Annotated in this window: 99 protein-coding genes and 5 tRNA genes (1 of these 104 running past the window's edge); 74 read left to right on the forward strand and 30 right to left on the reverse strand. The window is 63.3% G+C overall.

The window, feature by feature from the left end; translation table 11 throughout:
* Positions 1–186: 186 nt before the first annotated feature.
* The 6 genes from OUZ45_RS07330 to OUZ45_RS07355 form a co-directional block, all read right to left on the reverse strand.
* Positions 187–549: a hypothetical protein gene (locus OUZ45_RS07330; protein WP_266169292.1), complete on the reverse strand. Its 363-nt coding sequence runs from the start codon at positions 547–549 to the stop codon at positions 187–189.
* A gap of 250 nt (positions 550–799) precedes the next feature.
* Positions 800–1363, reverse strand: a complete 564-nt coding sequence (locus tag OUZ45_RS07335) for an NUDIX hydrolase (protein ID WP_266169293.1) — start codon at positions 1361–1363, stop codon at positions 800–802.
* A 59-nt stretch (positions 1364–1422) separates the two neighbouring features.
* On the reverse strand, positions 1423–2391 hold the full coding sequence (locus OUZ45_RS07340) for a DMT family transporter (RefSeq protein ID WP_266169294.1): 969 nt from the start codon (positions 2389–2391) through the stop codon (positions 1423–1425).
* A gap of 136 nt (positions 2392–2527) precedes the next feature.
* Positions 2528–3427, reverse strand: coding sequence for a 5'-3' exonuclease (locus OUZ45_RS07345; RefSeq protein ID WP_266169295.1), 900 nt, complete (start codon positions 3425–3427; stop codon positions 2528–2530).
* Entirely contained in the window at positions 3424–3993 is a 570-nt protein-coding gene (locus tag OUZ45_RS07350) for a nitroreductase family protein (protein WP_266169296.1), read from the reverse strand. Before OUZ45_RS07350 ends, OUZ45_RS07345 begins: the two co-directional genes overlap by 4 nt.
* Positions 3994–4104: 111 nt before the next feature.
* Positions 4105–5301 carry a sterol desaturase family protein gene (locus OUZ45_RS07355; protein ID WP_266169297.1) on the reverse strand — a complete coding sequence of 399 codons (1197 nt, stop codon included), beginning with the start codon at positions 5299–5301 and terminating at the stop codon, positions 4105–4107.
* Positions 5302–5532: 231 nt separating this feature from the next.
* On the opposite strand from OUZ45_RS07355, the gene OUZ45_RS07360 reads away from it, so the two are divergent.
* The 3 genes from OUZ45_RS07360 to OUZ45_RS07370 all read left to right on the forward strand — a co-directional run bounded on the left by OUZ45_RS07360 (position 5533) and on the right by OUZ45_RS07370 (position 8719).
* Positions 5533–6453 (forward strand): alpha/beta fold hydrolase, encoded by a 921-nt coding sequence (locus tag OUZ45_RS07360; protein WP_266169298.1) that lies wholly within the window; start codon positions 5533–5535, stop codon positions 6451–6453.
* A gap of 139 nt (positions 6454–6592) precedes the next feature.
* Positions 6593–7573: an MBL fold metallo-hydrolase gene (locus OUZ45_RS07365; RefSeq protein ID WP_266169299.1), complete on the forward strand. Its 981-nt coding sequence runs from the start codon at positions 6593–6595 to the stop codon at positions 7571–7573.
* A 318-nt stretch (positions 7574–7891) separates the two neighbouring features.
* On the forward strand, positions 7892–8719 hold the full coding sequence (locus tag OUZ45_RS07370) for an isocitrate lyase/PEP mutase family protein (protein WP_266169300.1): 828 nt from the start codon (positions 7892–7894) through the stop codon (positions 8717–8719).
* Positions 8720–8907: 188 nt separating this feature from the next.
* Here OUZ45_RS07370 and OUZ45_RS07375 read toward each other — a convergent pair whose 3' ends face one another.
* Entirely contained in the window at positions 8908–9411 is a 504-nt protein-coding gene (locus tag OUZ45_RS07375) for an META domain-containing protein (RefSeq protein WP_266169301.1), read from the reverse strand.
* 230 nt (positions 9412–9641) lie between these two features.
* Positions 9642–10055: a cytidine deaminase gene (cdd, locus tag OUZ45_RS07380; protein WP_266169302.1), complete on the reverse strand. Its 414-nt coding sequence runs from the start codon at positions 10053–10055 to the stop codon at positions 9642–9644.
* 172 nt (positions 10056–10227) lie between these two features.
* Here cdd and OUZ45_RS07385 point away from each other — a divergent pair, with 172 nt between their 5' ends.
* Positions 10228–11328: an NAD(P) transhydrogenase subunit alpha gene (locus OUZ45_RS07385; protein WP_266169303.1), complete on the forward strand. Its 1101-nt coding sequence runs from the start codon at positions 10228–10230 to the stop codon at positions 11326–11328.
* Positions 11329–11397: 69 nt separating this feature from the next.
* On the opposite strand, the gene OUZ45_RS07390 is transcribed toward OUZ45_RS07385, so the two are convergent.
* From OUZ45_RS07390 to OUZ45_RS07400, 3 genes are read right to left on the reverse strand one after another with little or no spacing between them, the layout of a single operon-like run.
* Positions 11398–11901 (reverse strand): DUF3106 domain-containing protein, encoded by a 504-nt coding sequence (locus OUZ45_RS07390; RefSeq protein ID WP_266169304.1) that lies wholly within the window; start codon positions 11899–11901, stop codon positions 11398–11400.
* A 5-nt stretch (positions 11902–11906) separates the two neighbouring features.
* A complete protein-coding gene (locus OUZ45_RS07395) occupies positions 11907–12290 on the reverse strand; it encodes a hypothetical protein (protein WP_266169305.1) in 384 nt (127 codons plus the stop codon).
* The gene (locus OUZ45_RS07400) at positions 12287–12919 is read right to left on the reverse strand and encodes an RNA polymerase sigma factor (RefSeq protein WP_266169306.1); all 633 of its coding nucleotides are present in this window, start codon (positions 12917–12919) and stop codon (positions 12287–12289) included. The genes OUZ45_RS07395 and OUZ45_RS07400 overlap by 4 nt, the downstream gene beginning before the upstream one ends.
* A 93-nt stretch (positions 12920–13012) precedes the next feature.
* On the opposite strand from OUZ45_RS07400, the gene OUZ45_RS07405 reads away from it, so the two are divergent.
* Entirely contained in the window at positions 13013–13318 is a 306-nt protein-coding gene (locus OUZ45_RS07405; RefSeq protein WP_266169307.1) for an NAD(P) transhydrogenase subunit alpha part 2, read from the forward strand.
* Positions 13318–14745, forward strand: a complete 1428-nt coding sequence (locus tag OUZ45_RS07410; RefSeq protein ID WP_266169308.1) for an NAD(P)(+) transhydrogenase (Re/Si-specific) subunit beta — start codon at positions 13318–13320, stop codon at positions 14743–14745. Before OUZ45_RS07405 ends, OUZ45_RS07410 begins: the two co-directional genes overlap by 1 nt.
* Positions 14746–14932: 187 nt before the next feature.
* On the opposite strand, the gene OUZ45_RS07415 is transcribed toward OUZ45_RS07410, so the two are convergent.
* Positions 14933–15367: a hypothetical protein gene (locus tag OUZ45_RS07415; RefSeq protein WP_266169309.1), complete on the reverse strand. Its 435-nt coding sequence runs from the start codon at positions 15365–15367 to the stop codon at positions 14933–14935.
* Between the two features lie 215 nt (positions 15368–15582).
* Here OUZ45_RS07415 and sufT point away from each other — a divergent pair, with 215 nt between their 5' ends.
* Together sufT and OUZ45_RS07425 are read left to right on the forward strand one after the other, a co-directional pair.
* Positions 15583–16155, forward strand: coding sequence for a putative Fe-S cluster assembly protein SufT (gene sufT / locus OUZ45_RS07420; RefSeq protein WP_266169310.1), 573 nt, complete (start codon positions 15583–15585; stop codon positions 16153–16155).
* Between the two features lie 659 nt (positions 16156–16814).
* The gene (locus tag OUZ45_RS07425) at positions 16815–19463 is read left to right on the forward strand and encodes a protease pro-enzyme activation domain-containing protein (protein WP_266169311.1); all 2649 of its coding nucleotides are present in this window, start codon (positions 16815–16817) and stop codon (positions 19461–19463) included.
* Between the two features lie 69 nt (positions 19464–19532).
* On the opposite strand, the gene OUZ45_RS07430 is transcribed toward OUZ45_RS07425, so the two are convergent.
* The 5 genes from OUZ45_RS07430 to wrbA form a co-directional block, all read right to left on the reverse strand.
* Positions 19533–20024, reverse strand: a complete 492-nt coding sequence (locus tag OUZ45_RS07430; protein ID WP_266169312.1) for an asparaginase domain-containing protein — start codon at positions 20022–20024, stop codon at positions 19533–19535.
* A gap of 367 nt (positions 20025–20391) precedes the next feature.
* Complete coding sequence (locus tag OUZ45_RS07435) at positions 20392–40812, reverse strand: non-ribosomal peptide synthetase (protein ID WP_266169313.1); 20421 nt, start codon at positions 40810–40812, stop codon at positions 20392–20394.
* Between the two features lie 866 nt (positions 40813–41678).
* Positions 41679–43316, reverse strand: a complete 1638-nt coding sequence (locus OUZ45_RS07440; RefSeq protein WP_266169314.1) for an acyl-CoA dehydrogenase family protein — start codon at positions 43314–43316, stop codon at positions 41679–41681.
* Positions 43317–43504: 188 nt separating this feature from the next.
* On the reverse strand, positions 43505–43846 hold the full coding sequence (locus tag OUZ45_RS07445; protein ID WP_266169315.1) for a DUF2069 domain-containing protein: 342 nt from the start codon (positions 43844–43846) through the stop codon (positions 43505–43507).
* Positions 43843–44445, reverse strand: coding sequence for an NAD(P)H:quinone oxidoreductase (gene wrbA / locus OUZ45_RS07450; protein WP_266169316.1), 603 nt, complete (start codon positions 44443–44445; stop codon positions 43843–43845). The genes OUZ45_RS07445 and wrbA overlap by 4 nt, the downstream gene beginning before the upstream one ends.
* 109 nt (positions 44446–44554) lie before the next feature.
* Between wrbA and OUZ45_RS07455 the strand changes: the two genes are divergently transcribed.
* The 3 genes from OUZ45_RS07455 to OUZ45_RS07465 are packed head-to-tail and all read left to right on the forward strand — an operon-like array spanning position 44555 to position 46567.
* Positions 44555–45817, forward strand: a complete 1263-nt coding sequence (locus tag OUZ45_RS07455; RefSeq protein ID WP_266169317.1) for a YihY family inner membrane protein — start codon at positions 44555–44557, stop codon at positions 45815–45817.
* On the forward strand, positions 45814–46290 hold the full coding sequence (locus OUZ45_RS07460; protein ID WP_266169318.1) for a TlpA family protein disulfide reductase: 477 nt from the start codon (positions 45814–45816) through the stop codon (positions 46288–46290). Before OUZ45_RS07455 ends, OUZ45_RS07460 begins: the two co-directional genes overlap by 4 nt.
* A gap of 10 nt (positions 46291–46300) precedes the next feature.
* Positions 46301–46567: an acylphosphatase gene (locus tag OUZ45_RS07465; RefSeq protein WP_266169319.1), complete on the forward strand. Its 267-nt coding sequence runs from the start codon at positions 46301–46303 to the stop codon at positions 46565–46567.
* Here OUZ45_RS07465 and ppk2 read toward each other — a convergent pair.
* The 4 genes from ppk2 to hemA all read right to left on the reverse strand — a co-directional run bounded on the left by ppk2 (position 46564) and on the right by hemA (position 51963).
* Entirely contained in the window at positions 46564–47337 is a 774-nt protein-coding gene (gene ppk2, locus OUZ45_RS07470) for a polyphosphate kinase 2 (protein ID WP_266169320.1), read from the reverse strand. The two genes, OUZ45_RS07465 and ppk2, sit on opposite strands and share 4 nt — an antisense overlap.
* A 24-nt stretch (positions 47338–47361) precedes the next feature.
* On the reverse strand, positions 47362–49464 hold the full coding sequence (locus OUZ45_RS07475) for an O-linked N-acetylglucosamine transferase, SPINDLY family protein (protein WP_266169321.1): 2103 nt from the start codon (positions 49462–49464) through the stop codon (positions 47362–47364).
* Between the two features lie 58 nt (positions 49465–49522).
* Positions 49523–50602 carry a peptide chain release factor 1 gene (gene prfA, locus OUZ45_RS07480; RefSeq protein WP_266169322.1) on the reverse strand — a complete coding sequence of 360 codons (1080 nt, stop codon included), beginning with the start codon at positions 50600–50602 and terminating at the stop codon, positions 49523–49525.
* Positions 50603–50679: 77 nt separating this feature from the next.
* A complete protein-coding gene (gene hemA, locus OUZ45_RS07485) occupies positions 50680–51963 on the reverse strand; it encodes a glutamyl-tRNA reductase (protein ID WP_266169323.1) in 1284 nt (427 codons plus the stop codon).
* A 110-nt stretch (positions 51964–52073) separates the two neighbouring features.
* Between hemA and OUZ45_RS07490 the strand changes: the two genes are divergently transcribed.
* The 56 genes from OUZ45_RS07490 (at position 52074) to OUZ45_RS07765 (ending at position 96056) form a co-directional block, all read left to right on the forward strand.
* Complete coding sequence (locus tag OUZ45_RS07490; protein WP_266169324.1) at positions 52074–53816, forward strand: tetratricopeptide repeat protein; 1743 nt, start codon at positions 52074–52076, stop codon at positions 53814–53816.
* Positions 53813–54421 (forward strand): lipoprotein insertase outer membrane protein LolB, encoded by a 609-nt coding sequence (lolB, locus tag OUZ45_RS07495; RefSeq protein WP_266169325.1) that lies wholly within the window; start codon positions 53813–53815, stop codon positions 54419–54421. Before OUZ45_RS07490 ends, lolB begins: the two co-directional genes overlap by 4 nt.
* A gap of 97 nt (positions 54422–54518) precedes the next feature.
* Positions 54519–55904: a 4-(cytidine 5'-diphospho)-2-C-methyl-D-erythritol kinase gene (ispE, locus tag OUZ45_RS07500; protein WP_266169326.1), complete on the forward strand. Its 1386-nt coding sequence runs from the start codon at positions 54519–54521 to the stop codon at positions 55902–55904.
* A gap of 79 nt (positions 55905–55983) precedes the next feature.
* Positions 55984–56060 (forward strand) — tRNA-Gln (locus OUZ45_RS07505).
* 52 nt (positions 56061–56112) lie between these two features.
* Positions 56113–57051 (forward strand): ribose-phosphate diphosphokinase, encoded by a 939-nt coding sequence (locus OUZ45_RS07510; protein ID WP_425601676.1) that lies wholly within the window; start codon positions 56113–56115, stop codon positions 57049–57051.
* 115 nt (positions 57052–57166) lie between these two features.
* Positions 57167–57823, forward strand: a complete 657-nt coding sequence (locus OUZ45_RS07515; protein ID WP_266169328.1) for a 50S ribosomal protein L25/general stress protein Ctc — start codon at positions 57167–57169, stop codon at positions 57821–57823.
* A 60-nt stretch (positions 57824–57883) separates the two neighbouring features.
* Positions 57884–58468, forward strand: a complete 585-nt coding sequence (gene pth, locus OUZ45_RS07520) for an aminoacyl-tRNA hydrolase (protein ID WP_266169329.1) — start codon at positions 57884–57886, stop codon at positions 58466–58468.
* 80 nt (positions 58469–58548) lie between these two features.
* Positions 58549–59640: a redox-regulated ATPase YchF gene (ychF, locus tag OUZ45_RS07525; RefSeq protein ID WP_266169330.1), complete on the forward strand. Its 1092-nt coding sequence runs from the start codon at positions 58549–58551 to the stop codon at positions 59638–59640.
* Between the two features lie 128 nt (positions 59641–59768).
* A complete protein-coding gene (locus OUZ45_RS07530) occupies positions 59769–60269 on the forward strand; it encodes a GNAT family N-acetyltransferase (protein WP_266169331.1) in 501 nt (166 codons plus the stop codon).
* A 39-nt stretch (positions 60270–60308) separates the two neighbouring features.
* Positions 60309–60797, forward strand: a complete 489-nt coding sequence (locus tag OUZ45_RS07535; RefSeq protein WP_266169332.1) for an acyl-CoA thioesterase — start codon at positions 60309–60311, stop codon at positions 60795–60797.
* A gap of 105 nt (positions 60798–60902) precedes the next feature.
* Positions 60903–60988, forward strand: a tRNA-Tyr gene (locus OUZ45_RS07540).
* Positions 60989–61005: 17 nt separating this feature from the next.
* A tRNA-Gly gene (locus OUZ45_RS07545) sits at positions 61006–61079 on the forward strand.
* 25 nt (positions 61080–61104) lie between these two features.
* Positions 61105–61180 (forward strand) — tRNA-Thr (locus OUZ45_RS07550).
* A 68-nt stretch (positions 61181–61248) separates the two neighbouring features.
* Positions 61249–62442, forward strand: a complete 1194-nt coding sequence (tuf, locus tag OUZ45_RS07555) for an elongation factor Tu (RefSeq protein WP_266169333.1) — start codon at positions 61249–61251, stop codon at positions 62440–62442.
* Positions 62443–62586: 144 nt separating this feature from the next.
* Positions 62587–62662: transfer RNA gene (locus OUZ45_RS07560), tRNA-Trp, on the forward strand.
* A gap of 82 nt (positions 62663–62744) precedes the next feature.
* Complete coding sequence (gene secE / locus OUZ45_RS07565) at positions 62745–63155, forward strand: preprotein translocase subunit SecE (RefSeq protein WP_266169334.1); 411 nt, start codon at positions 62745–62747, stop codon at positions 63153–63155.
* Positions 63156–63165: 10 nt separating this feature from the next.
* Positions 63166–63726, forward strand: coding sequence for a transcription termination/antitermination protein NusG (gene nusG / locus OUZ45_RS07570; RefSeq protein WP_266169335.1), 561 nt, complete (start codon positions 63166–63168; stop codon positions 63724–63726).
* Positions 63727–63909: 183 nt separating this feature from the next.
* Entirely contained in the window at positions 63910–64338 is a 429-nt protein-coding gene (rplK, locus tag OUZ45_RS07575) for a 50S ribosomal protein L11 (protein ID WP_192165969.1), read from the forward strand.
* A gap of 3 nt (positions 64339–64341) precedes the next feature.
* The gene (gene rplA, locus OUZ45_RS07580; RefSeq protein WP_266169336.1) at positions 64342–65049 is read left to right on the forward strand and encodes a 50S ribosomal protein L1; all 708 of its coding nucleotides are present in this window, start codon (positions 64342–64344) and stop codon (positions 65047–65049) included.
* A 345-nt stretch (positions 65050–65394) separates the two neighbouring features.
* Positions 65395–65928 (forward strand): 50S ribosomal protein L10, encoded by a 534-nt coding sequence (gene rplJ / locus OUZ45_RS07585; RefSeq protein ID WP_266169337.1) that lies wholly within the window; start codon positions 65395–65397, stop codon positions 65926–65928.
* Between the two features lie 45 nt (positions 65929–65973).
* A complete protein-coding gene (rplL, locus tag OUZ45_RS07590) occupies positions 65974–66345 on the forward strand; it encodes a 50S ribosomal protein L7/L12 (RefSeq protein WP_266169338.1) in 372 nt (123 codons plus the stop codon).
* 334 nt (positions 66346–66679) lie between these two features.
* Positions 66680–70840, forward strand: coding sequence for a DNA-directed RNA polymerase subunit beta (gene rpoB, locus OUZ45_RS07595; RefSeq protein ID WP_266169339.1), 4161 nt, complete (start codon positions 66680–66682; stop codon positions 70838–70840).
* Between the two features lie 25 nt (positions 70841–70865).
* Entirely contained in the window at positions 70866–75080 is a 4215-nt protein-coding gene (rpoC, locus tag OUZ45_RS07600; protein ID WP_266169340.1) for a DNA-directed RNA polymerase subunit beta', read from the forward strand.
* Positions 75081–75259: 179 nt separating this feature from the next.
* The gene (gene rpsL, locus OUZ45_RS07605; protein ID WP_026633431.1) at positions 75260–75634 is read left to right on the forward strand and encodes a 30S ribosomal protein S12; all 375 of its coding nucleotides are present in this window, start codon (positions 75260–75262) and stop codon (positions 75632–75634) included.
* Between the two features lie 19 nt (positions 75635–75653).
* Positions 75654–76121, forward strand: a complete 468-nt coding sequence (gene rpsG / locus OUZ45_RS07610; protein ID WP_266169341.1) for a 30S ribosomal protein S7 — start codon at positions 75654–75656, stop codon at positions 76119–76121.
* Between the two features lie 60 nt (positions 76122–76181).
* Positions 76182–78311, forward strand: coding sequence for an elongation factor G (fusA, locus tag OUZ45_RS07615; protein WP_266169342.1), 2130 nt, complete (start codon positions 76182–76184; stop codon positions 78309–78311).
* A gap of 105 nt (positions 78312–78416) precedes the next feature.
* Positions 78417–79610 (forward strand): elongation factor Tu, encoded by a 1194-nt coding sequence (gene tuf, locus OUZ45_RS07620; RefSeq protein WP_266169333.1) that lies wholly within the window; start codon positions 78417–78419, stop codon positions 79608–79610.
* Positions 79611–80111: 501 nt separating this feature from the next.
* Positions 80112–80423, forward strand: a complete 312-nt coding sequence (rpsJ, locus tag OUZ45_RS07625) for a 30S ribosomal protein S10 (protein WP_014402136.1) — start codon at positions 80112–80114, stop codon at positions 80421–80423.
* Positions 80424–80443: 20 nt separating this feature from the next.
* A complete protein-coding gene (gene rplC / locus OUZ45_RS07630; protein ID WP_266169343.1) occupies positions 80444–81085 on the forward strand; it encodes a 50S ribosomal protein L3 in 642 nt (213 codons plus the stop codon).
* Positions 81086–81096: 11 nt separating this feature from the next.
* A complete protein-coding gene (gene rplD / locus OUZ45_RS07635) occupies positions 81097–81699 on the forward strand; it encodes a 50S ribosomal protein L4 (RefSeq protein WP_266169344.1) in 603 nt (200 codons plus the stop codon).
* Entirely contained in the window at positions 81696–81989 is a 294-nt protein-coding gene (gene rplW / locus OUZ45_RS07640; RefSeq protein WP_266169345.1) for a 50S ribosomal protein L23, read from the forward strand. Before rplD ends, rplW begins: the two co-directional genes overlap by 4 nt.
* An 18-nt stretch (positions 81990–82007) precedes the next feature.
* A complete protein-coding gene (gene rplB / locus OUZ45_RS07645) occupies positions 82008–82829 on the forward strand; it encodes a 50S ribosomal protein L2 (protein ID WP_266169346.1) in 822 nt (273 codons plus the stop codon).
* A gap of 12 nt (positions 82830–82841) precedes the next feature.
* Positions 82842–83114, forward strand: coding sequence for a 30S ribosomal protein S19 (rpsS, locus tag OUZ45_RS07650; RefSeq protein ID WP_026635835.1), 273 nt, complete (start codon positions 82842–82844; stop codon positions 83112–83114).
* Complete coding sequence (gene rplV, locus OUZ45_RS07655) at positions 83114–83449, forward strand: 50S ribosomal protein L22 (protein WP_131406549.1); 336 nt, start codon at positions 83114–83116, stop codon at positions 83447–83449. The genes rpsS and rplV overlap by 1 nt, the downstream gene beginning before the upstream one ends.
* Before the next feature lie 15 nt (positions 83450–83464).
* A complete protein-coding gene (rpsC, locus tag OUZ45_RS07660; protein ID WP_266169347.1) occupies positions 83465–84220 on the forward strand; it encodes a 30S ribosomal protein S3 in 756 nt (251 codons plus the stop codon).
* 11 nt (positions 84221–84231) lie between these two features.
* Positions 84232–84645: a 50S ribosomal protein L16 gene (gene rplP / locus OUZ45_RS07665; protein ID WP_266169348.1), complete on the forward strand. Its 414-nt coding sequence runs from the start codon at positions 84232–84234 to the stop codon at positions 84643–84645.
* Positions 84645–84830, forward strand: coding sequence for a 50S ribosomal protein L29 (gene rpmC, locus OUZ45_RS07670; protein ID WP_266169349.1), 186 nt, complete (start codon positions 84645–84647; stop codon positions 84828–84830). The genes rplP and rpmC overlap by 1 nt, the downstream gene beginning before the upstream one ends.
* A gap of 11 nt (positions 84831–84841) precedes the next feature.
* Positions 84842–85102: a 30S ribosomal protein S17 gene (rpsQ, locus tag OUZ45_RS07675; protein WP_090454244.1), complete on the forward strand. Its 261-nt coding sequence runs from the start codon at positions 84842–84844 to the stop codon at positions 85100–85102.
* 14 nt (positions 85103–85116) lie between these two features.
* On the forward strand, positions 85117–85485 hold the full coding sequence (rplN, locus tag OUZ45_RS07680) for a 50S ribosomal protein L14 (protein WP_007513359.1): 369 nt from the start codon (positions 85117–85119) through the stop codon (positions 85483–85485).
* A 14-nt stretch (positions 85486–85499) separates the two neighbouring features.
* Positions 85500–85814: a 50S ribosomal protein L24 gene (gene rplX, locus OUZ45_RS07685; RefSeq protein WP_266169350.1), complete on the forward strand. Its 315-nt coding sequence runs from the start codon at positions 85500–85502 to the stop codon at positions 85812–85814.
* A gap of 12 nt (positions 85815–85826) precedes the next feature.
* Complete coding sequence (gene rplE / locus OUZ45_RS07690; RefSeq protein ID WP_266169351.1) at positions 85827–86366, forward strand: 50S ribosomal protein L5; 540 nt, start codon at positions 85827–85829, stop codon at positions 86364–86366.
* 15 nt (positions 86367–86381) lie between these two features.
* Entirely contained in the window at positions 86382–86687 is a 306-nt protein-coding gene (rpsN, locus tag OUZ45_RS07695; RefSeq protein ID WP_266169352.1) for a 30S ribosomal protein S14, read from the forward strand.
* Positions 86688–86911: 224 nt separating this feature from the next.
* The gene (rpsH, locus tag OUZ45_RS07700; protein ID WP_266169353.1) at positions 86912–87307 is read left to right on the forward strand and encodes a 30S ribosomal protein S8; all 396 of its coding nucleotides are present in this window, start codon (positions 86912–86914) and stop codon (positions 87305–87307) included.
* Positions 87308–87317: 10 nt separating this feature from the next.
* Entirely contained in the window at positions 87318–87845 is a 528-nt protein-coding gene (gene rplF, locus OUZ45_RS07705) for a 50S ribosomal protein L6 (RefSeq protein ID WP_266169354.1), read from the forward strand.
* Positions 87846–87934: 89 nt separating this feature from the next.
* Positions 87935–88294, forward strand: coding sequence for a 50S ribosomal protein L18 (gene rplR / locus OUZ45_RS07710; protein ID WP_266169355.1), 360 nt, complete (start codon positions 87935–87937; stop codon positions 88292–88294).
* Positions 88295–88410: 116 nt separating this feature from the next.
* Positions 88411–88920 carry a 30S ribosomal protein S5 gene (gene rpsE / locus OUZ45_RS07715; protein WP_266169356.1) on the forward strand — a complete coding sequence of 170 codons (510 nt, stop codon included), beginning with the start codon at positions 88411–88413 and terminating at the stop codon, positions 88918–88920.
* Complete coding sequence (gene rpmD, locus OUZ45_RS07720; protein WP_266156392.1) at positions 88913–89101, forward strand: 50S ribosomal protein L30; 189 nt, start codon at positions 88913–88915, stop codon at positions 89099–89101. Before rpsE ends, rpmD begins: the two co-directional genes overlap by 8 nt.
* A gap of 5 nt (positions 89102–89106) precedes the next feature.
* The gene (rplO, locus tag OUZ45_RS07725) at positions 89107–89538 is read left to right on the forward strand and encodes a 50S ribosomal protein L15 (protein WP_266169357.1); all 432 of its coding nucleotides are present in this window, start codon (positions 89107–89109) and stop codon (positions 89536–89538) included.
* Positions 89539–89542: 4 nt separating this feature from the next.
* Positions 89543–90868: a preprotein translocase subunit SecY gene (secY, locus tag OUZ45_RS07730; RefSeq protein ID WP_266169358.1), complete on the forward strand. Its 1326-nt coding sequence runs from the start codon at positions 89543–89545 to the stop codon at positions 90866–90868.
* Between the two features lie 136 nt (positions 90869–91004).
* Complete coding sequence (gene rpsM / locus OUZ45_RS07735; RefSeq protein WP_090454266.1) at positions 91005–91361, forward strand: 30S ribosomal protein S13; 357 nt, start codon at positions 91005–91007, stop codon at positions 91359–91361.
* Positions 91362–91373: 12 nt separating this feature from the next.
* Complete coding sequence (rpsK, locus tag OUZ45_RS07740; RefSeq protein WP_007513384.1) at positions 91374–91760, forward strand: 30S ribosomal protein S11; 387 nt, start codon at positions 91374–91376, stop codon at positions 91758–91760.
* Between the two features lie 11 nt (positions 91761–91771).
* Positions 91772–92398 (forward strand): 30S ribosomal protein S4, encoded by a 627-nt coding sequence (rpsD, locus tag OUZ45_RS07745; protein WP_090454268.1) that lies wholly within the window; start codon positions 91772–91774, stop codon positions 92396–92398.
* A gap of 16 nt (positions 92399–92414) precedes the next feature.
* Positions 92415–93413 (forward strand): DNA-directed RNA polymerase subunit alpha, encoded by a 999-nt coding sequence (locus OUZ45_RS07750; RefSeq protein ID WP_090454270.1) that lies wholly within the window; start codon positions 92415–92417, stop codon positions 93411–93413.
* A 204-nt stretch (positions 93414–93617) separates the two neighbouring features.
* Positions 93618–94001, forward strand: a complete 384-nt coding sequence (gene rplQ, locus OUZ45_RS07755) for a 50S ribosomal protein L17 (RefSeq protein WP_266169359.1) — start codon at positions 93618–93620, stop codon at positions 93999–94001.
* 139 nt (positions 94002–94140) lie between these two features.
* The gene (locus OUZ45_RS07760) at positions 94141–94638 is read left to right on the forward strand and encodes a disulfide bond formation protein B (RefSeq protein WP_266169360.1); all 498 of its coding nucleotides are present in this window, start codon (positions 94141–94143) and stop codon (positions 94636–94638) included.
* A 47-nt stretch (positions 94639–94685) separates the two neighbouring features.
* The gene (locus OUZ45_RS07765; RefSeq protein WP_266169361.1) at positions 94686–96056 is read left to right on the forward strand and encodes a class II 3-deoxy-7-phosphoheptulonate synthase; all 1371 of its coding nucleotides are present in this window, start codon (positions 94686–94688) and stop codon (positions 96054–96056) included.
* Positions 96057–96134: 78 nt separating this feature from the next.
* Here OUZ45_RS07765 and OUZ45_RS07770 read toward each other — a convergent pair whose 3' ends face one another.
* Positions 96135–97757 (reverse strand): amidase, encoded by a 1623-nt coding sequence (locus OUZ45_RS07770; protein WP_425601674.1) that lies wholly within the window; start codon positions 97755–97757, stop codon positions 96135–96137.
* A gap of 76 nt (positions 97758–97833) precedes the next feature.
* Here OUZ45_RS07770 and OUZ45_RS07775 point away from each other — a divergent pair, with 76 nt between their 5' ends.
* Both OUZ45_RS07775 and OUZ45_RS07780 read left to right on the forward strand, forming a co-directional pair.
* Positions 97834–98589 carry a c-type cytochrome gene (locus tag OUZ45_RS07775; RefSeq protein ID WP_266169363.1) on the forward strand — a complete coding sequence of 252 codons (756 nt, stop codon included), beginning with the start codon at positions 97834–97836 and terminating at the stop codon, positions 98587–98589.
* Positions 98586–99878 carry a c-type cytochrome gene (locus OUZ45_RS07780; RefSeq protein WP_266169364.1) on the forward strand — a complete coding sequence of 431 codons (1293 nt, stop codon included), beginning with the start codon at positions 98586–98588 and terminating at the stop codon, positions 99876–99878. Before OUZ45_RS07775 ends, OUZ45_RS07780 begins: the two co-directional genes overlap by 4 nt.
* A 17-nt stretch (positions 99879–99895) precedes the next feature.
* Here OUZ45_RS07780 and OUZ45_RS07785 read toward each other — a convergent pair whose 3' ends face one another.
* The 5 genes from OUZ45_RS07785 to OUZ45_RS07805 are packed head-to-tail and all read right to left on the reverse strand — an operon-like array spanning position 99896 to position 104113.
* Positions 99896–100960 (reverse strand): winged helix DNA-binding domain-containing protein, encoded by a 1065-nt coding sequence (locus tag OUZ45_RS07785; protein WP_266169365.1) that lies wholly within the window; start codon positions 100958–100960, stop codon positions 99896–99898.
* A gap of 49 nt (positions 100961–101009) precedes the next feature.
* Complete coding sequence (locus tag OUZ45_RS07790) at positions 101010–101522, reverse strand: hypothetical protein (RefSeq protein ID WP_266169366.1); 513 nt, start codon at positions 101520–101522, stop codon at positions 101010–101012.
* The gene (locus tag OUZ45_RS07795) at positions 101516–102031 is read right to left on the reverse strand and encodes a DNA-deoxyinosine glycosylase (protein WP_266169367.1); all 516 of its coding nucleotides are present in this window, start codon (positions 102029–102031) and stop codon (positions 101516–101518) included. The genes OUZ45_RS07790 and OUZ45_RS07795 overlap by 7 nt, the downstream gene beginning before the upstream one ends.
* 25 nt (positions 102032–102056) lie before the next feature.
* Positions 102057–103451 carry an ATP-binding protein gene (locus OUZ45_RS07800; RefSeq protein ID WP_266169368.1) on the reverse strand — a complete coding sequence of 465 codons (1395 nt, stop codon included), beginning with the start codon at positions 103449–103451 and terminating at the stop codon, positions 102057–102059.
* The gene (locus OUZ45_RS07805; protein ID WP_266169369.1) at positions 103448–104113 is read right to left on the reverse strand and encodes a response regulator transcription factor; all 666 of its coding nucleotides are present in this window, start codon (positions 104111–104113) and stop codon (positions 103448–103450) included. The genes OUZ45_RS07800 and OUZ45_RS07805 overlap by 4 nt, the downstream gene beginning before the upstream one ends.
* A gap of 140 nt (positions 104114–104253) precedes the next feature.
* On the opposite strand from OUZ45_RS07805, the gene rng reads away from it, so the two are divergent.
* Together rng and OUZ45_RS07815 are read left to right on the forward strand one after the other, a co-directional pair.
* Positions 104254–105762 (forward strand): ribonuclease G, encoded by a 1509-nt coding sequence (rng, locus tag OUZ45_RS07810; RefSeq protein WP_266169370.1) that lies wholly within the window; start codon positions 104254–104256, stop codon positions 105760–105762.
* 48 nt (positions 105763–105810) lie between these two features.
* A complete protein-coding gene (locus OUZ45_RS07815) occupies positions 105811–109653 on the forward strand; it encodes a YhdP family protein (RefSeq protein ID WP_266169371.1) in 3843 nt (1280 codons plus the stop codon).
* A 275-nt stretch (positions 109654–109928) separates the two neighbouring features.
* Here OUZ45_RS07815 and OUZ45_RS07820 read toward each other — a convergent pair whose 3' ends face one another.
* Positions 109929–111125 (reverse strand): sterol desaturase family protein, encoded by a 1197-nt coding sequence (locus tag OUZ45_RS07820; protein ID WP_266169372.1) that lies wholly within the window; start codon positions 111123–111125, stop codon positions 109929–109931.
* 139 nt (positions 111126–111264) lie between these two features.
* On the opposite strand from OUZ45_RS07820, the gene tldD reads away from it, so the two are divergent.
* The gene (tldD, locus tag OUZ45_RS07825; RefSeq protein WP_266169373.1) at positions 111265–112704 is read left to right on the forward strand and encodes a metalloprotease TldD; all 1440 of its coding nucleotides are present in this window, start codon (positions 111265–111267) and stop codon (positions 112702–112704) included.
* Between the two features lie 64 nt (positions 112705–112768).
* Here the strand turns inward: tldD and yjgA are convergent, their stop codons facing one another.
* A complete protein-coding gene (yjgA, locus tag OUZ45_RS07830) occupies positions 112769–113299 on the reverse strand; it encodes a ribosome biogenesis factor YjgA (protein ID WP_266169374.1) in 531 nt (176 codons plus the stop codon).
* A gap of 31 nt (positions 113300–113330) precedes the next feature.
* The gene (locus OUZ45_RS07835) at positions 113331–113609 is read right to left on the reverse strand and encodes a DUF1653 domain-containing protein (protein WP_323137530.1); all 279 of its coding nucleotides are present in this window, start codon (positions 113607–113609) and stop codon (positions 113331–113333) included.
* Between the two features lie 136 nt (positions 113610–113745).
* Between OUZ45_RS07835 and pmbA the strand changes: the two genes are divergently transcribed.
* Positions 113746–115113 carry a metalloprotease PmbA gene (pmbA, locus tag OUZ45_RS07840; RefSeq protein WP_266169376.1) on the forward strand — a complete coding sequence of 456 codons (1368 nt, stop codon included), beginning with the start codon at positions 113746–113748 and terminating at the stop codon, positions 115111–115113.
* Positions 115114–115218: 105 nt separating this feature from the next.
* On the forward strand, positions 115219–115343 hold the 5' end (the start) of the coding sequence (locus OUZ45_RS07845; RefSeq protein WP_323137531.1) for a DUF4870 domain-containing protein. 313 nt of this gene lie beyond the right edge of the window; 125 of the gene's 438 nt are visible here — the first part of the coding sequence; it begins with the start codon at positions 115219–115221; the stop codon falls past the right edge of the window.

A 115343-nucleotide genomic window follows, 5' to 3' on the forward strand; every position in this document is an offset into this window, starting at 1 on the left:
TCGCGTCGCAAGCAAGGGAGGGAGCAGGTCGTTGCGAGCTTCTAGCTCCTCCCCTTGCTTGCGACGCGAAGCTAGTCCCGTGGGACAGGGGAGGCTGGGAGGGGGTAAGCCCTTGCGACACCCTGACCAGAACCAAAAAAACGGCCCCTTGCGGGGCCGAAAGCGTTGCATTTTCAGTGGTTGGTATTACCAGGTGCGCACGTCGGACACGCTGACGGAGTAGTCCTGCATGTCGGATTCGTAGCGGAACAAACGGCCCAGGTCGAAATCCACCGACTGGCCCGGGGCGATGTTGGCGGTGCCGGCCGGCCAGCCCTGCTTGCTCTGCAGCACCTTGCCGCTGGCGTCCTTGGCTTCGATGCGCACCTGGGCAGCGGAGGCTTCGGCGCAATGGTTGGTCAGCTGGCCGCTCAAGCTCAAACGCAGGCCAGTACCGCTGCCGGACGACTTCATCTTGAAGTCCTTGATGGCGAAGTCGGCAGAGGAGCAGGCGGCGTGGGAGGCGACTGGGGCGAGCAGGAGCACGGCAACGGCGAGCAGGGTTTTCATGGGCGGCAATCCAATGGTGGGAATCGTGTAAGGGACGACGATTCAATGGATCGGCTGGGGTTGGGAAATCTTTAGAGCGGCTCCGCAAGCTTGGCTGCGTTGTCGCAAGGGCTTACCCCCTCCCGGCCTCCCCCTGCAAGCAAGGGGAGGGGCTTAAAGCTTGCATCGACGTGCTCCCTCCCTTGCGTGTCCCACGGGGACTACTTCGGTCGTAGCAGGGGAGGGCTGGGGTGGGGTGTAGCCCATCAAGTCATGCCTTGCGATCGGTGTGCTCGATAAACCACAGCCCCGCAAACACCTTCGGATCAATCGAATAACCCTCAGCCGCACGCGCGAACAGCCACGCGCCGGCTTGGCTGCGCGGCACTTCGTGCACCACGATGTTTTCGTGTTCATTGCCGCCGCCGGGGCCGACCTTCTCCAAATCCCAGGCGCGCACGAAGGCGATCATCTCCGTGCTCATCCCGGACGACGACGGACCTTCGTGGATGAATTCGAGGTGCGTGCAGCGGTAGCCGGTTTCTTCTTCCAGTTCGCGTTGGGCGGCGAGCAGGGCGCTTTCGTCATGGTGGCCGTGTTCGTCACCGACCAGGCCGGCGGGCATCTCGATGGTGTTCTGCTGGATGGCGACGCGGTACTGCTCCACGAACAGCACGTTGTCCTCGGGGGTTACCGCCAGGATGATCACCGCGCCACCGGGATGGTTGCGCTCGGCGTATTCCCAGCGACCGCGCTTGCGCAGGCTCAGCCAGCGGCCTTCATAGAGGGTTTCGACGGGATTGTTGGCGTCGGCGGGAGCGCGATGAGCAGGCATGCTTAGGGATGACCGATGGTTGGCGAAGTGGCCTGCATGTTGCCGCGCTGGTGTGACGCCTACAACCGCTCCGCCGTCAGCTCCACCGGTTCCGGCTTCACGCGCACGGCCCACATCACACCGGCGACCAACAAAGCGACGCCAGCCAAGGTCTGCGGGCCGGGCATGTGGCCGCGCAGGATGAAGGCGTAACTCAGTGCCGCCAGGGTTTCGAACACGATCAGTTGGCCGGCCAGCGCGGTGGGCAGGCGCTGGCTGGCTTCGTTCCAGCACAGCGTGCCGAGCCAGGAGGCGAACAGGCCGATCGCTGCCATCAGGCCGATGAACACGGCCGGTCGCGGGCCGAACGGCATGGCGAAGGGACTGCCGCCAACGCCCATGATCAACCACAGCAGCGCATAGCCGATCAGTGCAAGCGGCAACGTCGCCACGCCTTGTGCCGTAGCCCAGGTGCGTGGGCTGCGGTCGGGGTGATTGCGCAGCCAGTCCGCGTTGCGAAGTGGGTACCAGGTCCAGCACGCCACGGCGCCGAAGGCGAGCAGGGCGCCATAGGCATAGCGCGCGAGGTCGGCATGCGGATCGCTGCGCAGAGCGGCTAGCTCAGCCTGGTTCACGCAAGCGATCCCGGCGGCGATCAGCAGCAGCGAGGGTGCCAGCCGGCGCCAGGGCAGGTGGCCGTCGCGTTGGGCATTGCGCAGGTTGGCGCTGATCGCGATGACCACCGGCAAGGTGCCGATGATCATGGTCGGCAGGGGGCCGCCCGCGCGCTGGATGGCGCTGGCGAGACAAAGGTAATAAAGCAGGTTGCCGATGGCGACGAGCTTGAGCGCCTCCAGCCAATCGCTGCGGCTCAGGCGGCGCAGTGCGGCGCGATCCAGCCAGGCGAGCGGCAAGGCGATCAGCCCGAAGGCGAGGTAACGTCCGACCGACTGCAGTGCCGCCGGATACTCCGGCACCAACAGCGGACCGACGAAAACCAGGCCCCACATCAGGCCGGCGATAAGTGCGTAGAAGGTTCCAGTCCACATGGGGAGCAGCTTGTGCCGTTGTGCCTGTGGTGTCTTGTACCAGATGGCTTTTGGTAGGAGCGCACCCTGTGCGCGATGGCCGTGATGAGGCGCCTCTCAAGAGCCATCGCGCACAGGGGGCAACCTGCGCGAACCGTCAGCTCTGTATCAACGCCTTCAACCGCTGCCGCGTCAGCGGCCCAAAGCGAAGCCGTTCGCATAGCGCATCCATCCGTGCGGTATCACCGTTCAAGCGCAGCCATGCGTCGGCGCTAGTGGATACGGGGGCATCCAGGGCGATGCGGGTGAGGCGGCGGTAGAGGAGGGCGGATTGGCCGTGTTCGCGGAGTTTTTGTGCGCAGCTGGCGGCGCCGCGGATGCGCAGGAAAGGGATTTCGTCGACTCGTTCGAGCAGGACGTCGAGGGTGCCGAAATGGGTGAGCAGGGCGGCAGCGGTTTTGGCGCCGATGCCGGGGACACCAGGGATGTTGTCGACGGCGTCGCCGCAGAGGGCGAGGTAGTCGGCGACTTGATGGGGATGCACACCAAGTTTTTCGTGTACACCGGCGGGGCCCCAGCGCAGGCCGCGGGCGTAGTCCCATTGTTCGTCGTGTTCGCCGAGCAGCTGGCCGAAGTCTTTGTCGGCGGAGACGATGACGCTGCGAAAGCCGTGGCCGCGCAGGGTCCACAACGCGCTGCCGATAAGGTCGTCGGCTTCATAGCTGTGGTCGATCATCACCACGATGCCCAACGCTTCGGTGACTTCGCGGCACAGCACGAACTGGTGTTCCAGGTCCGGCGGCGGCAATTCGCGATTGGCTTTGTAGGGTGGGTAGATGGCGTTGCGGAACGAGGTGGTGAGCGAGGCGTCGAAGGCGACGGCGACGTGCGGCGGCCGCACGCGTTCCAGCAGTTCGCACAGGAAGCGGGTGAAGCCGTGCACGGCGTTGACGGGGTGGCCGTCGACGTCTGTGAATTCATTCGGCATGGAATGCCATGCACGGAAGACATACAGGCTGCCGTCGATCAAATGGACGGCTGGATGCGGGGCGCTCATGGTGCCCACGTGGACAGCAGGTCGGCGAGCGCAGGGCGGTCGCGGTCGGGTACGTCGATCTGCGGCGTGCCGATGTGGACGAAGCCGGTGACGTGTTCGTTCTCGGCTAGACCCAACATGGCGCCGACTTCGCGGTCATAGGCGGCCCAGCCGGTGAGCCAGTTGGCGCCGAAGCCAAGGGCGTAGCTGCCCATCAGCAGGTTGTAGGCGACGCAGCCAGCGGCCATGTTCTGCTCGATGGCGGGTGTCTTGCTGTCGGCATCGATGCGCGCGACCACGGCGACCACCAGCGGCGCGAAGGTGTAGCGATGGCGATCCTTCTCTCGATTGGATTCGGGCAGGTCCGGATTGCGCGCGATCGCCATGTCGGCCAGCCGCTCACCGAAGCGCAACTTGGCGTCGCCGCGCAGCAGGATCAGCCGGAACGGGACCAGCTTGCCGTGGTCCGGTACGCGAATGGAAGCTTCGAGCAGGGCATGCAGCGTGGCCTCGTCGGGCGCCGGTTCGCCCAGCTGGCGTGAGGGAACGGAATGGCGTTGTTGCAGCAAAGAGAGAGCGTTCGACATAGGGGAGGCGAGAGAAAAAGAAGCCATCGTACTACCAGATGCGCAGGCCGCAGCTCGCAGCTGCGCGGCTTGCCGAGCTCCTGAGCTTGGATGTTGCTGCAGGGGGTGGCTTCAGGCCGCGATCGAATCGTTTGGGCTAGAAGGGGATCGGGTTTGATTTTTGGCGGGCTGATTGGCCGCCATCAAACCGGGGTGCTCATGCACGCTGACCGATAGATAGGTCAGGGAGTCTCCGCCAGCCCTAGCCGTAGCAGCCTTCACCGGCTGTCCGCTTGCTTCCAGCGCGCGTAGATCGATGCTTTGCGTCGATATCGGACGATAGTGGTCGTCGAAGGCCACGTCGCCGGGACGCCAGCCGGCGCGACAACGGAATGCGCCCCAGCAGCGCCGCAGCGTCATCAGCTGCTGGCGGAGCATGCCGCGGCGATTGTCCGCATCCACCATCGAATCGCAGACGCCGGTAGGCCGCGCTGCCTCGCCATACAGTGCCGTGCCGAACAGGATGTCCCAGATCGGAAAGACGAAGGCGTAGTTGCAACTGTGCAGGGTTGGCCGCTCGGGATCGACCCGCATGTGATGCAGGCGATGGTAGTGCGGGTCCACCAGCAATTTCTCGAACACCGGGCCGAATCGCAGCCGGATGTTTGCATGCCCAAGGTTCTGCAGCAGTTCGCCCAGCAACACCAGCAGTGCGTAATCCGTGGGTGAAACACCAAACAGCAAGGCGACGCCGGCAATGATCAAGGCCTCCAGCATGTCATCGAGATAGTGGTCTCGGTCGTTCGACCAGCAACTGAGTTGGCGCTGGCTGTGATGCAGGCTGTGCAGCGCCCACCACCAGGGGATGGCGTGCTGCAGGCGATGAATCAGGTAATAGACGAAATCGTAGAGCGCGTAATAAACAAGAAACAGCATCACCGGATGTTTCGTCAGCCCGGGGATGCCCTGCTGGATACTGACCAGGCCGGCACTGTTGCCGTCCTCATCGCTCCCCAGCCATCGACTCAAGGGATACAGCACCAGATAGGTAAACAACGGCAACACGCCGAACAGTTTGATCAACGTGTAGCGGCGATCGATGAAGGTGGCTTGGCGTTGCTCCCAGCGTTCCACCGGCCAAACGTCTTCCAGCGGCCGAAGCACGCAGGCAATCACGCTCACTTGCACGGTTGTCAGCAAGAAGTACTGAGCTATCTCGCGAGATTGGCCCGCGAGCCAAGGGAGATGCAAGGCCAGCAGCGAAGGGTAGACGGCATGCGTGGCCGTCCAGTTCAGCGCCGCGGCCCAGGGGGCGGTTAACCCTTGCATGGCGTGATGGGGCATGAACCGAGTGTGGATTTTACTCCGGCAGACGTGGAGAAGCGTCTGCGAGTCGGCGTCCACGCGACCTTCACATCTGCTTTTGCGAAGGCGGCCAGCCGGGTGGCGCAAGGTCGTCGTGCCCCAGCTCGCAGCTGGCACGGGATCACGGAGTGACATGCCGTTACGGCGTTTCTTTGACCTACAATCGCCGTCCATATCCTCAGGCGGAGACTGGCGATGAACGTAACGAGGCGTTTCGTTGCATGGTCCTGCATGGCGCTGGCCGCGTTCTTCGCGGCGATGCCTGTGGTCGAAGCGGGCTCGGCCGCGTCATCTGCGGCCATTCATGACGGCGACTTCGTCACCAGCGATGGTGCGCACATCCACTATCTGTACGCCGGTGCGCGCGACACCGAGCCTGCCTTGGTGCTCATTCCCGGTTGGACGTTGACGGCGTCGCTGTGGCGCGGGCAGCTCGACACGTTCTCACCGTCGCGACGGGTGATCGCGGTGGATTCGCGCTCGCAAGGCGGCTCGGCGCTGATGTTGACCGGCAACACCCCGGAGCGACGCGCGCAGGATCTGCACGAACTGCTGGCGCAATTGCAGGTGAAGCGTTTCGTGATCGTCGGCTGGTCGCAGGGTGCGCAGGACGTGGCGGCGTACATTCTGCAGTTCGGTACGGCGGATCTCGCTGGCGTGGCTTTTGTGGATTCGCCGGTGTCGGCCGGGCCAGCGGAGCTGGACCTGCATAAGGAGTTCAGTCGCCAGATCATCACCGGTTTGGGCGAGTATGCCGCGCATCCCGCGGAGTACACCGAGCGCGTGATGCGCTCCATCTTCAAGCGCGAGCACCCGGAGTTGGATATGGGTGCCGTGATCGCTTCAGCACAGCGCACGCCGTCTTCCATCGGCACCGCCATGTTGGTGGCGGATATTTTCGGTACGGATCGACGGCCGGCCTTGCAGAAGATCGATCGGCCGGCGCTGGTCGTCGCCTCGGCCGAATCACCGCTGCTGGATGTGCAGAAAGAGATGGCCGCGAGCATTCGAGGGGCGCAGATGATCGCGGTGCCGGGTGCGGGGCATGCCGTGTTTGTCGATGATCCGACCACCTTCAATCGGGCTTTGCGTGAACTGCTGCGCAGGAGCCATTAGGCGTTGCTAGGGACTCTTGGAATGGCGGCACTCGCCCCTATATGTGTGCCGTCTCGATCTCGGTGACCGTGCTTGATCTCCAAGACGGCGCGCGAAATGGATCGACACGTAGAAACCCGACACAACGAGGAATGAAACGATGAGCACGAGGCTTACCTTCGCGCGCGCAGCCATAACGACCGCCCTGCTGCTGGGATGTACGGTGGGCGTCGCATCCTTTAGCCCCGTCCAGGCGGCTGCGCCGATGGCTAAGACGACAGCACCGGGTTATTACCGGATGATGCTGGGCGACTTCGAGATCACGGCGCTGTCCGACGGCACTATGCCGCTACCCGTCCAGGAGCTGCTTACCAACACGACACCCGAGAAGACGCGCCAAGCGTTGGATGCCGCGTTCCAGCCGCTGCCTTACGAGATGAACTTCAACGCTTACCTCGTCAATACCGGTAGCAAATTGGTGCTGATCGATACCGGCGCGGGCCATCTCTTTGGCAGCAACCTCGGCAAGCTGGTCGAGCGCATCGTGGCCAGCGGTTACCGGCCCGAGCAGATCGATGAGATCTACATCACCCATATGCATCCGGACCACGTCGGTGGCCTGTCGGACAACGGCAAGCGCGTCTTCGCCAATGCCGTGGTGCGTGCCGACAAGCGCGACGCCGATTTCTGGTTGAGCAAGGCCAACCTGGAGAAAGCCGCAGCCGACGAGAAGCAGCACTTCGAAGCCGCGACGGCCTCACTGACGCCTTATGTCCAGGCCGATCATTTCAAGTCGTTCAGCGGCGACACCGAGCTGGTCCCGGGTGTGCGTGCCGTCTCCCTGGCCGGTCATACACCCGGACATACCGGCTACATCGTCGAGAGCAAGGGCCAGAAGATGTTGGTGTGGGGCGACACGATGCACGTGCAGGCCGTGCAGTTCGCCCAGCCCTCCGTCACCATCCACTTCGACGTCGATAGCCATGCGGCAGAGGCGATGCGTGAGCGCATCCTGGCCGATGCCGCGAAGAACGGTTATCTCATTGCCGGAGAGCACCTTTCCTTTCCTGGCGTGGGTCATGTCCGCAAGAGCGGGGCTGGGTATCAATGGCTGCCGGTTAGCTACGCCGAGATGCACTGACGCGGCACATTGATCCGTCGAGAACGCCTCAACGCATGGGATGCGATGGAGAGCAGGTAGACGGCGCGCGGGCCTTCGCCAAAGTGAGGCCCGCGTGTGTGGACGATGCCGTTCTGAGGGGGCTTGCTCCTACCGTATGCGAGCGTCTGCTTCCGGCCGAATCCGCAACCAAAGCGGGCATTACGATACGACGCTATAGGTATTCACCACGATCGGGCCAAGCCATGGCGGTGACTATCGGCGCTTGGGAGTGTTTCTTCGCAGGCGGTTAAAGATCTCGACTCCCTGAGCTATTTTTAAGACAGAGGCCAGAGTCTTTTGGCGGCCGAAGGAGTCCATTTCCTTGGGCGATCACAACATCAAGGGGACATCATGAATTTCAGGGAAATGCATAGGCAGCCGGAGCCTTTGCTCATCTGCAACGTGTGGGATGCCGCCAGTGCCCGTGTGGCGCAGCGTGTCGGTTTTGGCGCGATTGCTACGTCCAGTTTTGCCATGGCGGCCATGCTTGGCTACGAGGACGGCGAGCAGCTTTCCTTCCAGGAGCTGCGCTATCTCGTGGCACGTATAGCTGCAGTTTCCACGTTGCCGCTTTCCGTGGATATCGAGTCTGGATACAGTCGCGAGCCAAAGGACATCGTTACCCATATTCGCGAGCTCGCCGAGCTGGGCGTCGTGGGGGTAAACATCGAGGATAGCCTTGTCGACCAGGGACGCAGCTTGGTGAATGCCGAGGCATTCGCCGAGATCCTGGCCAAAGTGAAGGCAGGACTGCAAGCTGCCGGCTGCGATGTTTTCCTCAATGTTCGCACGGACCCTTTTCTGCTGGGCCTCGACGGCGCGCGTGCCGAGACGGTACGGCGCGGCGCCCTGTATGCACAGGCGGGTGCCGATGGGCTCTTCGTCCCCTGTATCGTGCAAAGCGAGGACATTGCGGCGATAACGAAGGCCGTGCCTTTGCCCATCAATGTACTCAGCCGGCCACAGCTGCCTTCCTACGCGACCCTGCAGGCCTTGGGCGTCAAGCGGGTCAGCATGGGCAATGCGCTGTTCGATCACCTGCAGGACAACCTGCAGGCGCGCCTGTCGGAAATCCACGAGCACCGAACTCTTGCATCGATATTTGAAGTAGCCAGTGCCTGCTAAGGCAGGCCGTTGCGAAAGTTCAGCTTAATGCGCTTCAGTGACCTGCTCAGTCACGGCCAGAGCCGGGGTCAGGTCGCGCTTTTCTTATGCCAGTTCATAGTAAGGGGCTGAGGCAAAGCCTCGGCCCCCGGTTTTGAAGTCGACTGCGTGCGGGAACGCCCGCCCGTTTCCAGGGGCGGGTCAAGTGGCTAATGGCTGGACGCGAGATCCGCATTCTTGTTTACCGCTTTGAGGTAAAGCAGGCCGTCTCTTCCCACTGTGAGGGTCATCATGCTGCTGGTCGTTACGACGTAAGCCTGCCCCCAATGCTGGAGGGAATCTCCCAGTAGTTTCACGAGATGCATTTTGGAGGGCCCACCGCACTCCTTGGACATCGAATAGGTGAGCTTCCCTACTTCCAGCCAATTGTCGTGTTCGTAGCGATAGACCCCGGTCATGGATTCGCAGCCGTCGCTGATCGTGATCTGATCGGTGGTAAACGATAGTCGAATGGGATGCTTCCAGTCGCGGTCTTCGGCCGTGAACGGACGACCTCCGCGGTCCACGATCCAGTCGTAGTTGCCGAGCTGCCGAGTCGATGCGGTGGGCACCGAGCTACCCGTCGCGGGGATAGGATCAGGCCCCTTGTGTCCCGTGGAAACGCATCCGGCGAGTGCTATGGCTGACAACCCAGCTGCAAGTATGGTCTTCATACCGTCCTCTCCATTTGAAGCGGCTGACTGTGACGCTACTCGGGAACGCCAGCCAAGGAAGCTAGCACCGGCCCATCTCAGAGATACCCGCGACCCCGTGAGCTTTCGCGCACTGCCTTGCTCCTATTCGCAAGCGGCGGGCTCCTCTCCCCATCTCTCTGGTCGTCTATCTGTTGAGTGTGTGGCTACTGAGTCCGCTACACATTTTCGTTATGGCCATGAAGCAACCCTCAAGCCAACACCGGTAACCGAAACGACCCCGGCAACAACGCATCCACGGTGGTTTCCTGCACCACGCCCTGCAGGTTGGCGAGCAGCACTGGCATGGCTTCGTCGCATAGCTCGGCCATCACTTGGCGGCAGGCGCCGCAGGGGCTGATGGGGCCTTCGGTGTCGCCGATGACGGCGAGGCGGGTGAAGTCGCCGGGTTTGTAGCCTGCGGCTACAGCAGCGAACAGGGCGGTGCGTTCGGCGCAGTTGCACAGGCCGTAGGCAGCGTTCTCGACGTTGCAGCCGAGGAAGTGGCGGCCGTCGTGGGTGAGCAGGGCGGCGCCGACCCGGAAGCGGGAGTAGGGGGCGTAGGCTTGCTCGCGTGCTTCGCGGGCCAGGGCGATCAGGGGATCGGAAACGTGTGGCACGGGCATGGGGATCTCCATGGTGGGACCCCTGGGTATCGGTGCGCGAGGCGCCATTCCGATACCGGCGGTGGGCCAGTCTAACCCTGTCGCCATGACAGAGGGCAAGTGGCCGGCGCGGGCTATGCGGACTGTGAGGACAGGCTCTACGATGCACGGACCTTTCCGCAGGGGATGCACGATGCCGATCACCGTGGCCGCATTGCGAGAAACCGCCGCCGGCGAACGGCGTGTGGCGATTACGCCCGAAGTGGCGAAAAAATTACGCGGCAAAGGGCTGCGCGTGTTGCTGGAGCGCGATGCTGGCGCGGCCGCTGGTTTTCCCGATGGCAGTTATGTGGACGTGGAGTTCGCCGATGCCGCCAGCGTGCAATCGCAGGCGGATCTGCTGGCCTGCGTATTGCCGCCGGATGATGCGGTATGGGGTGGCTTGCGCGAAGGCACTGTGGTGGTGGGGCAGTTACGGCCTTACGGCGCCGCGGCGCGCATTGTGGCGATGGGCAAGTGCAAGTTGACCGCGTTCTCGCTGGAGCTGTTGCCGCGTACCACGCGTGCGCAGGCGATGGATGTGCTGAGTTCGCAGGCGGCGGTGGCGGGTTATCGCGCGATGCTGATTGCAGCGGAATCCGCGCCGAAATTTTTCCCGATGCTCACCACCGCGGCCGGCACGATTCGGCCTTCCCGCGTTCTTGTGATCGGCGCCGGCGTTGCCGGCTTGCAGGCGATCGCCACCGCACGACGGTTGGGTGCGCAGATCGAGGGTTACGACGTGCGCCCCGAAACGCGTGAGCAGGTGGAGTCGCTGGGTGCGAAGTTCCTCGACCTCGGTGTGAGTGCGGCCGGCAGTGGCGGCTATGCGCGCGAGCTGTCGGCCGAGGAGCGCGCCGCGCAGCAGCAGGCGCTGGCGGAGCATTTGAAGGCGGTGGACGTGATCGTCACCACCGCGGCGGTACCGGGCCGGCCTTCACCGAAGATCCTCACGACAGCGATGGTGGATGGCATGAAGCCGGGTGCGCTGATCGTCGATCTCGCGGCGGAAGGCGGCGGCAATTGCGAGCTGACCCGGCCGGGCGAGCGCGTGGAGCATGGCGGGGTGGTCATCCTTGGCCCGTTGAATCTGCCGGCGGGTGCGCCGCTGCATGCGTCGGAGATGTATGCGCGCAACGTTTACAACTTCGTCGAGCTGCTGGTGCAGGACGGTGCGTTGAAGCCTGACTTCAACGACGAGCTGGTGGCGAAGAGTTGCGTGACTCATGGTGGCGAGCCGCATTTCAAGAACTAAGGCGGTTGCACCAAGCGGCCCCGAACGGGTTGCAGAAAAAAGCCCCGCATCGCGGGGCTCTTTGTTGGGTCAACGGCCGTGCGGCGGTGGGCGGCGGGGCGGGATGTTGTTCTGCTGGCGGAACTGGCGCATCAGTTGCTGGCGTTGTTCCTGCGGCAGTTGCTGATAGCGTTGGTAAGCCTTGTGCACCTGTGCGCGCTGCTCCGGCGACAGCTGCTGGAACTTGCGCATGTTCTCGCGTGCCTGGTCGCGCTGCTCGGGCGTCATCTGCTGCCACTGCTCGATGCGCTTGCGGATTTCCTGCCGGCGTTCCGGCGGCAGCGTGCTCCACTGTTTTACGCGTTCAAGCATATGGGCCTGCCGGTCCGGCGGTAGCCCGTTCCAGTCTTTTTGCATCGGCCCCAGCATGTCCTTCTCGGTGGGCGAGAGACTTGCCCATGGATGCGGCGACGGAGATGGGGCGCCTGCGGGCGGCGACGGAGGCGGCGGCAACTGTTGCGCCCACGAGGGGGCGGCAACGCTGCCGAACAGGCCGGCCAGTAGCAGGGACAGTGCGAAGCGAGTCGGGTGCATAGGAATCAACGGCCCGCCTGACTGTCGTCGTTGGTCGCCAGCCAGCCGTAGAAGTCCAGGTTCTGTACCAGGGTGGGGTCGGCGGCGCTCGGGTCGGGCGGCAGATCGCCGTCCACTTCCACCGCGACGGTGCTGGCGGATGACTCCGGTGCCTGTGCGTTGGGGTACATCGGCGACCACATCATCAGTGCCGCAAAAGCGACGGCGGCAAAGGCGCTGGCGGGTACCAGTACGCGGGTGAAGCGTGGATGCGCAGGGGTGCTTGCGGCAGCCAGCGCTTCCCGGCGGGCGGCACGAAGCCGGCCGGCCGTGACCGGGTCGATGCGCCGGCTGGCCTCGCGATACAGCGTGCGGGCGCGGCGTTCCAGGTTGTTGTCAGGCGCATTCATCGCCATTCCTCCAATTGGTCGCGCAGGTTGTGCATGGCGCGCGACAGATGGGTTTTCACGCTTCCTTCGGAACATCCCATGGCCTGGGCCGTTTCGGCGACGTCCAGACCCTCCAGCACGCGCAGCATGAAAGCCTCACGCTGGCGTTGGGGCAGTTTCTTCACAGCGGCCGCCATGTCGGCGTACGACTGGGCGTCCTGCAGGCGATCCAGCGGGCCGGGGCCGTTGTCGGCGGGCTCCCAGGCCGGCAGTTCGTCGCCATCGTCATCGCGTCCACCACCGAGCCAGCCGACCACGATCGAGCGCACCTTGCGCCTGCGCTGCAGATCCACGATGCGGCGGCGCAGGATGCCCCAGAACAGCGGCGTCCATTCTTGTGCGGGTTTGTCGCGGTAGTTGCGCACCAGGCGCAGCATGGCGTCTTGCACGGCGTCCATCGCGTCTTCCCGGTGGCCGAGGTTCATTTCGGCCAGACGGAAGGCGCGGCGTTCCACTTGGGCCAGGAAGGCGTCCAGCGAGGTAGGTACCGCGCGGGTGTCTTCGACCAGCAGTTCGGTATCGAGGGTGGAGACGACGCTGTTCACGGCGAGGTCGTCCGGTTCGTCGGAGCGGGCATCCGGGGACTCCATCGGGTCGACTCCAAGCATCAACGCGGCAGGCTCGCACGGGTTGACCTGCAACCGTATGATGCGCCGACAACAACGGGTTGGCAGGGAGGGGTCATGATCGACGGGTTCCTGGCGCTTTATATCTTTATGCTGGCCGCGTTTACCGGCTACGAGATCATCGCGAGAGTGCCGGTGATCCTGCACACGCCGTTGATGTCGGGTTCGAATTTCGTACACGGCATTGTGCTGGTTGGCGCCATGGTCGCGCTAGGGCATGCGGAAACTTCGTTTGAAATTACGATCGGCTTTCTGGGCGTGCTGCTGGGCGCGGGCAACGCCGCCGGTGGCTACGTGGTGACCGAGCGGATGCTGGAGATGTTCAAGTCCAGCAAGCCCGCTGGCGGCAAGGAGGCCAAGTGATGGCCTGGTTGCCGATCCTGATCAAAGCCTGTTATTTCCTCGCCGCACTGCTGTTCATCCTGGGTCTGAAGCGCATGAGTTCGCCGCGCACGGCGCGTGGCGGCATCGTGTGGGCGGGCGTGGGCATGCTGGTGGCGGTGCTGGCCACGCTGGCCTTGCCGGATATCCATAACCGCAGCTTGATTCTTGTCGCCGTGCTGATCGGCGTCTCGGCCGCCTGGTGGTCCGGCCGTCGCGTGGCGATGACTGCCATGCCGCAGATGGTGGCGCTGTACAACGGCATGGGTGGCGGCGCGGCGGCGGCGATCGGCGCCGCGGAGCTGATCAGCTATGCCAACAGCAGCATCACCTTGCTGGACGGCGGCCAATTCACTGCCGACGGAGCCACGCCCGGAACGGCGCAGCTGGCGCTGGCGGTGCTGGGCGCCTTGATCGGTGGCGTGAGTTTTTCCGGTTCGCTGGTTGCGTTCGCCAAGCTGCAGGGCTGGCTGGACAAGCGTTTCGTGTTCCCCGGCCAGCGCGCAGTCAACTTGCTGGTGCTGGCGGCGGCCGTGGCTATGGGTGTGGCACTGGTCTGCGGGCAGTTGAGCCTGCCGGTGATCGCGGCGTTCTTCGTGTTGGCCTTGCTGTTCGGCTTGATGATGACGTTGCCGATCGGCGGCGCCGACATGCCGGTGGTGATCTCGCTGTACAACGCCTTCACCGGTTTGGCGGTGGCGTTCGAGGGATTCGTGCTGCAGAACGAGGCGATGATCATCGCCGGTACGGTGGTGGGTGCGGCCGGTACCTTGCTGACGCAGTTGATGGCGAAGGCGATGAATCGTTCGATCGGCAACGTGCTGTTCGGCAGCTTTGGTGCGACTGGCGTGGCGGCGCAGGAAATCGGCGGCAGTCAGAAGCCGATCGAGGCCAATGATGCCGCCGTGATGATGGCCTATGCCGAACGCGTGGTGATCGTGCCGGGTTACGGCATGGCCGTGGCGCAAGCGCAGCACAAGGTGTGGGAGTTCGCGCAGCTGTTGATGGCGCGTGGGGTGAAGGTGAGGTTCGCCATCCACCCGGTGGCGGGCCGCATGCCTGGGCATATGAACGTATTGCTGGCGGAGGCTGGCGTGCCCTACGACCTGATCGCCGACATGGATGACATCAATCCGGAGTTTCCCGCCACCGATGTGGCGCTGGTGATCGGCGCCAACGATGTGGTGAACCCGCTGGCCAAGACCGATCCGGCGTCGCCGATCTACGGCATGCCGATCCTGGATGTGGCCGCCGCGAAGCACGTGATCGTGGTCAAGCGCGGCAAGGGCACCGGCTTTGCCGGCATTGAGAACGCGCTGTTCTACGCCGACAACGCGCGGATGCTTTATGGCGACGGGCAAGCCGCGGCGGGCCAGTTGGTCACCGAGCTAAAGACGCTCGATAAATAGAGACACTGTAGGAGCCCACCCTGTGGGCGAAAGCCCTGCGTTAGCAGGGCCGCTGTCCTGCCGGTGCGGTCCCTCAAGGGCCGTTTCATTCGGGCCATCCCTGGCCCTCACCCTGCGTGCGGCTTGCGCCGTGCAAACCGGCTGTCCTGCCGGTTTGTCGCGCACAGGGTGCGCTCCTACAGGGGATTCAGGGCTTCGTGCTGGGCTTGACCGACCAGGCTGCGTAGGCGGCTAGCGCCATGCCGGCGGCATACCAGGCAAGGTCGCTGGGCGTCGCGGCAAGCCGGGTCAATGCCAGCAACAGGCTGGCGCCGGCGGTGCGAAGCGCATCGACCAAGCCCAAGCCCATGCTGCCGGCGATGCGTGCGGCTGCGGTGAGCATGCCGACATAGATCGATGCGGTGGCTGTTGCGAGAGCGGCCAGTACGGCGGCGCCGCGAGGGTCAGGGCGTACCCAGCCGCGCATGGCCCGGCCCAGCAGCCAGCCGATGGGCAAGGCGAGCCATGGCAGCGTGCGCTGCATATAAAGCGTGGGAAGCATCCAGACAGCGCCGGCGGCCATGCCCAGCATGAGGGCGCTAACTAAGGCGAACAGGTTGGCAAACAGGGCACGTGCGCTCATAACGGGCGAGCGCAGGAAAGCTTGGCTGGCACGAAGGGATTCCCGCAGGTAAAGCGCCGATGATAACGCGGCCGAGGCTTCCGGCTGACCGTTCCTGGCTTGAGATTGTCCCCCGCCGACCTGATTTGAGGAGCGGGCAATGCTGTTGGCCGGCATAATAGGCAGCTTGGCTCGGCGTCTTGCCGTGCCTTTCGATAGCGATTCGCAGGATCGGCATGAGCGGTTTCAGTCTTAGCAGCGAACCTTTCACCCTGGAGCGTGACTGCGAGGCAGTCATGGTGCCGCAGGGGGAAACCGTCAGCTTGCCGGCCGGGCAGGTTGGCTACATCACCCAGGCGCTAGGCGGCAGTTTCACTGTGTACGTGGAAGGCAACCTGTTTCGCGTCGCGGGCAAGGACGCGGACGCGCTGGGCAAGGTGCCGCCCCCGCCGATCGAGCTGGCCGAAGATGCCAGCGATGCCGACGTCGAGAAGCTGGTGTGGCAGCAACTGCGCACGGTGTTCGACCCCGAGATTCCGATCAATGTGGTCGAGCTGGGTCTGGTCTACGACGTGAGCCTGGAGCACGCGGCGCCGGAAGGTGGCGACCAGGGCAGCCGCAAGGTCTACGTGAAGATGACGCTCACCGCGCCCGGCTGCGGCATGGGCGACATCCTGGTGGACGACGTGCGTACCAAGCTGGAGCTGATCCCCACCGTGGCCGAGGCCGATGTGGATTTGGTGTTCGATCCGCCGTGGAACCATTCGATGATGTCGGATGCGGCGAAGCTCGAAACCGGCATGCTCTGAGAGCCTTCGAACAGGCTCTGAGCACTACCTCCAAGCGCCCGTCACTGGGCGCTTTTTTGTGCGCGCCGACACGGAATGAGTCGTGGCCCTGGCGAGGCGGCCCGCGCGCGATTGGCGCGAATGAAACCTTCCTTCAGGAACGGTTTATCTCTGCCGGAAGCCAGGGGCATGAGCGTTCAGTTTCAAACGCAAGAAATGGCGAATGGTATATCGACATGCCATTTAGACATTTAGACGACCGGGTCACAGGCAGCATGAAATCACGTTGGCTATGGAGATGGCTGCGTTTTATTTTGCGATTTAAATCGCAATTTATTGCTTTTGCACCGTGGGGTATTAGGCCTACAAAAGGTCATTTCTGGTGACTGTTTAAGCGCATTGACGAATAGGAAGGCTGCACTTAGCGTCGATAAATCCGCCAGCGGGGAGGTTGACGGATGATCCTGCTACGACACGCCGTGTGGTTTTCGGTGTCGTTGCGAAAAGCCAGTCCAGGCACGGCTGCGTCAGGAATGACCAGGGGAAGTCGTGACTCGGACGTTCAACGGATCGCAGGACAAATGCACTAATCCGGAGCCGTGTAATGCACGGCATTTCTCATGGGGCCACGTGGCCGCATCGGGCCCGTTTGTCCCAAAAAAATGTCTGGGGAGTTAGGAATGACCAGTCGCAAATATTCGTGGGGAGTTACCAAGGGTTATCGCAAGGCTTTGCTGCCGCTCGCCGTTTCGATGGCGATGCTGGCGGGTACAGCCCAGGCGGCGACCGATACGTGGGTGAACACCAAGACGCATCCGGCCATGCAGAAGGCCGCCGCACCCGCCGGTACGTCCACCGTTTCCGCCATGGCCGCGAGCAATTCGTCGTGGACCTTGAACATGCGCGGCAACCCAAGCGTGGCCGGCTCGCTGGTGACGCCGTTGGAGCAGAGCAAGCCGCTGCACGTCGCCGTCAGCCTGAAGCTGCGCAATGCCGATCAGCTGCAGCAGTTCCTGCATGAGCTGGCCACGCCGGGCAGCGCGCACTACGGCAAGTACCTCACGTCGGCCCAGTTCAAGGCGGCGTACGCGCCGACCGAGCAGCAGGTGCAGACGGTGGTGGCGCATCTGCGCCAGGCTGGCTTCTCCAACATCACCGTGGCACCGAACAACCTGTTGATCGAAGCCGACGGCCATGCTGGCAACGTGCAGGCAGGTTTCCGCACCACCATGAAGCAGTTCGACTTCCGCGGTCGCCAGCACTTCGCGAACGACGGCGAGGTGCTGGTGCCTGCGGCACTGGGCGATACCGTGAACGCGGTACTCGGTCTGCAGGACGTCAGCGTCAAGCACACCATGTATCACTTCATCAAGCCGAATACGGCGGGTGACTTGCATACCAACGTCACCACCCAGGCCACCGGCACCATCACCAGCCACAACCCGACGGAGTTCGCGTCGATCTACGACGCCGGCAGCACGCCGACTGCATCGCAGACCAAGGTGGGCATCATCACCTGGGGTGACATGACCCAGACCCTCAGCGATCTGAACACCTTCACCACCAACGCAGGCATAGCGGCGGTCAACACGCTGGTGGTCAAGACCGGCAATAGCGCTTATGCCGATGACCCCAACGGCGACGGCGAATGGGATCTGGACAGCCAGAGCATCACCGGTACGTCCGGCGGCGTGAGTCAATTGATTTTCTACACCGCGCCCAACTGCGATGCGAACGACAGCTGCCTTACCGACGCCGCCATCACCGCTTCCTACAATCGCGCGGTGACCGACAACGTGGTCAAAGTCATCAACGTCTCGCTGGGCGCAGACGAGACTGCCGCGCACAACTCCGGTACGCAGGCGTCTGACGACACGGTGTTCCAGCAGGCCGTGGCACAGGGCCAGACCTTCTCGATCTCCTCTGGCGACGAAGGCGTGTACGAAACGGAGCACGGCGTGCTCACCGATACGTCGGGCACGGTCACGGCCAACCTGAGTGCGTACTCGGTCAGCGAGCCGGCGACCTCGCCCTACGTAGTGGCCGTGGGCGGCACCACGCTGTCCACCACCAACGGCAACGTCTGGGCCGGCGAGACGGTGTGGAACGAGGGTCTGGCGCAGGTCAGCGCTACCGACACGCGTCAGCGCCTGTGGTCGACCGGCGGCGGCGTCAGCGTGTTCGAGAACGCGCCGGCCTGGCAGACCACCGCGCTGGGTTCATCGGTGACCAAGCGTGTGCTGCCTGACGTGGCGTTCGATGCCGCGCAGTCCAGCGGTGCGCAGATCGTCTACCAGGGCAGCGTCGCGCAGATCGGCGGCACCAGCCTGGCCTCGCCGATCTTTGTCGGCGTGTGGGCGCGTCTGCAGTCCGCCAACAACAACAGCCTGCCGTTCCCTTCGTCCAAGATGTATGCGGACTTCCCGAACCATCCCGAGCTGCTGCACGACGTCACTTCGGGCAACAACGGCTACAACGGCTACGGCTACAACGCGGCGGCGGGTTGGGACTACACCACCGGTTGGGGCAGCCTGGACATCGCCAAGCTCAACGCCTTTGCGGCGGCGAACTGGGCACCGGGCGGCAGCACGGGTGGTACGCCGACGGCCAACTTCGGCTTCACCACCAGCGGCCTCACCGCGAACTTCACCGACAGCTCCACCGATAGCGGCGGCACTATTTCGTCGCACTCGTGGACCTTTGGCGATGGCGGTACCTCCACCGCCACCAGTCCGAGCCATACGTATGCGGCCGCCGGCACTTACAGCGCGACCGAAACGGTAACCGACAGCGCCAACGGCAAGACCAGCAGCAAGACGGCGTCGGTGACGGTCAGCGGCGGTGGCGGTCCGACGCAGTTGCTGGGCAACACCGGCTTCGAAACCGGTGCGGCGGCGCCGTGGTCGATCAGCTCAGGCGCGCTGTGCAGCAACAGCACCTGCAGCGGTGAAACCGCGCATGCCGGCAGCTGGTTTGTGTGGCTGGACGGTTATGGCAGCACGCATACCGACACCTTGTCGCAGCAGGTCGCTATCCCGGCCGGCAAAACCTCGGCCACGCTGACGTTCTATCTGCACATCGACACGGCCGAGACCACCACCACCACCGCGTACGACAAGTTGAACGTGCAGGTGCTCAACAGCAGCGGCACCGTGCTGAAGACGCTGGCTACGTACTCCAACCTCAACGCGGCGTCGGGCTATGCCCTGCGTACGTTCGATCTCAGCGCCTACATCGGCCAGACCGTGACCCTCAAGTTCACGGGCACCGAAGACGCATCGCTGCAGACTTCGTTCGTGGTCGACGACGTCAACTTGAACGTGCAGTAAGGCTTGCTTGAAATGAAACAGGCCCGGTCAGCGATGACCGGGCCTGTTTTCTTTGTGGACTGCGATGGCTTAGCCGTTGGCCTCTTCGAAACGATTCGCGTCGCGGTTCTTGCGCACCTTGGCCGGGTCCCACACACGGCCGTTCATGGTGATGTAGACGCCATCGGGCAGCGTCTGCACGGCGGCGACAGCGCAGCCGATGTTGAATACCGCATCCGAGCCCTGAAAGCGCGCAGGGTTCAGCGCGCCGGTCAGCACGATCACCTTGCCCTTGATGCTGGCCAGTTCGCGCGCCGTTTCCACCATGGTGTCGGTGCCGTGGGTGACCAGCACGTGGCGATGCGGCTGCGCTTCGATGGTGGAGCGCACCAGCGCGCGGTCTTCGTCGCCCATGTGCAGGCTGTCCTTGCGCAGGATCGGGATCACGTCGAACTGGAAGGCCACGCCGAGCTGGCTGAGGATATCGCCGATCTGCGGGGCGCCGATCTTGTAGTCCGACTTGTCGTCGAAGTAGATCTTGTCGATGGTGCCGCCGGTGGTGACGATGGTCAGGTGCTGCATGTTGGGATGGCCATGGTGTGGGGGCGGGATAGTTTAAGTGTAGGAGCCCACCCTGTGGGCGACAAACCGGCAGGACTGCCGGTTTGCAGGGGAGGCCGCCCGAAGAGCGAGGGCTATGGATAGCCCGAGTGGAACGGCCCGAGCGGGCCGCGCTCTTAGGACGCACCACCCAAGCCGCATCGCAAGGAATTTCGCGCACAGGGTGCGCTCCTACAGGAGCAGGGTGAGGTCCAGAAGGCTTGCAGGCTCCACCCTGCGAACCTTCTGAACATGATGACGCCTGTGCTGAATAGATCAGAGCATCCCGAGATCAAGGCTGGCTCCGTCAAATTTCCTCGGTGCTTTGAAGCTCGACCGCCCTGATTCGTCAGCGGTTGCCCGCCGCGCGATGCTTGTGCCTCCAGCCCAGGTAGCTTTGCAGGAAGTCCTTGGTGATGGACGGGTACGAAGAGCCTTCGCTTGCGAGCTGCTCCACGGCATTTCCCAGCTTCACTTCGCTATAGCCTGCTGGTGGCGCGCTTGCCGTCGTGTCGACGTCGGTGTCGATGGTGGCGGGCATGATGGAGGCAATGTTTCTCGTGGATGGATTGGCAACGCATTGAGCCAGCCATGTTTGATAGGCAACCTTCTTCATCGGCACACCATCCATCTCCAGCATGCAATTGATGAGGTCACTCATCATGAAAGCATGCGGGTTGGCCAGATTCAGGCTTTGATTGACCACATCCTTGCGCAACGAAAGATCGACGATGCAGTCGCTCATGTAGTCGACGGGAAGCGAGTTGATGCTGAAATCGATCTCGGGCGCGCAGCCAAGCTCAAGGCATGCGTCGATGAACAGGCTCCAGGTGTCGGTGGGGTTGCTGGCGCCGTTCTGTGTCGATCCCGTGATGTGCGTCGGCCGGTAGATGGTGAATGGTATGCCGCGCGAGGCGCCGATGTGCAGGATCTTTTCGGCCACCCATTTGCTTTGGGCGTAGCCGGAAGACAAGCCTTCCCAGCGCTCGAACAGCTGCTCCTCGGTGGTGACCATTTTTTTGATGGCGTGCACGGACGGAATGACGCTCAAGGTCGATACGTGATGGACGTGCTTGAGCTTCCCGACGCTCGCCAGTCGCAGTACCTCCTGGGTGCCCAGGACATTGGCGGCCTTCAAGGTTTCGTAGGTGTGCAGCGAGTTGACCCAGGCGCCATTGTGATAAATGGCGTCCAAGGTGTTACCCAGTTCCGCGAATAGCGACGGGGCGAGTCCGAACAGCGGCTTGGTCAGATCGCCCGGCACAATGACGACGCGGCTGCTGTCGTAGTCGTCGAACAGACCGAACAGACGCAGATTTTCCTCGAGCCTTCTACGTCCTTGTTCCACGCTGCTGCATCGAATCAGGCAATGCACGGTGGCCTGCGTCTTCTTCAGCAAGGAGTACAGCAGGAAGACGCCAAGGAAGCCGGATGCGCCGGTGAGAAAGGCATGACGCAGCAACGTCGACGACTCGAACGTTGGTGTCGCCTGAATGGTCGGGTCGAGTCGCAGCTCGGCATCGAGATCGAGCATCTTGCGTGCCGATTCGCGATTCGGCGATACGAGTTGAGCCATATCCTTGAGCACGGAATACATGAAGATATCGCGTGCTGCCACTTCCACGCCGAAAGCGTTGCGCAGCCGGCTGACCAACTGCACGGCAATCAACGAGTGGCCGCCCAGTTCGAAGAAGTGATCGTGGCGGCCGACGCGTTCGACGCCGAGCAGTTCCTGCCACAGCGTGGCGAGCGTTTGCTCGATCGCACCTTGTGGTGCTTCGTAGGCCTGGCGGGCGAAAGCATCGTCGTCCGGCTCGGGCAGCGCGCGTTGGTCGACCTTGCCATGAACGGTGAGCGGCAACGCCTCCAGCGTCACGAACGCCGCCGGCACCATATAGTCGGGCAGGCGCGCCGTCAGATGCGTGCGCAGTGTAGCTGCCAGATCGTCGCGGGATTCGGCCACGACGTAGGCGATCAGCCGCTTGTCGCCGCTTGCATCGGCGCGGACGAGCACCGTGCATTCGTGCACCGCCGGATGCTCGGCCAGCTTGGCTTCGATCTCGCCCAGCTCGATGCGGAAGCCGCGGATCTTCACCTGGCCGTCGTTGCGGCCGAGGAACACCAGGTTGCCGTCGGGCAGGTGACGCACGAGATCGCCGGTGCGATACATGCGCGCCCCGGGGTGCGGGTTGAACGGATCGTCGAGGAAGCGCTCGGCGGTCTGCTCGGGCCGATGGAGATAACCACGCGCCACGCTGGCACCACCGATGTACAGCTCACCAATGGCGCCCCGCGGCACTGGATGGCCGTGGCCATCGAGCACATAAAGCCGCGTGTTGGCGATGGGGCGGCCCATGGGAACGGTGGTCAGGTCCGTCGTGTGTGCCGCACTGGTCCATGTACTCACGCAGACGGTGCCTTCGGTCGGGCCGTAGGCGTTGATTACGGTGGCCTGCGTCGACAACGCGCGGATCAGCGCCGGGCTGGGTGTTTCGCCGCCGAAGATGATCGTCGGCTGCCTGGTCAGGCGCGGCAGCTCCGCATGGCCCTGCAAGAAGGCCGGCGGCAGCACCGCATGGGTGATGGCATGACGCTCGAGATACGCCATGAGCGCCGGTGCCGTTTGACGGTCCTCGGGCGTAGGTAGGTACAAGCTGCCGCCGGACGTCAGCGCCGTCACGATTTCCAAGACGCTGGCATCGAAACCGAGCGAGGCGAACTGCAGGACACGACTCGCCGGCGCAGGACGGAACGCATAGGCCAGATGCACCGCATTGCGGTGTTCGACCATGACGCCTTTGGGTGTGCCGGTGGAACCGGAGGTGTAGATGATGTAGGCGAGGTGGTTGGGGGTAAGGCCGATTACATCCGGATCGAGATTGGCCTGCTCCCTCTCCCCTCCGGGGAGAGGGTTAGGGTGAGGGGCCACGCTGGCATCAAGCTCGATGAAGATGGGGCGTTGTTTTGGCTCTTCGCTGGCGAACAGACGTTCGCTCAAGAGCGTCCCCTCACCCCGGCCCTCTCCCCCAAACTGAAATAAGGATGGGGGAGAGGGAGCAGAGCCCAGCGCCGCGCGGCCGGCGGCATCGACCAGCACGATGGCTGGCGCCGCATCGCCAAGAATCTGCGTAAGGCGCGCAGACGCATACGCCGGATCGAGCGGCACATAGGCACCGCCGGCCTTGAGGATGCTCAGCAGGCCGGCCATGGTGGCCAAGCTGCGCTCGGCACACAGGGCCACACGGTCTTCGGGCTTCACACCAAGCCCGATCAGATGATGCGCAAGCTGGTTGGCGCGCGCATTGAGTTCGGCATAGGTCAGCGACTGCCCGTCATGCACCACGGCAATGGCATCAGGCGCATCGTGTACGTGTCGCTCGAACAGTTGATGCAGGCACAGTTCGCTCGGATACGGCGCTTCGGTTTGATTCCAGTCGTCCAGCAAAAAGCGACGCTCGTCGCTACTGAGCAGATCCATCTGCGCCACCGGTTTCTGCGCATCGGCGACCATCGCCTTGAGCACCGCGATCAGATAATCGCGATGACGCTCGATCGTGGCCTGGTCGAACAACGCCGTGGCGTAGTTGAATCCGCCCTGGATGGTGCCGTCGGCTTCACCGAAAGCCAGCTCCAGGTCGAACTTCACCCAGCCGAACGTTTCCGGTTCCGCTTCCACGCGCAACCCCGGCAGAGCGAATACGCCTTCGTCGTTGTTCTGCCACGCAAACAGCACCTGGAACAGCGGCGTGTGATCCATGCGCCGCGGCGGCTGTACGAGGTCTACGACCTGTTCGAACGGCAGGTCCGCGTGGGCTTGCGCATCCAGCGCGAGCTGGCGAACGCGTGCAAGCAGGTCGCGCACCTTGGGCGCTCCGGACATGTCGATGCGCAAAGCCAGCGTGTTGACGAAGAAACCGATCAGCGGCTCGATCTCCTGACGGCCACGGCCGGCGATAGGCGTGCCGATCACCAAGTCGTCCTGGCCGGACAAGCGCGCAAGCACGATCGCCCACGCGGACATCAACGTCATGAACAAGGTGGTGCCATGTTGCTGGCTGAGCCGCTTCAGGCCCTGGGCCAGTTCGGCATTCAGCGTCACCGGCAGGAAGTTGCCCTCAAAGCGCTGCTGCGGCGGACGCGGCCGGTCGGTGGGCAAGGCCAGCAAGGTAGGCGCATCACCTAGCGTGCGACGCCAGTAGTCGGCTTGGGCGTGCAGGCGTTCGCCTGCGAGCCACTGTCGTTGCCAGGCGGCGTAGTCGGGATACTGGATGTCCAGTGGCGGCAACGGATCGGCATGCCCGTCGAGGACGGCGGCGTACAGCGTGCTCAATTCATTCGTCAGCACGCCGATGGACCAGCCATCGGAAACGATATGGTGCTGCGTGAGCAGGAAGACATGCTCCTGTTCGCCAACACGGATCAGGCGCGCACGGATCAGCGGTCCAGCGGCGAGGTCGAAGGTCGTGTTGGCTTCTTCCTCGACAATACGTGCCAGCTCGGCAGGCGCATCGATCGATCCGCACACATCGTGTTCGATCCACGGCACGCCTTGGTCGGCCGGTAACAGCTCGACCTGCGGCTTGCCGTTGACGGTGACGAACACCGTGCGCAGACCTTCGTGGCGTGCGAACAACTGGTCGAGGCTGCGGCGCAGTGCGGCCACATCCAATGCGCCATGCAGGCGCAAGGCCATCGGCAGGTGGTAAGTCGCGCTCACGCCATCCAATTGCGCGAGAAACCACAACCGCTGCTGCGCGAAGGAGAGCGCCAGCACGCCGTCTCGGGCGATCACGGGAATGGCCTGCCGGCTCGCGTCGCTGCCTGGTCTGCGATATTCGATCAGCGCTTCGGCCAGGCGACTCAGGACAGGCTGCGCAAACAGCGTCGCCAGAGGCAGCTCGACGTTGAAGGTCTGCCCGATCCGGCTGAGCAGCCGCACGGCAATCAGCGAGTGGCCACCGAGTTCGAAGAAGTGATCGTGGCGACCGACACGTTCCACGCCGAGCAAATCCTGCCAAAGCGTGGCCAGCGCCTGTTCGACCTCGCCTTGCGGCGCTTCGTACGACTGGCGCACAAAGGCGTCGCCTTCGGGCACGGGCAGCGCGTTGCGATCGAGCTTGCCGTTGGGTGTGAGCGGCAGCGCATCCAGCAACACGAAGGCGGCCGGCACCATGTAGTCGGGCAGGCGTGCGGCGAGGTGTGCGCGCAGATCGTTGGACAGCTCCTCGTGCGCTTGCGCCACCACGTAAGCGACCAGCCGCTTGTCGCCGGGACTGTCTTCACGCGCGAGCACGGCGCACTCGCGCACGGCCGGATGTTCAGCCAGCTGCGCCTCGATCTCGCCCAGCTCGATGCGGAAGCCGCGGATCTTGACCTGGTGATCGTTGCGTTCGAGGAACACCAGATTGCCGTCGGGCAGGTAGCGCGCCAGGTCGCCGGTGCGATACATGCGCGCATCGGGTGCCGGATGGAACGGATCGCTGAGGAACCGCTCGGCGCTGAGCTCGGGTCGATGCAGGTAACCGTGTGCCACGCCTACGCCGCCGATGTACAGCTCGCCCGCGGTCCCCATGGGCACCGGTTGCCGTTGCGCATCGAGCAGGTAGATGCGTGCGTTGGCGATGGGGCGGCCGATCGGTGCGTGGGTGGGCCAGTGATCGATGTCGTCGCCGAGCACGTAGGAGGTGACGACGTGCGACTCGGTCGGGCCGTAGTGGTTGTGCAGGCGGCACGCCGGCAGCTTCTGGAAGAAGCGCTTGAGCTGCGGCGTGATGCGCAGCTGTTCGCCCGCGACGATCACCTCGCGCAAGGTCTGCCGCAGTCCGGTGAGGTCGGTCTCGCTGACGTCGTCCAGCGCTTCGGCCAGGCTTTGTGCGGCGATGTAGGGCAGGAACAGCCGCTGCACTTGCTGCGCGCCCAGCAGCTGGATCAGCTTGCCGAATTGCAGACGGGTCTGGGCATGGATCAGCACCAGCGTGGACCCCGCACACAGGGTGCTGAAGATTTCCTGGAACGCGACGTCGAAGCCCAGCGCGGCGAACTGCAGCGTGCGCTGCGGCGCGGCTTGCCGGATCTGCCAGTCGATCAGGTTGACCAGCGGGCGATGCGGCATCGCCACACCCTTGGGGGTGCCGGTGGAGCCGGAGGTGAAGATAACGTAGGCGAGGTGGCTTGGAGTTAACCCCGAAAGGTTGGGATTGGTCTGGGGCAAATCAGCACCCGCGAAGCGATCCAGATCGAGGGCGGTCGCGCCAGTCGCTCTCCCCTCGGCAGAAGCGTTCACGAGGTGGGATTCGGGCAAGCCCAGCGCCTCGCGACCCACGGCATCAACCAGGACGATGGTCGGCGAAGCGCCATCCAGAATCTGCGCCAGGCGCTCGCGCGGATACGCCGGGTCCAGCGGCACATAAGCGGCCCCCGCTTTGAGAATCGCAAGCAAGCCAACCACCATCGCAAAACTTCGGTCGACGCAGATCGCGATGCGATCGTTCGGTTGCGCACCGGAGGCTATCAGCTGGTGCGCAAGTCGATTGGCCTGCGCATTGAGCTCGGCATAGGACAGCGACTGATCATCGAACACCAGCGCGACCGCGTCGGGCGTCGCCTGCACCTGACGCTCGAACAGCTGATGGATACACAGCTCGCTCGAATACGCAGCCTCCGTGTGGTTCCAGCCATCCAGTAGCAGACCGCGCTCATCGGACGCGAGCAGATCGATAGTCGCCACCGGCTGCGCGGCATCGGCCACCATCCCCTCTAGCATCGCGATCAGATAACCGCGCTGGCGCGCCATGGTGTCGGCATCGAACAAGGCCGTGGCATAGGCGAGCACCCCGTCGATGCCGTCGTCTTTTTCCTGCAGATGCAATTCCAGGTCGAAGTGAATCGTGTCCAGCGGCATCTCTACCGGTTCGACCACAAGACCCGGCAGTTCGAATCGCCCTTCGTCATTGCTCTGCCAGGCGAACAGCACCTGGAACAGCGGCGTGTGATCCAGGCTTCGCGAAGGATGTGCAATGTCCACCACTTGCTCGAACGGCAAGTCTTGGTGGTCCTGCGCGGCCAGTGCGTTGCGGCGCACGCGCGACAACAGCTCGCTCGCCGTCGTCTGGCCGGACAGATCGATGCGCAAGGCCAGCGTGTTGACGAAGAAGCCGATCAGCGGCTCGATCTCGCGGCGACCGCGATTGGCCGATGGCGTGCCGATCACCAGATCGTCCTGGCCGGAAAGGCGCGAGAGCACGACGGCCCAGGCGGCCATCACGGTCATGAACAAGGTGGTGCCGTGTCGCTGGCTCAGACGCTTTAGGCCATCGGTCAATGCGGGATCGAGCTGCACCGGCAGCCACGAGCCCTCAAAGGATTGCTGCGGTGGACGTGGCCGGTCGGTGGGCAAGGCCAGCAGCGTGGGTACATCGGCAAGCGCTTGGCGCCAGTAGCTGGCTTGCGCCTGCAGCCGTTCGCCAGCCAGCCACTGGCGTTGCCAGGCGGCGTAGTCGGGATACTGGACGGCCAGTGGTAGCAGTGGGTCCGCATGCCCGTCCAGAGCGGCTGCGTACAGCGTGCTCAGTTCGTTCGTCAGCACACCCATGGACCAGCCGTCCGAGACGATGTGGTGCAGCGTAAGTAGCAGCACATGTTCCTGCTCGCCAAGGCGGGCTAGGCACGCGCGAATCAGCGGGCCGCGAGCGAGGTCGAAGCGTGCATGGCTTACTTCGCTGGCGATCTGCGCCAACCTCACGGAGGCATCGGCCACGTCGCGCAGATCGTGCTCGGCCAAGGCCAGCCCGCTGGCGGCGGGCAGCAGTTCGACATGCGGCTCGCCGTTGCCGGCGACGAAAATCGTGCGCAGCCCTTCATGACGCGCGAACAGGCGATCGAGGCTGCTGCGCAACGCAGCAACATTCAGCTCGCCACGCAAGCGCAGGGCCTGTGGGATGTGATACGCCTCGCTGACGCCATCCAGCTGCGCGAGGAACCACAGGCGTTGCTGCGCGAAGGACAACGGCAACATGCCGTCGCGCGTGATCGGCACCAGCGCCGGCGCTGAAAATTCGCTCGAGCTGGCGCGCTGCGTGGCAACCGCTGCCGCCAGTGTGCTCAGCGTGGGCTGAGCAAACACGATACCCAGCGGCAGCTCGATATCGAACGTCTGCGCGATTCGACTCAGCAGGCGCACGGCGATCAGCGAATGTCCGCCGAGCTCGAAGAAGTGGTCGTGGCGGCTGACGCTTTCGACGCCGAGCAAATCCTGCCAGAGCGTGGCGAGCGTCTGCTCGATAACGCCTTGCGGCGCCTCAAAGGCCTGGCGGGCGAAGGCATCGCTGTCCGGCTCAGGCAGCGCGCGTTGATCGAGCTTGCCGTGAGTGGTGAGCGGTAACGCCTCCAGCGTCACAAACGCCGCTGGCACCATGTAGTCGGGTAGCTGCGCCGTCAGATGCGTGCGCAGCGTGGCGGCCAGATCGTCGCGTGGTTCGGCCATGACGTAGGCGATCAGTCGCTTGTCGCCGCGTGCGTCGGTACGCGCGAGCACCGCGCATTCGCGTACGGCGGAATGCTCGGCCAGCCGCGCCTCGATCTCACCCACTTCGATGCGAAAGCCGCGGATCTTGATCTGGGCGTCGTTACGGCCGAGGAACACCAGGTTGCCGTCGGGCAGGTGGCGGGCCAGGTCGCCGGTGCGGTACATGCGTGCACTGGCTACCGGGTCGAAGGGATCGTCGAGGAAGCGCTCGGCGGTGAGTTCCGGGCGGTTGAGATAGCCGCGCGCGACAGTGGCGCCGCCAATGTGGATCTCGCCCATTGCGCCTTGCGGAACAGGGTTGCCGTACGTATCGAGTAGATAGATTCGGGCATTGGCGATGGGACGGCCAATGGGCACGGGATGAACCTCGTCATCGCTGCATAGATGCACCGTGGCCCACACTGTGCCTTCGGTCGGGCCATATTCGTTGTATAGCGCAATGGCGGGCTCGAATGCTGCGGCGGCTTGCGCAAGAGCTGGCGGGCAGGGTTCACCACCGAGAAGGACGTCGCGCAACGATCCGCGAGCTTCATTCGCGAGGTACAGCAATACCAATTGCGCGAATGAAGGAATGCAGAGAAGGCGGGTGATGTCTTGCTCGAGCACGATCCGGGAGACGATCTGCGGATCCTGTGCCGACGCGCGATCGGGAATGTGCAGACAACCACCGGAGGTCAGGCTGCCGAATACGCCCGCGACCGAACTGTCGAACGCCATCGATGAAAGCAGCAGGAAGCGCTCGGTAGCGCCGTAATAGGTGTGTCGCGCGAGCGTGGACGACACCAGTTGGCGATGCTCGACCATGACGCCCTTGGGAGCGCCGGTGGAGCCGGAGGTGTAGATGACGTAGGCGAGGTGATCTGGCGTCAGTCCCGGCACCGCGACATTCAGCTCCCTCTCCCCTCCGGGGAGACCGTTTTCATCTTTCCCTTTTTCCCAGGAGAAAGGCGTGGGGTGAGGGGCAGGGCTTGCGTCGAGCTCGATGATGATTGGCGTGTTTCTTTCCTGCGCTTCGGCTACGAACAAGCCTGCCCGCGAAGTTGACCCCTCACCCCAGCCCTCTCCCCGGAGGGGCGAGGGAGCAAGAGCTTCGCGACCGACCGCATCAGCCACCACCACTGACGGCGCAGCATCGCCAAGCATGTACGCAAGGCGCTCCCGCGGATAAGCAGGGTCCAGCGGGACATAACCGCCACCTGCCTTGAGCACGCCTAGCAAGGCGATGACAAACCCCGCGCCCCGCTCCATGCAGATGGCCACACGGTCGTCGGGTTTCACCCCAAGCTCGTTGAGGTCATGCGCCAGTCGGTTCGCCCGCCGGTTCAATTCGCCGTAGCTGAGTTGTTGCTGCTCGTAGACCACTGCGATGGCATCGGGTGTGCGTTCTGCCAGCGCCTCGAACAGCTCATGGATGCACGGCTCGCGAGTGAAGTCCACCGCGGTGTCGTTCCACTCGGCCAGCACCTGTTGCCGCTCGGCGAACGGCAATATCTCCAGGCGGCACACTGGTGTTGCCGGGGCCGTCTCCAGGGCATTCATCAGAGAGGTCAGCGCCGTGTCGAGCATGGCGCAGATGCGCTGGGGATCGATCGATCCGTCGGCGTACGCATCGAAACTCAGGCCGCTTGAGTGGTCGTTGATCGACACGCCGAAGGGATAGTTGCTGAACTCCTGTCCGCTCAGGATTTCCAGGCCGTTGGTGGCCTCGCTGTCGCGAGCCGGCCCGAATTCCTCGTCACCGTCGTGGCGATAGTTCAGCAGCGCGCTGAACAACGGCGCAGGCGACGGCACCGCGCTACAGCGCTGCGCCAACACCAGCGGCGCCTGCTCGTGACGCATCACGCCGGTCAGCCGTTCGTGCGTCTTGCGTGCGCTGTCACGCACGCTGTCCTTGCCCGCGTGAATGCGTACTGGCAACGTATTGATGAATACACCCATGGCACGGTCGGCGCCTTCGCCACCTTGCATGCGGCCAGACATCACCGTACCGAACACGACGTCGTCGCGGCCGCTCACCCTAGCCAACATCATGGCGAAGGCCAAATGACCCAGTGTCGCCATGCTCACACCGAGAGACCGCGCACCGGCGCGCAAGCGCCGGCACAGTTCGGCATCCACGCGATGCTGGGCAGCGACGATCGTGTTGGCGTCACCGCGCACATTCATCAAACCGAATGGTGCGGTCGGCTCTGTCACGTCACCGAGCATGTCGCGGAAGAAGGCCTCGTGTTCCTCGCGGCTCATGCCCAGGCGCGTCTGCGCGATGAAGTTGCGGAATGGCACCGGCACGGGCAACGCGTCCGCCTTGCCTTGCATGATCATGCGCACTTCGGCGGTGAGGAACTCCATCGTGGTGTGGTCGTCGATGACGTGGTGGATGAGTTCGAGCACCACCCAGCGACGATTCGGCACATCCTCGGCGATGAACAGCCGCCACAGTGGTGCCTGGCGCAGATCGAACCGGTAGTGCCGTGCATCGAATCGATCGAGCAGTTGCTTGGCGATATCGCCATGGGCGGGATCGAGCGCGATCTCCTCCACCTGCAGCGGTGCGTTCCGCCAGACCACCTGCACGGGCTCTGGCAGGCCTTCCCAGGCCATGGCCGTACGCAGGATGTCGTGGCGGTCGATCACCGTCTGCAATGCGTTCGAGTATCGCTCGACTTGATCGCGGCTGTCGGCACCGCGCAGGATCGCCGTCAGGTAGATATCGCCTTGTTCCTCCAACAGAGAGTGGAACAGGAAGCCCTCCTGCAGCGGTGCCAGGGGATAAATGTCTTGCACGTTGCGCGCGCCGCCGGGCACCTGTGCGATAACGCGGTCGATCTCGTCCTGGCATAGCTGTATCAGCGGCAGCATGTCCGGCGTAATACGCTCGGCATCCGGCGCAATCAGGTTGGGGGGCACGCTGACTTGCTTGCTGTTGCTCTCGCCGTCCAGCGCCGCGGCGATGCCCATCAGCGTTGGTGTGGTGAACAGCACGCGTACGTCGACCGGCAGATTCGCCTGGCGCATGCGCTCGATCAGTGTCAGCGCGAGCAGCGAGTGGCCACCCAGTTCGAAGAAGTTGTCGTGCCGGCCGACGCGCTCCAGCTTCAACACGTCCGTCCAGATGCGGGCCAGCGTCTCTTCCACGTCACCGATCGGCGCTTCGTACGCGCGAGCGAGATATGAACCGCCGTCCGGTACCGGCAACGCCTTGCGGTCGAGCTTGCCGTTGGCGGTGAGCGGGAACGCCGCCAGTGTCACATAGGCCGCCGGCACCATGTACTCGGGCAGGCTCGCGCCCAGGTGCTGGCGTAGCGCTTCCAGGTCGACGAGTGGCGCACCTTCATCGGTGATCAGATAGGCGACCAGTCGTTTGTCTCCCGGCTGATCCTCGCGCGCCAGCACTACGGCTTCGCGGATGTTGGGATATTCGGCCAGCCTTGCCTCGATCTCGCCCAGCTCGATGCGGAAGCCGCGGATCTTCACTTGGGTATCGTTGCGGCCCAGGTAGTCGATGTCGCCGTCCGCGCGGAAGCGTCCCAGGTCGCCGGTCTTGTAGAGACGCTCACCGGCTACGAACGGGTTGGCAATGAACCGCTCCGCGTTCAATTCGGGACGGTTGAGGTAGCCGCGCGCCACACCCGCACCGCCCACGTACAGCTCGCCGGTCACGCCGATCGGCGCGGGCTGGTGCTGCGCGTCGAGGATGTACAGGCGCAGGTCCGGAATGCGCTGGCCGACCGGACTGCGTCCCTGGTGCCGCTCAAGATCCTCGGGCAGCAGCGGTCGATACGTGACGTGCACCGTGGTCTCGGTGATGCCGTACATGTTGATCAGTTGCGGCTGGTCGGCCGCGTTGCGCGCGTACCACGGCGCCAGGTTCCTGAGCTCCAGCGCCTCGCCGCCGAAGATCACGTAGCGCAGCGAATGCACCTGCTGGCTCAGGCCCTGCGCCGCGATCAGCTGATTGAAGGCGCTGGGCGTCTGGTTGAGCACGGTGACCTGCTGCTCGCACAGCAGCCGATAGAAATCCTCCGGTGAGCGGGAGATTTCGTGCGGCACCACTACCAGGCGTCCGCCATGGAGCAGGGCGCCCCAGATCTCCCACACCGAGAAGTCGAACGCGAACGAGTGGAACAAGGTCCACACGTCGTTGGCATCGAACTGGTACCAGTGCTGCGTGGCCGTGAACAGGCGTACCACGTTGGCGTGCTCGACCATCACGCCCTTGGGCAGTCCGGTGGAGCCGGAGGTATAGATGATGTACGCGAGGTGGTGCGCGGCCAGACCCACCGTCGATGCGGTGGGATTCTCCTCACTGTGATGACTCCACGCGCCGGCATCGGCCTGCAAGTCGATCAGCGGCGCTGATAGCGTCAGCGCCGCCAGCGCGGAGCGAGCACCTGCAGTGGTCAGCACGACTACCGGATCGCTGTCCGTAAGCATGTGCTGCAACCGGTCCGCTGGAGACGTCGGATCGAGCGGCACGTACGCACCACCGGCTTTGAGCACGGCGAGGATCGCCACCAGCATCTCCAGGCTGCGGGCCACGCAGATCGCCACGCGGTCGTCCGGCTTCACGCCAAGCCCACGCAGGTGATGCGCCAGGCGGTTTGCTTGCCGGTTCAATTCGCCGTAGCTGAGCTGTTGCTGCTCGTAGACCACCGCGATGGCTTCGGGCGTGCGGACCGCTTGCGCCTCGAACAGCTCGTGGATGCAGCGCTCGCCGGAATGGTCCGCTGCGTTGCTGCTCCTTTCGGGCACGTTCCACTCGACCAGCAGTTGCCGGCGCTCGGCTTCGGCGAGCATGTCGATGCGTTCCAGCGCTTGCCGCTCGTCGGCCACCATCGCCGCGAGCATGCGATGCAGATAAGCCACCTGCCGTTCGACCGTCGCCCGATCGAACAGCGCTGTGGCATAGCGCAAGCCGCCTGTCACGCGATCGCCGGTTTCACCCAGGTCCAGTTCCAGGTCGAACTTCGCCACGTCGTAGACGATCTCCAGCGGCGATACCTCCAGGCCGGGGAGACTCAAGCGGTTCTCGTCGATGCTCCGCCACGCCAGCATGACTTGGAAAATGGGCGTGTGCGCCAGGTTGCGTGGCGGTTTGACCAGATCCACCACCTGCTCGAACGGCAGGTCCTGGTGTGTTTGTGCATCCAGCACTCGTCCCTTCACCTGATTCAGCAGCTCCGCCACCGTGCCGGCGACATCCAAGCGCAGCGCCTGCGTGTTGACGAAGAAGCCGATCAGTTCATCTACTTGCGGGTGCGTACGGTTTGCGACGGGCGTGCCGATCACGACATCCTGTTGGCCCGACAGCCGCGCCAGCACCGCCGCCCATGCCGCCAGTACCGTCATGTACAACGTCACGCCATGGCGCTGACTCAGCGCCTTCAGCGCGCGCGTCAGCGCCGCATCCAGTTCGATGGCCACCATGTCGCCGGCATAGCTCTGCTGCGCCGGTCGCGGCCGGTCCAGTGGCAGTTCCAGCAGCGCCGGTGCGCTTTGCAGGGTTTGCTGCCAGTACGCGCCTTGCCGTTCAAGCACTGCGCCGTTCAGCCATTGCCGCTGCCACGCCGCGTAGTCGGCGTACTGCACCGGCAGCGCCGGCAGCGGGTCGTTCGCATGGGCGCCATATGCCCGGTACAGCGCGCTGAGTTCTTCCGTCAGCACACCGATCGACCAGGCGTCGGACACGATGTGGTGCATCGAGATCGCTAGTACATGTTCCTCGTCGCCGAGTCGCAGCAACTCGCCGCGGATCAGCGGGCCCTGCGTCAAGTCGAATGGCCGCTGCATCACCTCGTGCAGGTGGCGCTCCAGCGTCGTGGGCGTGCCGCTCAAGTCACGCTCTTCCAGCGCAAAGCCGACATCGGCCGGTGCGATGCGTTGCACCGTCTGATTCTCGTTGCGCACGAAAGTGGTGCGCAACGCCTCGTGGCGTTCAACGATGCGGTTCAGCGCTCGCTTGAGAGCCACCCGGTCCAGCCGACCGCTCAGCCGCAGGGTCAGCGGGATGTGGTACGCCTCGCTGCCGCCTTCGATCTGCGCCAGGAACCATAGGCGCTGTTGCGCAAAGGAAAGCGGAAGCGCGTCATCGCGACCAAGCAGAGGGATGGCTGGCAGCTCCGCGATGCTGCCGCACAGCTGTTGCTCGGCCAGCGATGCGGCAAGGCGATGCAGCACGGGTTGAGCAAACAGCGTCGCCAAGGGCAGCTCGACACCGAGGGCCTGCGTGATGCGGCCGAGCAGCCGTACCGCCGTCAACGAATGACCACCGAGTTCGAAAAAGTGATCATGGCGGCCGACTCTTTGGACGCCGAGCAGGTCTTGCCACAGAGCGGCGAGCGTCTGCTCGATAGCGCCTTGCGGTGCCTCGTAGACCTGGCGGGCGAAGGCATCGCTATCCGGCACGGGGAGTACACGATGGTCGACCTTGCCATGGGCGGTGAGCGGCAGCGCATCCAGTTGCACGAAGGCGGCCGGCACCATGTAGTCCGGCAAAAGTGCTTGCAGGTGTGAGCGCAGGTGGGTCGCGTCGACTGCGCTCGCTGTGGCGACATAGGCGACCAGGCGTTTGTCGCCGGCATGGTCCGCGCGCGCGAGGACGACGCACTCGCGTACCGCGGGATGCTCAGCCAGCTTGGCTTCGATCTCGCCCAGCTCGATGCGGAAACCGCGGATCTTCACCTGATGATCGTTGCGGCCGAGGAACATCAGGTTGCCGTCGGGCAAGTGACGCACCAGGTCGCCGGTGCGGTACATGCGTGCGCCGGGGTGCGGGCTGAACGGGTCGTCGAGGAAGCGTTCGGCGGTCTGCTCGGGCCGATGGAGATAACCGCGCGCTACACCGGCGCCGCCAATGTACAGCTCGCCGATAGCACCTTGCGGCACCGGCTGGCCGTGGCCATCGAGCACGTAAAGCCGTGTGTTGGGGATGGGACGGCCGATGGGAATGATGTCCGGCACGTCGGTGCCGATGGGGCAGGTCCATGTGCTCACACAGACGGTGCCTTCGGTCGGACCGTAGCCGTTGATCACGGTCGCCTGCGGAGACAGGGCTTGCATCAGGGTCAGGCTGGGTGTTTCGCCGCCGAAGATGATCGTCGGCTGCCTGGTCAGGCGCAGCAGCTCCGCATGGCCTTGCAAGAAAGCCGGCGGCAGCACCGCGTGTGTGATGGCATGCCGCTCGAGATACGTCATGAGCGCCGGTGCCGATTGGCGGTCCTGCGGCGTGGGTAGATACAAGCTGCCACCGGAGGTCAGCGCCATCACGATTTCGAGTGTGCTGGCATCGAAACCGAGCGAGGCGAACTGCAGGACGCGACTGGCCGGTGCGGGGCGGAATGTATGGGCGAGATGCACCGCGTTGCGGTGTTCGAGCATGACGCCTTTGGGAGTGCCGGTGGAGCCGGAGGTGTAGATGATGTAGGCGAGGTGGCGGCTGGTGAGGCCGAGGGCGGCGGGGTTGAGATCAGCCAGCTCCCTCTCCCCCATCCTTATTTCAGTTTGGGGGAGTCCATGCTTTTGCTCCCTCTCCCCTTCGGGGAGAGGGTTGGGGTGAGGGGCCACGCTGGCATCAAGCTCGATGAAGATGGGGCGCTGCTTTTGCTCTTCGCTGGCGAACAGACGTTCGCTCAAGAGCGTCCCCTCACCCCGGCCCTCTCCCCCAAACTGAAATAAGGATGGGGGAGAGGGAGCAGAGCCCAGCGCCGCGCGGCCCGCGGCATCAACCAACACGACCACTGGCGCCACATCGCCAAGAATCAACGTAAGACGCGCAGACGCATACGCCGGATCGAGCGGCACATAAACGCCACCGGCCTTGAGGATGCCAAGCAACCCGATCATCGTGGCGAAGCTGCGCTCGGCACACAGGGCCACACGGTCTTCGGGCTTCACGCCCAGCTCGATCAGGTGATGCGCAAGCTGGTTGGCGCGCGCATTGAGTTCGGCATAGGTCAGCGACTGCCCGTCATGCACCACGGCAACGGCATCAGGCGTTTCGTGTGCGTGTCGCTCGAACAGTTGATGTAGACACAGTTCGCTCGGATACGGCGCTTCGGTCTGATTCCAGTCATCCAGTAAATAGCGGCGCTCGTCCGCGGGCACGATGTCGATCCGACGCACCGGCGTGCGTGGCGCATGCTCCAGCAGCTCGGTGAGCTGTTCCAGCGCGCGCTGCATATAAGCGCATAACCGTTCCGGTGCGACCAGCGGCACGCTCTGGGCGGTAAGGCCCAGGTTGTGGCCGCCATCTTCCACCGACATCGCAAAGGGGTAATTGCTGCGTTCTTCCTCGCCCAGCCATTCGATACCAAGCGACGTCGGCTGCGACGCGGCATCGTTGTGGCGGTAGTTGAGCACGGTGGTGAAGAGCGGATGTGGCGCCGCCACGCCACTGCAACGTTGCGCGAGCGCGAGCGAAGCGTGTTCGTGTTTCAGCAATTCAGCCAAACGGGCATGGGTGCGCTGCACGCTGGCGAGTACATCGCTGTCGTCCAGATCCAGCCGCAAGGGCAGGGTATTGATAAACAGGCCCAGTGCCCGGTCCGCACCCTCGCCGGCACTCATGCGGCCGAACAGCACCGTGCCGAACACGACCGACTCGCGTCCGCTGGTGCGTGCCACGACCTGACCCCAGGCAAGATGGCACAAGCTGGCCAGGCTCACGCCCAGTCGGCGTGCTTGCGCGCGCAAGCGATCGTTCAGCGCCTGCGGCAATGGGCGATGCGCTTCACGGATCTGGGTTCCGTCCAGACGCGCGGCGGCCACACCGAACGGTGCAGTGGGTTCGTCGATATCCGCCAGCATGGCGCGGAAGTAGCGCTCGTGTTCCTGCTCGGAGCGGCCCTGGCGCATCTGCGCAATCATGTGGCGGAACGGTTGCGGTGGCTGCAGGAGATGGCCGCGCCCTTCCATCAAGGCGTAGACCTCGGCATGCATAAGCTCAAGCGCTGCGTGATCGCCGATCAAATGGTGCATCACTTCCAGCAGCACCCAGCGCCCGCTGTTCGGATCATGGGCAAACGCAAGGCGCAGCAACGGCGCCTGGGCCAGCGGCATGCGGTAATGGCTGGCGTCGAAGCGCTGTACGAGTTGTGCACGCACTGGGCCATCGGCTGGGTCGAGCTGGAATTCCATGGCCTGGACAGAGGCGTGCCGCCATACGATTTGCGCAGGAGTCGACAACCCCTCCCAGGCAAAGGCCGTGCGCAACACATCGTGACGATCCACCACGTGTTGCATGGCGGCGAGATAGCGGTCCAGAACATCGCGGTCGGCGAAGCTCATGTGGCCGATCACCACGTAGGGGTCGCCTTCAGTGGCTAGCGCATGGTGAAACAGGATGCCTTCCTGCAAGGGGGAGAGTGCGTAGATGTCCTGGATATGGGCGATGCCTTCGGGCACCTGCGCCACGATGCGATCGATATCCGCTTGGGTCAGTTCGATCAGCGGCAGCATGTCGGGAGTGATCGCCGCGCTGTCGGGCCTGATGTTGTCGAGCATGATGCGATTGGGCGGCACCACGATCTCGCGCTGGCCCTGATCCATTGCCGCGGCCACCTCCATCAAGGTGGGCGTGGCGAACAGGCTGTGCACCGGGGCGGGTAAGCCGCGTCGGCGCAGACGTTCGAGCAGTTGTACGGCCAGCAGCGAATGGCCGCCCAGTTCGAAGAAATTGTCGTGACGGCCGATCTGGCCGATCCCCAGCAACTCCTCCCACAAAGCGGCAAGGACCTGTTCGCTTTCGCCTTGCGGCTGAGCGTAGGCACGCCGTGCATAGGCATCGCCGGCCGGTGCGGGCAGGGCCTTGCGATCGAGCTTGCCATTCGGCGTCAGCGGCAACTCGTGCAGCGTCACGAATGCTGCCGGCACCATGTAGTCGGGCAGGCATTGCGCCAGATGTTCGCGCAGCGCGACGATAAGCTGGTCTTGCGCGTCAGCCACCACATAGGCAACCAGGCGCTTGTCGCCGGGTACGTCTTCGCGCGCCAGCACGGCGCAGGTAAGCACCGCCGGATGTTCGGCCAAGCGCGCCTCGATCTCGCCCAGCTCGACGCGGAAACCACGGATCTTCACCTGATGATCGTTGCGTTCCAGGTACTCGATCACGCCCCCGGGCAGCCAGCGGCCGATGTCGCCGGTGCGGTACATGCGTGCATCGGGCGCCGAACTGAACGGGTCGACGAGGAATCGCTCCGCCGTCTGCTCCGGTCGATTCAAATAACCGCGCGCCACACTCTTGCCGCCGATGTAAAGCTCGCCGGCCACGCCGATGGGTGCTGGCTGGCCATGCGCATCCAGGATGTAGATCTGCGTATTGGCGATCGGGCGGCCGATCAGATGCGCCGCCGTGCGTGCATCGTCAACGCGTGCATCGTCAACCAGGCAAAGCGACACGTCCACGGTGGTCTCGGTAGGCCCGTATGCGTTGATCAATCGGGGCAGCCGTTCGTCGCGCAGGAACCAGCGCGCGACCAGCTCCGGGCTGACTTTCTCGCCGCCGATGACGATCTGCCGCACCGCGCCGGGTACGGGTGTGTTGCGGTTGTTCACCAGCTGATACCAGAACGCCGTCGGCAGGTTCAGCGCAGTGATTCCACCGTCCACGCAGTGCCGCCAGAACGCAGCCGCATCTGTGATCCACGAGTCGGTGCGCATGACCAGCGTGCTTCCCGCGCACAGGGCGCCGAAGCACTCCTCCACCGATACGTCGAAGCTCGGCGAAGCGAACTGCAGCACGCGATCTGCAGGGGTCAGCGCGAAGCTGGTTTCCAGCGCCCGCACGAGGTTCACCAGTTGCCGGTGCTCGACCATCACGCCTTTCGGCTTGCCGGTCGAACCCGAGGTGTAGATCACATAGGCCAGATGCTCGGGCTTCAGTCCCAGGGCTGCAGGGTTTAGAGCGGCGTCGCTGTGACGCGCGAAATCGTGCTCGTCGCTGTCCATCGCGATCACGGTCGCATCGGTCTGCGGTAGATGGTCTTTGAGCCGCGCCTGGGTCAGCAGCACCTTCGGCGCTACATCCTGGAGCATGTAATCCAACCGCTCGAGCGGATACGCCGGGTCCAGCGGCACATAGCCGCCGCCCGCCTTCAACACGGCTAGCATGCCCACCGCCATCTCCGGGCTACGCTCCATGCAGATGGCCACCGGCTCGTTTGGCGTCACGCCCAGCCCGCGCAAGTAATGCGCCAGCCGGTTCGCCTGCCGGTTCAATTCGCCGTAGCTGAGCTGTTGCTGCTCGTAGATCACCGCGATCGCCTCGGGCGCACGTGCCGCTTGCGCCTCGAACAGCTCGTGGATGCAGCGCTCGTCGGAATGGTTCGTTGCGGTGTCGTTCCACTCGACCAGCAGTTGCCGGCGCTCGGCCTCGGCCAGCATGTCGATGCGTTCCAGCGCTTGTCGCTCGTCGGCCACCATGGCCGCGAGCACCCGATGCAGATAACCCACTTGTCGTTCGATCGTCGCTCGATCGAACAGCGCCGTGGCATAGCGCAAGCCGCCCATGACGCGATCATTGGATTCGCCCAGGTCTAGTTCCAGATCGAACTTCGCCACGTCGTAGGGGACGTCGGCCGGCGACACTACCGCGCCATGCAGATCCAAGCGGTTCTCGTCGATGCTACGCCACGACAGCATGACTTGGAAAATTGGCGTGTGCGCCAGGCTGCGCGGTGGCTTGATCAGGTCCAGCAGCTGCTCGAATGGCAGGTCCTGGTGTGTTTGTGCATCCAGCACACGGCCCTTCACCTGATCCAGCAGCTCGGCCACCGTGCCGGCGACATTCAAGCGCAGCGCCTGCGTGTTGTAGAAGCCGATCAGTCCATCCACTTCCGGGTGCGTACGGTTTGCGACGGGCGTGCCGATCACGACATCCTGTTGGCCCGACAGCCGCGCCAATACCGCCGCCCACGCTGCCAGCACCGTCATGTACAACGTCACGCCATGGCGCTGGCTCAGCGCCTTCAGTGCGCGCGTCTGCGCCGCATCCAGCTCGATCGCCACCACGTCGCCGGCAAAGCTCTGCTGCGCTGGCCGCGGCCGGTCCAGCGGCAGTTCCAGCAGCACCGGTGCGTCGTGCAGGGTTTGCCGCCAGTACGCACTCTGCCGTTCCAGCACCGCGCCGCTCGATGATGGGCGATGATCGTTGTGACCAAGAAGCTCCAGGTTGCCGTCGGTCAGACAGCGACCCATATCACTGGTGGCGTTCGATGCAACGTCGTTGATGTCGTCGTGGGAGGTCGTCATGGGGCGTTATCCGAATCGAAGGCGCAAAGGTCTATCCACCGGGGAAGGCGGAGTGTGGGGAGGCTTGGAGCGATGAAAGTGGGGCGGTACTTGGCCTCACTAATCAAAGGAATTCGCTATGGCGCTGTTTGGCGAACTGTGCGCTGGAGCTGGCCGTGTTTCCGGTCGCGCCACGGACGGTGGCTGCCACGTCTTATTCGTTGCTTCACTCGTGCGGTTACTCGGCAAATGAGAGTTGCAAAAGAAAGCCGTCCGGCCCATTCAATGGAGCCGAATGCATGTGTCAGCAGTGACGTTATGGCGACGGAAGGAAGTCGCTAGCGCGAAGCAGCTCTATCGTCGCCGTGCAAGGCCATGCGATGGCGGCGGAGGATCTGTAGTGAGCGTGCTCATTCTTTTTGTCCGTCCTTGGGAATCTCGTTGACGCCCCTTTGGGGCGTGTTTCGCATGGCAACCAAACCGTTGTGTATTGGATGGCCGGCGGCATGTCCTGGTGCCGCAGGGTGCTTCAGGTTTTCCTTGACGTCCCATCCCGAAATCAAACAAGTCGAGAAGCATTGGCGTGGTCCCTACCGGACTGAAGTGTGCGCGATCCGTGTGACACATCGACATGAATGGTTCTTTCTTGGGCCAGACTGGCGCCGGGGCAATCCGAATGACGGGCACCACAAGGCACTCGATACGGGTTGTGCCTTGCGGTGATCGATGGAGTCGCGTGCCGGTGGCAGTGCGGGTTTTTCGGCCGGCGCATTGTGTATGGGCGTGGCTGACGCTGGATGCGCCATAAGTCACGCGCAAATTTGTGAAGTGGCGCACGCGAAAATGGCTGGTCGTCACGAATTCCAAACACCCATTCCGTTACTCGACTAGAGCAGTAGCGTGGTGTCTGTGATGTTGGGGGAGGCGAGGCGGTCCAACCCGTGAATGACGAATCGACGCAATGCTGCGCCTGGTCGCATGTCGCCGCGCTGCTTCGACCATGCTGCCTGTCGCGCCAGCAAGGCGGCAGCGGCGCAGCGTGCGAGGGTGAAGGCGAGGCCGCGGGCGCCGGCCTCCAGGGTATCTCGCTGCTGGCCGTGGGTGTCGAGCCAGTGCATGGCGGCGTCGAGTACGTGGTGGATGGCGCTGGCGGCGTGCATGTCGTCGTTGTCGGCGAGCCAGTGGTCGAAGACCTCTTGCAGTGCCGTGGGCGCTTTGCCGGTGAGGGCGCGCAGGCTATCTAGCGACAGTACGTTGGTGGTGCCTTCCCAGATGGCGTAGACCTGCGCGTCGCGCAGGAGTTGGGGGAGGCCTGTGTCTTCGATGTAGCCGGCGCCGCCGAAGCATTCCATGGCTTCCGAGCAGAGCTTTACGGCGAGCTTGCCGGTCCACAGTTTGGCCAGTGGCGTGAGCAGGCGTAGCAGGGCGGCTTCTTGGGGCGTGGCGTCGTCGTGTTCGACGCGGCCGAGCAGGTGGGCGACTTCGAAGGCGAGGGCGAAGGCGCCTTCAAACTCGGCCTGCATACCCGCCAGCGTGTGTGCGTGCAGTGGCTGTTCGGCCAGCGACTTGCCGAAGGCTTGACGACGGCGTGCGTAGTCGCGCGCCAGGTGGATGGCGCGCGCCATGCTGGCGACGGCGCAGATCGCATTCCAGCTGCGCGTAACGTTGAGCATCGGCGCTACCTGGCGCACGCCATGGGCCAGTTCGCCCACGGGCCAGGCGGGCAGGCCGTCGAGGTGGATCTCGGCGGTGGGTAGTTCGTGGGTGCCGAGTTTGTCTTTGAGACGGTCGATGGTTAGCTGCGGTTTGCGCTGCTGGCCGTTCATGGTTTCCACGTAGAACAGCGCCAGCGCGGCTGCACCGCTATCGCCACCTTCGGGGCGGGCAAGGGCCAGCGCCGCTTCGCCGACGACCGCCGAGCTGAACCATTTGCGTCCGTACAAACGCCACTGGCCGTCGGTATCGCGTCGCGCCATCGTCTCGGTGTTGCCGACGTCGGAGCCGCCGGGGGTTTCGGTCATCCATTGGCCGCTGAGCCAGAACGTGGCGGGGTCGCGGCTGAGGAAATGCGGCAAGGCGCGGTCGATCAATGCGCGGTTGCCGGAGGCTTTCAGCGCGGTGGCGGCACCGTCGGTCATCGCCAGCGGGCAGGTGTAGAACTCGCTGGCCAGGTGATAGAGGTAGACGCGGGCGAATTCTTCAAGGCGCGCGCAGGGATGGCTTTCGTGGCCGGCGGCGAGCACGGCGTGGCGCGTGGTGAGCTGGGGGCCTTCCTGCCAGGCCGTGGTCAGTTCGATGCGATCCACGCGGCGGCCCCAGGCATCCCACTGGGTGAGTATCGGTTTGTGTCGCGTGCTGGCGCATGCGCGATGCCAGGCCAGTAGTGCGTAGTCGCCCAGGGCGTCGAGGTCGGCGTCGAGAGCGGCGCGACGCTCGATCGGCAGGCAGCGATCGAGCAGGGCGGTCAGCAGCCGATCGTCACGATACGGATGCGCCAGTTGCGGGGCGTCTTGCAGGAATCCCATGGAGAGGCTCCCAGGTATGCACCCCAGAAGTATAGGCGTCTGCGTTTTTGTAGGAGCGCACCCTGTGCGCGACAACCCGGCAGGACTGCCGGGTTGCACGGGATAAGCCGCCCGGAAGGGCCGCGTTTTGACCAGCGCAGAACAAAACAGGCTCCGCTTCGCGGAGCTTTCGCCCACAGGGTGGGCTCCTACGTTTTGCGCTTCACGCCGGCGCCTAGCGTGCCGATCAGCAACAGGGTGAGGATGATCTCGGCCAGCGCCAGCCAGCGTTCGCTGGACGAGCTCCAGCCTTCGGCGATGCCGTGGCAGAAGTAGAACAGGCTGAAGATGCCCACCCACAGCAGGGCGCGCCGCACGTCTCGAAGGGTCAGCAAGGGCAGCAGCAACGGCACCACGGTGATCAGGAGCACCAGCCATACCGGCATCAGCTGCGCCGGAAACAGCCAGCCGTGCCATACGAGTTGCAGCAGCAACAGGCCGGCCCAGGCCGCGAGGCCGATGCGGTAAGTCGCGGGGATCGGAGCCGTCATGCCGCGCTCGCCAGCTTGCGCGCCACCTCGGCAAGGCGGCGGCCGAGTGCGCGGGCGAGTTCACGCTCGTGCTCGCTGATCGGATTCTCGCCCTTGGGGCCCGCCAGGTGACTGGCGCCATAGGGCGTGCCGCCGCTGAGCGTGGCGGTGAGCGCGGGTTCGGTATATGGCACGCCGACCAGCAGCATGCCGTGGTGGAGCAGTGGCAAGGCCATGCTCAGCAAGGTGGATTCCTGTCCGCCATGCATGGTGCTGGTGGAGGTGAACACGGCGGTGGGTTTGCCGGCCAGGGTGCCGCTGGCCCATTCGGCGCCGGTGGTGTCGAGAAAGTACTTCAGTGGCGCAGCCATGTTGCCGAAGCGCGTCGGGCTGCCCAAGGCGAGACCGACGCAGTCGGCGAGGTCTTGCCGGGTCACGTAGGGTGCGCCGTCTTCCGGTTCCGGTGGCTGGGCGATTTCGGTGACCGGCGCCACGGGTGGTACCTGGCGCAAGCGCGCCTGCATGCCGGAAACCTCCTCCACGCCACGTGCGATCAAGCGGGCCAACTGCGCCGTGTGGCCGGTGCGGCTGTAGTAGAGGACCAGGATGTCTCGGTTCATGCAGTGGCTCAACGTTTGGGGCATTCAATGCCAATGGGTTAGTGTACCGGTCGATTCCGCCCATGTTGCCGACGCGCACCAAGGCGATGGCAGCCGAAGAGGGAAAGCCATGAACTGGCGTTTCGACCGCGACCGCACTACCAGCTTCAGCCGTTTCATGTGGCAGCGCTTCATCGATGACAAGTGCTTCGAGACGGCAGGCGCGCTTTCCTACACCACACTCGTCTCGCTGGTGCCGCTGACGGTGGCGGTGCTGGCGATGTTTTCCGCGTTTCCGGTGTTCGCCGAATGGCGCAACACGCTGATCAATTTCGTCTTCAACTTTGTGCCGGCGGCAGCGGATACGGTGAAGAACACGTTGCTGGCGTTCGCCGATAACGCCAGCAAGCTCACCGGCATCAGCGTGATCGTGATGCTGTTCAGCGCAGTATCGATGATGATCAGCATCGAGGATCGTCTCAATCGCATCTGGCGCGTGCATCAGCCGCGCGGCTGGGGCCCACGGCTGCTGTTGTACTGGGCTGCGTTGACACTGGGGCCGATCCTGGTGGTCGGTGGTCTGGCGGCCAGTTCCTATGTCACTGCGCTGCCTTTGCTGAAGAGTGCCGTCGAGCAACTCAGCTTCGGCGCCCGTTTGCTGGGTTTGCTGCCGTTCGTGGTGACCTTCATCACGCTGTGGCTGTTGTACACCGTGGTGCCGAATCGCCGAGTGTCGTTGAAGCATGCGGCGGTGGGTGCGGCGCTTGGCGCGGTGTTGTTCGAGATCGCGCGCTGGGGTTTCGAGCTGTTCGTTCGGCATGCGCAGACCTATCAGCAGATTTACGGTGCGGCGCTGGCTGCGTTGCCGATCCTGCTGTTGTGGATCTACTTGTCCTGGATCATCGTGATCCTCGGCGCTTCGATAGCGGCGTCGATTTCGGCGTACGAGTATCAGGTGCCCAGCGAATGCCTGCCCGAAGGTTCCGAGTTTCTCGGTCTGCTGGTGGTGTTGCGGCATTTCGTGGAGGCGCAGCGCAACGGCGAGAGCGTGGATGTGGCCACGGTGCGGATGCAGGAGCCTTATCTGCGCAGTGCGTCGATCACGGTGTTCTTCGATGATCTGCAACGCGCCGATCTGATCCAGCGCAGCGAGACAGGCGGCTGGCTGCTCAGCCGCAGTCTCGATGCGACCGACCTGCTGCGTGTTTACCGCCATGCGGGTTACCGTCTTCCCCTCCATCCGGTGCAAGAAGCGCAGGCACTGAGTATTCAACTGCCCGATGAGCTGCTTCAGCTGCTCGACAAGGTCGCCGACATGCTGAAGGGAACGTTGGGCACTAAACTCGACCAGGCTTATCCGCCGCCCATCGAATCGAAGGAAATCGTTGTATGAAGTGGCTTCCCTCTCTCGCCTTTGCCGCCCTTCTGGGTGTCGCATCCGTCGCCCAGGCCGCGATGCCGGTGCAGCCCACGCTCAAGGTCACCACGCTGGACGGCAAGCCGTACGATCTCGCCGCGCAGCGCGGCAAGTATGTGATCGTGAACTACTGGGCGACCTGGTGCGTGCCGTGCGTCAAGGAGATGCCCGACATTTCGCGTTTCGTCACGGCGCACAAGGACAAGGTCGAAGCGATCGGCCTGGCCTATGAGGACACCGACAAGGCGGACATCCAGGCCTTCCTCGCCAAGCATCCAGTGAGCTACCCGATCGCTCAGGTCACACTGGACAAGCCAGTGCAGGATTTCGACGAACCGCGTGGCCTGCCCACCACCTGGCTGATCGGGCCGGATGGCAAGGTGGCCAAGCGCTTCGTTGGGCCGGTGACCGAGGCCTCGCTCAGCGAAGCGATCGGCCTGAGCAAGTAAGGGGCTTGCCATGGCCGCTGCGCGCTTTCTGGTCGGCGGACGAGTGCAGGGCGTGTTCTATCGCGCCAGCGCTCGCGAGCAGGCGCTGATGCTTGGCTTGAGCGGCCACGCCAGGAACCTGCCGGACGGGCGTGTCGAAGTGTTGGCCTGCGGCAGCGAGCCTGCGATCGATGCGCTGGAGCGCTGGCTATGGGAAGGGCCTCCAGCGGCCCGGGTGGACGAGGTGACGCGTGAGGCCTGGTCGGGTCCCGCGCCGAAAGGGTTTCACACGGCTTAGAACGTACTCGGCACCCATAGAGCCTTGTCGGTCACCTTCTCGCGCTTCGGTTTGCCTTTGAGTTTGGCCAGCTTGATCGCCGGCACGGTTTCGTCGTGGCGTGGGATCTGTTCCAGCAGGTGGCGGATCAGATTGATGCGGCCGCGCTTCTGATCGTTGAAATCCACCACGAACCACGGTGCGTTTGGGCTATGCGTGCGCTCGATCAGGGTGTCGCGCAGATGGCCGATCTCGGCGTATTTCCCGCGCGAGGCGAGATCGACCGGCGACAGCTTCCAGCGCTTCAGCGGGTCCTTGGCGCGATCACTAAAGCGCTGCTCCTGTTCTTCCTGGTCCACCGCCAGCCAGTACTTGATCAGGATGATGCCGTCGTCGGTGAGCAGTTTTTCGAAGGCGGGCACGGCCTGCATGAAGGCGTCGTACTCCTCCTTGCTGCAGAAGCCCATGGCCGGCTCCACCACGGCGCGGTTGTACCAGCTGCGATCGAACAGTACGAATTCGCCCGCCGAAGGCAGATGTTCCACATAGCGCTGGAAGTACCACTGGGTGGCCTCGCGCTCGTCCGGTTTCGCTAACGCGACGACGCGGTAGCCGCGGGTATCCATCGACTCGGTGATGGCCTTGATGGTGCCGCCCTTGCCGGCGGCGTCGCGGCCTTCGAAGATCACCATCAGCCGTTTGCCGTTGCGCTTGAGCCAGCGGTGCAGGCCGGCCAGCTCCACTTGCAGTTCTTCCATGATGTTGCGATAGCGTTTGTCCGTCTTGGCCATGGCGATTCCTAGAGGGTTTGATTCCTAGAGATCCAGATCGATCGGCGGGCGCCCGATGCGGTATCGCGCGCCCATGGCTTGTATCGCGCGACGGAAGTCCGCCGCGAAACCTTTCATATCGAATAGCGTGTGTTGCGCGCGCCGTTGTTGCAGGTGCTGGCGCAGCGTGGTCAGCGCTTCGCGGTCGTTGCCGAGCTGGATGGTCATGGCGATGAAGGATTCCTCATCGTCGGTCACCAGTTCCGACAAGCCGGCGTGGTACAGCAGGCTGGCGCATTGGCGGCCGGCCAATGTCTGGCCGACCCAGGTCAGTACGGGGCAGCCCGCCCACAAGGCATCGGACGCAGTGGATTGCGCATTGCAAGGAAGCGTGTCGAGGAACAAGTCGGCATGGGTGAGGCGCGCCAGGTGTTCGGCCTGTGGCAGCCGGGGCATGAACACCAGGCGCTTCGGGTCGACGTCCATCGCGGTGGCGGCCGCGCGCAAGCGGTCGTCCGCACCGTCCGGTCCGCTGATCAACCACAGCACGCTGGCCGGCACTTGCTGCAGGATCAACATGAAGCGTGCGAAGGCGGCCGGGTTGAGTTTGTGGTTGCCGTTGAAGCTGGCGAACACGGTGCCTTGTTCGGGCAGTCCGCATGCGGCACGCGGGGGTGGGACGCCGATGGGCTGCGTGTCATCGATGGGCTGGGCGCAGCGCGGCAGGCGCACGATTTTTTCGCTGAAGGCATCACGCAGCGTTGCCGGCAACGCTACCGCGTCGGTGAGCAGGTAATCGGTCCACGCCGCGCCCGAGGTGCAGGGATAGGCCAGCCAATTCACCTGCACCGGCGCGGGCCGGAATTCGAACAGATCGGAGTTGGCGCCGCTGCCGAAACTGCGCAGGTCGAACAAAATTTCGATACCCGTTTGATGAATATGGCGCGCCAGCTCTGCTGGGCCGAGATGGGCGACGTCGTGTATGGTCGTCGAAGCTTCCAGGCGCCGACGGATCGGACCGCCGTCGCTGGGTGCCATACAGAACAGATGGACGTCCAGAAGGCCGTCACCCAACTGCTCCAACAGGGCGACGGTGAGCTGTCCGATCGGACGTTCGCCAAAGCCGTTGGAGACGAAGCCGATGCGCATAGGAGCGCCGGCCTTGGGTACGTTATGGGTGAAGGACCGCTCCTTGCGCAGTGGGGCGGTGTGTTTTTCGATGCCCGCGGCGAAGGTGCTGGCACAGCGCCGTTGCTCGATGGCGCTGGCGTCCTCAGCGAGGAAGGCGAACGGCGTAATGCCTTCTCGCCCATCGGCGACGGCGCGCTGCAGGTGCGCGCTGAGTTCATCCAGGCCGGGCCAGTCGTACAGACGGCGCTTGGCGAACACCAGCATGCCCAGGGCGGCACCCGAGGCGGCGTCCAACCGCAGGGCGCGTTCGAAGGCGGCAGCGGCTTGCGGTAGATCACCCGCATCGTCGAGCAGCATGCCGGCATGGAAAGGGTAATGGGGATTCTCTGGCGCCAGCTTTTCAGCGTGCAGCCAGGCCTCGGCTGCTTCGTGCAGCCTCCCTTGCGCCTGCAGCACGCGGGCGCGCAGGGCGTGGGCGCCGTCGAACTGCGGCGCCAGCTGCAGTGCTTCGTCCACGTGCTGGCTGGCCTGCTCGATATGGCCCAGTTCCAGCTCGGCCGCCGCCAGATTGAGGCGCAAGCCGGCGTGCTGGGGGGCGCCGTGCGTGGCCATGGCGTAGGACTCGCGTGCCTGCGTGTAGCGCGCGGCGGCCATCAAGGCATTGCCAAGCACCAGCAGGATGGCCGCGTGCCCAGGATGGCGTCGCAGCGCGGCGCGCAGGCGTTCGATGGCGCCGTCGATATCGCCTTCCTCCATCTGCAGGCTGGCGAAATTGCATTGCACCTCGACGCTGTCGGGAGCGAGCTGGTCGGCATTTTGCAGCGCTTCGCGGGCATCGGTGCGGCGCCCCAGCTGCATCAGGGCGAGACCGTGCAGGCGGGCGATCTCGCCGTCATGGGGAAAATCGGTGCGCGAACGCGCGGCAAGTTGTTCAGCTTCGTGCGCGTCGCCGCGGTCGAGTAACCGAGCCAGTTGGTGTTGCCGGGCGAGGAGTTCGGGTCGAGATGCCTGCTTCATGCCCGCACGCTAACCCAGCGAGCCGTTACTGCCAATTGCGAAATTTGTGAACAGACACTCAGCCTGAGGTGAGGGATTTCAGCTCGTCGGCCTGGTGCTCGCGGGTGAGTGTACCTATCAACTCGTCCAGATCGCCCTGCATGATTTCCGTGAGGCGATAAAGATCCAGCCCGATCCGGTGATCGGTGACCAGGTTGTCTTTGTAACGATACGTGCGGACGCGCTGGCTGCGGCCGCCGCTGCCCACCTGCAACCGGCGCGACTCGGCCTGCTCTGCGGTCTGTTTGGATTGCGCCTCGTCCAGCAAGCGGGATTTCAGCAGGCTCATGGCGCGGGCGCGGTTCTTGTGCTGGCTGCGCTCATCCTGGCATTCCACCACGATGCCGGAGGGCAGGTGGGTGATGCGGATCGCCGAATCGGTTTTGTTGACGTGCTGACCACCGGCGCCGGACGCACGGAAGGTGTCGACCTTCAGGTCCGACGAGGCTATTTCGATGTCTTCGATGTCGTCCAGCTCGGGCAGTACCGCGACGGTTGCGGTCGAGGTATGCACGCGTCCTTGCGATTCGGTGGCGGGCACGCGTTTCACGCAGTGCACGCCGGACTCGAATTTCAGCCGGGAGAACGAGCCTTTGCCTTCGACACGTGCGACGACTTCCTTGTAGCCACCATGCTCGCCGGGGTGTTCGCTGAGGATTTCGACATGCCAGCGTTGCCGTTCCGCATAGCGCACATACATGCGGAACACGTCGCCGGCAAAGATGGCTGCCTCGTCGCCGCCGGTGCCGGCACGCACTTCGAGGAACAGGTTGGCCTCGTCGCGTGGGTCTTTGGGGAGCAGCAGGATTTGCAGTTCTTCGTCGAGCTGCGTGAGTCGTGCTTCCAGCCGTCCGATGTCATCGGCGGCGAGTTCGCGCATATCGGGATCGGACAGCATGCTGCGCGATTCGGCGAGCTCGCGCTCAGCCTGGTCATGTTCGCGCAGCGACGCCGTGACGGGTTCGAGTTGGGCGTATTCTCGGGAGAGATCGCGAAAGCGCGCGCCGTCGGCGAGCACGTCGGGTTGGGCCAGCAACAGGCCGATTTCTTCGTGCCGTTCGGCGAGGGTTTCGAGTTTGCGGCGGATGGATGGCGTCATGAGGGCGAGAAGAGTAATGGAGATCGGAGGGCGGCCGTGGAATGGCCGCGCATCAGCAGAAGCGTCTTGGTGCTTCGCTAAGCCCCGATGTCCGGTTCCTTCTCGTCCTGTTCCTTTAAGGCGTAAAGCCGTCCGGCCGCGTGCAGCAGTTCCATATCGCCGGCTAGTGCGGCTTCGCGCAGGCGGGCGCTGGGTTGGTGCAGCAGCTTGTTGGTGAGCGTATTGGCGAGGAAGGTCAGCGCTTCGTCGGGCGATTTGCCGCGCGCGAGCATGGCACGTGCCTTGTCCAGCACTTCGTCGCGATAGGTCTCGGCGTGCTGGCGCATGTCCACCGCCGGGTTGCGCACGGTGAGCGCGCGGCGCCACGCCATGTAGCGCTCCACCTGCAGATCGATGATGGCCTCGGCTTCGCGGGCGGCGGCCTCGCGTGAACGACGGTTGTCGTCGATCACCTGGCGCAGGTCGTCGATGCCATAGAGGAACACGTCGTCCAGCTCTCCGATGGAAGCCTCGATGTCGCGCGGCACGGCGATGTCGACCATGAACATCGGTTTGCGACGGCGCGCACTGATGGCCTTTTCCACAATGGGGCGCGTTACCACTGGCTGCCGCGCCGCGGTGGAGGAGATCACGATGTCGGCTTCCGCCAGATGCTGCGGCAGGTCGTGCAGGGCGATGGCATAGCCGCCGTGACGGCTGGCCAGTTCCTGCGCGTTTTCCAAAGTGCGGTTGGCCACAATCAGGCGCCGCACCTGTTTGTCGGCGAGATGGCGCGCGGCCAGTTCGATGGTGTCGCCCGCGCCGATCAGCAGCACACAGGCCTCTTTGAGATCGGTAAACACCTGCTCGGCCAGGCGCACCGCGGTAAACGCCACGGACACGGTATGCGCGCCGATGCGCGTGTCGGTGCGAACGCGCTTGGCGACGGCGAAGGTGTGCTGCAGCAGGCGGTCCATCGGCGCGCGCAGCGATTGCGCGTCGCGGGCCAGCTGATACGCCTCCTTCACCTGGCCCAGAATCTGCGGTTCGCCCAGCACCATCGAGTCCAGCCCAGTGGCCACGCGAAACATGTGGCGCACGGCCTCGTCTTCATCGTGGCGATAGAGGAACTCGTCGAGTTTCCCGGGGGTCAGCTGATGGTGGCGGCTCAACCATGTCTCCGGCACGGCCTCGGCACCTGCCGCGACGCTCACATACAACTCGGTACGGTTGCAGGTGGAGAGGATCATCGCCTCCTCCACGCCAGGCTGAAGGGTTAGCTCATGCAGCGCAACGCCAGCGGCGTCCGTATCGAACGCCACTTGCTCGCGCAGTTGAACTGGCGCAGTGAGGTGATTGAGCCCTAGGGCGATCAGCGGCATGGTGAGAGGCGATTCGAGGCGGCAGGCATCCGGCGGCGTAAACTAGGCCGGCGCACCGGCCGTTCCATAAGGTGGCGACAGCTGTAACAGACGGATGAACGGAGAATAGTGTGCTGAGCAGGTTGGCCAAGTTCAAGCAACTGCGGCATTTTGCGGCGAGCGGACTCCTGGTGATGGCGGCAACGGGCTGCGCCACCGCACCCGGTCACCGGGCTGTGGGGCAAAGCTCGGCGGCACAACCGCTGGACCATCTGGTGGTAGCGACGCCGGACGCCGATCACGATCTGATAGCCCAGTTGCTCGCTGGCGAGATGGCGCTGACGCGAACCGATCTCAAGACCGCGGCGGCCTCGTACGGCAAGGCCATGCAGCTGAGTACTGATCCACGCGTGGCGGAACAGGCGGCCGGCATGGCCATCGCCGTGCATGATGCCGCCCTGGCGGAGCAAGCGATTGCCCGCTGGCAGGCGCTGGGAGCCAAGCCTGCCTCGCTGGCCATGGCCCGGGCGCAATTGGCGCTGGATCAAGGCAGTGCGGACGAGGCAAGGCACCAGTTGGCGTTGCTGACCAGCAGTGGCGACCCGGATGCATGGCGCCAGTTCGGGCGCGCTTTGCTCGGCAGTCGCGATCCGGCCCAGGCCTCGAGCCTGCTCGAAGGGCTGGCCACGCCGCAGCGGCTGCCGGCCGACACACAGGCCTGGCTGGCGATGAGCGAGCTGGGCGACAAGCTCGGTCGGCGTGAGTACGCGCAGCAGATCGCCGATGCCGCCATCAAGCGCTTCAACAGCGCCGAAACTTATGCATGGGCAGGGCAACTGAAGTTCCGCAGCGGCGATCGTGCCGGTGCGCAGGTCCTGTTCCAGAAAGCCCTCGCCAAGGCGCCGAAGAACGTCGCGCTGCGGCTTGCCTACGCCACCCTGCTTGGCCAGGGGGGCGATTACGCCGGCGCAGCCAAGTTGCTCGATAGCGGTCCGCAAAACGCCGACACCTATACCTTGCGCGCCGCGCTGGCGGCCCGCTCCAACGACACCAAGGCGATCACCCGCCTGTACAACCAGCTGCAGCGTGCGCCGGAGCAGGCGCGCGATGGCGGCAGTGCCTATCTGCTCGGCCAGTTGGCCGAAATGCTCAACCGCGACAGCGAAGCACTGGAGTGGTACGGCCAGGTGCCGGATGAGGACGAGCACGCCTTCGACGCTGACCTGCGTAGTGCCGTGTTGCTGCACAAGCAGGGCAAGGTAGTGGAGGCGCACGAGCAGTTGTCGCAGATGCAGAGCAACTATCTCGATCAGCCAGCCCAGCTGCGCCGCGCCTATGAGGTGGACGCCGGGCTGTACATGCACGACCAGAAGTACGCGCAGGCCGAGGCGGCCTTCAGTCGCGCCCTGCAGGTGGTGCCGGACGATCCGGAGCTGCTCTACGGACGTGGGCTGGCCTATGCGGAGGCTGGGCAGATCGACTCGGCCGTGGCCGATTTCCGCCATTTGCTGCAGATCAAGCCGGATGACGTCGACGCCAGCAACGCGCTGGGCTTCACCCTCGCCGATGCCAACCGCGACCTGCCCGAAGCGGAGCGGTTGATCCAGACCGCCCGAACCGCCAAGCCGGATGACCCGGCCATCGCCGATTCCTGGGGCTGGCTGCAGTATCGCCAAGGGCACCTCGATCAGGCCGAGCAGACCCTTCGCGGCGCCTGGCAGGCGCGCAAGGATGCCGATGTCGGCGTGCACCTGGGCGAGGTCTTGTGGAAGCAAGGGCGCCAGGAGGATGCGCGCCGCGTGTTCGACGAGGTGCGCCGCATCGATCCGCAGAGCCATTCCTTGCACAACGCCCTCAAGCGCCTCAATCCATGAAGAACACTTTCCGATGTCTCGCAGCCGCGCTGCCGCTGCTGCTCGCCGCCTGCGTGCCTGCGCCCGCCGTAAGGATGAAGGGCGATGCTGGTTTGCTCGGCGAGCAGGCGGCGCGCGAGCGCGTCTTGGCCGGCACGGATCACTGGAGCTTGCAGGGGAAGCTGGGCGTGTCCGACGGCAAGGATGGCGGCAGCGGCACCCTCCAGTGGACGCAGGATGGCGAGCGCTATGAGTTCACCATGCGCTCGCCGGTGATCGGCAAAAGCTTCCGCCTTAGTGGGGGTCCGGAGGGCGCGTTGTTGGAAGGGCTGGACGGTGGCCCGCTGCGTGGTCCGGATGCCGAGTCGCTGATGTACAAGGCGCTGGGCTGGGAAGTGCCGCTGCGCGACTTGCGCGCCTGGGTGCTTGGCCTGCGGGCCGATAGCGGTCCGGCCGAGCTGAGTTTTGGCGCGAATCGCCTGCCGTCGCTGCTGCAGCAGGATGGCTGGAATGTGGACTATCGCGAGTGGGATGCCGCCCGCCAGCCGCCCGTGCCGACCAAGGTTTTCGCGGACAAGCCGCCTTATCGCGTGCGATTGTCGATCGAGTCCTGGACCTTCAACTAGGGATGCGCTGAATAGGTCAGAGCATCCCTGCGCCCTCACAGGCCGCATCGGTTAGGCTTTGCGCCCTGCGGCGGTCCTGCCGCATGCCGGAATGGTCATGACATATCACATCGAGCGCGCCGTGCCCGCTCAGGTCGAGGCTTTGTGCGCCATCGAGCGCGCCGCCATGCAATTGTTTCGTGGCCATCGGGCCTGGCCGTTCTACATCCACGTATCGATGCCGCCAGAGCTGCTGCTCCAAGCGATCGAGCGGGGCATGGTCTGGGTGGCGTTGAGCGACGCCAGTGCCGAGCCGGTGGGCTTCATCTGGCTGGATACGGAAGAGGGCGGCGACAGCATCGGCGTGGCGGAGATTGATGTGCTGCCGGATTGGGGCCGCCGCGGTATCGGCGCCGGCTTGCTCGAGCATGCCTGCGCCTGGGCACGCGCGGCAGGGTATCGCCGGGTGGATCTGGGTACCCTGGCTGATGTGCCGTGGAATGGCCCGTTCTATGCCAGGCATGGCTTCGTGGCGGTCGACAAAAACGACCCGGCCTTTGCGTTTGCCCGCGAAAGGGACCAGGAGAACGGCTTTCCGGACGACTTGCGCGTGTTCATGAGCCGTTCCCTGGCTCCGCCTGCGTCGGACGATTGGACGGTGTGGCCTGCGCCGGCCAAATTGAACTTGTTCCTGCGCATCACGGGGCGCCGGCCGGATGGTTACCACGAGCTGCAGACCGTGTTCCGTCTGTTGGACTGGGGCGACGAGATCCGGCTGCGTCCGCGCCAGGACGGCCAGGTCCGGCGAGTGACACCGGTGCCTGGCGTTGCTGAAGAAGACGATTTGGTGGTGCGCGCCGCCCGATTACTGCAACCGCATGCGGCTGCCGGCGCGGGCGTGGATATCGAGGTGGATAAGCGCATCCCGACGGGCGGTGGCCTGGGCGGCGGTAGTTCGGATGCGGCCACGGTGCTGGTGGCGCTGAACCATCTTTGGAGCGCCGGGCTGGACGAGGACGCGCTGGCCGAACTGGGGCGCCAACTGGGTGCCGACGTACCGGTGTTCGTGCGCGGGCGCTCGGCTTGGGCCGAAGGTGTGGGCGAAAAATTGGAGCCCATCAAGCTTCCCAGGCGTTGGTACGCGGTGCTTGACCCGCATGAACACGTGCCGACCGCAGCGCTTTTTCAAGCGGCTGAATTGACACGAAATGCTCCGCCAGCGACAATTTCATCCTTTGCTTCGGGCGAAACCGCTGGAAACGCCTTTGAGCCGGTCGTACGCGCGCGTCACCCGCGGGTGGCGGCGGCGTTGGACTGGCTCCGTGACTTCGGTAGCGGGAGGCTTTCCGGCAGCGGCGGTTGCGTGTTTCTGGAGACCAAGTCGCAGGAGCGTGCAGAAATTGTGGTTGGGCAGTGCCCGCCGGCATTCACCGCCCGAGTAGCCATGGGTGTGGATGTTTCACCGTTGCAACAGACTCTGGCGCGCCATCGCCGCGGCGCCTGAGTCGAGAGGTCAGGCGTCGGACTCCGGCATCGGTGTCCTGAGGGCGTAGTGAAGTTCGCGTAGCGTAAGAGAGAAATACTGGGGCGTCGCCAAGCTGGTTAAGGCACGGGATTTTGATTCCCGCATACGCAGGTTCGAATCCTGCCGCCCCAGCCATTCAAATGATGGCTAAAGGTTCCAAGCAATGACCGTGAATACGTCCAGCCCGATGCTGTTTGCCGGTAATGCGCATCGTGCCCTCGCCGAGGACGTCGCCCAGCGCCTGGGCGTACCGCTCGGCAAGGCGCTGGTCGGTCGCTTCAGCGACGGCGAGACGCAGATCGAGATCGAAGAGAACGTCCGCCGCCAGGAAGTGTTCGTGCTGCAGCCCACGGGCGCGCCGAGTGCGGAGAACCTGTTCGAGCTGCTGACCCTGGTGGACGCGCTCAAGCGCGCCTCGGCGGCCAGCGTGACGGCGGTGATCCCGTACTTCGGTTATGCCCGCCAGGATCGCCGCCCACGTTCGGCGCGCGTGCCGATCACGGCAAAGATGGTGGCCAAGCTGATCGGCACCGTCGGCGTGGATCGCATGCTTACGGTGGATCTGCATGCCGACCAGATCCAGGGCTTCTTCGACATCCCGGTGGACAACGTCTATGCCTCGCCGGTGCTGCTGGCGGACATCTGGCGCAACCACTCGATGGATAACCTGATCGTGGTGAGCCCGGACGTCGGCGGTGTGGTGCGCGCCCGCGCGCTGGCCAAGCGGCTGGACGATGCGGACCTGGCGATCATCGACAAGCGTCGCCCGAAGGCCAACGTGGCCACGGTGATGAACATCATCGGCGACGTCGACGGCAAGACCTGCGTGCTGGTCGATGACATCGTCGACACCGCCGGTACGTTGTGCGCGGCTGCTGCAGCGCTCAAGGAGCGCGGGGCTCGCAAGGTGGTGGCGTATTGCGTGCATCCGGTGCTGTCGGGTGCTGCCATCAGCAACATCGAAGGCTCCCAGCTCGACCAGCTGGTGGTCACCAATACCTTGCCGCTGCGCCCGGAAGCCCAGGCATGCGCCAAGATTCGCCAGCTCTCGGTCGCCGAGCTGCTGGCGGAAACGATCCGCCGCATTGCGTTCGGCGAATCGGTCAGTTCGCTTTACGTGGATTGAGGCATCGCGGGTGGCTTTGCCATCCGACGCCTGAATCCCGAACCCGGCTCTTCTGGTCGCGGGAGAGCCAACCAAACTGCCGCGAGGCGGTTCAACTACTGAAGGCAATACTGAAATGGCCCAGACTCATGAAATCAAGGCGGAAAGCCGCAAGGACGAGGGGAAAGGTGCGAGCCGCCGCCTGCGTCGTGCGGACTTCGTGCCTGCCGTCGTTTACGGTGCCGGCCAGGCCCCGCAGAGCATCCAGATTGAGCACAACACCATCCTGCTCGCCGCTAAGCACGAGTGGTTCTTCTCGTCCATCCTTGACCTGAACGTCGACGGCAAGGTGCAGAAGGTGCTGGTGCGCGACTGGCAGAAGCATCCGTTCAAGCTGCAGATGCTGCACATGGACTTCCTGCGCGTCAACGAGAACGAAGCCGTTCGCGTGAGCGTGCCGCTCCACTTCCTCAACCAGGAGAAGTCACCGGCTGCGAAGACTTCGGGCGTGGTGATTTCGCACAACCTGACCGAAGTCGAAGTGTCCTGTCTGCCGAAGAACTTGCCGGAGTTCCTGGAAGTCGACCTGTCCGACCTGAAGCCGGGTGACATCGTTCACCTGTCGCAGATCAAGCTGCCGGCCGGCGTCGAAATCCAGGCCCTGCAGTTGGGTGCGGACCACGACATCGCCGTCGTCACCGCCAACACAGTGAAGGAAGAGGTCGAAGCTGCCCCGGCCGTTGAAGGCGAGGCTGCTCCTGCTGCCGACGCTGGTAAGGGCGCCAAGAAGTAAGCTGCATGGCGGTCCGCGTGCCTTGAGTGCGCGGGCCGTCGATGTGCTTGCTTGTCTTGCATGGCGGGGTTACGCCTCATCGTCGGACTGGGCAATCCCGGTACCGAATACCTCAGAACCCGGCACAATGCCGGGTTCTGGTTTGTTGACGCCCTTGCGGCGGGGCAGGGCGAGCGCTGGGGGTTCGACGGCAAGCTGCATGGCGAAACCTGCAAGCTGCGCATCGGTGGTGAGCCGGTATGGTTGCTCAAGCCCTCCACTTTCATGAACAAGAGCGGCATCGCCGTGGTCTCGGCGCTCCGCTATTACAAGATCGAGCCGAACGAGTGCCTGGTGGCGCATGACGAGCTGGATCTGGATGCCGGTACCGTGCGCTTGAAGTTCGACGGCGGCCATGGCGGCCAGAACGGCCTGCGCGACATCGTGACGCACCTCGGGCACGCAAAATTTCATCGGCTGCGCGTTGGCATCGGCCACCCCGGCCACAAGGACAAGGTCACGCCGTGGGTGCTTGGCCGGCCCTCTGCCAAGGACGAAGACGCCATTCTCGACGGCATCGGTCGCGCGCTGGGTGTGCTGCCGCTTGCGGTCGATGGGCAGTTCGATAAGGCGATGCAGCAGTTGCATACCGCTACGGAGTCGTGAGTCTGGCATCGCATCGTCGATGCGACTTGAAGCCCGGCGTACCATTCCCTATTCACGACTACCCTTCCCGGATTTAAACCATGGGCATCAAATGCGGCATCGTCGGCCTGCCTAACGTCGGCAAGTCCACCCTGTTCAACGCACTGACCAAGGCGGGTATCGCCGCGGCCAACTTCCCGTTCTGCACCATCGAGCCGAACGTCGGCGTGGTGCCGGTGCCGGATCCGCGTCTGGCCGAGCTGGCGGCGATCGTCAACCCGCAGAAGTGCATTCCCACTGCGGTCGAGTTCGTCGATATTGCCGGTCTGGTGGCGGGTGCGTCGAAGGGTGAGGGCCTGGGCAACAAGTTCCTCGCGCATATTCGTGAGGTGGATGCGATCGCTCACGTGGTGCGCTGCTTCGAGCACAGCGACATCGTGCATGTGGCTGGCAAGGTCGATCCCATTGCCGATATCGAGACCATTGACACTGAGCTGGCGCTGGCTGATCTGGAATCGGTGGATAAGGCGCTGAACCGTGCCGAGCGCGCCGCCAAGGCCAATGACAAGGAAGCGCTGGCCAGGAAGCCGGTGCTGCAGAAGCTGTCCGCCGGTCTCAACGAGGGCAAGTCTGCGCGCAGCCTGGGGCTGGATGAGGAAGAGAAGGCGCTGGTGCGCGACTTGTTCTTACTCACTCTGAAGCCGCTGATGTACATCGCCAACGTCAAGGAGGACGGCTTCGAAAACAACCCGCACCTCGACGCCGTACGCCAGCGCGCCGTGAGCGAAGGCGCTGAAGTGGTGCCCGTGTGTGCGGCGATCGAAGAAGAGTTGTCGCAGCTCGAGGATGATGACCGCGACGAATTTCTGAAGGATTTCGGCTTGGACGAGCCGGGCCTGAATCGCGTGATCCGTGCCGGCTACAAGCTGCTTGGTCTGCAGACCTACTTCACCGCCGGTGTGAAGGAAGTGCGCGCATGGACGGTAAAGGCGGGTTCGACCGCGCCGCAGGCGGCCGGTGTTATTCATACCGATTTCGAGCGCGGATTCATCCGTGCCGAGACCATCGGCTACGACGACTTCATTCAATACAAGGGCGAGGCAGGTGCGGCCGCGGCGGGTCGTCTGCGCAAGGAAGGCAAGGATTACATCGTCAAGGAAGGCGACGTGCTGCACTTCCTGTTCAACGTGTAAGCGTGTGATCGCGGCGTTTGCCGCGAGCCAGGCTTCTGGATCCCCTCAAAGGCCCTGCTTCGGTGGGGCCTTTGTTTTGAGCGTCAATCGACTTGTTCGGTCGCGGGTGGCGTGTTGTGATCGAAAGCATGACTGCTGATCTGCGCTTGCGATTGGCTCGGCTGGAGGATGCGCGCGCCATTGGCGTCCTGGTGCGTCGCGTGGTGCGGCGCTGGGTGTTGCCGGATCAGCCGGCGCGGGCGGCAGCCCCTCTGCTCAAGCAGATGAGTGCCAGGGCGATTCGAGAAAAGATGTGTGCCGGGGAGCGTTTCCATCTGGCTTTCGTCAACGGCGTGCTGGCAGGCGTGGCGGCCATGCGTAACGACTCGCACTTATTCCAGTTCTACATCGGTACGCGTTATCAGGGGCGGGGCATGGCTCGATTGCTATGGCGGCGCGCCATGCATGACAGCATGCGGCGCGCCGGCACTACGCGCTTCACCTTGAATGCCACCGTGCGGGCTATCCCGGTCTACCTCCGTCTTGGGTTCGTGATCACTGACGCGGAGTTCACGTCTACCAAGGGCGTCGTGTCGACGCCGATGTGCTTTGCGGTGAAAGGCTCGCCGCGCCGGCATACGCGGGCATAATGCGCACCCAGTTCCGTTTTCACGCCAGCCGGAGTTCCCATGTCAGGCAAGCAGCACGAAGTGAGTTTCCGCTTTCTCGCCCAGCCGACCGATGTGAATTTCGGTGGCAAGGTGCATGGCGGCATGGTGATGAAATGGATCGACCAGGCCGGCTACGCCTGCGCGGTAGCTTGGAGCGGCGCTTATTGCGTTACTGCCTCGGTGAGCGGCATCCAGTTCGTGGCGCCGATCCTTATCGGCGATCTGGTGACGGTGCAGGCACGTCTGATCCATACCGGCCGCTCCAGTATGCACATGGCCGTGGACGTGCTCGCGCGTGATTTGCGCAAGGACGAGCATCGTTTGGCTACCAGTTGCGTGATGGTGTTTGTGGCGCTGGACAGCCCTGAGGGCAAGCCCACGCCGGTGCCCGCGTGGGAGCCGCGCGACGACAACGAACGACAGTTGCAGGCGCAGGCCAAGCGGTTGATGGATCTATCCAAGGAGATGGAGCAGCTGATCGATACGCGGGCTGTCGCAGAGAGCTGATTTCTGGCTGCGGCGAGGTGCAAAAAACATCGCTGCGCATGCAAATTTTCGCGGTTCAGGTGTTGACAGGTCGAGGTCCGATCCACACAATAGCCGTTCTTTGTTGGAGGGATACCCAAGCGGCCAACGGGGGCAGACTGTAAATCTGCTGGCTTACGCCTTCGGTGGTTCGAATCCACCTCCCTCCACCAGACGAGTTCCGCGCAGGGCGGGAGTAGTTCAATGGTAGAACCTCAGCCTTCCAAGCTGATGGTGCGGGTTCGATTCCCGTCTCCCGCTCCATTGATCTCGTTCTGGGTGATTTCGTGCTCATGTAGCTCAGTCGGTAGAGCACTTCCTTGGTAAGGAAGAGGTCGCTGGTTCGATTCCAGTCATGAGCACCACTTCGCTGGTCTCCGCGGTTTTCGCCTTTCACTTTCCTTGTTTTTGACTCCATCGGGGTTTAGCGCGTATGGCAAAGGGTAAATTCGAACGCACCAAGCCGCACGTTAACGTCGGCACGATTGGTCACGTGGACCACGGCAAGACGACGCTGACGGCCGCGCTGACGAAGATCGGTGCCGAGCGCTTCGGTGGTGAATTCAAGGCTTACGACGCGATCGACGCGGCGCCGGAAGAGAAGGCGCGCGGTATCACGATCTCGACGGCGCACGTGGAATACGAATCGCCGGTTCGCCACTACGCCCACGTGGACTGCCCGGGCCACGCCGACTACGTGAAGAACATGATCACGGGTGCGGCGCAGATGGACGGCGCGATCCTGGTGTGCTCGGCCGCCGACGGCCCGATGCCGCAGACCCGCGAACACATCCTGCTGTCGCGCCAGGTGGGCGTGCCGTACATCGTCGTGTTCCTGAACAAGGCCGACCTGGTGGACGACGCCGAGCTGCTCGAGCTGGTCGAGATGGAAGTGCGCGAGCTGCTGAGCAAGTACGACTTCCCGGGCGACGACACTCCGATCATCACCGGTTCGGCCCGTAAGGCGCTCGAGGGTGACAAGGACAGCGAGTACGGCGAGAAGGCGATCATCAAGCTGGTCGATGCGCTGGACAGCTACATTCCGGAGCCGGTGCGCGCGATCGACAAGCCGTTCCTGATGCCGGTGGAAGACGTGTTCTCGATCTCGGGCCGCGGCACCGTGGTGACCGGTCGTATCGAGCGCGGCGTGATCAAGGTCGGTGACGAAATCGAAGTGGTCGGCATCCGTCCGACCCAGAAGACCACCGTGACCGGTGTGGAAATGTTCCGCAAGCTGCTCGACCAGGGTCAGGCAGGCGACAACGCCGGTCTGCTGCTGCGTGGTCTGAAGCGTGACGACGTGGAGCGTGGTCAGGTGCTGGCCAAGCCGGGTTCGATCACCCCGCACACCGACTTCGAGGGCGAGATCTACGTGCTGTCGAAGGACGAAGGCGGCCGTCACACCCCGTTCTTCAGCAACTACCGTCCGCAGTTCTACTTCCGTACGACGGACGTGACCGGCGCGATCAAGCTGCCGGAAGGCACCGAAATGGTGATGCCGGGCGACAACGTGAAGATCACGGTGACGTTGATCCACCCGATCGCGATGGACGAAGGTCTGCGCTTCGCGATCCGCGAAGGCGGCCGCACCGTCGGCGCCGGTGTCGTCTCCAAAATCATCAAGTAAGCTGTACTATGGGAAGTCGCCCGCAGCGCGGGCTGTGAGGGTAGGGAGTGAAAAGGGCAAGTTTATTGCCTTCTTTACTCCTTACAGCGCCAAGGGCGCACCTTCGCAGCGAGCGAAGCGAGCGACTTCACTGATTTCAAACGTACGCCAGTAGCTCAATTGGCAGAGCAGCGGTCTCCAAAACCGCAGGTTGGGGGTTCGAGTCCCTCCTGGCGTGCCACCTTCCTGAGGATCGATGACGGGTGGTAGGTGGTATCGAGGGCGTTGAGTCCTGGGTGCCGACTCACATCCGATCGCTGCGCATGAATACCAAGGCAGAACAGCCCAAGGGCGCGAACGTCAAAGAGGCGGGCGCCGCCGACATCGGTAAGCTGGTGCTAGCGGTGCTGGTGCTGGTTGCCGGTGTCTTTGCCTATTCCTGGTTCAGCAGTGACGCCAGTATTCCGTCAGCAGTTCGCCTGGCAGGTGTGCTGGTGGCGCTGGTGGTGGCGCTGGCCATTGCTGCCACCACGGCGCTGGGGCGTCGGGTGCGCAACTTTTTGGCCGAATCCCAGTTCGAAATGCGCAAGGTCGTTTGGCCGGCGCGTGACGAAACTCTCAAAACCACCGGTATCATCATTGTCGTCGTGATCGTTCTCTCGCTGCTGTTGGGCCTGATCGATCTCATTCTCAAGTCGGTCGTGCTCGACTGGCTGCTCAAGCTGGGTTCGTGAGGTAAAGGGCATGAGCAAGCGTTGGTATGTGGTGCACGCCTATTCAGGCTTCGAAAACCAGGTTCGGAAATCGCTCGTCGAGCGTATTCAGCGCGCTGGCATGGAAGAGCGTTTCGGCGAAGTGTTGGTTCCCACTGAAGAAGTGATTGAGATGCGCGGCGGCCAGAAGCGCCGCAGTGATCGCAAGTTCTTTCCCGGTTACGTGCTGGTGCAGATCGAAACCGACACCGAGGGCAAGGCACCTCGCATCGATGACGAGTGCTGGCATTTGGTGAAGGAAACCCCGAAGGTCATGGGTTTCATTGGTGGTACCGCCGATCGCCCGCTGCCGATCCGCGATAGCGAGGCAGATGCCATCCTGAGTCGCGTCCGCGAGGGCGTTGAGAAGCCCAAGCCCAAGGTGTTGTTTGAGCCGGGCGAGATGGTGCGCGTCACCGAGGGCCCGTTCAACGACTTCAATGGCGTGGTTGAGGAAGTCAATTACGAGAAGAGTCGCCTGCGCGTCGCAGTGTTGATCTTTGGTCGTTCGACACCGGTTGAGCTGGAATTCGGTCAGGTCGAAAAGGCCTGATCCGGGCCCCGGCACGGGGCTTGCTTAAAAACTGGTCAATCTTTACACTATGCGGTTCACGCCGGGGCATTTCGCTCGGCGTGCCCGTGTTTCCGGAGCCCGCTGGAGTGCGGGTTCCCCTCCATCCAGGGAACGATGTCATGCGAGGAGCCGCAAGGCGCTTGAACTCGCGAGGAACTACAAATGGCAAAGAAAGTCGTCGGTTATATCAAGCTGCAGGTCAAGGCCGGTCAGGCCAACCCGTCGCCGCCGGTGGGTCCTGCCCTCGGTCAGCGCGGTCTGAACATCATGGAGTTCTGCAAGGCGTTCAATGCCGCCACGCAGAAGATGGAGCCGGGTCTGCCGATTCCGGTGATCATCACCGCGTATTCGGACCGCAGCTTCACCTTTATCACCAAGACCCCGCCCGCCACGGTCCTCATCAAGAAGGCCACCGGCGTCGCCAAGGGTTCGTCCAAGCCGAATACCGACAAGGTCGGCAAGATCACCCGCAAGCAGCTGGAAGACGTTGCGAAGCAGAAGGAGCCGGATCTCACGGCTGCTGATCTGGACGCTGCAGTGCGCACCATTGCCGGTAGCGCGCGCAGCATGGGCTTGGTGGTGGAGGGCTAAGACATGGCAAAGCTCACAAAGCGTATGAAGGCGGCCCAGGCCGCAGTGCAGCCGGGCAAGTTCTATGGCCTGGAAGAAGCCCTGAATATCGTCAAGAACAACGCCAAGGCGAAGTTCTCGGAGTCCGTGGACGTGGCCGTGCGCCTCGGCATCGACGCCAAGAAGTCGGACCAGGGTGTGCGTGGTTCCTCGCTGCTGCCGCACGGCACCGGCAAGACCGTCAAGGTCGCCGTGTTCGTGCCGGCCGGTGAGAAGGCCGAGGCCGCCAAGGCCGCCGGTGCCGACGCCGTCGGCATGGACGACCTGGCCGAGCGCATGCAGGCTGGCGATCTCGACTTCGGTCGCGTGATTGCCACTCCGGACGCGATGCGCGTGGTCGGTAAGCTCGGTCAGTTGCTCGGTCCGCGTGGCCTGATGCCGAACCCGAAGGATGGCTCGGTCACCGCCGACGTCGTCACGGCCGTCAAGAACGCCAAGGCCGGTCAGGTGAAGTTCCGCAATGACAAGGCGGGCATCATCCACGCCACCATCGGCAAGGCCAGCTTCGAGGCTGCGCAGCTTGCCGACAACCTGAACGCGTTGGTCGCTGACCTGCTCAAGGCCAAGCCGGCTACCGCCAAGGGCCAGTACCTGCAGAAGGTCGCCTTGTCCAGCACCATGGGCGTGGGCGTCCCGGTCGATACCTCGTCCCTGACGCTCTCGACCAAGTAAGACATGAAGTCCTGCGCCGGCCCAAGCCGGCGCAGGCAAGTTTTTGAGGGTAGCTCCGGCCGCACGCCGAAGCCGCCGTCAAAGACCGCAGGCGCGATCAGCGCGCGACGACGACGAGCAGGGAGCTCGTGATTGGCAAGGAATCGCCGTCGCCGCCAACGGGGTCGCTTAATCGGTTTTTTTACGAATCCGGCCTGCGCAGATGGTGATGCCCCTTCTGGAAGTGTTCGATTTGTTCTGGAAAGGCCACCACCCGGGACACTCCGTGTCCCCGACGTCACGGAAGGCGTCGCCCAGGACCGCAAGCGGCAGGAGCCGTAAGCGGAGTTCATTTGGAGGAGTGCAATGGCTCTCAATCTGTCCCAGAAGCAAGAAGTAGTCGCCGAGCTGGCAGAAGTCGCTGCGAAGGCTCACTCCTTGGTCGCAGCCGAGTATGCGGGCACCACGGTCGAACAGATGACCGCGATGCGCAAGAAGGCCCGTGAATCTGGTGTGTTCTTGAAAGTTGTCAAGAACACGCTCGCTTCGCGCGCCGTGGTCGGTACCGAGTTCGAGGTCGTCAAGGACGTCCTGGTCGGTCCGCTGCTGTACGCATTCTCGACTGAGGAACCCGGTGCTGCCGGGCGCCTGATCAAGGAATTCGCCAAGAGCAACGACAAGCTGAAGGCGAAAGTCGTTTCCGTGGAAGGCAAGTTGCTGCCGGCTGAGCACGTCGAAGTGCTGGCGTCGCTGCCGACTCGCGAACAGGCACTGTCCATGTTGGCCCGTGTGCTGGCCGAGCCCGCTTCGATGTTCGCCCGCGTCATCAAGGCTGTGGCCGACAAGCAGGGTGGCGGCGAAGTCGCTGCCGAAGCCCAGGCTGAAGCCGAGCCCGCCTAAGTTCGCCGACTATTCAAACCGAATCAATTTCCAGAGGTAAATCAAATGTCCCTGACCAACGAACAGATCGTTGAAGCCGTCGCCGCCAAGTCGCTGATGGAAGTGATGGACCTGGTGAAGGCCATCGAAGAGAAGTTTGGCGTGACCGCCGCCGCCCCTGTCATGGTGGCTGCGGGCCCGGCCGCTGCCGGCCCGGCTGCTGAAGAGCAGACCGAGTTCGACGTCATCCTGAAGAGCGCCGGCGAGAAGAAGGTCGACGTGATCAAGGCTGTGCGCGCGATCACCGGCCTCGGCTTGAAGGAAGCGAAGGACCTGACCGAAGCCGGTGGCGTCGTGAAGGAAGCCGCTTCGAAGGAAGACGCTGCGAAGTTCAAGAAGGACCTCGAAGCTGCCGGCGCCACGGTCGAACTGAAGTAATCGGCGCTCTTGCGCGCCGTCAGTTTGATCTAGCGTCAAGCAAGCCTGGGGACGTAAGTCCCCGGGCTTTGCCTGTTGCAGGGTTTCGCATGAGGCTATGTGGCATGAAGCCGTGCGGCCTGCAACGACAAGGCGTCATCTTTAGGTTCGTGTTTTACGTGTCAGGAAGGCAGCACTGAAAGGCCAGCAGACCATCGCCGACCTTTGACTTATGTCTTTTTGACGTATCGACGGGCAGGGCAGCACACCCTGGTCGTCGACCGCAGACACAGCTTTCACAATTCAGCCGGTGTGTGCACCACCGGCGTCACTGCGAACCGAGGCGGTACCCACCATGACCTACTCGTTTACCGAGAAGAAGCGCATCCGCAAGGATTTCGGCAAGCGTCCCCCTGTATTGGGCGTGCCGAACCTGCTGACCATTCAGACCGATTCCTACCGGGAGTTCCTGCAGGAGCATGTCGCGCCCAAACAGCGCGATGAGAAAGGTCTACACGCCGCGCTGAAGTCGGTTTTCCCGATCTCCAGCTACTCGGGCAATGCCGCGCTTGAGTACGTCGACTATCGCCTGGGCGAGCCTGCATTCGACGAACGCGAGTGCCGCAACCGCGGCATGACTTTCGGCGCGCCGCTGCGCGTGACCGTGCGCCTGGTCATCTACGACAAGGACAGCCCGGCGTCCAAGAAGGCCGTCAAGTACGTGAAGGAGCAAGAGGTCTACATGGGCGAGATTCCGCTCATGACCGACACCGGCACCTTCATCATCAACGGCACCGAGCGAGTCATCGTCTCGCAGCTGCATCGTTCGCCGGGCGTGTTCTTCGATCACGACCGCGGCAAGACGCACAGCTCGGGCAAGCTGCTGTTCTCGGCTCGCGTGATCCCTTACCGCGGCTCGTGGCTGGACTTCGAGTTCGACCCGAAAGACGCGCTGTTCACCCGTATCGATCGTCGCCGCAAGCTGCCGGTGACGGTGCTGCTGCGTGCGCTCGGCTACAACAACGTCGAGATGCTGGACATCTTCTTCGAGCACAACGTGTTCCACCTCGGTAAGAAGGGTGGCACCACGCTCGAGCTGGTCGCCGAGCGTCTGCGCGGCGAGACGCTGACCTTCGATCTGACGATCGGCGACAAGGTGCTGGTGGAAGCCGGCAAGCGCATTACCGCGCGTCATGTGCGCCAGCTGGCTGCCGAGAACATCACGGCGCTGGAAGTGCCGGACGACTACCCGGTCGGCCGCATCCTGGCCACCGACATCGTCGACAGCAAGACCGGTGAACTGCTGGCTTCGGCCAACGACGAAATCACCGCCGAGCAACTCGAGGCCTTCCGTAAGGCAGGCATCGAGACCGTGCCGACGCTGTACGTCAACGATCTCGATCGCGGCGCCTACGTTTCGCACACCCTGCGTATCGACAACACCAAGACGCAGCTCGAAGCGCTGGTGGAAATCTATCGCATGATGCGTCCGGGCGAGCCGCCGACCAAGGACGCTGCGCAGAACCTGTTCTTCAACTTGTTCTTCACCTTCGATCGCTACGACCTGTCGGCCGTGGGCCGCATGAAGTTCAATCGTCGTGTCGGTCGCAAGGACATTCTCGGCGCGGGCGTGCTGTACGACCACAAGTACTTCGCGGACCGCAAAGAAGAAGACTCGCAAGCGCTGGTGAAGTCGCAGGGAGAAACCTCCGATATTCTCGACGTGCTGAAGGTGCTGATCGACATCAAGAACGGTCATGGCACCGTCGATGACATCGATCACCTCGGTAACCGTCGCGTGCGTTCGGTCGGCGAAATGGCCGAGAACACCTTCCGCATCGGTCTGGTGCGCGTCGAGCGTGCCGTGCGCGAGCGCTTGTCGCTCGCCGAGTCCGAGGGTCTGACTCCGCAGGAGCTGATCAACGCCAAGCCTGTTGCGGCCGCGGTGAAGGAGTTCTTCGGCTCCTCGCAGCTCAGCCAGTTCATGGACCAGAACAACCCGCTGTCGGAAGTGACGCACAAGCGTCGCGTCTCCGCCCTTGGCCCGGGCGGTCTGACTCGCGAGCGCGCCGGCTTCGAAGTGCGCGACGTGCATCCGACCCATTACGGCCGCGTCTGCACCATCGAAACGCCTGAAGGTCCGAACATCGGCCTGATCAACTCGCTCGCCGTATATGCGCGCACCAATACGTATGGCTTCCTCGAGACGCCGTACCGCAAGGTCGTGAACGGCAAGGTGACTGACAAGGTGGATTACCTGTCGGCCATCGAAGAGGGCGACCATGTGATCGCGCAGGCGAACTCGCCGCTCAACAAGGACGGCAGCTTCGTCGAAGACTTCGTGTCCTGCCGTTTCCGTGGTGAGTCCGAGCTGCGTCCGTCGGCCGAAGTCGGCTACATGGACGTCTCGCCCATGCAGACCGTGTCGGTCGCGGCGGCGCTGGTGCCGTTCCTCGAGCACGATGACGCGAACCGAGCGCTGATGGGCGCGAACATGCAGCGTCAGGCCGTACCGACCCTGCGTTCGCAGACCCCGCTGGTGGGTACCGGCATCGAGCGCGCCGTGGCGCGCGACTCGGGCGTTATCGTCAGCGCCAAGCGTGGCGGCGTGATCGACCAGGTCGACGCCGGCCGTATTGTGGTTCGCGTAAACGAGAGCGAAGTCGGCGACAACGACGCTGGCGTCGATATCTACACACTGACCAAGTACACCCGCTCCAACCAGAACACCAACCTCAACCAGCGTCCGCTGGTGAACGTGGGCGACGTGGTGGCGAAGGGCGACACGCTGGCCGACGGTTCGTCGACCGACCTGGGCGAGCTTGCGCTCGGCCAGAACATGCTGATCGCGTTCATGCCGTGGAACGGCTACAACTTCGAAGACTCGATCCTGCTCTCCGAGCGTGTCGTGCAGGAAGACCGCTACACCTCGATCCATATCGAGGAGCTGTCCTGCATCGCTCGCGACACCAAGCTGGGCGCCGAGGAAATCACCGCCGACATCCCGAACGTGGGCGAACAGGCGCTGGCGCGTCTGGACGAGTCGGGCATCGTGTACATCGGTGCTGAGGTGAAGGCTGGCGACATCATGGTCGGCAAGGTCACGCCGAAGGGTGAGAGCCAGCTCACGCCAGAAGAGAAGCTGCTGCGCGCGATCTTCGGTGAGAAGGCGTCCGACGTGAAGGACAGCTCGCTGCGCGTGCCGCCTGGCATGGACGGCACCGTCATCGATGTGCAGGTCTTCACCCGCGACGGCATCGAGAAGGACAAGCGCGCCAAGCAGATCGAGGAAATGGAAGTCAAGCGCATCCGCAAGGATCTTGACGACCAGTTCCGCATCCTCGAAGGCGCGATCTACAACCGTATGCGTACCCAGCTCGTCGGCAAGTCCGCGATGAGCGGTCCGGGCGGTCTCAAGCGCGGCGCGGAAATCACCGACGCCTACCTCGACGGGCTGAAGAAGGACGACTGGTTCAAGGTCAACGTCAAGGATGAGGAAGTCACTGAATTCCTCGAGCGCGCGGCTGATCAGGTCAAGCGTCACAAGGAAGAGTTCGACAAGCGCTTCAAGGAGAAGCAGGGCAAGATCACCCAGGGTGACGACCTTGCTCCGGGCGTGCTCAAGATGGTCAAGGTGTTCCTGGCCGTGAAGCGCCGCATCCAGCCGGGCGACAAGATGGCCGGTCGCCACGGTAACAAGGGTGTGGTGTCCAACGTGGTGCCGGTGGAGGACATGCCGTTCTCCGCCGACGGCACGCCGGTCGACATCGTGCTGAACCCGCTGGGCGTGCCTTCGCGTATGAACATCGGCCAGATTCTGGAAGTCCATCTGGGCTGGGCCGCCAAGGGCCTGGGCAAGAAGATCCAGAAGATGATCGAGGCGCAAGAGAAGGTCGCGAAGATCCGCGAGTTCCTCGATCAGATCTACAACCACCACGTCGCTGGCGCCGTGCAGCACGTCGACCTGAAGTCGCTTACGGATCAGGAAATCCTGACCCTGGCGAACAACCTGCAGGAAGGCGTGCCGATGGCTACGCCGGTGTTCGACGGTGCCGAGGAACAAGAGATCAAGGCGATGCTGAGGCTGGCGGAGCTGCCCGAGTCGGGTCAGACCACGCTGTTCGATGGCCGCACCGGCGAGGCGTTCGATCGCCCGGTCACCGTCGGCTACATGCACTACCTCAAGCTGAACCATCTGGTCGATGACAAGATGCACGCGCGTTCCACCGGTCCGTACTCGCTCGTTACCCAGCAGCCGCTGGGCGGCAAGGCGCAGTTCGGTGGCCAGCGCTTCGGCGAAATGGAAGTCTGGGCGCTGGAAGCCTACGGCGCGGCCTACACCCTGCAGGAAATGCTGACGGTGAAGTCCGACGACGTGCAGGGCCGCAACCAGATGTACAAGAACATTGTCGACGGCAACCACGAGATGGCGGCTGGCATGCCGGAATCCTTTAACGTATTGGTGAAGGAAATCCGCTCGCTCGGTATCGACATCGACCTGGAAGAGATCAAGTAACCAGCGGGTTACAGGAGCTTATGCAATGAAAGATTTGCTCAATCTGTTCAATCAGCAACGCGCAACGCCCGATTTTGATTCGATCAAGATCGCGCTGGCGTCGCCCGAGCTGATCCGCTCGTGGTCGTACGGCGAGGTGAAGAAGCCCGAGACGATCAACTACCGGACCTTTAAGCCGGAGCGTGACGGGCTGTTCTGCGCCGCCATTTTCGGCCCGGTGAAGGACTACGAGTGCCTGTGCGGCAAGTACAAGCGCATGAAGCATCGCGGCGTGGTCTGCGAAAAGTGCGGCACCGAGGTCACCCTGGCCAAGGTGCGTCGCGAGCGCATGGGCCATATCGAGCTGGCCAGCCCGACCGCACATATCTGGTTCCTCAAGTCGCTGCCGTCGCGCATCGGCTTGATGCTGGATATGACCCTGCGTGACATCGAGCGCATCCTGTACTTCGAAGCCTTCGTGGTGATCGATCCAGGTATGACCGCGCTCGAGCGCGGCCAGCTGCTCAGCGAAGACCAATACCTGGAGGCGGTGGAAGAGCACGGTGACGAGTTCGATGCCCGCATGGGTGCCGAGGCCGTCTTCGAGCTGCTGAAGTCGCTCGACCTGCCGGGCGAAGTCGTGCGCCTGAAGGAAGAGATCGGCTCGACCAATTCCGAGACCAAGCTCAAGCGCCTCACCAAGCGCGTCAAGCTGATCGAGGCGTTCCTGGAGTCCGGGAACAAGCCAGAGTGGATGGTGCTGACCGTGCTGCCCGTGCTGCCGCCGGACCTGCGTCCGCTGGTGCCGCTGGACGGTGGTCGCTTCGCGACCTCCGACCTCAACGATCTGTACCGCCGCGTCATCAACCGCAACAACCGTCTGAAGCGTCTGCTTGAACTCAATGCGCCCGACATCATCGTGCGCAACGAGAAGCGCATGCTGCAGGAATCGGTCGATGCGCTGCTCGACAACGGCCGCCGCGGTCGTGCCATCACCGGCACGAACAAGCGCGCGCTGAAGTCGCTGGCCGACATGATCAAGGGCAAGCAGGGCCGCTTCCGCCAGAACCTGCTCGGCAAGCGCGTGGATTACTCCGGTCGTTCAGTGATCGTGGTCGGTCCGACCCTGCGCCTGCACCAGTGCGGTCTGCCGAAGAAGATGGCGCTTGAGTTGTTCAAGCCCTTCATCTTCGCCAAGCTGCAGGCTCGTGGTGAAGCCACCACCATCAAGGCTGCTAAGAAGCTCGTCGAGCGCGAAGAAGGCCAGGTGTGGGACATCCTCGAGGACGTGATTCGCGAGCATCCTGTGCTGCTGAACCGCGCACCGACCCTGCATCGTCTCGGCATCCAGGCCTTCGAGCCGGTGCTGATCGAAGGCAAGGCGATCCAGCTGCATCCGCTGGTCTGTACCGCGTTCAACGCCGACTTCGACGGCGACCAGATGGCCGTGCACGTGCCGCTGTCCATCGAGGCGCAGCTCGAAGCGCGCGCCCTGATGATGTCGTCGAACAACATCCTGTCGCCGGCCAACGGTGAACCGATCATCGTGCCGACCCAGGACGTGGTGCTGGGCCTGTACTACATGACCCGCGAACTGGTGAATGCGAAGGGCACCGGTATGGTGTTCTCCGGCATCAGCGAAGTGCGTCGTGCGTACGACAACCGCGCTGTGGAGCTGCACGCCAAGATCAAGGTGCGCCTGAAGCTGGTCCACGTGGACGAGCAGGGCGGTCGTACCAGTTCCGTTTCGCTGGTCGAGACGACGGTGGGTCGCGCGCTGCTGGCCGAGATCCTGCCGGAAGGCCTGCCGTTCGGCCTGGCCAACACCGAGCTGACCAAGAAGGCTATCTCGCGCCTGATCAACTCCAGCTATCGTCTGCTCGGTCTGAAAGAGACTGTGGTGTTCGCGGACAAGCTGATGTACACCGGCTTCCGTTTCGCTACCCGTGCGGGTATCTCGATCGGTATCGATGACATGATCATCCCCGACGAGAAGAAGCCGATCCTGGAAGAGGCCGAGAAGGAAGTGGTCGAGATCCAGGAGCAGTACCAGTCGGGCCTGGTCACCGCCGGCGAGCGCTACAACAAGGTGGTCGACATCTGGTCGCGCACCAACGAACTGGTCGCCAAGGCGATGATCGACGGTATCGGTACCGAGAAGGTCACTGACACCGAAGGCAAGACGGTCAACCAGAAGTCGATGAACTCGCTGTACATCATGGCCGACTCCGGCGCCCGTGGTTCGGTGGCGCAGATTCGTCAGCTGGCCGGTATGCGCGGCCTGATGGCTCGTCCGGACGGCTCGATCATCGAGACCCCGATCAAGGCCAACTTCCGCGAAGGCCTGAACGTGCTGCAGTACTTCAACTCCACCCACGGTGCTCGTAAGGGCCTGGCGGATACGGCGTTGAAGACGGCCAACTCCGGTTACCTGACCCGTCGTCTCGTCGACGTAGCGCAGGACGTGGTCATCACCTCGCACGATTGCGGCACCGAAGACGGTGTGATCATGCAGCCGATCGTGGAAGGTGGCGACGTGGTCGAGCCGTTGCGCGAGCGCGTGCTGGGCCGCGTGGTGGTCGAAGACGTTTACGGCCCTGGCGAGGACGATCAGGCGATCGTCACACGCGACACCCTGCTGGACGAAGCCCTGGTCGAGAAGCTCGACAAGGCCGGCGTGCAGTCGATCAAGGTGCGTTCGCCGATCACCTGCAAGGCCAGCCACGGCGTATGCGCCCTGTGCTACGGCCGCGATCTGGCCCGTGGCCACCTGGTCAACATGGGCGAGGCTGTGGGTGTGGTTGCCGCGCAGTCGATCGGTGAGCCGGGTACCCAGCTGACCATGCGTACGTTCCACATCGGTGGTGCGGCTTCGCGTGCGGCGGCGGTGGACAATGTGTCGGTTAAGACCACCGGTACGTTGAAGTTCAACAACCTCAAGACCGTGCAGCACAACCAGGGTCACTTGGTGGCGGTGTCGCGTTCGGGCGAAGTGTCGGTTATCGATGCCAACGGCCGCGAGCGCGAGCGTTACAAGGTGCCTTACGGCGCCACCATCGCGGTCAAGGACGGTGCGGCGGTCAAGGCCGGCCAGACCGTGGCGAACTGGGATCCGCATACCCATCCGATCGTGTCGGAAGTGGCCGGTACCGTGCGCTTCATCGACTTCATCGATGGCGTCACCGTGCAGAGCCAGACCGACGAACTGACCGGCCTGGAGTCGGCGGTGGTGACCGATCCAAAGCGTCGCGGCACCGCGGCCAAGGATCTGCGCCCGATCGTTCGCCTGGAAGACAGCAAGGGCCGCGAGCTCAAGTTGCCGGGTACGGATGTGCCGGCTCAGTACATGCTGCCGGCCGGTGCCATCGTGTCGATCCAGAATGGTGTGGAAGTGGGCGTGGGCGACGTGGTTGCCCGTATCCCGCAGGAAACGTCGAAGACCCGCGACATCACCGGTGGTCTGCCGCGCGTGGCTGACTTGTTCGAAGCCCGCAAACCGAAGGAGCCGGCGATCCTCGCCGAGCGTTCGGGCGTCATCAGCTTCGGCAAGGACACCAAGGGCAAGCAGCGCCTGATCATCAAGGACGTGGACGGCAACGAACACGAAGAGCTGATTCCGAAGTGGCGTCAGGTCATCGTGTTCGAAGGCGAGCACGTGGAGAAGGGCGAAACCGTGGTGGACGGCGAGCCGAGCCCGCACGACATCCTGCGCTTGCTGGGCGTCGAGCCGCTGGCCTCGTACCTGGTCAAGGAAATCCAGGACGTCTACCGTCTACAGGGCGTGAAGATCAACGACAAGCACATCGAAGCGATCATTCGTCAGATGCTGCGCAAGGTCGAAATCACCGAGCCGGGCGAAAGCCATTATCTGCGCGGTGAGCAGGTCGAGCGCGTACGTATCAACGCCGAAAACGATCGCGCGGTTAGCCGCAACGAGCGTCCGGCGGAGTACCAGTCGGTGTTGCTGGGCATCACCAAGGCTTCGCTGGCTACCGAGTCGTTTATCTCGGCAGCCTCGTTCCAGGAGACCACCCGCGTTCTTACCGAAGCGGCGGTCCGTGGTACACGCGATACCTTGCGAGGCCTGAAGGAAAATGTTATTGTCGGCCGTCTCATCCCGGCAGGTACGGGTCTGGCGTACCACGCGCAGCGTCGTCGCCAAGGTGGTCTGACCGCCTCGGAGCTGGAAACCCTTTCTGGTTCCGCCGCCTCGGTCTCCTTCGCGGAAGCCACCGTCGGTAGCGACAATGGTGTGGAGTAAACCCGTTCCGGGATTTGCTCGCTGACATACGAAATGAGGCGCATGGATTGCGCCTCGTGTTCGAGTCAAGGAGGGCAGGGCGTCAGCTTGTCTGTGACAAGCTGCCCATGTTAAATTCCCGCTTCTTGGCAGACCGAGCTGATTCGGTCTGCCTTTATGTTTCTCAGGAAAAGTTCCGCATGTCGACTATCAACCAGTTGGTGCGCAAGTCCCGCAGCCCGAAGAGCTACAAGAGCGCTTCTCCGGCTCTGCAGAACAGCCCGCAGCGTCGCGGCGTCTGTACGCGCGTCTATACGACCACCCCGAAGAAGCCGAACTCGGCCCTGCGTAAGGTTGCCAAAGTGCGCCTGACCAATGGTTACGAGGTCATTAGCTACATCGGTGGCGAAGGTCACAACCTGCAGGAGCACTCGGTGGTGCTGATCCGTGGCGGTCGCGTCAAGGATCTGCCGGGTGTGCGTTACCACACGGTGCGCGGCAGTCTCGACTGCGCTGGCGTCACCAAGCGCCGTCAGTCGCGCTCGAAGTACGGCGCCAAGCGCCCGAAGAGCTAAGAGCTAAAGGACACGAAACATGTCGCGTAAAGGTTCACATCCCGCCCGTCTGGTTCTGCCGGACCCCAAGCATGGCAGCCAGCTGATTGCCCGCTTCATCAACATGGTGATGAAGAGCGGCAAGAAGTCCGTCGCCGAGAGCATCGTCTACGGTGCCCTGAATCACCTCGGTGAGAAGCATGCCGAGCCGGTATCTCTGGTCGAGAAGGCGCTGAGTAACATCGCTCCGGCCGTCGAGGTGAAGTCCCGTCGAGTCGGCGGCGCCACCTATCAGGTGCCGGTCGAAGTGCGTCCGGGTCGCCGCATGGCGCTGGCCATGCGCTGGGCCATCGATGCCGCCCGCAAGCGGGGCGAGACCTCGATGCCGCGCAAGCTGGCAGCCGAGCTGCTCGAGGCTTCCGAGAATCGCGGTGGCGCGATCAAGAAGCGCGAAGAGACGCACCGTATGGCAGAGGCCAACAAGGCCTTCTCGCATTACCGCTGGTAAGCAAAGTACGAGCTCGACTCCGTTGAGCTCGGAACGGCATTTCATTTAGAGGTTAGTACCGTGGCACGCACCACTCCCATCGAGCGCTACCGCAACTTCGGCATCATGGCTCACATCGATGCCGGCAAGACCACCACCACGGAGCGCATCCTGTTCTACACCGGCGTCAGTCACAAGATTGGCGAGGTGCATGACGGTGCCGCAACGATGGACTGGATGGAGCAGGAGCAGGAGCGCGGCATCACCATCACGTCGGCGGCAACGACGGCGTTCTGGAAGGGCATGGATCGTTCCTTGCCCGAGCACCGCTTCAACATCATCGACACCCCAGGTCACGTGGACTTCACCATCGAGGTGGAGCGTTCGCTGCGCGTGCTCGATGGCGCGGTGTTCGTGCTCTGCGCCGTGGGTGGTGTGCAGCCGCAGTCCGAAACCGTTTGGCGGCAGGCCAATAAGTACAAGGTTCCGCGTCTTGCGTTTGTCAACAAGATGGACCGCACCGGCGCCAACTTCTACAAGGTTGTGGAGCAGCTGAAGGCTCGCCTCGGTGCAAACCCGGTCGAGATGCAGGTTCCGATCGGTGCCGAGGATAATTTCGAGGGCGTCGTTGACCTCCTCAAGATGAAGTCGATCATCTGGGACATGGAATCCCAGGGCATGAAGTTCGAGTACCAGGACATTCCGGCGAACCTCGTCGAGAAGGCCGCGGCCGCTCGTACTTCGATGGTCGAAGCCGCGGCGGAAGCCACGGAAGAGCTGATGGACAAGTACCTGGGCGGCGAAGAGTTGTCGGAGGCGGAGATCATCGAAGGCCTGCGTCAGCGTACGCTGCGCAGCGAAATCATTCCGGTATTCTGCGGCACGGCGTTCAAGAACAAGGGCGTCCAGGCGATGCTCGACGCGGTCGTCAACCTGCTGCCGTCGCCGACCGATCGTCCGCCGGTTGAAGGTATCGACGACAACGAGAAGCCGGATACTCGCAAGGCCGACGACAGCGCTCCGTTCTCGGCGCTCGCGTTCAAGATCATGACGGATCCGTTTGTCGGTTCGTTGACGTTCTTCCGTGTCTACTCGGGCACGTTGAACTCCGGCGATGCTGTGTACAACCCGGTCAAGAGCAAGAAAGAGCGTATCGGTCGTATCCTGCAGATGCACGCGAACGAGCGTCAGGAACTGAAGGAAGTCCGCGCAGGCGACATCGCCGCTGCGGTCGGCCTGAAAGACGTGACGACTGGCGACACGCTGTGCGCACAGGATCACATCATCACTCTGGAGCGCATGACGTTCCCGGAGCCGGTGATCTCGATGGCGGTCGAGCCGAAGACCAAGTCGGACCAGGAAAAGATGGGTATCGCCCTCGGTCGTCTGGCCGCGGAAGATCCGTCGTTCCGCGTGCGTACGGACGAAGAGTCGGGTCAGACGATCATCTCGGGCATGGGCGAGCTTCACCTGGACATCCTGGTGGACCGCATGAAGCGCGAGTTCAACGTCGAGGCTAATGTCGGCAAGCCGCAGGTTGCTTACCGCGAGACGATTCGCTCGTTGGACGTCAAGTCGGACTACAAGCACGCCAAGCAGTCGGGTGGTAAGGGTCAGTATGGTCACGTCGTGATCGAGCTGTCGCCGATCAGCGATGCCGATCGTGCGGATGAGAAGGTCGCTGCGGCGATCAAGGACGACTTCCTCTTCATCAACGACATTACGGGCGGCGTGATTCCGAAGGAATTCATTCCTTCGGTCGAAAAGGGTCTGCGCGAGACCATCACCAGCGGTCCGCTGGCCGGCTTCCCGGTGGTCAACGTGAAGGTGAAGCTGGTGTTCGGTTCCTACCATGACGTCGACTCCTCCGAAATGGCGTTCAAGCTCGCCGCATCGATGGCGTTCAAGCAGGGCTTCGCGAAGGCGTCCCCGGTGCTGCTCGAGCCGATCATGAAGGTTGAGGTCGTGACACCGGAAGATTACGTCGGTGACGTCATGGGCGACATGAGTCGCCGTCGTGGCTTGCTTCAGGGCCAGGACGACACGCCGTCGGGCAAGACCATCAATGCGATGGTTCCGCTTGGTGAGATGTTCGGGTATGCGACGACCATTCGCTCGCTGACCCAGGGTCGCGCCACCTTTACGATGGAGTTCGACCACTATGCTGAAGCACCGAACAACATCGCCGAGCAGGTCATGAAGAAGGCCTGATAAGGTCTTCTGCTTAATTAGTGCGATCATTAGTGATCGCGTGAATCAAGAAGCGGCCGTCATGGCCGCACTAATTAATCCGTTCTTTTCTAGAGGTTTTGAGTCATGGCAAAGGGTAAATTCGAACGCACGAAGCCGCACGTCAACGTCGGCACGATTGGTCACGTGGATCACGGCAAGACGACGCTGACGGCCGCGCTGACGAAGATCGGTGCCGAGCGTTTCGGTGGTGAATTCAAGGCTTACGACGCGATCGACGCGGCGCCGGAAGAGAAGGCGCGCGGTATCACGATCTCGACGGCGCACGTGGAATACGAATCGCCGGTTCGCCACTACGCCCACGTGGACTGCCCGGGCCACGCCGACTACGTGAAGAACATGATCACGGGTGCGGCGCAGATGGACGGCGCGATCCTGGTGTGCTCGGCCGCCGACGGCCCGATGCCGCAGACCCGCGAACACATCCTGCTGTCACGCCAGGTGGGCGTGCCGTACATCGTCGTGTTCCTGAACAAGGCCGACCTGGTGGACGACGCCGAGCTGCTCGAGCTGGTCGAGATGGAAGTGCGCGAGCTGCTGAGCAAGTACGACTTCCCGGGCGATGACACTCCGATCATCACCGGTTCGGCCCGTAAGGCGCTCGAGGGGGACAAGGACAGCGAGTACGGCGAGAAGGCGATCATCAAGCTGGTCGATGCGCTGGACAGCTACATTCCGGAGCCGGTGCGCGCGATCGACAAGCCGTTCCTGATGCCGGTGGAAGACGTGTTCTCGATCTCGGGCCGCGGCACCGTGGTGACCGGTCGTATTGAGCGCGGCGTGATCAAGGTCGGTGACGAAATCGAAGTGGTCGGCATCCGTCCGACCCAGAAGACCACCGTGACCGGTGTGGAAATGTTCCGCAAGCTGCTCGACCAGGGTCAGGCAGGCGACAACGCCGGTCTGCTGCTGCGTGGCCTGAAGCGCGACGACGTGGAGCGTGGCCAGGTGCTGGCCAAGCCGGGTTCGATCACCCCGCATACCGACTTCGAGGGCGAGATCTACGTGCTGTCGAAGGACGAAGGCGGTCGTCACACCCCGTTCTTCAGCAACTACCGCCCGCAGTTCTACTTCCGTACGACGGACGTGACTGGTGCGATCAAGCTGCCGGAAGGCACCGAGATGGTGATGCCGGGCGACAACGTGAAGATCACGGTGACGTTGATCCACCCGATCGCTATGGACGAAGGTCTGCGCTTCGCGATCCGCGAAGGCGGCCGTACCGTCGGCGCCGGTGTCGTCTCCAAAATCATCAAGTAAGTAGCTGCCCATTCGCGGGAGCGAAAGCTCGATAAAGACAAGGGCGGGAGCGAGAGCTTCCGCCCTTTGTTTTGGAGCGCCGAGCAGTGGCAGCCGGACGATATGGACTTGATGAATATTGTTTGAAATATTGCTTTCTTTTCCGTAACAGGCTGGATATACTTGACAAGTTATCCCTGTTGCCTGACTTGAGTGCCAGGTGACCTACAGCGAAATGAGGCGCATGGAATGTGCTTCGAGTTCGCATACATGGATGTTGCGGGAATGCTTGGAGACGGGGCGTAAGCTCTGTTGATCTTTGTATTTGCGCACTTTATACTTTTTCGTCTGGGCAGACCGATACTCTCGGTCTGCCCGGTCTTTTAGGGTTTGGTTCCGGCGACGAGTCATCGTCAGTCATGAGCCGCTCCCGCATGGTGCAAGTAGTTGAAATGGGTTGTGCGAAGCGGTGAGAAGCCACTTCGATTCACAGTTTTGTTCTTTAGATAACAGGACACGGTTATGGCGAACCAAAAGATTCGCATTCGGCTCAAGGCGTTCGATCATCGTTTGATCGACCGTTCGGCCAGCGAAATCGTCGAGACGGCCAAGCGCACTGGCGCTACGGTTCTCGGTCCGATTCCGCTTCCGACCAAAATCGAGCGCTACACCATTCTGGTGTCGCCGCACGTCGACAAAGATGCCCGCGATCAGTACGAGACCCGTACGCACAAGCGAGTGCTCGATATCGTTGACCCCAACGACAAGACCGTGGACGCGCTCATGAAGCTTGATCTCGCCGCTGGCGTAGATGTTCAGATCAAGCTCGGCTGAGCGATAGATAGGATACGAAGATGAGTATCGGACTGGTTGGCCGCAAGTGCGGCATGAGCCGACTCTTCACTGAAGATGGACGCTCGATTCCGGTGACGCTGATTGAAGCCACCCCGAATCGCGTCACCCAGCTGAAGACGGAAGATAATGATGGTTACAGCGCTGTGCAGGTTGCGGCGGGCGTCAAGCGCGCCAGTCTGCTGACCCAGCCGCTGAAGGGCCACTACGCCAAAGCCAAGGTTGAGCCGGGTCGTGGTCTGTGGGAGTTCCGGGTGTCCGCCGATGATCTCGGCAAATACGCCGTGGGTTCGGAGATCAAGGCTGACGACGTGTTCCAGGTCGGTCAGATCGTCGACGTCGCTGGCGTGTCGAAGGGCAAGGGCTTCCAGGGCACGATCAAGCGCCACAACTTCACCATGGGCGACGCTACCCACGGTAACTCGCTGTCGCATCGCTCGCCGGGTTCTATCGGTCAGCGTCAGACGCCGGGTCGCGTGTTCCCGGGCAAGAAGATGTCCGGCCACATGGGTGCGGTGAATCGTACGCAGCAGGGTCTGGAAGTGGTCAAGGTCGACGCCGAGCGTCACCTGATTGCGGTGAAGGGCGCTGTGCCGGGTGCTCCCGGTGGCGACGTCATCATTCGCCCGACGACTAAGGGTTGAGGAGAGACGCCATGGAACTTAATGTTATTGGCGCCAAGCCGCTCAGCGTGTCGGACGAAGTGTTCGGCGGCGAGTTCAAGCAGGCCCTGATTCATCAGGTCGTCACCGCCTACCAGGCGGGCGGCCGTGCCGGCACCCAGTCGCAGCTTTCGCGCGGCGAGATGTCGGGTACCACCAAGAAATTCAAGAAGCAGAAGGGCGGCGGCGCCCGTCACGGTGATTACCGTGCACCGATTTTTGTTGGTGGTGGCCGCACATTCGCAGCCAAGCCACGCAGCTACGAGCAGAAGGTCAACCGCAAGGCGTATCGTGTTGCCATCCGCTCTATCCTGTCTGAGCTTATCCGCCAGGATCGTTTGAAGATCGTCGATAACTTCGGTGTCGATACTCCGAAGACCAAGGCGATGGTGGCGAAGCTAGCCGAGCTGCAGGTGTCCGGTCGCGTGCTGTTGGTGTCGGAAGATGCCACCGAGTCCGTGTTTCTGGCCGCGCGCAACATCCCGTACGTCCACGTGCTGGACGTGATGGCGCTGAACCCGGTCAGCCTGGTCGGTTCCGACCATGTGGTGATGACCGTTGAGGCGGTGAAGAAGGTTGAGGAGTGGCTGGCATGAGCAACGAACGCATTCTGAATACGCTGCGCGCGCCGCACATTTCCGAAAAGGCGGCTCGGCTCGCCGAAAGCAACCAGTACGTATTCGTGGTCGCCCCCGAGGCAACCAAGGCCGATGTCCGCGCTGCGGTGGAACAGATGTTCGACGTCAAGGTCGAGCAGGTGAACCTCGTCAATGCCAAGGGCAAGGTCAAGTCCTTCCGTTTCCGCGCTGGCAATCGTCAGGGCAAGCGCAAGGCCTATGTGCGACTTGCCGATGGTCAGACCATCGACGTGTCGTCCAAGGCCTGAGCCAGGAGTTGAATTGAGATGGCACTGATCACTCACAAGCCGACCTCCCCCGGACGCCGCGACGCTGTAAGCGTGCGGACCCCGGGTCTGCACAAGGGCGCGCCGTACGCGGCGTTGACCGAGGCAAAGACCAAGACGGGCGGTCGTAACCACTACGGTCGCATCACTGTTCGCCACCAGGGTGGTGGTCACAAACAGCGTTACCGCATCATCGACTTCAAGCGTGACAAGGAAGGCATCGCCGCCCGCGTCGAACGTATCGAATACGATCCGAACCGCACCGCGCACATCGCGTTGCTGTGCTACGCCGATGGCGAACGTCGTTACATCATCGCGCCGAAGGGTGTGCAGGCTGGCGATCGTCTGGTCTCGGGTACCGATGCACCGATCAAGGCCGGTAACAGCCTTCCGTTGCGCAGCATTCCGGTCGGCTCCACCGTGCATTGCATCGAGATGAAGCCCGGCAAGGGCGCGCAGATCGCTCGCAGCGCGGGCGCCTCGGTTCAGTTGGTAGCTCGCGAATCGGGCTACGCCACGTTGCGTTTGCGCTCCGGTGAAATGCGTCGCGTACCTATCGATTGCCGCGCCACCATCGGTGAAGTGGGCAATAGCGAACACAGTCTGAAGAAGCTCGGCAAGGCAGGCGCCAAGCGTTGGCAGGGTATTCGTCCGACCGTTCGCGGTGTGGCGATGAACCCGGTCGACCATCCGCACGGCGGTGGTGAAGGCAAGACCTCCGGCGGCCGTCATCCGGTCAGCCCGTGGGGCACGCCGGCCAAGGGCTACAAGACTCGTAACAACAAGCGCACGCAGCAGTTCATCGTGCGTCGTCGCAAGTAACAGGAAGCCGTCATGCCGCGTTCTCTGAAGAAAGGTCCTTTCGTTGACCTTCACCTCGTAAAGAAGGTGGAAGCTGCGGTTTCCACTAACAACAAGCGTCCGATCAAAACCTGGTCGCGTCGCTCCATGATCCTGCCGGAAATGGTGGGATTGACCATCGCCATCCATAACGGTCGCCAGCACGTGCCGGTGCTCGTCAACGAGAACATGGTCGGGCACAAGCTCGGCGAGTTCGCGGTGACCCGCACCTTCAAGGGCCATGGCGGCGATAAGAAGGGCAAGTGATGAGCACTGAAGCCAAAGCGATCCTGCGCAGCGCCCGCATTTCGGCGCAGAAGGCACGCCTGGTGGCTGACCTGGTCCGCGGTATGCCCGTGGGCCGAGCCAGCGACGTGCTCCAGTTCACCAACAAGAAGGCCGCAACCCTTGTTCGCAAGGTGCTGCTGTCAGCCGTTGCCAATGCCGAGAACAATCTTGGCGCCGACGTCGACGAGCTGAAGGTCTCCCGTATCTTCGTGGACGAAGGTCCGGCGATGAAGCGTATGTATGCCCGCGCCAAAGGCCGCGGTTCGCGCATCCTGAAGCGCACCAGCCACATCACTGTGGTCGTTGGCAACTGACTGGGGATATAGACGATGGGTCATAAAGTTCATCCCACCGGTATCCGCCTCGGCATTGCCAAGGACTGGAACTCGAAGTGGTACGCCAATAAGGGCGAGTACGCCCAGTACCTCGCGGCCGATCTGAAGGTCCGTGAGATGCTGCGCAAGAAGCTGGCCGCTGCCGGCATCTCGAAGATCCTGATCGAGCGCCCGGCCAAGACCGCGCGCGTGACGATTCACACCGCCCGCCCGGGCGTGGTGATCGGCAAGAAGGGCGAGGATATCGAGAAGCTGCGTAAGGAAGTCAGCCAGTTGATGGGCGTTCCGGCGCACATCAATGTCAGCGAGGTGCGCAAGCCGGAGCTCGACGCTCAGCTGGTGGCCGAGTCGATCGCGCAGCAGCTCGAGCGCCGCATCATGTTCCGCCGCGCGATGAAGCGCTCGGTGGGCAATGCGATGCGTCTTGGCGCCCTGGGTATCAAGATCAACGTCTCCGGTCGTTTGAACGGTGCTGAGATTGCTCGTTCCGAGTGGAGCCGCGAAGGTCGCGTGCCGCTGCATACGCTGCGTGCCGACATCGATTACGGTTTCGCCGAGGCGAAAACCACCTACGGCATCATCGGCATCAAAGTTTGGGTCTACAAGGGCGAAATCTTCGACCTGTCCCAGATCGGCCAGGAGTCGAAGGAAGAGCAGTCGTCGCAGCCGCGCCGCGAAGGTGGCGAGGGCCGTCGTGATCGTGAATCGCGTCGTGATGGCGAAGGCCGTCGCGAGCGGACGGCGAAGTAAGGAGAGTTGCCATGTTGCAACCCAAGCGAACCAAATACCGTAAGCAGTTCAAGGGCCGTAATGACGGCTTGGCGTTCAGCTCCAATCTCGTGAGCTTCGGTGAGTACGGCCTCAAAGCCACCACTCACGGCGCACTGACCGCGCGCCAGATTGAAGCGGCACGTCGTTGCATCACCCGCTTCGTGAAGCGCGGCGGCAAGCTGTGGATCCGAGTGTTCCCGGACAAGCCGATCACCAAAAAGCCGATCGAAGTCCGAATGGGCGCCGGCAAGGGTGGCGTCGAGTTCTGGGTCGCTCCGATCCAGCCCGGCCGCATGCTCTATGAAATTGAGGGCGTCGACGAGGCAACGGCACGCGAGGCATTCCGCCTGGCCGCTGCCAAACTGTCGGTGCAGACCCAGTTCGTTTCCCGAGCGGTGATGTGATGGCTACCAATGATCTGATCAACAAGTCGGCCGACGAGCTGAAGCAGCATTTGCTGGACCTGCGCAAGGAGCAGTTCAACCTGCGCATGCAGAAAGGCACCGGCCAGCTCAACCAGCCGCACCAGCTGCGCCGCGTTCGGCGCGACATCGCCCGCACGAAATTCGTGCTCGGCGGCAAGAAGTAAGGACGGCGGACATGAGCGACAACCAAAAGCAGACGCGCACCCTCGAGGGTCGTGTCATCAGTAACAAGATGGACAAGACGGTCACCGTCCTGATCGAGCGCCAGGTGCAGCACGGCCTGCTGGGCAAGATTATTCGTCGGTCGACCAAGCTGCACGCGCAGAACGACGTGGGTGCTAACGAGGGTGACCTCGTGCGTATCGCGGAGTGCCGCCCGCTGTCCAAGACCAAACATCACCGCGTGGTCGAAATCGTCACGCGCGCCAACGGCTAAGGGAGGGTGCAGCCATGATTCAGATGCAAAGCACGCTTTCCGCAGCGGACAACAGCGGCGCGAAAGAACTGATGTGCATCAAGGTGCTCGGCGGCTCCAAGCGTCGTTACGCCGCGATCGGTGACGTGATCAAAGTCACTGTGAAGGATGCCATTCCGCGTGGCAAGGTGAAGAAGGGCGAGGTTTACAATGCCGTGGTGGTGCGTACCGCCAAGGGCGTGCGTCGTCCCGATGGCTCGCTGATCCGTTTCGACGGCAATGCAGCGGTGCTCCTCAATAACAAGCTCGAGCCGATCGGCACCCGTATTTTCGGGCCGGTTACCCGCGAGCTGCGCAGCGAGAAGTTCATGAAGATCGTCTCCCTCGCGCCCGAAGTGCTCTGAGCGGAGTCCAGACCATGAACCGTATCCGCAAGGGTGATCAGGTCCTCGTGATCACCGGCAAAAACAAAGGTCAGCGCGGCGACGTGCTGCGCGTTGATGGCGATCGCGTGTTCGTCTCCAACGTGAACCTGGTGAAGCGCCACACCAAGCCGAATCCGCAGGCCAACCAGGCCGGCGGCATCGTCGAGCGTGAGGCTTCGATCCATATCTCTAATGTGCAGCTGTTCAACCCCGCCACGAACAAGGGTGAGCGCGTTGGTACCAAGTCCCTGGAAGATGGGCGCAAGGTCCGCGTGTTCCGTTCGTCTGGCGAGGTCGTGGACGCGTAAGGAACACAAGTCATGACGCGCCTTGAAACGTTTTACAAAGAGCAGGTCATCCAAAAGCTCACCGAGCGTTTTGGTTACCAGAACGTGATGCAGGTTCCCCGCATCACCAAGATCACGCTGAACATGGGCGTGGGCGAAGCTGCGGGCAACAAGAAAGTGCTCGAGAACGCCGTGGCCGATATGGCCAAGATCGCCGGCCAGAAGCCGATTCAGACCAAGGCGCGCGTGTCCGTTGCCTCGTTCAAGATCCGTGACGGCTGGCCGATCGGTTGCAAGGTCACCTTGCGCCGAGCCCAGATGTGGGAATTCCTGGACCGCCTGATCAACATCTCGCTGCCGCGTACGCGCGACTTCCGCGGTGTGTCGGGCCGTGCCTTCGATGGCCGTGGTAACTACAACTTCGGCATCAAGGAACAGATCATCTTCCCGGAAATCGATTTTGACGCGATCGATGCGATGCGCGGCATGGATATCTCCATCGCCACTACCGCCAAGACCGACGAAGAAGCCAAAGCACTGCTGGAAGCTTTCAGCTTTCCGTTCCGTAACTGATACGCGAGAGAACCCATGGCTAAGACCTCAATGGTTAACCGCGATATCAAGCGGACCAAGCTCGTCAAGAAGTACGCCGCCAAGCGCGCCGAACTGAAGGCGATCGTGCTGAGCCCCAACTCCTCCTACGAGGAAAAGATGGAAGCCCAGACCAAGCTGCAGAAGCTGCCGCGCGACGCGAGCCCGTCTCGCCAGCGTACCCGCTGCGCACTGACTGGCCGTCCGCGCGCCGTGTACCAAAAGTTCGGTCTCGGTCGCAACAAGCTGCGTGAAGCCACTATGCGTGGTGACGTGCCGGGTTTGCGTAAGGCCAGCTGGTAACAAGTACCAAGGCAATCGCCAGGCTCATAGGTCTGGCGGTTTGTCCGTCCCGGGGGCAGGGCAACCTGCTGCCGCTGATGCGAAATACGCATCGATATTCGCAAAGCTGGAAAAAGCTGCTATAGTCGGCGGTCTGCGCAAGGCAGGCCGGTGATTATGCCGGCTCACAATCTAAATTGATTTCCGGTTTTATCGGATATCGGTGCACTCTGAAGGATGTTTTCATGAGCATGACTGATCCCATCGCCGATCTGTTTACGCGCGTCCGCAATGCCCAGCTCACGGGCAAGCAGGCCGTAAGCATGCCGTCGTCGAAGCTGAAGGTGGCGATCGCCAACCTTCTCAAGAACGAGGGCTACATCCTCGACGCCAAGACCTCCAGTCAGGAGGGCAAACCGGTGCTCGAGATCAAGCTCAAGTATTTCGAAGGCCGTCCGGCCATCGAGACCATTTCCCGTGTCAGCCGCTCTGGCCTCCGCGTCTATCGCGGCAAGGACGAGCTGCCGAAGGTCCTGGGTGGCCTGGGTATCTCGATCATTTCGACTTCTGCCGGTCTGCTGACCGACGCGCAGGCCCGTAAGCAGGGTCTGGGCGGCGAAGTCATCGGTCAAGTGGCATAAGGAGTCGACGATGTCCCGTGTTGCCAAGAAACCGATTGCCCTGCCGAAGGGTGTGGAGCTGAAGGCTGCCGCTGACGGCATCTCTGTCAAGGGGCCGAAGGGCTCGCTGTCGACTCACGTCTTGCCGGGCGTGTCCGTGGTCGTGGACAACGGCACCGTGAATATCCAGCTCGCCGAGGGCGCGGATCACAAGTTCGGCGGTACCGCTCGCGCGTTGCTGGCCAATATGGTCAAGGGCGTGTCCGATGGTTACGAGCGTAAGCTGGAGCTGGTCGGCGTGGGTTACCGCGCGTCCATGGCTGGCAAGGCGCTGAACCTGAGCCTGGGCTTCTCCCATCCGGTGGTTTTCAATGCTCCGGAAGGGATCAGCATCGAAACCCCGACGCAGACCGAGATCCTTGTAAAGGGTTCGGACAAGCAGCTCGTGGGTGAGGTGGCCGCCAAGATCCGTGGCTATCGTCCGCCGGAACCCTACAAGGGTAAGGGTGTGCGTTACGCTGGCGAAAAGATCACGCTGAAGGAAGCCAAGAAGGCTTAAGTACGCTGTCCCTGTGTGTGAAAGCGGCCCTCCATGGCCGCACTACTCACTAAGAGCCGCAACTACTTGCCGATCCGTTTCCAGGAATTATGACGATGAACAAGAACGAATCCCGTCTGCGCCGTGCCAAGTCCACTCGCGCCCACATCCGCAAGCTGGCTGTGGCCCGTTTGTCGGTGCATCGCACGGGGCAGCATTTGTACGCCCAGGTGTTCGACGCTTCCGGCCTGAACGTGGTGGCTGCGGCCTCCACCGTTCAGAAGTCGGTCGCCGAAGGTCTGAAGGGCACCAAGAACCTCGAGGCAGCTGCGGCTGTCGGCAAGGCGGTCGCCGAGCGTGCCATGGCTGCGGGCATCGAGTCGGTTGCGTTCGACCGCTCCGGCTTCCGCTACCACGGTCGCATCAAGGCGCTGGCCGATGCGGCCCGCGAAGCTGGCCTGAAGTTCTAAGACACCCCGAATCAGGTGCCGGTGCAACTGGCACTTGATTCACATGCTGCACCTACAACTCCAAGCGGCTCAGCCGCAAGCAAAGCCCCGGATAGTCCGGGCATACGGAAAAGAACATGTCTTCTACCGATCGCGAAAATTCAGACGGCTTGCTCGAAAAGCTGATCGCCGTCAACCGCGTGGCCAAGACCGTCAAGGGTGGCCGCCAGATGAGCTTCACCGCACTGACCGTGGTTGGTGACGGTGAAGGCCGTGTAGGTTTTGGTTACGGCAAGGCGCGTGAAGTGCCGGTTGCCATTTCCAAAGCCATGGACCGTGCCCGCCGTCAGATGGTGAGCATCGATCTGAACAATGGCACCTTGTGGTACGCCATCAAGGCTAATCACGGTGCGGCTCGTGTCTACATGCAGCCCGCTTCCGAAGGTACCGGCGTGATTGCCGGTGGCGCCATGCGCGCTGTGCTGGAAGTGGTCGGCGTCAAGAACGTCCTGGCCAAGGCTGTGGGTTCGCGCAACCCGATCAACCTGGTTCGCGCCACCATCAAGGGTCTACAGGCCGTCGCGTCGCCGAAGCAGATCGCTGCCAAGCGTGGCAAGACCGTGGAAGAGGTGCTGGGCAATGGCTAACAACGAAAAGACTGTCCGCGTCCGCCTGGTCAAGGGCCTGCGCGGTGTGCAGAGCCGTCATCGTCTGAGCGTCAAGGCGCTCGGCCTGGGCAAGCTCAACGACGTCCGTGAATTGAAGGACAGCCCGCAGGTGCGTGGCCTGATCAACACGGTCTATTACCTCGTGCGGGTTGAGGAGTAAGCATCATGCGTCTTAACGACATCAAGCCGGCTGCCGGCTCGCGCAAGACGCGTCTTCGCGTCGGTCGCGGTATCGGTTCGGGCCTGGGCAAGACGGCCGGTCGCGGTCACAAGGGCCAGCACGCTCGCGCGGGTGGTACCCATAAGTACGGTTTCGAGGGCGGCCAGATGCCGCTGCAGCGTCGCCTGCCGAAGGTTGGCTTCCGTTCGTTGAAGAAAGCCGAGAGCCAGGAAGTGTTCCTGTACCAGCTGGCCAGCCTGAAAGTAGACGTGATCGATCCGATCGCGCTGCATCAGGCCGGGCTGATCGACAGTCGCGCCAAGAAGGTCAAGGTCGTCGCCAAGGGCGAGATCGGCCGTGCGGTGAAGCTGTCGGGCGTGCTGGCTACGGCCGGTGCCAAGGCGGCTATCGAAGCCGCCGGCGGCAGCGTGGAGTAATCACGTGGCGTCAGCCAAAGGCCCATCGCTCGGATCGCTCGGCAAGCTGACGGAACTGCGTCAGCGCATCTTCTTCGTGATTGGTGCGCTGATCGTTTTTCGTCTCGGTTCCTTCATTCCGGTTCCGGGCGTCAACCCGGAAGCGATGACCAGCCTGATCGAGCAGGGTGGCGGCCTGATGAACATGTTCAACATGTTCTCGGGTGGTGCGCTGGCTCGACTCTCGGTATTCGCGCTCGGTGTGGTGCCTTACATCTCGGCCTCGATCGTGGTGCAGATGATGGGCTCGGTCATCCCGAGTTTGCAGCAGTTGCGCAAGGAAGGTGAGGCGGGGCGTCGCAAGATGACCACCTACACCCGCTTTGGTACGGTCGGTCTGGCGGCATTCCAGGCGTTCGGTATCGCCGTGGCTCTGCAGAAGCAGGTCGCCGCGGGCGGTGCACCGGTGGTCTATACGCCGGGTATGGGCTTCATCATGGCTTCGATCGTCGGCCTCACCGCCGGCACGATGTTCCTGATGTGGCTGGGCGAGCAGATCACCGAGCGTGGCATTGGCAACGGTATTTCGCTGCTGATCTTCGCGGGTATCGTGGCCGGCTTGCCGGGCGCGGTGGCCCACACGCTGACCATGGCCAGCAATGGCGAACTCAGTGTGATCATGATGATCATGGTGGTGGGTCTGATCCTGGCGGTGACGGCGTTCGTGGTGTTCATGGAGCGCGCCCAGCGGCGCATTACGGTGAATTACGCACGGCGCTCCGGTGGACAGCGGGCCTACATGAATCAGACCTCGCATCTGCCGCTGAAGATCAATATGTCGGGTGTGATTCCGCCGATCTTCGCGACCAGTCTGCTGATGTTTCCGGCGACGGCCGCGACCTGGTTCAGTGCCGGGAGCCAGTCGCGCTGGCTGCAGGAGCTGACCCAGGCATTGACGCCCGGCGAGCCCCTGTACGACATCGTGTTCACGGTGCTGGTGATTACCTTCGCCTTTTTCTACACCGCGATTGTGTTCAATTCGCAAGAAACCGCGGACAACCTCAAGCGGTCGGGTGCCCTGATTCCGGGTATTCGTCCGGGCCGTTCGACGGCTGACTACATCGACAACGTAATGACCCGTTTGACTGGTGTCGGCGCGCTGTACCTCGTGTTGGTCTGTCTCGTGCCCTCGTTCATGCAAAAAGCTTGGCATGTACCGTTCTACTTCGGCGGCACCTCTCTGCTGATCGTGGTGGTCGTGGTGATGGACTTCACTGCTCAGGTGCAGGCGCACTTGGTCAGTCACCAATATGAAAGTCTGCTCAAGAAGGCCAATCTCCGCCGCAACTGATGGCTGCTGGGGCGCTGGAGACGGGTCTTTAGATCGGGGAGCGGCGGCACAAGGTGCCGCAGGGCTTTCCTGTTGGGATAATTCAGGTTAAAATTGCGCGTTTACCGCGCACGAAACGCATCGGAGAAAGTACATCATGGCGCGCATCGCGGGTGTCAATTTGCCGGTCCAGAAGCATGTCTGGGTTGGCCTGCAAAGCATTTTCGGTATCGGTCGCAGCCGGGCCAAGAAGGTCTGTGCGGACGCTGGCGTGGTTCCCACCACCCAGATCAAATCCCTCAGTGAGGGCGAGGTGGAGAAGCTCCGCCACGAAATCGGTAAGTACGTCGTCGAAGGCGACCTGCGCCGTGAAGTCGGTATCGCCATCAAGCGTCTGATGGATCTGGGTTGCTACCGCGGTCTGCGCCACCGCCGTGGCCTGCCGGTGCGCGGCCAGCGCACGCGTACCAACGCACGCACCCGCAAGGGTCCTCGTCGCGCGATCAAGAAGTAACGGATTCCAACTATGGCTAAGCCGGTTAAGACCAAGAAGAAGATCAAGCGCGTTGTCACGGATGCCGTGGCCCACGTGCAGGCCTCCTTCAACAACACCATCGTCACCATCACCGATCGCCAGGGCAACGCACTGTCGTGGGCGACTGCAGGCGGCGCGGGTTTCCGCGGCTCGCGCAAGTCCACGCCGTTCGCCGCCCAGGTGGCTGCCGAGAAGGCGGGTCGCGCTGCAGGCGACTACGGTGTGAAGACCGTGGAAGTGCGCATCAAGGGCCCGGGCCCGGGCCGTGAGTCGGCCGTGCGTTCGCTGAACGCGTTGGGCTACAAGGTGCTCAACATCATCGACGTCACGCCGATTCCGCATAACGGCTGCCGTCCCCCCAAGAAGCGTCGAGTCTAAGGAGCATACCCATGGCCCGTTATCGTGGAGCTACCTGCAAACTCGCCCGTCGTGAGGGTGCAGATCTCAGCCTGAAGAGTCCGGCTCGCGCCATCGACTCCAAGTGCAAGCTGGAAAACAAGCCCGGCCAGCATGGCGCCAACAAGCGCATGCGCATGTCCGATTACGCCAACCAGCTGCGTGAAAAGCAGAAGGTGAAGCGCATCTACGGCGTGCTCGAGCGTCAGTTCAGCAATTACTACGCCAAGGCGTCGACCCTCAAGGGCAACACCGGCGAGAACCTGCTGCGTCTGCTCGAAAGCCGTCTGGACAACGTCGTCTATCGCATGGGTTTTGCGGTCACCCGCGCCCAGGCCCGTCAGTTGGTCAGCCACAAGGCTGTGCTGGTCAACGGCAAGAAAGTGAACATTCCGTCGTACCAGGTTCGCCCGGGCGATGCGATCGCTCTGACCGAGCGCGCCCGCACTCAGCTGCGCGTGCAGGAAGCGGCGACCGTGTTCGACACCATGGACCTTCGCCCGCAGTGGGTGGAAGTCGATGCCAAGAAGTTCGAGGGTACGTTCAAGTCGGTGCCGGATCGCGGTGATCTGCCGTCCGATATCAACGAGAGCCTGATCGTCGAGCTTTACTCGAAGTAATCTACCGGAGCCCTGCATGGCAGTTTCGTCAACTAGCGTGCTGCGGCCTCGCGGCCTCAGCGTCGAGCAGCTCGGATCCAACCGCGCCAAAGTGGTGGTGGAGCCGCTCGAGCGTGGTTTCGGCCACACCCTGGGCAACGCGCTGCGCCGCGTGCTGCTCTCTTCGATCCCCGGCAGCGCCATTGTCGAGGTCGAGATCGATGGCGTGCTTCACGAGTACACCACTCTCGAAGGTCTGCAGGAGGACGTGATCGAAGTCCTGCTGAACCTCAAGGATGTGGCGATTCGTCAGCATACGGGTGATGAAGTCACTCTGACCTTGTCCAAGAAGGGCAAGGGTGTGGTCACCGCCGGCGACATCGCCGTCGATCACTCGGTGGAAATCATCAACCCCGAGCACGTGATCTGTCACCTGACCAAGGACATCGCGCTCAACATGCGCCTGAAGGTGCGTCGTGGCGTCGGCTATCAGCCGGCAAGCTCGCGTCAGCATCCGGACGAGGAAGCTCGTCCGATCGGTCGCCTGCAGCTCGATGCCTCGTTCGCACCGGTGCTGCGCGTGGCTTACGAAGTGGACGCGGCTCGTGTTGAGCAGCGCACCAACCTTGATAAGCTCGTGCTCGACATCGAGACCAACGGCACCATCGGTGCGGAAGACGCGGTCCGCAAGGCCGCCGAGATCCTCAACGACCAGCTGTCGGTGTTCGGTGATTTCTCGCGCCGCGAGAGCGCGACCGACAAGGCGGAGAAGGGCGGTTTTGACCCGTTGCTGCTGCGTCCGATCGACGATCTGGAACTCACCGTGCGTTCGGCAAACTGCCTGAAGGCCGAGAGCATCTACTACATCGGCGATCTGGTGCAGAAGACCGAAGTCGAGCTGCTCAAGACCCCGAACCTGGGCAAGAAGTCGCTGACCGAAATCAAGGATGTCCTGGGCGGACGTGGTCTCGCACTCGGCATGAAGCTCGAAAACTGGCCGCCGCCGGGCTTGTCGCACGGCATGCAGCTGGGTTGATGTACCCGAGGGCGATCGGCTTCGATCGCCCTCAACATTGAATAACCTGGCGGAAATGCTGCGCGTTTCCTCCAGTTTGCAGAAGCGGCACGTAGAGGCCGCACTCTTATAACAGGGCGTTCTCAGAGCCTTGAATAGCGGGTAACCGCGGGAAGCCGGATCAATGACCGGCTTTTCATAACAACAGACTAGAGAGTAATTACCATGCGCCACCAGAAATCCGGTCGCAAGCTCAACCGCACGAGCAGCCATCGCGAAGCGATGTTCAAGAACATGGCTGCGTCGCTGATCAAGCATGAGCTGATCCGTACCACGTTGCCCAAGGCGAAGGAACTCCGTCGCGTGGCTGAGCCGCTGATCACGCTCGCCAAGACTGACGGCGTTGCCAATCGCCGTCTTGCTTTCTCGCGTCTGCGCGACAAGCAGGCTGTGGGCAAGCTGTTCGTCGAGCTGGGCCCGCGTTACCGCGAGCGTCCCGGCGGCTACCTGCGCATCCTCAAGTGCGGCTTCCGCCCGGGCGATAACGCTCCGATGGCCTACGTCGAGTTGGTGGATCGCCCGCGCGTCGAGGCTGTCGACGCCGAGTAAGCGTCTATAGCGTTGAAACACAAAACCCCGGCCGGGCAACCTGCCGGGGTTTTGCTTTTTTGGACGTGCGACATACCGTGTGCTGACAGCGTCGCGGCGAGCGGTTAATGTCTTTGTTCCGCAACGCAGCACTCGAACCATGAATCCTTTCCGCTGGTCGTACCGCGTCACCTATCTCGTCGGCTTCCTGATCTGCGCAGCCTTGCTCGGCTTCGCGTTGTATGCCCAGTACGCACTGCACATGATTCCGTGTCCGCTGTGCATCTTTCAGCGCATTGCTTTCTTGGTCATGGCGGTGTTTTTCCTCGCGGGCGCTGTGCACGGGCCACGAGGGAAGGGGCGCTGGATCTACACAACAGGTGCGCTGTTGGGTGCGCTCGGCGGCATCGCGACGGCGGCACGCCATCTCTGGCTGCAGACGCTGCCGGCCGATCAGGTACCGTCCTGTGGCCCCAACCTCGGTTACATGATGGACGCCTTCCCGTTGGCCAAGGTGCTCAAGATGGTCTTCACCGGCTCCGGTGAATGCGCGAAGATCGAGCCGATCCTGGGCTTGCCGATGCCGGCCTGGACCCTGCTGTGGTTCGTGCTGCTGGCGGCGCTGGCTGTCTTTGCCGCTGCGCGTCGACGGAGCTGAGCCGAATGTCCACGGGATCACTTTCGGCCCGATGGGGTGCCGTCACCATGAATGCCAACGCTTCCATGTTTACCGAGTCCACCGGCTGGACACCTGATTCCTGGCAACAGCGCGTGGCCTTGCAGCAGCCGCTGTACGAGAACGCCGAGGAGCTGACCCAGGCCACCACACACCTCTCTAACTTGCCGCCGCTGGTCACCTCCTGGGAAGTGCTCGCGCTGAAGCAGGCGCTGGGAGAAGCGCAAGAGGGGCAGCGTTTTCTGCTGCAGGGTGGCGATTGCGCCGAGAGCTTTGCCGACTGCACCAGCCCGGTCATTTCCAACCGGCTCAAGGTGCTGCTGCAGATGAGTCTGGTGCTGGTGCACGGCCTGAAGAAGCCAGTGCTGCGCGTGGGCCGTTTTGCCGGGCAGTACGCCAAGCCGCGTTCGACGGATACCGAGACGCGCGACGGCGTGACCTTGCCCAGCTTCCGCGGTGACGTGGTCAACGGCCCGGAATTTACGCCGGCAGCGCGCCGCGCCGATCCCCAGCGGCTGATCCAGGCACACGCACATTCCGCGCTGACGATGAATTTCGTGCGCGCGCTGATCGACGGCGGTTTCGCCGACCTGCACCATCCGGAGTACTGGGACCTGGCCTGGGTGGAACACTCGCCGTTGGCTGCCGAGTATCGGCGCATGGTCGCCGGCATCGGCGACTCGCTGCGTTTCATGGAGACTTTGGCGGGCCCGATCGCAGGCTTCACTCGTGTGGATTTCTTCACCTCGCACGAAGCGCTGCTGCTCCACTACGAGCAAGCGCTGACCCGCAAAGTGCCACGCCATCGTGGCTGGTTCAACCTGTCCACGCACTTCCCGTGGATCGGTATGCGCACTGCCGCGCTGGATGGTGCTCACGTGGAGTATTTCCGCGGCATCCGCAATCCCATTGCGGTAAAGGTGGGGCCGTCGGTGAAACCAGACCAGCTGCTGCCGTTGATCGAGGCTTTGAATCCGCAGGATGAGCCGGGTCGTCTCACCCTGATCCACCGCATGGGCAACGCTCAAGTCGCCCAAGCGCTGCCGCCGCTGCTCGATGCTGTGAAGCGCGAGGGTCGCCGCGTGCTGTGGGTGGCCGACCCCATGCACGGTAATACCGAAACCACTTCCAACGGCTACAAGACGCGGCGGTTTGACAATATCCGTGGCGAGCTCGATCAGGCCTTCGACATCCACGCCGCCGCGGGTACGCGGCTGGGTGGCGTGCATCTGGAGTTGACCGGTGAGGACGTGACGGAGTGCATGGGCGGCGCCCGTGACCTCAGCGAGGCCGACCTCGATCGCGCCTACAAGTCGATGGTCGATCCGCGCCTCAACTACGAGCAATCGCTGGAACTGGCGATGTTGATCGTGCGCAAGTCGGTGGGCGGCTTGGGCTGATGACGTTCGGTTGCATTGGGGGCTCGTCTTGCTCACCCCCAACGCAACCCATCGCCACGGCTACAAGTACGGCCTCGCTCAAGGCGAAGCGGCAGGCACAGCCTTTCCACCCACTGTGTCCAGAAACTTAGGCGGCTGCCACACATGGGCGTGCTGCTCGAAACCATAAGCGATCGAAATCAGCGTCGGCTCGCTCCACTTCGCGCCGAACAACACGATGCCGACTGGCAGGTCGTGCGCAAACCCTGCCGGTACGGTGATGGACGGATAGCCGGCCACCGCCGCTGGCTGCGAGGCGCCACCCACGGTCGGGTCGCCGCTGACCACGTGGTCGCCAAGTACCAGATCGGTGACGAAGGTGGGCCCCCACGAAGGGGCAAGCAAGGCGTCGAGGTGGTCCTTCGTTAGCGCGGCATCGATGCCTTCGGGGCCGGACAGGCGCTTAGTCTTGGCCAGCGCATCGACATAGGCTTTGTCGGTCAACGGCCCCTTGGCTTGGGCTTGCTCGAACAGTTCTTGCCCGAACCATGGCATCTCTCGCTCCGCCTCGCGCTGATTGAAGGCGATCAGGTCGGCCAGCGTTTTGATCTTCGACTTCGGGCGCGTGGCGAGGTAGGCATTTAAATCGTGCTTGAGGTCGTACAGCAGTACGATCAGCTCCGCATCACCCAGTTCCTTCAAGTGTGGGATTTCCACCGGGTCCACGATGATCGCGCCTTGCGCTTTCATCAATGCAATCGATTGCTCCAGTACGCGGTCGGCATTCGGTTCGGCGCCGGCCAACTGGCGCACCACGCCGATGCGCTTACCCTCGAGTCCGTTCGGATCGAGGAAGCGGGTGTAGTCGGTAGCATGCCGATCGGCCTCGGCGGTGGCCGGGTCACGCGGATCGCTGCCGGCGATCACGCTGAGCACGGTAGCCGCGTCGGCCACGTTGCGCGCCATCGGTCCGGCCGTGTCCTGGTTGTGGCTGATCGGCACGATGCCGCTGCGGCTGACCAGTCCCAACGTAGGTTTGATGCCAACGATGCCGTTGGCGGCTGCAGGGCAGATGATGGAGCCGTCGGTTTCCGAGCCAATCGCCACGGTAGCCAGGCCCGCGGCAACAGCAGCACCGGAACCGGCGCTGGAACCGCAGGGGTTGCGGTCCAGCACATAGGGATTGCGGGTCTGCCCGCCGCGCGCGCTCCAGCCGCTGCTGGCGTGGTTGGAGCGCATGTTGGCCCACTCGCTGAGGTTGGTCTTGCCGAGGATCAACGCGCCGCTCTTGCGCAGGCGCGTTACCAATCCAGCATCGCGCGGCGCAGGCGCTTCGGTCAGCGCCAGCGAGCCAGCGGTGGTGAGCATGCGATCGCCGGTATCGATGTTGTCTTTCAGCAACACAGGAATACCGTGGAGCGCACCGTGCGCATGCCGGTGATCCAGTTCTGTGGCGAGCTTCAGTGCATCGGGATTGGTTTCGAGCACGGCACGCAAGGCGGGGCCCGATTGATCGATCTGCTGGATGCGTTCGAGGAATTGGCGAGCCAGGGATTCGCTGTTGAGCTGGCCGGCATCCATGCGCTGGTGCAGATCCTTGATCGACGACCAGGCGAAGCTCGGGTCGGCCGATTGGGCTAGCAGAGAGCTGCTAGTAAACAGGGCGCTGGCGAGCAGGGAAAGCGAGAGCTGCAGTCGGGTCACGTTAGTCTCCGGAAGCATGCGGCATGGTGTCGCGAAGTAGCAGCTTAGCCGTAACCGCATCAGTGGAATGAAGGTGCGGGCCTATAATCGTCGGATGGATACGATAGCCAAGCTGTGCCGGGTCAGGCGTGTGTTTTCCGCTGTCCTGTTATTCGCCGCCGCCAGTGTCGCTGGTGCAGCCCGCGCTGAGGAAGGCCACCCGTTGACGGTGCCGGACACCCTCCAGCAACGCATCGCTTCCTGCACGGCCTGTCATGGCGTACATGGCGAGGGCACGCCCGAAAGTGGCTTCTTTCCGCGTCTGGCCGGCAAACCGGCCGGTTACCTTGCACGTCAGTTGAAGGACTTCCAGGACGGCCTGCGCAAGTACGGCCCCATGGAATACACCGTGCGCCATCTCAGCCCGGAGTACATGCAGGAGATCGCCGAATACTTCTCCGCACAGGAAGTACCCTACGCCCGCTCGCCGTTGCCGCGCGTCTCGCCCGAGGCGCTCAAGCGCGGCGAGGAACTGGCCACCAAGGGTGATCCGTCGCACCAGATTCCGGCTTGCGCCGCCTGTCATGGCACCCAGCTGACCGGCGTGCAGCCGAACATCCCCGGCCTGGTCGGCTTGCCGTACGACTACCTCAGCTCGCAGCTCGGTTCCTGGCGCACCAAAACGCGCGCCACGGTAGCGCCGGACTGCATGGCCGAGATCGCCAATCGGCTCAGCGCGTCCGATATCGGAGCGGTGTCCGCATGGCTGGCCGGGCGCGAATTGCCGTCGGACATGCACGCGCAACCGGCTGGTTCCATCAGTCCGCCACTGCACTGCGGTGTGCTCGGTGCCACGGGAGATGGCGCATGAAGATGCTGCGTTGGGTGTTGATCTCGATCGCGCTGCTTGGCATCGCATTGGTCGGCTGGGTGTTTCTGCGTAGCGGTGGGCATGCGCCGGTGTCGCGCGAGGCGAGCAAGGTCGATGTCGCCACGCTGAAAGATCCTGTGCTGATCGCCAAGGGCCAGTACCTGACCACGGTGGGTGACTGCGCCGCCTGCCATACCTCGCAGGGCGGTCAGCGCCTTGCGGGCGGTCGCGTCGTGGGTACGCCGTTCGGCGACATTCCGGCGCCCAATCTCACGCCGGATCGCGAGACCGGTCTCGGCGACTGGAGTTTCGAAGCGTTCTGGCAGGCCTTGCACTCCGGCGTGGGCCGTAAAGGCGAGCTGCTCTATCCGGCGTTCTCCTATACCTCGTACACCAAGGTCAGTCGCGACGACGCGCTAGCGATCTTCGCTCACCTGCAATCGCTGGCGCCGGTGCATCAGCCATCCAAGCCGCTGGGGCTGGAGTTTCCCTATAACGTGCGCAACAGCCTGAAGGCTTGGCGCGCGCTGTACTTCAAGGAGGGCGAGTACCAGCCGGACCCAGCCAAGTCGGCGGCATGGAACCGTGGCGCCTATCTGGTGCAGGGCCTGGGTCATTGCAATGAATGCCATATAGCGCGCGACTCCTTCGGCGGCATGCGCAGCGACCAGGCGCTGTCCGGCGGGCAGATTCCGGTGCAGAACTGGTATGCGCCGGATCTAAGCACGCAGACCAACGGCGGTTTGGAGGGATGGGGTGAAAAGGACATCGTGGACCTGCTCAAAACCGGGCACTCGGCCAAAGGCACGGCTTTCGGACCGATGGCCGAAGTGGTAGCGCAGAGCACGCAGCACATGACCGATGACGATCTGCAAGCCATCGCCATCTATCTGCGATCGCTGCCGGCGCGCCCGCAGATGCAGTTCGAGAAATCGCCGCTCGATACCACCACCATGGTCAACCAGGGCACCAAGATCTACGGCGAACGCTGTGCCGGCTGCCATGGCAAGGACGGCAACGGCGTGGCCGGTGTGTATCCACCGCTCAACGGCAATTCCTCGGTGAACGAGCCAACCGGTATCAATGCCATCCGCGTGGTGTTGCTGGGCGGTTTCCCGCCGGCGACCAAGGGCAATCCGCGTCCGTATTCCATGCCGCCGTTCGCGCAGCAGCTGAAGGACAGTGATGTCGCCGCGGTGGTCACTTATATCCGGCAGGCCTGGGACAACAAAGCGCCGCTGGTGCAGGAGCGCGACGTCATCAAGTACCGGCATACGCCAATCGATTGATCGGCATAGGCCCGTCTCTACGGATTTAAGGCGCCGAAGATCACGTCACGCTTTTGCGCGGCGGGCGCCGCTTCTATAAGCAAGTTCATCGCCTCGACCTCCAGGTCGAGGCGATCTTGTTTGGACGTCCGTCCAAATAGGTCGATTCGAACCTCGGCGTTGTTGCTCTTCGCATCCAGTTTCCAAACACCAGCCACAAAACCGTCGATCAGCACGCTGGCGCGGATGATGCCGTTGTTGGTGTAGACCCGAGCGCGGTGTTCATCGGCGATGAAGCGCCGGCGGTCAGCATGGGCCAGCAACAGATTGTCGTATTCCGGCAGCAGGCGGACGGGGGCGGGTGTATCTGATGCCGGGCGTGGGGCTTCGCGCAGGTCGAATAGCTCCACTCCGTGTTCGTCGCGAAAGTGCAGCAGGGCGGAGTGCATCCGCTTCAGTGCGGGGCCGAGCCCGGTGAGGCCGGACCACACCGTGAGATCTTTGCTGCTGGCCGGGCCGAAGGCCGCCAGATAGCGGCGAATCAAGTCATCGGCTGACGCCGGTGTAGAGAGTGGACGGCTAAGCCAAGTCTCCGCCAGCGCAAGGGGTGCTGGGCGATGGGAGTCCCACGTGCCTGCAGGAGGCACGTGTATCAATGCAGCGTGCCCGCGCATGGCTTGAGCCATGGCCTGCGCATCGCGATCCGGCCAGTGTTCGCTTAGCCGTTTTCCCAGCTCGGCGCTGGTCATCGCTTGATCCCGCAGAAGCGTGCGGCCGGCGGCGATCAGTGCCGGCATGTCGAGGCCGGCAAGTTTGCGGCCGAAAGCAGCCTGGACGCCGCGTAGTTGCACGGGTTGCAGCAAGGGGCGAAAGGCGAGCAGATCGTCGGCGGACAAAAGGTGCAGGGTCGAACGCATCGCCGCGCAACGCACGACGCTGCGGTCATGCAGATGCTGCGTAAGCGCGTCGAAACGGAAGTCCTTCAATCGCGTCCATAGGCCGATGTACGGTGGGTTGGGGGCCTGGGCCTGTAGCCCTGCCAAGTGCTCGATCGCGCTCAGCACGGTGCGATCATGGCGACGCAGCAGCAGTTGACGCGACAAGGTGGCGCGATTCAGTGCTCTACTGTCTAGCCTCGGTATTGTCATTGCGTTACGAGATCAAATCGCAATGGATCTGAAGGCTTTCAGTCGGGTTGTTGTGGATATGAAAGCCCTCCTGAATGAGTGCGGCGCAGACTTTCGCCAGTGGGGATGCGAATTGCCGAGTGCGTCGTCGTTGCATGCTCGGCGGGGTGAACACCCCTAACGGCAGTAGCCGTACCCTGCGGCCGTTCCATTGGAAGGAGACGTCGACGTGTGAGCCATCGACGTCGTGCCCGTTGCTGCCGAATATGTCTGTGATTTCGCTCCGCCTGCCTGGGTACATCAACCGAAAAAGGCCGATGCCCAACGCTCGAAACTGTTTACGTGCGAAGCCGAGATGCGTTGCTGCCGGTTCAAAACCACGAGTGAGAATGAGCCCTATCTCGTCTGGCAGCCGTGCTTGAATCGTTTGCAGTTTCTTGAAGGCTGGAACGTCGAGGAGTACCCGTCGAGCAGGCCAGCGCGGCCGGACGTGTAGTCCGTCGTGAGTACCGCGAGGCAAAGTCATCAAGTTCAACATGACGCCTCCGGCGGCGTCAGATAGGTGCGTAGTACGGACCAAGCCTGCCGTTTCCGTTCAAACGCGAGCGTGTGCGCCGGGCTCGACGATGGAAGATCGATAAGCGCCAAGCGATGATTTTGCTGCTTGAGTTGACGGCGACCATGACGGGCCGCCGTGCCACCGTTGAAACCAATCGCACGCAGTTGCGGCAAACGGCTGAGCAGGTCCGAGAGTGCGTTGTGCGTTTCGTTACGAATCGACGCATCAAGACTGCCGCCGGGACGTTCCGCCTCGGCAATGACGTCCCATAGCCCGATGCTGTGTGCCAGCACGGTATCCAGTCGCGTGACATAGGGCAGGGGGCGAAGCTCGACATCGATGATCGAGCTGACCAACTCCCAAAACTTGTTTTGCGGAAACGCGTAGTACTGACCCTGCGCCAGCGACATCTCTCCGGGCAGGCTACCCAGGATCAACACCCGTACATGTGGATCGACCACGGGGGCGAAACTGCGCTTGCGTGTCATGAATCTCGACGCTCCGCAGCTGCCTTCATGCGTCGGCTCGGTGTTTCGGCCATGACAGGCGTGCATGCAATCGCCGTGATGCATCCAACCGGAATGCCAGCGCCAATCCCAGCGCGTGCGCGGCGGCGGCGGCGAGCGCCAGGCCGAGTCCGGCGTGGCCTGCATGGGGCGCCTGCTTGCGCCAGAAGCGCTGGCCGAAACGCTCCAGGTCATCGGCAGTGAGGTCGGGTGCGGCGTTGATGATGGTCAGGCCCGCGCCGTCCACATGCAGTTCGACGGTGTCGCCGGATGGCGCATAGGCGCAGGCGTTGCTGAGCAGATTGCCGACGATCACCTCCAGCAGCGCAGGGTCGCTGCGGATGCGCGCGGGTGGTTCGCCCGATAGTTGCAAGGTCGCGCCATGATCGGCGGCCAGGCCGCGATGGCGCTGCAGCTGACGCTCCAGCCAAGGGGCCGGCGATAGCTCCTGCAGCTGGGGCTGTTCCAGCCCGGATTGCAGTCGGGTGAGCAGCAGCAAGGCGGTCACGGTGGCTTCGAGCTCGGCGCCGATGCTGCCGACTTCGCCGAGGATGTCCGGCAGCGTGCGTCCGCTGGGGTAGCGGGACTCCACTTCAGTCAGCGCGCGCAGTTCGGCCAATCGGGTGCGGCTCTCGTGAGCCAGGCCGCTGGCGAACTGGCGTTCGCGGGCGAGGCCTTCGTCCATGCGGTCCAGTACGCCGTTGAAGCGCCGGATCAGCGGGTCCAGCTCGCGCAAGCCGCTGGGATGCAACCGCTCGCCAGGTGCATTGGGGCCAATGTCACCCATGCGGGCCACCAGCGCCCGGACGGGACGCAGGCCCCGCCTCACGATCAGCGGCACGGCCACCAGTGCGATACCCAGGGCAAGGATCGGACCCAGCGCCAGGATCCAGTCGATGGCGAGCAGGATCTGTTCGAACGGGCGCCGATCCTGCTGGAAGAACAGCGCGCATCCCCTGCCTCCGCCCGTCAGATTCTGCGCTTCGCCTGCCGGTGCCCGGAACGCGAACATCACCGTGCCTAGCCGCTTGTCGTGGTGCTTCAGGCGGCTGAATTGCGGCTCCGAACTCGCCGCATCGGGCCAGCCCGGGGGTGTTGCCAGTGGGGGCGGATCGCTGCGCAGAGGCGGCAGGCCCTTGCAGCGCAGCTCGTAGAACACCGGCCCCTCGCCGCCGAATAGCCCGGCCTGCGGCCGCAGGTTGGTGCTGCCGTCGCCCGCGTCCTGCTCCAACTCGGTCATGGCCGCCACCGCATGAGCCTGGGTCAGCAGAGTCTCGCGATAGCGCGCTTCCATCTCGCGGTCGATACGCCAATCCATCGCCAGCGCGCCGCCGCCCAGCAGGGCCAGGCTGGTGACCAGCAACAGCAGGGTGATGCGAGAGGAGAGTGAAGCCGGCTTCATGGAATCAGGTAGCCAGCCCCGCGACGGGTTTCGATCAGCCCCGTCAGTCCCGCGGCATCGAGCTTGCGGCGCAGGCCGAAGACCAGCACTTCCACGCTGCGGTCAGAGACATCGCTATCGCTGCCGGCCGTGCGCTCCAGGATCTCAAGCCGGGTGAAAGCGCGGCCGCGGTGGCGCAGCAGCAAACCGAGTACGGCAAACTCGCGGGGGGTCAGGCCTAGCGGGTGGCCGTTGACGCTGGCGCTTTGGGACAGCGGGTCCCAGGACAGTGCGCCGTGGCTCAGCACCACTGGCTGCGCCTGTTGCGGCCGGCGCGACAGGGCATGCAGGCGAGCCACCAGCTCGTCGAAGGCGAAGGGTTTCACCAGGTAGTCGTCGGCGCCGGCGTTCAGCGCCTCGATGCGGTCACTCACTTGGTCGCGCGCGGATAGCACCAGCACCCTGGGCCGTCGGCCGCCGGATGGAAGGCCGCGCAGTACAGCAATGCCGTCCAGGCGAGGCAGCATCAGGTCCAGCACCACCAGCTCATAGTCATAACTGCCCAGGAAGCCCTTGGCTTCCATACCGTCCTGCGCGGCGTCCACGGTGAAACCTGCACCCTGCAGACCGTGTCTGAGGGTTTGCCGTAGACGCTCCGAGTCCTCCACCAGCAACAACTTCATGGCACCCCCGTTGCAATGCTGGGCCAGCCTAAAGAGCGCAGCTTAACGGACGCCGCTGAGTCGTGGCTTGGGGTGTGTCATGGCGCATCGACGCCTGCGCGCACAGCCGCTATAAAGAACGCTTGTAAGGGGAGTGTTCGGTGAGTGAAGAAATCCTGATCAACGTGACGCCGCGCGAAACCCGCGTCGGCGTGGTCGAGAACGGCATGTTGCAGGAGGTGCACGTCGAACGAGCCTCCAAGCGCGGCTACGTGGGCAATGTGTACAAAGGCCGCGTGCAGCGAGTGATGCCGGGCATGCAGGCGGTGTTCGTCGAGATCGGGTTGGAGCGCGCGGCGTTCCTGCACGCGTCGGACATCGTGCGCCCGCCGCTGCCGGTGGCGGTGGAGGGCGTCGAGGTGGTGCCCAACGGCAACGGCAATGGCAACACGCCCTCGATCAGCGAGCTGGTGCACGAAGGCCAGGAGATCGTGGTGCAAGTGGTGAAGGACCCGATCGGCACCAAGGGCGCCCGCCTGTCCACCCATTTGTCGATCCCCTCGCGCTATCTGGTGCTGCTGCCGCACGCGAAAACCCTGGGCATCTCCGCGCGCATTGAGGACGAGGTTGAGCGCCAGCGCCTGAAAGAGGTCATGACCTCGCTGATCGGCGAGGACGCCACCGGCAATATCAGGCTCGGCTACATCGTGCGCACCAATGCCGAGGAGCAGACCGCCGAATCGCTGGCCTTCGACGTGACCTACCTGGGCAAGGTCTGGCGCGTAGTGCAGGAGAATATCGCCAAGGCCAAGGTTGGCGAGCGTGTATACGAAGAACTGTCGCTGCCGCTGCGCAGCCTGCGCGACATGCTCAACGACGACATCGAAAAGGTACGCGTGGATTCGCGCGAGACCTACGAGAAGGTCGCCAAGTTCGTGCACAAATTCATGCCCAGCCTGGACGACCGCATCGAGCATTACGCCGGCGAGCGGCCCATCTTCGACCTGTACGGCGTGGAGGACGAAATCCAGCGCGCGTTGAAGAAGGAAGTGCCGTTGAAGTCCGGCGGCTACCTCATCGTCGACCAGACCGAGGCGATGACCACCATCGACGTCAATACCGGTGGTTATCTCGGTACGCGCAATCTGGAGGAAACCGTTTACCGCACCAACCTGGAAGCCGCGCAGGCGGCGGCCCGGCAGCTGCGGCTACGCAACCTCGGCGGCATCATCATCATCGACTTCATCGACATGACCGATGAAGAACACAAGCGCCAGGTGCTGCGCATGCTCGAGAAGGGGCTGCTGCGCGATCACGCCAAGACCACGGTCTATCCGATGTCGGCGCTGGGTCTGGTGGAGATGACCCGCAAGCGCACTACCGAAAGCCTGGAGCGCCAACTGTGCGAACCGTGCCCGGCCTGCAGTGGTCGCGGTGCGATGAAGACGGCCGAGACGGTGACCTATGAAATCTTCCGCGAGATCACCCGCGCCGTGCGCCAGTTCAATGCCGAGAAGCTGCTGGTGATGGCCAGTCCCAAAGTGGTGGGGCGCATCCTGGAAGAGGAGTCCGTCGCCGTAGCGGAACTGGAAGAGTTCATTTCAAAAAGCATACGCTTTCAGGCTGAAGAGCATTATTCGCAGGAACAGTTCGATGTCGTTCTCTTGTGATTCGCTGCGCGGCGTAGGCCGCCGGTGAACATGGTCTGGCGCCAACGCATGCACCGTATCGCCCGTGCGATGGGCTGGGTTGCGGGCGTGTCCGTGATCGGCCTGGCCGTGCTGGCTGGCCTGATCCAGGTGTTGTTGCCGACGCTGGCGAACCATCCGCAATGGGTGGCGACTCAGCTCAGCCAGCAATTGCATCGGCCGGTGTCGTTCGCCTCGATGGAAGGGCGCTGGGAGGCGTCGGGTCCGCTGTTTGTCATGCGCGACGTCACCATCGGCGCGGGCGACGGCGGCAGCCCACTGCACATCCCTGAGACGCAGCTCAAGTTGGACCTGGGTGGCTGGCTGCTGCCTTCGCGCCACTTGCTCAACCTGCATGTGCGCGGCTTGCAACTGGATCTCGGTCGCGATGTCGACGGTGCCTGGCATATCAATGGCATCGGTATGGCCGGTGGCACCGATCGGCAAAGCGCTTCGTTCGGCGGTTTGTCGGTGGAGTTGTGGCTGAGCGACTTGCACCTGGATATCGCCGACGCGCGCGTCAACAAGCACTACGAGCTGATCGCAAAACAGCTGCGTGTGAGCCGGCAGGGTGGGCGTGTGCGTGTGGGGGCGATTCTGCATCGCTTTGGCGCCGCCGGTGAGCTGCGTGGCGCAGGCAGTTTTCGTGAGGACGGGGCCGATGGGCGCCTGTGGCTGTCCGGCACGGATATCGATCTGCATGCCTTGTCCGCCGATATCGATATGGGCGGCTATACAGCCGAAAGCGGTCACGGCAGCTTCGCCAGTTGGTTGGACTGGCGCGATGCGAAGGTGGTGCGCAATCTGACCCGTTTCGACCTGAGCGACGTGGTGCTGGCCAGTCCGGAAGGGGGCAAAGCGTATGTGCCATCGCTGCACGCCCTCGCCGAGCTGCGCATGGGCAACGACGGCTCCCAGTTGCGTTGGGTCGACGATGACGGCAGCGCTCTCGCTGCCGAGTTGCACCAGATGGATAGCGACCAGGCGCACGTCGACGTGGCCGCACGCGATCTACAACTCGGCCCGCTGTTGCCCTGGCTGGCGCTCAAGCCGCAGCTTTCGCCAGGGCTCGCGCAATGGGTAGGTGCTGGCAAGCCGCGCGGCAAACTAAGCCATGCGTCCCTGCGCTGGACACGGGCGCAGGGCTTGGCCTTCGTGGATGTCGGCTTCAGCGGGCTCGGTATCGATGCCGCCGGCAAACTGCCGGGTATCGACCATCTCAACGGCGAACTGCGCGGCGACCAGGAAGCGCTCGCGTTGGAGCTGCCTGCCCAGGCCACGGTGCTGAACTTTCCGCACACGTTCCGCAAGCCGCTCGTGATGTCCAAGCTGTCCAGCCAGATCGCGTTCTGGCACGCGGATGGCGACTGGCATATCGGCATCGATGCGTTGGACTTCGAAGGCGCCGGCTACGGCGGCCAGGCGCGCGGCGACATCGCGCTGCACGATGGCGGTGGGCGTCCCTTCCTCGACTTGTACGTGGCGCTGAGCCATGCGGACATGGATGCAGCCAAGCTGTTCTGGCCCATCGATTCCATGTCGCCGTCGGCCGTCGACTGGCTGGATCGCGCGTTGGTCGCGGGCAAGATCGATGACGCTGCGGTGGTGGTGCGCGGCGACCTGGCGGACTGGCCATTCCTGCACAACGAAGGTCGCTTCGAAGCGCGTGCGGCGATCAGCAACCTCACCCTGGATTACGGCAAGAACTGGCCGCGCGCCGAAGGCGTCAATGCCATCGCCAACTTCGTCAACAACGGCATGCTGGTGGAGACGAGCGCGGGACAGTCGCTGGGCGTCAAGGTCGAAAGCGCGGTCGCGCTGATTCCCGATTTCGCCAACACCACGCTCGATCTGAATGTGAAAGGTTCCGGCAACGGTGCCAACCTGATGGACTTCGTGCGCAGGAGTCCGATCGGCAGCCATCAGGCCGATGCGCTGGCCAAGATGAGCCTGGGCGGTACCGGCAATTTCGATTTCCACTTGGTGCTGCCGATGAAGGACGCCAAGAACTTCACGCTGGCAGGCAATGCCCAGCTCAAGGACGCCGACCTCAACGCGCCGGATTGGAACCTCAAGCTGGACAAGATCAGCGGTCCGGCCACCTTCGATGCGCACGGCTTCCATGCCGGTCCTCTCGATACCGGATTCCGCGGACAGCCGTCCAAGCTCGACATCGCCATTGCCGCCGCCACGGGGCGTCCCGATACGGCTTTTTCGGCCAGGCTCAATGGCCGCTATGGCATGGCCGAGCTGGTGCAGGGCTTTTCGTCGCTGGACTGGCTGAAAGAAGTCGCGAGCGGCCGTAGCGATTTCACGGTCGGCTTCGACATCGTGCATCCCGATACCGTGGCGAACGCGGCGCAGGTATTGACCCTCGATTCGACGCTTGCGGGCATGGCGTTGGACGTCCCCACGCCGTTGAAGAAATCGGCGGAGACCAGCCTGCCGTTGCACCTGACCATGAACTTGCCGGTGGCTGGCAGTGATCTGCAGATATCGCTGGGGCAGGTGGTGCGGCAGCGCTTTCGCCTTTCCGATGGCGACAAGCAGCCGCTCGGCGCCACCTTCGCCTTTGGCACGCGCATGCCCGATACGGTGCCGGATAAAGGCATTCGCGTGCGCGGCCACGCGTCAAAGCTCGATGTGACTGGCTGGGTGCAGCGCACCGTGGCAGGTAGCAGCATGGAGGGGCCGGGGCTGGAGAGCATCGATGTCACCGCCGACCAGGCCGATGTCTTCGGCCACACCTTTCCTTCGATGCACATCCAGGCCACGCCGAAGGCGGATGCGTTGAATGTCGATGTGGACAGCACCGAGATCGCCGGGCGCTTCACCGTGCCCTCGACCGACTTGAGCAAGCGCGGCGTTACGGCGCGCCTGCAACGGCTGTATTGGCCCAAGAGCAATACGCCCGACACCAAGGCCGGCGCGAACGTGCCGGTAGAGAATCCAGCCGGCAACCCGGCAAATACGGGCGTCACACCATCGGCGCTGCCACCGTTTCATCTATGGGTCGGCGATCTACGTTTCGGCGAGTCGAAGCTGGGCGAGGCACGATTGGAAACCTGGCCGACCGATCGCGGCATGCACTTCGATCAATTGCGTGCCTTGTCGCGTAACGTGCAGATCAACGCCACCGGCGATTGGGATGGCACCGCCACCAACAGCCATACGCACCTGCGTATCGACTTTGCCGCGGAAAACCTCGGCGACATGCTGGGCGCCTTCGGCTTCGCGGGATTGTTCAATGGCGGCAAGACACGCTCCCTGCTCGATGCGACCTGGCCCGGTGCGCCTTCGGCGATGGACCTGGCAAACATGGATGGCAAGCTGAGCATTCATGTCACCGAGGGCAGCATTCCGGAAGTAGAGCCGAGTGTGGGGCGACTGTTCGGATTGATTTCGGTGATTGAGTTGCCGCGGCGGCTCAGTTTTGATTTCGGTGACGTCTTCGGCAAGGGCATGGCATTCGATGCGATTAGCGGCGACTTCCTGCTGGCCGGTGGCAACGCCACCTCCGACAATCTGCAGATCCTCAGTCCCGCTGCCGAAATCAGCATCAAGGGGCGTACCGGCCTGCGCGTGAAGGACTACGACCAGCGAGTGATTGTTGTACCGCACGTCGGCAACAGCTTGCCGGTGGTCGGCGCGGTCGTCGGCGGGCCGATTGGTGCCGCGGCCGGCTTCGTGGCGCAGGGGTTGCTCGGGCACGGACTGAACCGTGCCGCCGTGATGCATTACCGCATCACCGGGCCGTGGGACAAACCGTTGATCGAGAAGACGGGAACCTTCGAAGTGCCGCCGGCGCTCGCAGTGCCCATGCAGGCGCCACCAAGCAGTCCGGCACCCGCCGCCAGTGCCGGCGGGCGGTAAGAGCCTGTTCAATGTCTCTGCATAGCCCGCGTTGAACCGCTGAGGGCGCCAGGTGGTGGGGCGTGGCGCAGCGCCTGACTGGCTGTCAGGCCAAGCCGCGCGCCGCCGCATGGCGCCCTCAGCGGTTCAACCCTTCGGGCCGAGTCTGTTTGCCCACAGTACGGCGTCATCACTCGGTTGTGTACGGACGTACACGCCCTCGTTCTTCCTTGTCCTGCGCGCAAACAGATCCCGGCGCGGGCCATGCAGAGATATTGAACAGGCTCTACGCGAGTTCACTCCGCCGGCTTGGTGCTGCCGCGGAATGGGAACAGCTGCTGCCGGACGAAACCGTCCGGCATGTAGTCGCCGACCACGCCGTATTTCTCCGGGAATTTCTTCGTCGACTTCACCGCAGTGCCGAACACGTAGTCGAGGAAGGCGTAGTGCGCGGCGTAGTTCTTGTCGATCGCTTCGTCGTCGGAGGCGTGATGCCAGTGATGGAAGTTCGGCGTCACGATCAGGTACTTCAGCGGCCCCCACGGCAGGTGCACGTTGGCGTGGTTGAACACGGCCTGGAAGCCGACCACGATGATGTACGCATTCATCGCCGCCTCGCTGAAGCCGAGGATATACAGCGGCGCCAGCACGCACACGCGCGTCACGATCAGCTCCAGCATGTGCTGGCGCGAGCCGGCCAGCCAGTCCATGGTTTTTACGCTGTGATGCACGGCGTGGAAGCGCCACAGGAACGGCACTTCGTGATACGCGCGGTGCGTCCAATACTGCGCCAGGTCGGCGACCAGAATGCACAGCAGCAGCTGCGGTACGAAGGCGATGTGCTGCACCGCCTGCTGGAAATCACTGCGCACCAACCAGCCGAACAGGTGGTGCAGCAGGAAATTCACCACCAGCAGCGCCAGGCCCACGATGAAGTGGTTCACCGCGAAATGCTTGAGGTCGGTCTGCCATTCCTTGCGGAACAGCGTCTGCCCCTTGTACAGCGGGAACAGCTTTTCGATCACCACGAAAATCAGCGTGGAGCCGAGCAGGTCGAGGATGAACCAGTCCAGGCCGACGTACGGTGTGTGCTCCGGAAAATTGCCTACCGGCACGCGCGAGCCGCCCAGCGCCGTCGCGGCGATCACCAGCGCGAACGCCACGATGTTGAGGTTGCGCATGCGGCCAAGGATCAAGTTGCCCAGCGACATGCCGCCTGAGACCAGCAAGGCCAGCAACAGCAGTTGGCGCAACACGTCGACCGAATACTTGTGGCGCAGGTCGGGCGTGGTCAGGTACTGCGGAAAATGGAACGCCAGCACGCCGAGCAGGCTCAGAAAGCCCAGCGACAAGGCGAGCACGCCCGTGACCTTGCCCAACCCCGGTTTCAGCTCGCCATCACGATGAAGAAGTTCGCGGGTTTCTTCGACCGGTGCCTTGAGGGTGCGGTCGATGACCTTGTGGGCCAGCTCGCGTTTGGAGAAGTCGCTCATCGGTGGTCCTTCACGTCGTCATTCCGGTCTTGCCGGGGCAACGCATGGTAGCGGTACGGCCGCCTATTGGAAGCTTTAAACCGGTGCCGGCCGGCCCCACTTGCTACAGTCTGTCCCCTGTTCACTAAGCGATGACCTCATGGATTCCCTGATCGCACAGGCCGAGCGCCGATTGCTGGCGCCGGGTGGCCTGGCTTCCACCGACCTCGACCGCGTCTTCACCCAGCTGATGGGGCCGTCCATCGATGCCGCCGACCTGTATTTCCAGCATTCGCGCAGCGAGTCGTGGGTGCTGGAAGAGGGCATCGTCAAGGACGGCAGCCATTCGATCGAGCAGGGCGTGGGCGTGCGTGCCATCTCCGGCGAGAAGACCGGCTTTGCCTATTCCGACGAGATCGTGTTGCCGCAATTGCTGGACGCCTCCAAGGCCGCGCGTGCGATCGCGCAGGGGGGTAACGGCGCGGGCAAGCCGCTGGCCATGCATAGCGCGAAGTCGCTGTATCCAGCTATCGATCCGGTGGAAAGCCTGCCCAACCCGGACAAGATCGCTCTACTGCGCGAAGTGGACGCCTATGCGCGCTCACGCGACCCGCGCGTGAAGCAGGTCATCGTGAGCCTCGCCGCCACGATGGACACCGTACTGGTGGCCGCTTCCGATGGCACCCTGGCTGCCGACGTGCGCCCGCTGGTGCGCCTGAACGTGCAGGTGATCGCCGAGCAGGCTGGGCGCCGCGAACAAGGCCACAGTGGCGGTGGTGGCCGTTATGGCTACCGCGAGCTGCTGGAGAACGGTCGCGCGCTGGCCTTCGCCGATGAAGCCGTACGCCAGGCGCTGGTGAATCTCGATGCGGTGGATGCGCCGGCCGGCAGCATGACGGTCGTGCTCGGTCCCGGCTGGCCCGGCGTACTTCTGCACGAGGCCATCGGCCACGGCCTGGAAGGCGACTTCAACCGTAAGGGCAGCTCCGCCTTCGCCGGCCGCATCGGCCAGCGCGTGGCAGCACCGGGCGTCACCGTGGTGGACGACGGCACGCTGCCAGGGCGTCGCGGTTCGCTCAGCATCGACGACGAAGGCACGCCGACCGAGTGCACCACACTGATCGAGGACGGCATCCTCAAGGGTTACATGCAGGACAAGCTCAACGCGCGCCTGATGGGCATGGCGCCCACCGGCAACGGCCGTCGCGAATCCTTCGCCCAGCTGCCGATGCCGCGCATGACTAATACCTACATGCTGGCCGGCCAGCACGATCCGCAGGAGATCATCCGCTCGGTGAAGCGCGGTCTGTATGCAGTGAACTTCGGTGGTGGCCAAGTCGACATCACCAACGGCAAGTTCGTGTTCTCTGCCAGCGAGGCCTATTTGATCGAGGACGGCAAAATCACCACGCCAGTGAAGGGCGCCACCTTGATCGGCTCCGGGCCGGAAGTGCTGACGCGCGTGTCGATGATCGGCAATGACTTGGCGCTGGATGAAGGCGTCGGCGTGTGCGGCAAGGATGGGCAAAGCGTGCCGGTCGGTGTGGGTCAGCCGACGCTGAAGGTGGATGGCATGACGGTGGGTGGCACCGCGTCCTAACCATCATGTTGGAGCGCCCCCTCGGATCGAGTCCGGGGGGGGCGCTCCAACAAAACCGTACGACTCAGTCTTCGCTAGCCGCCAGATCTTTCAGCAGCTGGAAAATTTCCCGGTAGGCACGCGGCGGCTTGTTCGCGTCGCGCTCGGTACGCGCCTGACGGATCAGTGAGCGCAGATGCTGGCGGTCGATCTGCGGGTGTTTGGCAATGAGTTCCGAGAGTGCGCTGTCGTCGCTGTCGGCGAGCAAGCGATCACGCATAGCTTCGAGGCGATGCATCGCCGCCGTTTCCTGGCGCTGGCGTTCGCGGTTCTCGCCCAGCGCGGCACGCACGCCGTCGAAGACCTCGGTTTCGTGACGACGCATCACCTTGGCGAGAAAGCCGAGCTGGCGCTTGCGTGCGATATGCGCAGTGATCTTGCGCGTGTTGTCGATTTCGCGCCGCACGTCATCGGGCAAATCCAGTTTGGCCAGGCGGCTCGCCGGCAACTCCACCAGCTGGCTGGCGAGCTCGAGCACAGCCAGCGCGTCGCGTCGCTGCTGGGTGCGGGTCGGGCCGTAGTCGTGGTCGGGTGTGTCGGTGTAGGTGCGGTTCACGAGGGTTATCCCTTCAGGTCGTTCGTCGTGCTCAGCGCGTCGTTTTAGAGCGCGTCGTCTTAGAGCTGGTTGCTTCCGGGCCGGTGTCCAGGCCGGGTTCGGCGCATTCCAGCGCAAAACGGGGGACGGTTTGGCCGTCCACTTCCACGGTTTCGCAGAACATGGCGGCAGGGCGAACCCATAGACCTTGCTCGCCGTACAGTGCCTGGTAGATCACTAGCGGCTCCAGCGTTTCGCTGTGGCGGGCGATGCCCAGCACGCGATAGCGCTGTCCCTTGTAGTGACGATAAAAGCCGGTCTCCGGCAACATGGCCTGATCCAACATAGCCTGATTCAACCTAGCCCGATCTCCGCCGGACGCTTTGCATTGGGCCGCGGCGCCCCCATCTGGGGACATTGCGCGGTTCGGACCGCGTATTCTACCTGCCAGCCTTCAGGAAGCCCACGTGAGCCTAACCTCCCTTTCCTCCGACCGTAGCCAGCAGGATCTGGACCGTCTGGCCGAGCTGGCTGAAGACGTGATTCGCAGGGCCCGAGCGGCCGGTGCCAGCCAGGCCGAAGTGGCGGCCAGTATCGATACCGGTCTAAACGTGAACGTGCGTCTGGGCGAGGTGGAGACGGTGGAACACACCCGCGACCGCGGCTTCGGTCTCACCGTGTATTTCGGTCAGCGCAAGGGCTCGGCCAGTACCGCCGACCTGAACCCGGATTCGCTCCAGGCCACGCTGGACCAAGCCTGCGCGATTGCCCGCTTTACCGAGGAAGATCCCGCTGCCGGGCTGGCCGATGCCTCGCGCATGGCGACCGCGTTTCCTGATCTTGACCTATGGCATCCCTGGGTCGTCGATACCGCACAGGCGATCACGCTGGGGCAGCAGATCGAGGACGCGGGTCGTGCGCATGCGGGCATCAGCAATTCCGACGGCGCCAGCGTGCAGATGGGCGAGAGCCTGTCGGTTTACGCGAACTCGCATGGCTTTATCGGTCGCGAGCGCGGTACCCGTCACTCCCTGTCGTTGTCGCTGATTGCCGGCGATGAGGACGGCATGCAGCGCGACTACTGGTACGACAGCGTGCGCAGCGCCGGCGATTTCATGAGCGCGAAGGCGCTGGGCGACAAGGCGGCGCAACGCACGTTGGCCCGCATGGGCGCGCGGCGCTTGTCGACGCAGCAAAGCCCGGTGCTGTTTGCGCCAGAGATCGCACGCGGTTTGATCGGTCATCTGATCAGCGCGATCAGCGGCGGCGCGCTGTATCGCCGCGCCAGCTTCTTGTTAGATCACGCCGGCAAGGCAGTGATGCCGGCATGGATGCAGATCGTGGAGCGGCCGCATCTCATGCGCGGGCAGGGTTCCGGCGTATTCGACGCGGAAGGCGTCGCTACCGTCGACAGTGCCCTGATCGAGAGCGGCGTGCTGGCGCGTTATGTTTTGGGTAGCTATTCCGCGCGCAAGCTCGGCCTGCAGTCCACCGGCAACGCCGGCGGCATCCACAACCTGATGGTGGATGCGGGCGCCGCCGACCAGGGGCGCGACGATTTCGAAGGTATGTTGCGCCGCCTCGGCACCGGTTTGCTGGTGACCGAGGTGATGGGGCAGGGCGTGAATACCATCACCGGCGACTACTCGCGCGGCGCGGCAGGCTTCTGGGTGGAGAACGGCCAGATCGCCTACCCGGTGGAGGAAATCACCATCGCGGCCAACTTGCGCGACATGTACGCCGGCATCGTGGCGGTAGGGACGGACGTGGATCCGCGCTCGCACATCCTCACCGGTTCGATCCTGGTCGACCGGATGACCATCGCGGGCGAATGAGGCGGGGGCGGATAGGTCGTCAGCTTACTCGGCAAACGCCCGCCACCCTTGCTAGCATCGGCGCCACCGGCGCGTGGCCGGCGTCTGCACGACCAGGAGACACGCATGAGCGTTCCACCCGAGTCCGTACCGCCTTCGTCGAGCGAAGCTACCCCACCGCCCTCGGATATGCCGAGTCCCGAGCAGCGGCAATGGGCCATGCTCGCCCACATTTCCGCCTTGCTGGGTTG

Origin of the sequence: Dyella subtropica (assembly GCF_026283965.1) — a bacterium.
In the GTDB taxonomy this organism is placed as follows: Bacteria; Pseudomonadota; Gammaproteobacteria; order Xanthomonadales; family Rhodanobacteraceae; genus Dyella_D; species Dyella_D subtropica.

What these genes read in the sequence shown, in the direction of transcription:
- nusG (WP_266169335.1), top strand. Translation starts at nt 63,166, where the DNA reads ATGAGCAAGCGTTGGTATGTGGTGCACGCCTATTCAGGCTTCGAAAAC.
- OUZ45_RS07445 (WP_266169315.1), bottom strand. Translation starts at nt 43,846, where the DNA reads ATGACGGCTCCGATCCCCGCGACTTACCGCATCGGCCTCGCGGCCTGG.
- OUZ45_RS07475 (WP_266169321.1), bottom strand. Translation starts at nt 49,464, where the DNA reads ATGAAGCAGGCATCTCGACCCGAACTCCTCGCCCGGCAACACCAACTG.
- OUZ45_RS07805 (WP_266169369.1), bottom strand. Translation starts at nt 104,113, where the DNA reads ATGAAGTTGTTGCTGGTGGAGGACTCGGAGCGTCTACGGCAAACCCTC.
- sufT (WP_266169310.1), top strand. Translation starts at nt 15,583, where the DNA reads ATGAGCGGTTTCAGTCTTAGCAGCGAACCTTTCACCCTGGAGCGTGAC.
- rplF (WP_266169354.1), top strand. Translation starts at nt 87,318, where the DNA reads ATGTCCCGTGTTGCCAAGAAACCGATTGCCCTGCCGAAGGGTGTGGAG.
- OUZ45_RS07375 (WP_266169301.1), bottom strand. Translation starts at nt 9,411, where the DNA reads ATGAAGACCATACTTGCAGCTGGGTTGTCAGCCATAGCACTCGCCGGA.
- OUZ45_RS07400 (WP_266169306.1), bottom strand. Translation starts at nt 12,919, where the DNA reads ATGGAGTCCCCGGATGCCCGCTCCGACGAACCGGACGACCTCGCCGTG.
- ppk2 (WP_266169320.1), bottom strand. Translation starts at nt 47,337, where the DNA reads ATGGCCAAGACGGACAAACGCTATCGCAACATCATGGAAGAACTGCAA.
- rpsL (WP_026633431.1), top strand. Translation starts at nt 75,260, where the DNA reads ATGTCGACTATCAACCAGTTGGTGCGCAAGTCCCGCAGCCCGAAGAGC.
- OUZ45_RS07795 (WP_266169367.1), bottom strand. Translation starts at nt 102,031, where the DNA reads ATGACACGCAAGCGCAGTTTCGCCCCCGTGGTCGATCCACATGTACGG.
- rplD (WP_266169344.1), top strand. Translation starts at nt 81,097, where the DNA reads ATGGAACTTAATGTTATTGGCGCCAAGCCGCTCAGCGTGTCGGACGAA.
- OUZ45_RS07390 (WP_266169304.1), bottom strand. Translation starts at nt 11,901, where the DNA reads ATGCACCCGACTCGCTTCGCACTGTCCCTGCTACTGGCCGGCCTGTTC.
- OUZ45_RS07350 (WP_266169296.1), bottom strand. Translation starts at nt 3,993, where the DNA reads ATGTCGAACGCTCTCTCTTTGCTGCAACAACGCCATTCCGTTCCCTCA.
- tuf (WP_266169333.1), top strand. Translation starts at nt 78,417, where the DNA reads ATGGCAAAGGGTAAATTCGAACGCACGAAGCCGCACGTCAACGTCGGC.
- rpsQ (WP_090454244.1), top strand. Translation starts at nt 84,842, where the DNA reads ATGAGCGACAACCAAAAGCAGACGCGCACCCTCGAGGGTCGTGTCATC.
- OUZ45_RS07335 (WP_266169293.1), bottom strand. Translation starts at nt 1,363, where the DNA reads ATGCCTGCTCATCGCGCTCCCGCCGACGCCAACAATCCCGTCGAAACC.
- OUZ45_RS07440 (WP_266169314.1), bottom strand. Translation starts at nt 43,316, where the DNA reads ATGGGATTCCTGCAAGACGCCCCGCAACTGGCGCATCCGTATCGTGAC.
- OUZ45_RS07800 (WP_266169368.1), bottom strand. Translation starts at nt 103,451, where the DNA reads ATGAAGCCGGCTTCACTCTCCTCTCGCATCACCCTGCTGTTGCTGGTC.
- tldD (WP_266169373.1), top strand. Translation starts at nt 111,265, where the DNA reads ATGGATTCCCTGATCGCACAGGCCGAGCGCCGATTGCTGGCGCCGGGT.
- prfA (WP_266169322.1), bottom strand. Translation starts at nt 50,602, where the DNA reads ATGACGCCATCCATCCGCCGCAAACTCGAAACCCTCGCCGAACGGCAC.
- OUZ45_RS07425 (WP_266169311.1), top strand. Translation starts at nt 16,815, where the DNA reads ATGACCAGTCGCAAATATTCGTGGGGAGTTACCAAGGGTTATCGCAAG.
- OUZ45_RS07780 (WP_266169364.1), top strand. Translation starts at nt 98,586, where the DNA reads ATGAAGATGCTGCGTTGGGTGTTGATCTCGATCGCGCTGCTTGGCATC.
- rplQ (WP_266169359.1), top strand. Translation starts at nt 93,618, where the DNA reads ATGCGCCACCAGAAATCCGGTCGCAAGCTCAACCGCACGAGCAGCCAT.
- rplB (WP_266169346.1), top strand. Translation starts at nt 82,008, where the DNA reads ATGGCACTGATCACTCACAAGCCGACCTCCCCCGGACGCCGCGACGCT.
- wrbA (WP_266169316.1), bottom strand. Translation starts at nt 44,445, where the DNA reads ATGAACCGAGACATCCTGGTCCTCTACTACAGCCGCACCGGCCACACG.
- OUZ45_RS07770 (WP_425601674.1), bottom strand. Translation starts at nt 97,757, where the DNA reads ATGCTTCCGGAGACTAACGTGACCCGACTGCAGCTCTCGCTTTCCCTG.
- OUZ45_RS07460 (WP_266169318.1), top strand. Translation starts at nt 45,814, where the DNA reads ATGAAGTGGCTTCCCTCTCTCGCCTTTGCCGCCCTTCTGGGTGTCGCA.
- OUZ45_RS07455 (WP_266169317.1), top strand. Translation starts at nt 44,555, where the DNA reads ATGAACTGGCGTTTCGACCGCGACCGCACTACCAGCTTCAGCCGTTTC.
- OUZ45_RS07405 (WP_266169307.1), top strand. Translation starts at nt 13,013, where the DNA reads ATGATCGACGGGTTCCTGGCGCTTTATATCTTTATGCTGGCCGCGTTT.
- rpsE (WP_266169356.1), top strand. Translation starts at nt 88,411, where the DNA reads ATGTCTTCTACCGATCGCGAAAATTCAGACGGCTTGCTCGAAAAGCTG.
- rplE (WP_266169351.1), top strand. Translation starts at nt 85,827, where the DNA reads ATGACGCGCCTTGAAACGTTTTACAAAGAGCAGGTCATCCAAAAGCTC.
- rpmD (WP_266156392.1), top strand. Translation starts at nt 88,913, where the DNA reads ATGGCTAACAACGAAAAGACTGTCCGCGTCCGCCTGGTCAAGGGCCTG.
- pth (WP_266169329.1), top strand. Translation starts at nt 57,884, where the DNA reads ATGGCGGGGTTACGCCTCATCGTCGGACTGGGCAATCCCGGTACCGAA.
- OUZ45_RS07355 (WP_266169297.1), bottom strand. Translation starts at nt 5,301, where the DNA reads ATGCAAGGGTTAACCGCCCCCTGGGCCGCGGCGCTGAACTGGACGGCC.
- OUZ45_RS07365 (WP_266169299.1), top strand. Translation starts at nt 6,593, where the DNA reads ATGAGCACGAGGCTTACCTTCGCGCGCGCAGCCATAACGACCGCCCTG.
- ychF (WP_266169330.1), top strand. Translation starts at nt 58,549, where the DNA reads ATGGGCATCAAATGCGGCATCGTCGGCCTGCCTAACGTCGGCAAGTCC.
- OUZ45_RS07395 (WP_266169305.1), bottom strand. Translation starts at nt 12,290, where the DNA reads ATGAATGCGCCTGACAACAACCTGGAACGCCGCGCCCGCACGCTGTAT.
- OUZ45_RS07465 (WP_266169319.1), top strand. Translation starts at nt 46,301, where the DNA reads ATGGCCGCTGCGCGCTTTCTGGTCGGCGGACGAGTGCAGGGCGTGTTC.
- rplX (WP_266169350.1), top strand. Translation starts at nt 85,500, where the DNA reads ATGAACCGTATCCGCAAGGGTGATCAGGTCCTCGTGATCACCGGCAAA.
- rplK (WP_192165969.1), top strand. Translation starts at nt 63,910, where the DNA reads ATGGCAAAGAAAGTCGTCGGTTATATCAAGCTGCAGGTCAAGGCCGGT.
- rpsC (WP_266169347.1), top strand. Translation starts at nt 83,465, where the DNA reads ATGGGTCATAAAGTTCATCCCACCGGTATCCGCCTCGGCATTGCCAAG.
- OUZ45_RS07530 (WP_266169331.1), top strand. Translation starts at nt 59,769, where the DNA reads ATGACTGCTGATCTGCGCTTGCGATTGGCTCGGCTGGAGGATGCGCGC.
- rpsM (WP_090454266.1), top strand. Translation starts at nt 91,005, where the DNA reads ATGGCGCGCATCGCGGGTGTCAATTTGCCGGTCCAGAAGCATGTCTGG.
- rpsH (WP_266169353.1), top strand. Translation starts at nt 86,912, where the DNA reads ATGAGCATGACTGATCCCATCGCCGATCTGTTTACGCGCGTCCGCAAT.
- lolB (WP_266169325.1), top strand. Translation starts at nt 53,813, where the DNA reads ATGAAGAACACTTTCCGATGTCTCGCAGCCGCGCTGCCGCTGCTGCTC.
- OUZ45_RS07835 (WP_323137530.1), bottom strand. Translation starts at nt 113,609, where the DNA reads ATGTTGCCGGAGACCGGCTTTTATCGTCACTACAAGGGACAGCGCTAT.
- OUZ45_RS07360 (WP_266169298.1), top strand. Translation starts at nt 5,533, where the DNA reads ATGAACGTAACGAGGCGTTTCGTTGCATGGTCCTGCATGGCGCTGGCC.
- ispE (WP_266169326.1), top strand. Translation starts at nt 54,519, where the DNA reads ATGACATATCACATCGAGCGCGCCGTGCCCGCTCAGGTCGAGGCTTTG.
- rplC (WP_266169343.1), top strand. Translation starts at nt 80,444, where the DNA reads ATGAGTATCGGACTGGTTGGCCGCAAGTGCGGCATGAGCCGACTCTTC.
- OUZ45_RS07750 (WP_090454270.1), top strand. Translation starts at nt 92,415, where the DNA reads ATGGCAGTTTCGTCAACTAGCGTGCTGCGGCCTCGCGGCCTCAGCGTC.
- OUZ45_RS07510 (WP_425601676.1), top strand. Translation starts at nt 56,113, where the DNA reads ATGCTGTTTGCCGGTAATGCGCATCGTGCCCTCGCCGAGGACGTCGCC.
- rplW (WP_266169345.1), top strand. Translation starts at nt 81,696, where the DNA reads ATGAGCAACGAACGCATTCTGAATACGCTGCGCGCGCCGCACATTTCC.
- OUZ45_RS07535 (WP_266169332.1), top strand. Translation starts at nt 60,309, where the DNA reads ATGTCAGGCAAGCAGCACGAAGTGAGTTTCCGCTTTCTCGCCCAGCCG.
- OUZ45_RS07515 (WP_266169328.1), top strand. Translation starts at nt 57,167, where the DNA reads ATGGCCCAGACTCATGAAATCAAGGCGGAAAGCCGCAAGGACGAGGGG.
- rpoB (WP_266169339.1), top strand. Translation starts at nt 66,680, where the DNA reads ATGACCTACTCGTTTACCGAGAAGAAGCGCATCCGCAAGGATTTCGGC.
- OUZ45_RS07760 (WP_266169360.1), top strand. Translation starts at nt 94,141, where the DNA reads ATGAATCCTTTCCGCTGGTCGTACCGCGTCACCTATCTCGTCGGCTTC.
- rpsJ (WP_014402136.1), top strand. Translation starts at nt 80,112, where the DNA reads ATGGCGAACCAAAAGATTCGCATTCGGCTCAAGGCGTTCGATCATCGT.
- OUZ45_RS07430 (WP_266169312.1), bottom strand. Translation starts at nt 20,024, where the DNA reads ATGCAGCACCTGACCATCGTCACCACCGGCGGCACCATCGACAAGATC.
- OUZ45_RS07765 (WP_266169361.1), top strand. Translation starts at nt 94,686, where the DNA reads ATGAATGCCAACGCTTCCATGTTTACCGAGTCCACCGGCTGGACACCT.
- rplJ (WP_266169337.1), top strand. Translation starts at nt 65,395, where the DNA reads ATGGCTCTCAATCTGTCCCAGAAGCAAGAAGTAGTCGCCGAGCTGGCA.
- OUZ45_RS07345 (WP_266169295.1), bottom strand. Translation starts at nt 3,427, where the DNA reads ATGAGCGCCCCGCATCCAGCCGTCCATTTGATCGACGGCAGCCTGTAT.
- hemA (WP_266169323.1), bottom strand. Translation starts at nt 51,963, where the DNA reads ATGCCGCTGATCGCCCTAGGGCTCAATCACCTCACTGCGCCAGTTCAA.
- secE (WP_266169334.1), top strand. Translation starts at nt 62,745, where the DNA reads ATGAATACCAAGGCAGAACAGCCCAAGGGCGCGAACGTCAAAGAGGCG.
- rpsD (WP_090454268.1), top strand. Translation starts at nt 91,772, where the DNA reads ATGGCCCGTTATCGTGGAGCTACCTGCAAACTCGCCCGTCGTGAGGGT.
- OUZ45_RS07410 (WP_266169308.1), top strand. Translation starts at nt 13,318, where the DNA reads ATGGCCTGGTTGCCGATCCTGATCAAAGCCTGTTATTTCCTCGCCGCA.
- rpsG (WP_266169341.1), top strand. Translation starts at nt 75,654, where the DNA reads ATGTCGCGTAAAGGTTCACATCCCGCCCGTCTGGTTCTGCCGGACCCC.
- OUZ45_RS07820 (WP_266169372.1), bottom strand. Translation starts at nt 111,125, where the DNA reads ATGAGCGACTTCTCCAAACGCGAGCTGGCCCACAAGGTCATCGACCGC.
- OUZ45_RS07340 (WP_266169294.1), bottom strand. Translation starts at nt 2,391, where the DNA reads ATGTGGACTGGAACCTTCTACGCACTTATCGCCGGCCTGATGTGGGGC.
- rplN (WP_007513359.1), top strand. Translation starts at nt 85,117, where the DNA reads ATGATTCAGATGCAAAGCACGCTTTCCGCAGCGGACAACAGCGGCGCG.
- OUZ45_RS07385 (WP_266169303.1), top strand. Translation starts at nt 10,228, where the DNA reads ATGCCGATCACCGTGGCCGCATTGCGAGAAACCGCCGCCGGCGAACGG.
- tuf (WP_266169333.1), top strand. Translation starts at nt 61,249, where the DNA reads ATGGCAAAGGGTAAATTCGAACGCACCAAGCCGCACGTTAACGTCGGC.
- rplV (WP_131406549.1), top strand. Translation starts at nt 83,114, where the DNA reads ATGAGCACTGAAGCCAAAGCGATCCTGCGCAGCGCCCGCATTTCGGCG.
- rplR (WP_266169355.1), top strand. Translation starts at nt 87,935, where the DNA reads ATGACGATGAACAAGAACGAATCCCGTCTGCGCCGTGCCAAGTCCACT.
- rpmC (WP_266169349.1), top strand. Translation starts at nt 84,645, where the DNA reads ATGGCTACCAATGATCTGATCAACAAGTCGGCCGACGAGCTGAAGCAG.
- rplO (WP_266169357.1), top strand. Translation starts at nt 89,107, where the DNA reads ATGCGTCTTAACGACATCAAGCCGGCTGCCGGCTCGCGCAAGACGCGT.
- OUZ45_RS07435 (WP_266169313.1), bottom strand. Translation starts at nt 40,812, where the DNA reads ATGACGACCTCCCACGACGACATCAACGACGTTGCATCGAACGCCACC.
- rplP (WP_266169348.1), top strand. Translation starts at nt 84,232, where the DNA reads ATGTTGCAACCCAAGCGAACCAAATACCGTAAGCAGTTCAAGGGCCGT.
- OUZ45_RS07775 (WP_266169363.1), top strand. Translation starts at nt 97,834, where the DNA reads ATGGATACGATAGCCAAGCTGTGCCGGGTCAGGCGTGTGTTTTCCGCT.
- rpsN (WP_266169352.1), top strand. Translation starts at nt 86,382, where the DNA reads ATGGCTAAGACCTCAATGGTTAACCGCGATATCAAGCGGACCAAGCTC.
- rpoC (WP_266169340.1), top strand. Translation starts at nt 70,866, where the DNA reads ATGAAAGATTTGCTCAATCTGTTCAATCAGCAACGCGCAACGCCCGAT.
- cdd (WP_266169302.1), bottom strand. Translation starts at nt 10,055, where the DNA reads ATGCCCGTGCCACACGTTTCCGATCCCCTGATCGCCCTGGCCCGCGAA.
- rpsK (WP_007513384.1), top strand. Translation starts at nt 91,374, where the DNA reads ATGGCTAAGCCGGTTAAGACCAAGAAGAAGATCAAGCGCGTTGTCACG.
- OUZ45_RS07815 (WP_266169371.1), top strand. Translation starts at nt 105,811, where the DNA reads ATGCACCGTATCGCCCGTGCGATGGGCTGGGTTGCGGGCGTGTCCGTG.
- rplL (WP_266169338.1), top strand. Translation starts at nt 65,974, where the DNA reads ATGTCCCTGACCAACGAACAGATCGTTGAAGCCGTCGCCGCCAAGTCG.
- rplA (WP_266169336.1), top strand. Translation starts at nt 64,342, where the DNA reads ATGGCAAAGCTCACAAAGCGTATGAAGGCGGCCCAGGCCGCAGTGCAG.
- rpsS (WP_026635835.1), top strand. Translation starts at nt 82,842, where the DNA reads ATGCCGCGTTCTCTGAAGAAAGGTCCTTTCGTTGACCTTCACCTCGTA.
- OUZ45_RS07415 (WP_266169309.1), bottom strand. Translation starts at nt 15,367, where the DNA reads ATGAGCGCACGTGCCCTGTTTGCCAACCTGTTCGCCTTAGTTAGCGCC.
- OUZ45_RS07790 (WP_266169366.1), bottom strand. Translation starts at nt 101,522, where the DNA reads ATGTTGAACTTGATGACTTTGCCTCGCGGTACTCACGACGGACTACAC.
- OUZ45_RS07330 (WP_266169292.1), bottom strand. Translation starts at nt 549, where the DNA reads ATGAAAACCCTGCTCGCCGTTGCCGTGCTCCTGCTCGCCCCAGTCGCC.